The sequence below is a fragment of the Providencia sp. PROV236 genome, from assembly GCF_033676985.1.
Lineage (GTDB): Bacteria > Pseudomonadota > Gammaproteobacteria > Enterobacterales > Enterobacteriaceae > Providencia > Providencia manganoxydans.
Genome location: NZ_CP096297.1, coordinates 519,045 through 634,387, shown reverse-complemented (window position 1 = coordinate 634,387; position 115,343 = coordinate 519,045). Strand labels below are relative to the sequence as shown.

Sequence of the window (115,343 nt, the reverse complement as noted above, 5' to 3'; positions counted from 1 at the left end):
ATTCGTTGCATCTAGCCCCATTTTTGAACCTAAACCTGATACTGGTGAAGCAAAATCAAGATAATCTATTGGCGTATTTTCCATCATAACAGTATCACGAGCAGGATCCATGCGTGTTGTTATTGCCCATATCACATCTTTCCAATCTCGAGCATTGATATCATCATCACAAACAATGACAAATTTTGTATACATAAACTGTCGAAGATATGACCAAACCCCCATCATTACCCTTTTGGCATGGCCTGCATATTGTTTTTTCATTGTGACAACAGCTAGGCGATATGAACAACCTTCTGGCGGTAAGTAAAAATCAACGATCTCAGGGAACTGTTTTTGTAAAATTGGCACTAGCACTTCATTTAATGCTTCGCCGAGCACTGCGGGTTCATCAGGCGGGCGCCCTGTATAGGTCGAATGATAAATAGCATCGCGACGTTGAGTTACATGAGTAACAGTAAATACAGGGAAACTATCAATTTCATTATAATAACCAGTATGGTCACCATATGGCCCTTCTGGCGCCAGCTCCCCTTGCTCAATATAGCCTTCAAGAATGATCTCAGCACCAGCCGGTACTTCAAGATCATTAGAAATACATTTCACAACTTCAGTTTTATTGCCACGTAATAAACCAGCAAATGCATATTCAGATAGGGTATCTGGTACAGGCGTCACTGCACCTAAAATAGTTGCAGGATCTGCCCCTAATGCAACTGCAACGGGGAATCGTTCACCTGGGTGCTGTTGGCACCACTCTTGAAAATCAAGCGCCCCACCACGGTGTGAAAGCCAACGCATGATAAGTTTGTTTTTACCCAAAACTTGTTGTCGGTAGATCCCCAAATTTTGGCGTTCTTTGTTTGGCCCTCGAGTGACCGTTAAACCCCAAGTAATTAAAGGAGCTGCATCTTCTGGCCAGCAATGCATGACTGGGATTTTTGTTAAATCGACATCGTCACCCGCCCAAATTTGTTCTTGGCAAGGTGCTGAACTCAGCCTTTTTGCAGGCATATTCAACACTTGCTTAAATTTAGGTAATTTATCAAATAGGTCACGGAACCCTTTCGGAGGATCCGGTTCTTTTAGAAAAGCCAGCAATTTGCCAACATCATGCAATGCTTTAATATCTTCTTGCCCCATTCCCATAGCAACTCGTTTGGTTGTGCCAAATAAGTTACACAGAACAGGCATGTTATAGCCTTTGGGATTTTCAAATAATAAGGCCGGCCCTCCTGCTCTAAGAGTACGATCGGCTATTTCCGTCATTTCGAGGTAAGGATCAACCTCCATCGTAATACGTTTTAATTCGCCTTGCTTTTCTAGCTGGGCAATGAAGTCTCTTAGGTCACGGTATTTCATTGTCATCTTTTACTATTACAGAGGGAGTCTCATTATAAGACGTCCGGCCAAGGTTACAAGTTACCCATAAAAACTATGTATAATCAATATGTTTATTATTTATGACTGATTACTTTATTGGCAATCAAATGGAACCAGCCCTTTTAATGATAAAGTATCAAATTGTTCTGGGAAGGATTGATTATGTTTAAATAATTTAAACCCATCACCTTTACCACTGAAATATTCTAAAGTGTTACCTTTGATTTGTAGGCCACTTCCTTCTCTGAGAGCAACCACTGTCTCATGTGGGTTAATCACACAGAACTCTTGTAATCTTTCGTCGCGTGTTTCTCCCATGTGGCCTGAAATATGAGCATCAATATAGTGAGGGTTAATTTGGAGTGGGAACAAACCCAAAGATGGCATAATAGCCGCATTACTGACAGGCATGTCATTAGTTGTGCGGATACTAGGCGTTGCAACATTACAACCAGCGCTCCAGCCAATATAAGGCACATTACGCTCTCTCACCGCACGCTGAATTGCCACAATCAGACCATTTTCATGTAAACACTTGTTTAACCACCAAGTGTTTCCACCACTGACTAATATACATTCCGCCTGCTCAATCGCTTCTACTGGGCTAGAGAAATGTTCAATGGATGTAACTTTAATACCTAAAGCCTCACTTAATTGCTCAGCTCTTTCATCATGAGAGCCACGTAAAACAGCATAAGGGACAAGCACCGCTGATTTAATATTTTTACGCTCAATCACTTTATGAATACGAGGTAATGCATAGCTCAGCCAAACAGGGTTATTTGGAAGCTTACCATTACTTAATAAAAAAATTTCCATGCACTCTCCTAGATAACGAGTTGTTATATTACAGTTAACAACAATCGATTGTACTTAAGTTAAGATATCTTTATGATTATGAATGATATTCTTACTTAATCGATTAGTCACATTTTTATCCGCTAATTTGTTATGATGAGCATAATTTTGTTGTGCTGGATTAGAAAAATGGAAAAGTGGTATCTGTTATATTGTAAACGCGGCCAAATCGATAGGGCTATGGAGCACCTGAATAGACAAGATGTTATCTGCATGACACCAATGGCAGATATTGAAAAAGTCATTCGAGGAAAACGCACCATAGTCAAGGAGCCTCTATTTCCTAATTATTTATTTGTCAAATTTGATCATAATGCGATCCATACAACCACGATACAATCAACACGTGGGGTTAGCCACTTTGTTCGTTTTGGACAATTACCCGCCATTGTGCCTGATGAGCTTATTGAGTTATTACAGCAAACTGAGCTTTCCCATCTTATTGCCCCAGAAACTCCTATCCATGGTGATAGCGTTCTAATTACTGAAGGGATCTTTGCAGGTATTCAAGCCATATACGACGAACCCAATGGCGAAACACGATCAATCCTCTTACTTAATATCTTGAATAAGAGTGTCACCAAGGTTCTTGATAATACCCAATTCAAAAAACTACCTCAGTAAAAACAAAAAAACCCACAATCATGTGGGTTTTAATCAATTGGCTATATTTTACTGCTCATCGTGCTCTTCTTCGTCATTTTCCGGTTTACGTCGGCCTTTACCAACATAGAAATTGGAAAGAAGAACGCCAAGCTCAAATAGCAAATACATTGGAACTGCAAGTAACGTTTGAGATAGCACGTCTGGTGGCGTCAAAAACATCCCAATAATAAAAGCACCGACTAAAATGTATGGGCGTTTGCGCTTTAATGATTCAGGTGTTGTAACACCAGTCCAACATAATAGAATAATGGCTATAGGCACTTCAAATGCTGCACCAAATGCCATAAATAGCGTCATCACAAAACTCAGATATTTACTAATATCAGGAATAAAATTAACGCTATCAGGAGTAGTTTTGACAAAGAAACCAAATGCTAATGGGAAAACCACAAAATAGGCGAATGCCATTCCCAAATAGAAAAGGAAACTACTAGAAACCAATAAAGGCAGCATCAATCTACGTTCATGTTTATATAACGCAGGCGCGATAAATGCCCAAATTTGATAAAGGATCACAGGTATCGAAAGAAATACCGATACCATCATCGTTAGCTTAATTGGGGTAAAGAATGTGGATGCCACGTCGGTTGCACTCATTTGAGAGCCAACAGGCAGCTTATCAATCAAAGGAGCAGCAACTAGCCGATAAATATCATTTGAAAAGTAAGCCAGAGCAGCAAATACAATTAAAACCGTGATCAAACAGTTTAGTAGCCGCTTCCTTAATTCAATTAGGTGGCTAATAAGTGGTTGAGTATCATTTACAGCCATGTTCTATTTTTCGCTTTCTATCTGATTAGGGTTTTTCTTTGCGTCAACATTGTCTTCTGGACTGCTTTCACCTTTGGTAGATGCAGGCTCCTCAACAACTTCCGCCATTTTGGCTGCATATTCAGGATCAGGATCTGACTCTTGTGTTTGTGAAACTGTTGTTTGCGCATCTTTAACCGCACTGTCATAGTTGTCAGTTAATTCTTTGGCTTTCTGCAATTCACTTTCCACACTATCAGTCGTTGCTTGATAGCCCGATTTTAAAGACTGGGCAGCTTGACGGAGTTCATCCATCGATTGTTTTAGCTCAGGAGAAAGCGTTTCCATACCAGCTTTCTCCTCAACTTTTTTCAACGTCTCTTGCAGTTCTTGTAATTTCAGCTCTTGTGACAATTCATTTTGCACATTAGCAGCTAATGAGCGCATAGCACGGATCCAACCAGCAACAGTTCTTACTGCTACTGGTAGACGCTCAGGGCCCAGTACAACAAGGCCTATAACTGCAACAAGCAGCAGTTCACTGAAACCTATGTCAAACACGGTTTAACCCTGCTCTTTGTTTTTGCTCTCAACTGGACTATCTTTCTTTTCGGTAGCCTGTTGCTCTGTAATATTTTTGGTTGCAAAATCAGCATCTTGTTTCTCTTGCTCTTCTTTTGCAGACTTAGCAGCTTCATCATCATTCATCGCTTTTTTAAAGCCTTTCAATGACTCGCCTAAATCCGAACCCAGAGAACGCAGTTTTTTGGTGCCGAAAATTAAAATAATAAGTAGAGCAATAATGATAAGTTGCCAAGGGCTACCAAAAGCAGCCGTTGCAATAGTTGATTCCATTGTTTATACCTCTGTAAAAGTGGGATCAATAGTTATTAATCCCATTATATACAACCTAGCAGCAATACGGAAATATTCACAGGCTTATAAACTTGTCGCAAAACAAGGTTTACTTAATTTTTCCCTGATTTACACCAGCCAATAACCCATGACAACGCCCCCGCAGACATAAATGCTATCGCCATCCTTATAGAGTCCGAAATAAAGAATAAACTGCCACAAAGGATAAATGTTGCACCAATTCCTAATAGGTATTGCGATTTGCGTTGTTTGCTACGCTGATCCTTCAATTGTTCAGCGAGTTGCTCAATATTTGATTGCAAAAACTTATGTTGACGTAAAGCACCATAAATTAAATCAGGGATTTCAGGCATTTTTTCAGCCCAATAAGGTGCTTTTTCTTTTAACGCTTTGGTAATTGCAGGAAGTCCAACTTGGCTATGTATCCAGTCTTCTAAGAAAGGTTTAGCTGTCTTCCATAAATCCAGTTGTGGGTATAATTGACGACCTAAACCTTCTACGTAAAGTAACGTTTTTTGCAACAATACCAATTGAGGCTGAACTTCCATATTAAATCGACGAGCGGTGTTAAAGAGATTCAGCAACACATGCCCAAACGATATTTCTGCCAGTGGCTTTTCAAAAATAGGCTCACAAACAGTTCTAATCGCAAACTCAAAGTCTTCAACATTAGTATCAGCAGGCACCCAACCTGAATCAACATGCAGCTCAGCAACTTTACGATAGTCACGATTAAAAAAGGCAATAAAGTTTTCCGCAAGATAACGCTTATCTTCTTTATTTAATGACCCGACAATACCACAGTCGATGCCAATATAAAGTGGATCTTCAGGGTGCTCATAACTAACAAAAATATTTCCTGGATGCATATCAGCATGGAAAAAGCTGTCACGAAAAACTTGAGTAAAGAAGACTTTAACGCCCCTTTCTGCCAAGATCTTCATGTTAGTCCCTTGTGCTTTTAGAGCAGTAATATCAGAGACTGGAATACCATAAATACGCTCCATCACCATGACATTTTCACGACAATAATCCGCATATACTTCAGGTATATATAACATTGAGCTATTTTCAAAATTACGCCGTAATTGGATCGCATTCGCTGATTCACGCAAAAGATTTAATTCATCAATTAACGTTTTTTCGTATTCACGAACCACTTCTTTAGGGCGTAAACGACGTCCATCCGGTAATAATGGCACCCAATTAGCGATACGATACATCAATTTCACATCAGCTTTGATAATAGGCAAAATATCAGGGCGAATGACTTTTAAAACGATTTCTTTGCCATTTTCTTTAAGTTTTGCCGTGTGAACCTGAGCAATAGAGGCTGATGCTAATGCTTTTTCATCGAAATCATCAAACCATTGTTCTAATGGTCCGCCGAGCGATTCTTCAATATATTGACGTGCTAATTTACCATCGAAACTAGCGACTTTGTCTTGTAATAGTGAAAGTTGGTCAGCGATAGCCGGTGGGAAGAGATCACGACGAGTAGAGAGCATTTGACCGAACTTAATCCATACAGGGCCAAGCTCCTGTAAAGCCAAACGTAAGCGTTCGCCAAGCTCTTTACCTTGATGCTGATTTTTAATCCAAAAAAAACCAAAACGCCCAATACGCAGTGGTAAGGTTAACTTAATTTTGGGGATTAATTCATCTAAGCCATACGAGAGGAATACCCGAATAATAAAGTAGAGACGTTTTATTTCACCGGGCGTCATTCTTCTCCTCCAACTTGCTCAATCGTTTTTCCAATTCATCAAGTGAATCAGAGACTTGTTCAATTTCATCGCTAAAATAAGCAAGTTCGAGTGGATTTGGAGCCATTTTCCACTCTTCAAGTAGCGTGTCTTTTATATAGGTTTTTTGCTGGGCAACTAGGCGAGAGACAAGACCTGCACCTTTTCTAAACACTTGACTGAGACCTTGAGCTGCTACATCCCCTAAATACGGAGACAAATAATGAGCAGGATCCCAGATGGCCATATCCAGTAATGAAGACCAGTGTTGTACAACCTGCATATCTCCCTCAATAACAATGTCACCACTGTTGATTAATTGAGAAAGTTGCTGCTTATCTTTAAGCTTAATTAGTGTAAATAGCGATGTTTTGATCGTGCAATCCGCAGGTTCATGCCATTGGCTTAATACATCAACATGGTTATCTGTAAAAATCAGCGTCAGCGTTTTATTAAACTCTTTTAAGTCAATAGACATGACTTTACCAGCTAAGCGAACTCGAGCTGGTTTTAAGACCGCCTCTTTGAATAACATGTGATTCAAAGACGTTTCCATAAAGGCGGTCATTAAAGAATATAATACTGTATTTTGGCTTTCTGCCTGTGCTGATGTGGCTTCCATCTTAGAATTTAAACCCTTTATGCAATGCAACGATACCGCCAGTCATATTGGTGTAAGAAACTTGTTCTAATCCTGCGTTCTCCATCATTGACTTAAGTGTCTCTTGGTCAGGATGCATACGGATTGACTCTGCAAGATAACGATAACTATCAGGATCGCCGACAATCGCCTGCCCAATACGAGGAAGAACATGGAATGAATAAGCATCATAAGCTTTATTCAAAGGCTCAATGATAGGCTTAGAGAATTCAAGAACCAGCAAACGCCCACCTGGTTTTAACACTCGATACATAGAACGCAACGCTTTGTCTTTATCAGTCACGTTACGCAAACCAAATGAGATAGTGATGCAATCAAAATAATTATCAGGGAATGGTAATTCTTCAGCATTAGCCTGAACATAGCTTACGTTGCCTACGATACCAAGGTCACGTAATTTTTCACGACCCATTTTTAGCATCGAGTCGTTGATGTCTGCGAGAACAACCTCACCTTTTTCACCGACAAGACGCGAAAATTTTGCCGTTAAGTCACCCGTTCCACCAGCAAGATCAAGTACACGTTGGTTACGACGTACACCACTCGCTTCGATAGTAAAACGTTTCCAGACACGATGAATACCAAAAGACATTAAATCATTCATCAAGTCATATTTTGATGCCACAGAGTGAAAAACATTTGCCACTAGGCCAACTTTATCTTCTTTGCCTACTGTGCGGAAACCAAAATCAATGGTTTCTTTTGATGGTTCTGTCATTTCTATTATGCCTGTTTATAATTCAAAACTTTTGTACGAAGTGTAACAGCCTTTGCAGTAAAACCCTATTAAGAAGTCTAAGATTCCGCACAATATGGCTTATCTGATTTATCCACCAATTGAGGTGAAATAGGTTGCTTAACCTCAACGCCCATTTCTTTAAAGCTTTCAGCTTGGCTGATTAAATTCCCTCGCCCTTCCGCTAAACGTTTCATTGCTGATTGATAAGCATGATCGGCTTTATCAAGGCTGGTTCCTAATAACTGCATATCCTCGACAAACAGACGAAGCTTGTCATACATTTTAGCGGCTTTCGCCGCAATTTCTTGCGCATTTTGCCCTTGTCGCTCATAACGCCATAAATTATTAATCGTTCGTACCGCAACAAGCAAAGTTGATGGGCAAACTAACATGATATTCTGTTTTATTCCTTCATCGAGTAGCTCGGGCGATTCTTTTAAAGCAAGTAAATAAGCAGGTTCAATAGGGATAAACATAAGCACATAATCAAGTGAACGTACGCCCGGTAGCTGATGATAGTCTTTACGGCTCAATATTCGCATATGATTACGAATCGACGCGATGTGATTTTTAATGGCATTTGCTTGCTCATCAGGGTCATCACTGTTGAAATAGTTCTCATAAGCAACTAAAGACATTTTAGCATCAACCACAACGTCTTTCCCTTCGGGTAAACGAATAATCACATCTGGCTGGTAGCGGCTATTATAGCCAGTGTTAATGCTAACTTGGGTTTCAAACTCACTACCTTTACGCAAACCCGACGCTTCTAAGATACGAGCAAGGATGGTCTCCCCCCAATTTCCTTGTATCTTATTATCACCTTTTAACGCGCGGGTTAAGTTGACCGTTTCTTTGGTCATTTGATTGTTTAATTGCTGTAATTGACGAATTTCATAGGCCAGAGTGTGCCGTTCTTTCGCTTCTTCACCAAAACTTTGCTGAACTTGCTGACGAAAACCTTCAAGTTGCTCTCGAAATGGCGACAACATCGCGAGTAAACTTTTCTGCTGCTGCTCTGAAGCACGACGCTCACTTTGCTCAAAAATACGGTTAGCAAGATTTTCAAATTGTGTAGTTAAGCGTTGCTCACTATTTTGTAATAAGCGCTGTTTTTCTTCATTTGCTAATTGGTTTTGTTCGAAACGTGTGGTGATTTCCCGCAGCTCAGCTTCTTGCTCTCGATTGATATCTCTTAATGTTCTTAGTTCTTGATCAAGCCGCTCATACTCATTTTTCCATTCGGAAAGATGGGTGTTTTTTTCGTCACTTGCCGCTAGTTGACGATGAAGTTGTTGCAGATCTTGTTCTTTTTGGCTCAATTTTTGTGCAATAGACAACCAGACAGCCAAGCCGCCGACTAAAATACCACCAAGGGCGCCAATCACCCCATATAAAAGAGAGGTATCCACAGTTAAATCCTTACATTATGAGATCCAATGTAAAGTAATCGGATACTGTATATCTGTCCAGAAGTAATTTACATCACAAAAAAACTGCGAACGTCTTCGCAACTTATCCCATCCATTGTGCTAACCAACGCAATCCAAATGCCCCAGGAGCGAGTATGCCAAACGCCCAAATCATGGCTGAAACAATATTTGCGGCTTGGAAATAGCGTTTAGGCATTTTACAGATACCAGCAACCAGAGGAACAACTGCTCTAAATGGCCCAAAGAAGCGCCCTAAAAATACGCTCCATACCCCCCAACGATTAAAGAAGTGTTGACCACGGTCGATCATTTGAGGTTTACGAGAAATAGGCCACATCTTGCGAACATTGTCTTTATAATGGAAGCCAAACCAGTATGAGAGCCAGTCGCCAAAAAATGCCCCTAAGGTTGCAGCCAACCAAACTGGCCAAAATAAAATACCACTTTCACCGATTAGCGCACCAAGCCCTAATAGAATAACTGTTGCAGGAAGCAGCAAAGAGAGAAAAGCTAAAGACTCACCAAAAGCGAGGAAGAAAATGATTGGCAGTGCCCATATTTCATGAGCACGAGTAAAATCAGTGACCACCGCGACAATTTCATTCAATGTCATACGCTTTCCTCCTTAACAATTGATTGGCTTAATACTTTAACTCATATGAAATAAACCAATCCTATACTAATTACTCGAGGAAATAACTCTGTAATTGTTCTCTTCCAGTATTATCCAAACCTAAGTCAACCTTTAACCACTGATCGATACTACCATAATGGCTATTGATACTATTTATCGCTGTCATGAGAAACTCTTCACGCACGGAATAAACATATTCAAACTTTTTCAACACACTTTCACTCATTCTCTGTGCATGCTCTTTTAATAAGTATTCACGAAATGGGGCTAAGGTTTCATTGGTCAGTAAATAGTCATCCATCACAGTATTTAGATCGGCACCAAGCGCGAAAAGAACCAATGCAGAGCCAACACCCGTTCTATCTTTGCCCACGGCGCAATGCTGAACAATTCCCCCTTTTTCAGGATGTTTTAGCATATCAACTAATTGGTGATAAGCAGGGTTATTTAAAGGCAGTAGTTCATACAAACGCCCCATGAAAACTTTTGGATCAAATTGTTCCAACATTTCTGGCGTGAGTTTATCTAAATCAGCACTGACTTCATCAGCCATAGGGTTCGCGGGGGCATTAACATAATGAGCGCCATCCCAGATCAAATCTGGTTTGGATTTGATTTCTGCCACATCACGATAATCCAATATTTGATAGAGATTTTGTGCTTGTAGAATAGCGAGATCGCTTTCAGTTAGGCGGTCAAGTGCCCCTGAACGGAAGAGGATCCCCGCTTTAATTTTGTTACCATTCGCCAGTTTTTTTCCGCCAAGATCACGAAAGTTAATTCCACCTTTCAAAGGTAATACTGAAGGGTGTAAGTAAGGTGTGTTTGTCATAATTATCAGTACCTATAATATTGATTGCTATGAAAACCATAACAGATTATGGCTTAAATAAAATAGGAAAAAATACCTGCATTTCAGCAGGTATCAACAAAATGACTTACACAAAGAAAATCAAAGAAAGAGAGAGGAATAATTAAGCCCGCCTACGTTTTATCCACAACCGAGTGAAAGTAACGCAAACGAGCCAGTAATAAGGGACTACAGTAGTCGACGAGCCGCTTCAACTACAATGCTAAGAACATTACCTTCGGTTTTTTTCAAAAGTGCTTCGTCTGGAATTTCTTGTTGTGTGCGGTTAACGATTACACCCGCAACCATACCTGCGCGTAGGCCTTGGCTAGAGCACATGGTGAGCAATGTTGCTGATTCCATTTCATAGTTCATCACGCCCATATCTTGCCACTCTTTCATCGAGCCTCTGAAATGGCGCATAACGCGACCGGTATAGGTATCATAGCGCTCTTGACCTGGGTAGAAAGTATCTGATGATGCCGTCACACCTACATGCACTGTTGCGCCAGCCTCTTTGGCCGCATCGTAAAGGGCATTCGTACAAGTAAAGTCAGCAACTGCTGGGTATTCTAGCGGAGCAAAGTGCTGGCTAGCGCCATCTAAACGCACTGCCGCAGTTGTCACTAATACATCACCGACATTGATATTTTCTTGGATAGCACCGGTGGTACCAATACGTAAGAAAGTACGGATCCCTAATTGTGCCAACTCTTCCACAGCAATAGAGGTTGAAGGACCACCAATACCGGTTGAGCACACAATCACCGCTTTACCATCAAGCTCACCACGCCAAGAGGTAAACTCACGCAAAGAAGCTAGATGTACTGGGTTATCCATCAGGCGTGCAATTTTTTCTACACGTTTAGGATCACCGGGAACAATAGCAACAGTAGCACCCTGTAGGTCACTCTTTTTCAAGCCTAAGTGGAATACATCAGACATATCAAACTCCTTTACACAATGGCATCATTGAATTTATACGTTATAAGTAATATAGCGGTAAACCCTAAACCATTTAGTGACTTTGGTCACTTTTAATGAAAAACAAAACAATAACGTTTCACCAAAAAGAGATTTAGATCACAATAAATGTTAATCCTCATTCAATTATGCAATCAGTATAGACGATATGAAAAAAACTAATAAAAAAGCACCATTCAAACTACGAATGGTGCTTTTGATTATTGGCAAAATAAAAGATAGCTAACTATCAGAGAACTACATCAAGGATCAGAACGCCCACCAGACCGATTGCCCACGCTATCGTTGTTGGGATAGACCAGACCATCATCTGTTGTTTAACGTCCTTAATACCCATCATTCTATTCACAACCCAGTAAAGGCTGTCATTAAAATAACCAAAGAACAGTGACCCCATTGTGGCAGCTTGCGCAGCAACCAGTAGGTTAATGTCTGGAATTTGGCTAATAATTGGCGCTGAAATAGAAGCCGCAGTGATCATCGCTACCGTGCCTGAACCTTGAATTAAGCGAACTAAGGTCGCAATAATAAACGGGATCAGCACTGGAGTGATTGGCAAACTCGCTACATGCTCTGCTAAAATATTCCCTGTACCGCTGTCGCGTAATACTGCACCTAATGCACCACCAGCACCTGTTACCAGCAAGATGATCCCCGCTGATTGCAAGCCTTCTTCCATACGGTCGATGACTTCTTCTTTCGTTGCTGTTGGCATCAATGTATACACTGCAATTAACACACTAATTGAAAGTGCAATAATCGGAGCACCAAGGAATTCAAACGTTTGGAAATACCAGTTACTTTCCATTCCTTGGAAGGTTGCTGTTTTCAGTAATAAACCATTCACTGCATTAATAAAAATCAGCAGGATTGGTGTAACAATAGGTAGTACGGATAAGAATAAGCTTGGCAATGGTTTGTTCGCTTTCTCTTCCATATAGCGATCATGAATTTCTTTCAGATCAGCATTGCCACTTTCATCTGGCATGAATTCAGGGTATTTAACCGCTAACCACTTCGCATACAATACGATACCAATCACACAAGGGAGTGCGAGTGTCATACCCGTTAAGATCATTGCACCAATATCAACGCCGAAAATCCCTGCAACGCCCAGAGGCCCCGGTGTTGGCGGAACAGTATGGTGAGTAACGACCAGACCACCCGCGAGTGCAACCCCTAAGGTTAATAGGTTACGTTTACCGTTTTTTGCCAGTGCTTTCGCCAATGGATAGAGAATAACGAAAGCCGAATCAACGAAAATGGGAATACTCACGATATAACCGGTGATCGCCAGCGCCCATTCTTCACGTTTTTTACCTAACCAACGGATAAAGCTATATGCTATCTGTTCAGCGGCACCCGAGACTTCCAGTACCCTTCCCATCATGACCCCTAGGCCGATAACAATACCGATACTGCCAAGTGTAGTACCAAACCCTTTTGTAATAACAGTGACGGTTTCTGCTGCGGTCAATCCACCTGAAATACCGGCAATTGCTGCTGCAATCAACATGGCAAGTAACGCATGAATACGCGTTCGTAATACCAAGAAAATCAGGACAAATATGGCCACCGCGAGGCCAATAATAGGAATATAGGACATCGCTTATCCCCTATTGCTGTGAGCCATGGTGAGTGATGAATGAACGAATGGCATCCGCAAACGAACCATCAGCACGGAAACCCAGACCTAATGCACGGCTAATATCAAATTTACCCGGCCAGCTGGCAACAATACGATTGATCGCTTCGTCTGGTTCAAAGCGGATCAGATCAACCGCTTTCTGACCTGCAACATCGCGTAGTGCGTCGATCATGCCTTGAACAGTAACAGTGATCCCCGGTAAATTAACGGTGCGAGATAAACCAAATTTTTCAGCCGGAATGCTTGCTGCATGAATAAAGTTATTCACTACTGTTTCTGGGCTAGATAACCACAGTGCTAAATCAGGGGAGACAGGGCACACGCTTTCGATGCCATTGAGTGGCTCACGAATAATTCCACTAGCAAATGAAGAAGCCGCCTTATTAGGCACGCCTGGACGGATACTGATAGTTGGTAAACGCATCACTCGACCATCCACAAAACCTTTACGTGAGTAGTCGTTTACCATCAGTTCACACATTGCTTTCTGTGCACCATAAGAGGATTGTGGATTGACTACACACAGATCTGTGATCACATCAGGCAATTCACCACCAAATACCGCTAATGAACTGGTGAAAATAAATTTGATAGCCGGATTTTTCTCACGTGCCACTTCAAGTAGTTGACGTGTTGCTTCAAAGTTCACTTTCATGCCTAAGTCAAAGTCACTTTCAGCATGGCTACTCACGATTGCAGCAAGGTGATAAATAATATCGGTTTGTGCATCAATCAGTTTATCTGCCGCGCCTGCTTGAGTGAGATCCGCCGCCACACAGGTCACTCGCGCATCTTCAACCGGTGATGTAGGACATTGAATATCAGCTAAAACAAGTTGATCAAATTGCAAACCCTGGCTGTTTTTAAGTAAAGCAGCGGCTAGCTGCTGACCTAAGAAGCCAGCGCCACCAGTGATGATAACTTTCATTGTTATTCTCCTTGAAATAGCTTTTTGTAGCTATTTATCATTAGGTAAGATGATTTATGTTTTTATTAAATGAAGTTTTATGTTCTGTTCTGTTATCTGCTGCACGGCATCAGCTGGTAGATGATCATCACAAATGATGTCGTGCAATTGATTAAGCGGGCAAACACGGAACATGCCATATTTACCAAATTTGCTGCTATCCGAAACCAATACGCAGCGCCGAGCGACATCCAACAATGTTTGCTTTATTTGCACTTTCTCTTCATGTGGAGTTGAAACTCCATGCAATAAATCCCAAGAGCTAGTACTCATAAATGCCACATCAACATTTAAGGTTTGCAGCATCATTGATGCGGTATTCCCCACACAAGAATGGTTACGTTTATCCACTTGCCCTCCTGTGTGGTACAAATTGAGCTGAGATTTATCCATTAAATACTGCATAATGGAGAAATCATTGGTCACAATTGTTAAGTTAAAACGCTCACCTAACACACGTGCTATCTCAAATGTTGTGGTACCTGCATCGAGGTAAACAACTTGTCCATCCTCAACCAATGATGAGGCAAATTGGCCTATTTCACGTTTGCTGCGATGGTGTAAACGCGCTTTTTCACTCCAAGGTAGCTCTTGGCGTAATGCATCGTTTAATCGTACTCCCCCACTTATCGCAACCACTTTCCCTTCTTCTTCTAACGTGCGAATGTCACGTCTTACCGTCATATGCGATACATTCATCAGTTCTACTAAGTCACTGATAGATACTGTTTGGTATTCATGAACGTAACGATAAATAAAATCACGGCGCTCTGAAGGGATCATAGACTCTCCTGTTTACGGTTGTGCTTTCTTTAACCAGCCCAAACCATCTTCTGTACGACCCGCAGGGTGGTATTCACAACCGAGCCAACCTTGATATCCCATCTGATCTAATTGATTAAAAATCCATGGGTAATTGACTTCACCGCTATCAGGTTCGTGGCGATATGGTACTGAAGCTATCTGAATATGACTAAATTTACCCCATAAACGCTCAATTGTTTTCAATAAATCACCTTCCATGATTTGGCAGTGATAGAGATCTAATTGAATAAACACATTTTCACGATTAATTTCAGGTAATAAAGCTTCAGCTTGTTTCTGCGTGGTCAGAAAGTAGCCGGGCATATCTCGCGTATTGATCGGTTCAATCAATACACGAATTCCGTGCTCAGCCATCACATCTGCCGCCTGTTGAATATTTTTAATAAAACAGGCGCGCTGCTCTTCTAGTGTAAATTTTGCATCTAGCTTACCGGCCATCGCATGTACTTGTTTACAGCCGAGAGCTTTGGCATATTTCAGTGCCGTTTGCACGCCTTCTGCAAATTCATTTTCACGTCCTGGGATAGATGCCATGCCGCGTTCACCGGCAGCCCAATCACCCGCAGGCATATTAAATAACACTTGAGTTAAGCCGTTCTTTTTTAGCTGTTCTGCAATAGCTTCAGGTTGTTCTTCATAAGGGAAAAGATACTCAACCCCTGAAAATCCAGCCTGTGCCGCTCTCTCGAAACGCTGAATAAAAGGAACTTCGTTAAACATCATGCTGAGGTTTGCTGCAAATTTCGCCATTTTTAATGCCTCATTTTTTTGGATAACGGTTTTCTAGTTCACTAACCTGCTCAGCAGTCAATGTGGTAAAACCTTGCTGGCGCAACGTAATATATAAACGAGCTGTATCTTCTAACTCTTCCGCATTGAAGAAAGCTTGCCTTAAGGTCTTCCCGCCAACCACTGGACCATGATTGGAAAGCAGTACCGCATTATGGTTAGGTGCTAATTTCTCAATTTCTTCACCAATACGGTCATCTCCCGGTGGTAAATATTCAATCAGTGGTAGTTTGCCAACTCGCATCACGTAATAAGGCGTGATTGGTGGTAAGCAATTACGGTTATCTAATCCTGATAGGCAAGATAGCGCCGTTAACCAAGGTGAATGCAAATGCACTACCGCTTGGCAATCAGGACGTTGCCGATACATCGCCATGTGCATTGACACTTCTTTCGTTGGCTTATCACCATCGATCCAATTGCCTTCTGGATCTAACTTACTCAATCTTTCAGGATCTAAATCACCAAAGCTTGAATTAGTGGGTGTCACAATAATATTGCCATCGGGAAGTTTGGCACTGATGTTTCCAGCCCCACCACTGCTATAGCCACGGTTAAACATCGATTTAGCCCAATCAGCTAACTCTTGGCGCAGCGCCTTCTCTTCACTCATCAAACATCTCCTGTGCGTACTGGAAGAAATTCTCTTGCCCAAAATTACCTGACTTGAGTGCCAACCAATAACCGCTAGTTAAATCTTCTACCCATGGAACCCCTGGTGCGATAGGCGCTCCAATACTTAATTGTTCAGTACCTAGGCTTTGCACGACTTTGCCTGATGTCTCACCACCAGCAATAATGAAAGTGTTATAGCCCTGTGCTTGTAATAACTTAACTACTTCACCAAAGATATTTTCTACCGCTGTACTTGCTGCTTCAGCGCCATAATTTTCTTGGATTTTTTTCAATATCTCAGGGGGTTGTGTGGCATATAACAATGGTGCTAAACCTGTTGTTTTCTGCGCTTGCACCCAAGTGACAAGCTGTTGTGCATAGTGTGGATTCTCAATACATTCGCCCACATCAAGCACTTTTGCAGGTGCAATTTGTTGGTAACACTGAACTTGCTTATTCGTCATCACAGAACAACTGCCTGACAAAATAATTGTTTTACGACCTTGTTTAGAGGGTTTCGCGCCACGCTGACTTCCTGCGCCCCATTCACAACCTGTATCAACATTTGCCAGTGCTGCGCCAAGGCCAGATCCGCCTGTTAGTAATGGCATTTCTTTTACTGCTTCGGCGATAGGTAATAAGTCATTCATGGTTAATGAATCAACCACAACATAGCTTGCCCCTTGTTCAGCCAAGGTGAGTAAACGCTGTTTAATCACAGCACTACCTTGCTGGATGTCTTGCAATGCAATCAGCCCTGCTTTACCTTCAGACTGTTTTTCCATCACTCGCATCAAGTTAGCATCCGTCATGGGTGTCACTGGATGATGCTGCATACCACTTTCATTTAACAATTGGCCATTAACAAACAGATGTCCATGAACAACTGTTCGGCCATTAATTGGCAGTGCAGGGCATATCAAAGCCTGTTGCGCATTTAATTGTTTCATCAACGCATCAGTCACTGGGCCAATATTCCCCTTTTCAGTCGAATCAAAAGTGGAGCAATATTTAAAGAAAATTTGCTGACACTGAGCTTGCTCTTTTAACCAACGACAAGCGTTTAATGAGGCATTGATCGCTTCATCAACAGGACAAGAACGACTTTTCAGGCTGATAACAATTGCATCAACATCCTGTGGTACTACGGTATTTGCATCAGGTTCATTGAGTAACTGAACCACTTTCCAACCGTTTTGTACCATAAAACCAGCGATATCGGTCGCTCCGGTAAAGTCATCGGCGATCACACCTAGTTTTACTGTCATACCATTTTCTCCGGTAAAGAAATGCCTTTGAAAGTTTTGATTACTGCACTGTCATCTTGAAGGCCATAACCTTCATTACTGGCAGAAATAAACATTTGATGAGCTGTTGCTGCAATAGGCAGTGGGAAATTGAGTGCTTTGCCTGTTTCCATCACCAACCCTAAATCTTTTACAAAAATATCAACGGATGATTTCGGGGTATAATCACCATCAAGCACGTGTTGCATACGATTTTCAAACATCCATGAATTGCCAGCTGCATGAGTGACAATGTCATACATCATATCAAGGTCGATACCCGCTTTGGCTGCGAGTGCCATGCTCTCTGCTGCAACGGCAATATGCACACCTGCTAGTAGTTGGTGAATGGTTTTTACCGTTGAGCCAAGACCGACCTCATCACCTACTCGATATAAACGCTCTGAAATGGCTGAAAAAACCGCTTGTAACTGTTCAAATAGATGAGATGGACCCGAAGCCATAATGGTCAATTGGCCTTGTTCAGCTTTTAAAGCTCCACCTGAAATTGGTGCGTCCATTAATGGTAGTTGGTATTGTTGCAAGCGCTGAGCGATCTGTTTTGTTTGCACAGCAGATAATGTGCTATGCAAGACAATAATCGTCCCTGCATTCAGTTGTTCGACTAAAGGAGCATCACCGCCAAACAGTATCGACTCAACTTGTTTACCATTGACCACTACAAGCAATAGCGCTTGGAGTTGCGGTGCATATTCAGCCGCATTTTGCCCTACCGCAACGGCACCTGCTTGTTTTAAGATTTGGCAGGCATCTTGGCTAAGATCGAAGCCATAAGTTGGGATCTGATTTCTTATTAATGATTTTGCGATCCCCATTCCCATTGAGCCAAGTCCAATGACTCCAACATTGCTAATGACATTTTCCATAACAACCCCTGATGTTGTTAATCTTTGTTATTGGTGTGAATTTTCACACAATAAAATTCACAAACACATGATGACCATCACATTATGAATAATATAAAAAATAAACAATTAAAACCCAACCACCTGATAAATAATCAATTATAATTTTTCACAATTCACAAAACCTTTCACACTACAGTGTGATAAAAAATGTGATATGACCCAAATTGATACTTTTGTGATAATTTGTGAAGGAAACTTATCAATGATTACATTCAGTTGTTAGCAATCGCACCATTTTTGATTGACGCACCGTATAAATTCGCCAAAATAGCCGATTAATTAATTTTTAGTGGTTTTAGCGCGATAGCAAGGAGTAAAAATGGGTCTGTTCGATCAACTGGTCACTATGGTTGCAGGGGATAAAATGAGTCAGTTTCAATCTGTTGTTGAATGGATTGATAAGCAAGGCGGGTTAGCCGGAGTGGCTGATAAATTTAATCAACAAGGCTTAGGTGACATCATTCAGTCATGGATCGGTAATAGCGAAAACTTGCCTGTTAGCGTTAATCAGCTTATTCAAGTGTTTGGTAATTTAGATATTCAGCAACTCGCACAAAAAGTTGGGTTTGATCCACAAGAAACGGCTGAGCTGATTGCTAAATATTTACCAAAACTGGTCAGTAATGCGACCCCAGAAGGCGTGATCCCAGAAAATGTCGATTTAACGGCAGTTGGCATGAACATGCTAAAAGAAAAACTGTTTGGTTAATCATCATTAAAAAAAACAGCAGGTTAGCGTTTGCTTAACCTGCTGTTTTCTTCTTTACTAATAAACTGTTAACTAGCTTTGATATTCATTTCTCAGCTTTTTCGCTGCTTCAACCATGTTGGCTAATGATTGACGAGTCTCTGTCCAACCACGTGTTTTCAAACCACAGTCTGGGTTCACCCATAAACGTTCTACCGGCACACGATTTGCTGCTTTTCTCAATAGCGCGACAATCCATTCGACATTCGGTACGTTTGGTGAGTGAATATCGTAAACACCCGGCCCAATCTCATTAGGATAGTCGAAGTCTTCGAATGCATCTAGAAGATCCATATCTGAACGCGAAGTTTCAATGGTGATCACGTCTGCGTCGAGTGCTGCAATCGAATCCATGATGTCATTGAACTCGCAATAGCACATATGCGTGTGGATCTGTGTATCATCTTCTGCAATCGCTGCGCTGAGTTTAAAGGCATCAACCGCCCAATTTAAGTATTCAGCCCACTCATCTTTACGCAGTGGCAGCCCTTCACGCAGTGCTGGCTCATCAATTTGAATAATCCCAATACCTGCTTTTTGTAAGTCGTCCACTTCATCACGTAACGCTAACGCAATTTGCTTCGCAATCGTTTCACGGCTAACGTCTTCACGTGGGAACGACCAGCAGAGGATCGTGACAGGCCCTGTCAACATGCCTTTGACCGGCTTTTCTGTCAAAGATTGAGCGTACTTAGCCCACTCAACCGTAATGGCTTCAGGACGACTAATATCACCAATGATGACAGGCGGTTTTACGCAACGTGAACCATAGCTTTGTACCCAGCCGTTTTGAGTAAATACATAACCGTCAAAATGTTCACCGAAGTATTCCACCATGTCGTTACGTTCTGCTTCACCATGCACCAAAACGTCGATATCAAGCAGCTCTTGCTCTTTAATCGCTTGCTTAATGTGCTCGCTGATATTGGTACGATAATGCGTTTTGTCAACATTGCCTTTTTTGAAGTCAAGACGCAGTGTTCTAATATCACTGGTTTGTGGGAACGAACCAATCGTTGTTGTTGGCCACAGCGGTAAATTGAAACGTTCACGTTGGCGCTGTGCTCTTACTGGGTATGCGCTATTACGCTCTGCATCGCCTTCACGGATCGCTTGTAAACGCTTAGCTACCTCAGCATTGTTAACTCGCGTCGATGTTTTACGTGCACGAATTGGCGCACTGTATTGTTCTAACTCAGCTATATGCTGTTCTGTTGGCTGATTAAGTGCTTTGCTCAATAGGGCTAATTCAGCACATTTTTGTAGTGCAAATGCAAACCAACTTTTAACCTCTGCATCCAAACGAGTTTCATCATTGAGATCAATTGGGCTATGCAGCAACGAGCAAGATGAACCGATCCATAATGTACGCTGACCTAATAGCGGTTTTACACGCGCAAATTTTTCACCTAAATCGGCTTTCCAAACGTTACGGCCGTTGATAATGCCTAATGATAATACCCACTCTTGAGGTAACGCATTGTGTAAGTTGGCAATATCATCACGCCCTGCAACCACGTCTACATGCAAACCCTGTACTGGCAATTGCTTGATCACGTCTAAATGGTGGCTGATACCATCAAAATAGGTGGTTAAGAGTAGCTTAGTTTTTCCTGTAAGGGCTTGATAAGCCGTTTTGTACGCCTGTTGCCATTCGGTAGGCAAATCTAGAACTAGTGCAGGTTCATCGATTTGTACCCATTCAACGCCTTTTTGCGCTAAACGTGAAAGAATTTCTTGATATACAGGTAATAACTCATTCAGCAAAGATAAACGATCGAATGATTCACCTTTAACTTTACCTAGCCACAGATAAGTAATTGGGCCAATTACGACAGGTTTGATGTTATGACCCAAAGCAAGCGCTTCATCGACCTCATCAAATAACTGTGTCCATGACAAACTGAATTTTTGCCCTTTTTGAAATTCAGGCACGATGTAGTGATAATTAGTATTAAACCACTTGGTCATTTCCCCCGCTGCCGCTGGCTTACCGGTTGGTGCACGACCGCGAGCCACACGAAACAGTGTATCTAAATCAATTGAGCCATCTTCATTTTGATGACGTGGAGGTACGTTCCCCAGCAGCAAGCTTGTGGTGAGTACTTGGTCATACCAAGCAAAATCGCCAACAGGTAACAGGTCTACGCCCTGCTCTTTTTGTTGCTGCCAATGGCGAGCACGTAATTCACGCCCAGTCTCTAAAAGTGCGGCTTGGTCAATCTTGCCTGCCCAATAATCTTCTTGTGCGCGTTTTAGTTCTCTTTTCAGACCGACACGAGGAAAACCAAGTGTATGATTTATAACAGACATATTGACCCCTTAAAATATTTAGCCGTCTAGATGTTTACACATCTATAATCAACAGGTACTGTATAAAGCACAAGCGCAAATTATTCATTGTCATCTTGAAGGTTTCTCATGATCGAATTAAAACATTTAAAAACGCTGCAAGCGCTCAACCAACACGGCTCATTAGCCGCCGCTGCAACGTACTTACATCAGACTCAGTCTGCTTTGTCACATCAATTTAGTGACTTAGAACACCGCCTTGGCTTTAAGTTATTTGTTCGTAAAAGCCAACCGCTGCGTTTTACGCCACAAGGGGAAGTATTATTACAACTCGCACAGCAAGTGCTACCGCTGGTGAAAGATGCGATCCGTATTTGTAATGAACCCGGAGTTTCAACGTTGCGTATTGCAATTGAATGCCATAGTTGTATTCAGTGGCTGACACCTGCATTGCAGCAATTTAGGCAAACTTGGCCACAAGTTTCTGTTGATTTTAAATCGGGGGTAACCTTCGACCCACAGCCTGAGTTACTGTCAAGAGAGCTGGATATTGTGCTGACATCCGATATTTTGGCTGACAAAGAAATTCACTACACACCGCTATTTGATTATGAAGTGAAGCTGATTGTGGCGAATGATCATCCATTAGCAAGAAAGCCAATTATTGAGCCGCACGATCTCGCTGATGACACTTTGCTAATTTACCCAGTACAGCGTAATCGTTTTGATGTATGGCGACATTTCCTCCAACCCGCTGGCGTTTCACCAAATATTAAAACCGTCGATAACACGCTGATCTTAATTCAAATGGTCGCGGCAAAAATGGGCATTGCTGCATTGCCTCATTGGGCGGTAGATTCATTCGAGAGGCAAGGCTTGATCACAACAAAAACGCTAGGAAGTGGTTTATGGAGCCGGTTATACGCTGCCTGCCGTGAAGGTGAGCAACGCCAACCAGCTATTGACGCTTTTACTAAAACAGCGGCTAGTCACGCTGTGGAGAACTTGTCTTATGTGAAGGCGGTAAAAGTATCCAACGCTTATGCACCCACAGAGAAGCAACAATTAGGCTTGCTCCAATGGTAAAATTCAGCCAATCTGGATGTTGTTGCCAAATAGCGAAATTTACCAGTAACCCTGCTGGAACCATCATGTTATTCATAATAGCAAGGGTTCCGGCATCCACTTTGGTTGCACCGTAATTCCACATAAAATAACCAATACCTGAGGCAACAACCCCCAGCCATAATAAAACCCACCATTGTGCATGAGTTGTGGGTATCATCGTTTTATTACCAAAGAGCAGCCACCCAGTGAGCGCCACTAGCGTTGCGCCAATATAAAACCATGAGAAAGCTTGATGCTGTGGGATCGGATGAACTTCCATCAAACGCTTATAACCTACCTGACCAACCGCAAAGAAAATATTTGCCAACTGCACAAACACAAGCCCTAGCCAGAAAGATTCGCTCAAGTGATCATAACGAATGATTGCTGCACCAATAACTGCCAACAAAGAACTAAACAAATAGCCCTTTCGTAGCCGTTGACGTTCCAATAAATCATAAATCAATGTTACATAAAGGGGGGTTAACACCGTAAATAAGAGGAATTCTGCAACACTAAGGTATTTATAAGCTTGGAAAACAAAGAAATACATAATACCTAGTTGGCATGCACCTACTAACATATACAGTGCTATGATTTTGGCACTAAAACCGCGCCAACGTAAAAATGGCAGAAAAACGAATGCGGCAAATGCAACCCGTATTAAAACAGATAACCAGCTGTCTACTCGCCCAGCAAGAAATTCCCCAATCAGACTAAAAGACGCTGCCCAAAGCAGCGTCGTAATTACCAATAACCACATGATGATATCGTTCTCAAATAGAGCTTGTTTATCTTTAAAGGTGAGTTTTTATTCAAATTAAAAACATTTTAAATAAGGCGAGAGGTTCGCCACCTAGTGACTAGAGAAGAGCCTCTCAACATCGTATCAAATAAGTAAAACGTTCTTTAATCGAACTCGTAGGGCAACACTCAAACCATAAAGAGTTAGCCAATTAATCAGTCTGTTTTTTAATCTCTTATATGATCAGTAAAGATAAACAGGCGCTAATGTTCCTTATCTATCAAAACCGCTTCTAATAAGTCGAGATCAACCAGTAACGATTGCAATGTTTCATTACTGATCTTGCGTGTTGCACGTAAATGATATAATTCACCGCGTTCAGCACGTAATGCCGTTAATCGAAAACGTCGTTCAAGATCTTCAATCAATAAGTTATGGTCGATTTCATCTTGCCCCGCCGTACGCCGACGTAAGTAACCCGTAACCCTAGAAGCCACCTCACTGATATCTTCAGGATCCAACTTTTCATCAACATCAGCAGATAAACGCTCTTCCATCTTATTTAAACTAACAATCGCAACTTCAGCCATTGCAGCTTTTGCCATACGAATTTCATTGATGTCAGCTTCTTTATCACCGACTTTAAAATTATGCAGTAGCAGCGGTAACGCTATCACACCAGCAAAGATTGAAAATAAGATCACCCCTGCGGCAATAAATACCAGTTGATAACGCGCAGGGAATGGTGAGCCGTCACTTAAAAACAACGGAACAGAGAGCACACCAGCTAAGGTGATCGCACCACGTACCCCGGCAAAGGAAGCTAGCCATAATTCACGCACAGTATAGTTGGCAAACTGTAATGGTTTTTTCTTTAAGAATAGGCGACTAAACCTTTTCATTAACCATAACCAGCAAAAACGTAAAATCAGTAAAGCAAAATAAATAACCGCAACCGCAGCAAATAGCATCCATGTTTCAACACTAGGATCCAGTTCTGCTTGGATCACTGAAGTCTGCCAAATTCCCGGCAGCTGCAAGCCTAGCATGATAAATACCAGACCATTAAATACGAACTCTAGCATTGACCAAACGCTGTCCGCACGTAACCGCATCGCCAGTGGCGCATTACGGATCACACCTGATTTGGTAATTGTCATCCCTGCTGCTACCGCAGCTAAAATGCCTGAAAAACCAATATGCTCTGCAATCATGTAGGATGCGAACGGTAGCAATAACATAAAGACGATCTGTGTTGCGGGATCATCACCGCTCCAGCGGCTCATTAGACGTAAAGACTTACTGTATACCCATGTCACCACGACACCCGCTAATAAGCCCCCCACAGCCACTTTGAAGAATTCGATAGTCACCCCTGAAACGGAGAACACCATGGTTCCCATCGCAATAGCGACCGCGAATTTTAAAGCCACAAGGCCGGAAGCATCGTTCATCAATGCTTCCCCTTCTAGCACACTCATCATGCGCTTAGGTATACGCCCCTTACCGACAATGGAAGAGAGTGCTACCGCATCGGTTGGTGAGAGTACCGCCGCAAGTGCAAAAGCAGCAATTAAAGGGATCCCCGGCATCAGCCAATATATTAGGTAACCGATCCCCACAACGGTGACCAATACCAGTACTAACACAAGGATGAATATCTCTCGACCATTCTGGAAAAATTCACGTGTTGGTGTTTTCCAACCATCAACAAATAGTAGAGGTGGGATCAGTAACACCATAAATAATTCAGGGTCAAATGTGACATGCAAGCCGAACTGAGGCCATGCAAGCAAGGCACCTATCGCGATTTGAATTAAGGGTAATGGAACACGAACTGGGAGGACTTTTGTCACTACACCAGAAACAGAAACTGCCAAGATCAAGATAAGAATAGTAAAGAAAATTTCCATGTTGCCCTTACTGATTAGCTAAACGAACCAAAACCCAAATATGGCCCATCGCAACAGAATATTTGGTAACTCGTTAGGCCATAAAATTTTTCAGTAGCCAGCAACTCGTGAAAACCCGCAGGTTTTACTTGATTCACCGCCTTATACCTACACTCGTGATACTTCAAGTTGCAGCGTTTTTCGTTAAGGCATCGTGACTGTATTCATTCGCGCCAGTTACATACTACTGTATGCTCCTCGCGACTCATTCATTAGTCGCCTAGCTGCACCTCGAATTATTTAGAGTATATTCTATCGTTAACTGATGCTTAGTCGGGAAAATTATTCAAACTTTAAGATTAATCGCGATAATACATTAGAGGGCGGTCATCATGACCGCCATAACAGATTAAACGGTGCTATATTGCCAGATCAGCAGCATAAAACGCCACCAAAAGCACTGCGATAACCACAGTTCCAATGTTTAGCTTACGCCATTCCCCTGCAAAAATACGCCCAATCACAAGTGCTGCAAAGCCCAACATAATACCTGTAACAATATTACAAGTAAGAACGATAAACACGGCACATAATAAACCAGACATTGAATCAACAAAGTCATCAAAATCTAACTTAGACACGTTACTTAGCATCAATAACCCCACATACATCAAAGCCGGTGCTGTTGCATATGCGGGAACCAAATACGATAGCGGAGATAAAAAGAGGATGAAAAGGAACAGAACGCCAACCACGACAGCAGTTAAACCTGTACGCCCCCCAGCGGCAGTACCTGCTGCTGATTCAATGTACACTGCGGCTGGAGATGCACCGATAGCCCCTGCGAAAATGCTACTGACGGAGTCGGCAGTTAAAGCCTTACCACCATCAATGATCTGACCGTCTTTATCTAGCAAATTGGCTTGACCAGCAACCGCACGAATGGTACCTGTCGCATCAAATACCGCAGTCATCACAAGTGCCAATAGACTTGGCAATACCACTGGTTGTAAAGCCCCCATGATATCCATATTAAAAATCAGCGATAAGCCATCTTCTCCCAGAGACGGTAGCTTAAAGAAGCCTTGGTATTTGACCGCAGGATCAAAAATCAAGCCAATGATTGAAATCGCAATAATGACTAACAACACACCACCCGGTACACGGCGTTTTTCTAAACCAAAAATCACAGCTAGACCAGCGAGAGCCATCAATACAGGGAAAGACGTAAAATCACCAAGTGCAACAGGTAAGCCTGCATTCGGGTTTTTAACCACTAAACCAACACCATTTGCTGCAATGAGTAGTAAAAACAAGCCAATACCAATACCTGTACCATGCGCAATTCCCATTGGCATATTACGTAGGATCCAACTACGGATCCCCGTGACAGAAATAATGGTAAATAAGCATCCCATTAAGAACACTGCGCCTAAAGCGACTGGAATACTAATTTGTTGTCCTAATACCAAGCTAAAAGCGGTAAATGCAGTCAATGAAATCGCACAGCCAATCGCCATAGGTAAATTAGCCCATAGCCCCATCAGCAGTGAGCCAAAACCAGCAACTAAACAAGTCGCAATAAACACGGCGGTAGGAGGAAAACCTGCTTGTCCTAACATTCCGGGAACAACAATGACGGAATAGACCATTGCCAAGAAGGTGGTTAAACCCGCAATGATTTCACGGCGAACGGAGGAGCCGCGCGCTGAAATTTTAAAATATTTATCCAATTTACAATTGGTTGAAGCCTGTTGGCCAGACATGGAGATACCCCTGCTAAACATGACTAAACGCGACCACACCCACTGACGAAAACGATTACCTTTTTAAAAAACAGAACGATCCATTAAGACATGACCTCAGTGAATGGTTCGTGACGCAATCGTTTGGCTTTATTGATACGGGATGGCGGATAATGAAGCGTGCAATTATCAATCGAAATAGGCGTGATGATCAAGTGTTTTCGAGTTAAGTCGAGTGATAGTCCAAATTACCTATAACTTAAGTTAAATTACCACTCTTGTTTCTAAAAATCCGCTTGGAATATCTCCATCTACTTAAAACTCCCCTAAGCACGGCTAATCGCCAAATGAATGGAACACGAGAAGAATACAGCAGTAGATGAGGAGTAACGAATGAATATAATCACGATGCCTTGACGAACGGTGCGATAACATGAAGCATAGCAGCATATGCCGAGTTGCAGCTAAGCGACAAGCGAAGATAGTCGGGGGAGCATAGATAATCGCGAGCGTCGCGTAGTCTCTTATGTCTTAACAAAAAGCCCTGCAACTTGCAGGATGACGAGTATATTCAAAAAAGTCATACATGACAGAGAATTAAGTGCTTAAATATAGCCATATTTAAGTTCTAAAATAGATTTCATACCCCGTTTAAGTGTAGTTAATAAATATTTTGTTATAATTAAAGACGTTTTTCGTAAAGAATGATAAATATTCGATTTTAATTATTAAAAAATCAGTTTTATGAATGACATTTATTAGAAAGCATTTTTCTTTGTTAGCCTATACTCTAGCCATGATAAATTAAATTAAAATTAACTTTAAATTCATAATATTAAAATTTTCCATTGTTGAGCTTTAATTTAATTTCACTAAGATAGAATCCAATTTCAGCAAAAACTATCAATCGCGAATATATATTCACTGTAGAAATAATGCAAAAATTATCATTACCTAAGAACTTGTCATTCATTTTATTTGTTGGTTTTCTAATTATCTACCTTTTGCCTGGTATTTATGGGCATACCCCGTGGAAACAAGATGAAAACTACAGCTTTGGTATTATTCAAACCATGTTTGAAACCGGTAACTGGCTAGTCCCCACCAATGCGGGTGAACCCTTTATGGAGAAGCCTCCTCTTTATTACTGGGTTGCTACCATAACCTCTCATCTATTGTCTGGATTTATGCCACTTTATGATGCAGCGCGTAGTGCAAGTTTGCTGTTTATGGTCGTTAATTTTTCCTTCTTTATCTTACTTGCTCGTCGTGCCTTTAATACCAATGATTTCAATGACAAACGTATTTGGATTGCTTTTGCTTTGTATGTCTGCGCTCCCGGTATCTTACGGCACAGCCACGATATGTTCACCGATGTGGCGTTAATTACAGGAGCAACTATTGGTTTATATGGTATTCAAGGGCTGATACGCCAAGAAAAAATCATTATGTCTGCACTATGGCTAATGATTGGCACCGTAATCACAATGTTATCAAAAGGCTTGTTTGTACCTGGTGTGCTATGGCTCAGTCTACTACTTGCACCCATCTTCCTGCCTCAATGTCGTCAAAAAATGTTCTGGTTACCGGCAATTATTGCTGGGTTAGTTGCTCTTTTATTGATTTTGCCTTGGCCTATTTTATTATACCGCCAGCACCCCGACCTCTTTATCACATGGATTTGGGAAAACAATATTGGTCGCTTCTTAGGTTTTTCCGTTGAAAAACTAGGAGCTAAAGCAAATTTAACCCGTATCCCTTCCGCTGTTGCTTTTTTTGCTCTGCCATCAGGGATACTGGCCGTTCTTTACTTTTTTAGAAATCCATTAAAACGCTTACACAATCCCAATATTTACTTGGTCACCATGTTTCCTTTGTTAGGGATCTTACTTTTACAAATTTCTGCTAGTGGACGTGCACTTTACCTACTCCCTTTTATTGCATCGCTGGCGATACTGGGTACGCATACCCTGTTACGCCTACCTGAAAAAATCTTGCGCATCTTTTCCCATTTTTCAGCCATGTTATGGTCCCTATTGATTATCTTTTTGTGGGCCTGCTACTTCGTCGCTTTAGCAGATAAAGCATCAACATGGCTAGCCCCATTTGGCAGATGGCTCCCCATGAGCTACCAAATGTCATTTTCAATATGGGGATTTATCGGCGCACTTCTCTTAACTACCGTGTGGTTTTCAAGAAGTCTCTTTGTGAGCCCACAGATTGCATTACGCGCTATACAAAACTGGGCGCTCGGTATGTGTATTATGTGGGGAGTGATCTTAAGCTTATTTGTAGGCTGGATTGATTATAGTAAAGGTTTTGAAACTGTATTTGTTGACTTAAACCAGCAACTAAAAGGCAACTATAAAGCTGATGATTGCATGGCTTCCGATAACATTGGTGAATCAGAAGCGCCAATGCTGTATTACTACACAAAAATCTTACATCAACGACAAGATCGTTTCGAAAAGCCTGAACAATGCCGTTGGTTAATCGTCTTATCAAAACAGATTAACCCACCACCATCAGGTATGACGCTATTTTGGACCAATCATCGTCCTGATGAATTTACAGAGAATTTGGTCGTCTATAAGGCAATCGAATAAGTGGAGATTGGGTGTAATTATTGACACCCAATTAATGACGATTAAGCTTCTTGAGCGACCTGTGCACTATATTTACGGCGGGTAAACCATAAAAAAAGTGCGGCAATTACGATAAGTAATAAAGGTAAACCCGATGGGGAAATCGATGTCGCCACTCCTGCTAATAGTGGCCCCGATAAGTTACCAACACCCCATAACATGGCTGCTGCCGCATTAGCTATAATGAGGTCATTACCACTAAAGTATTGCCCTATTTGAACCAAAGCAATGGTATAAATTGCTCCTGCGGTTGCCCCTAATACAAACAGCAATACCCAAATTAAATAAGTATGGGTGATCAGCAGTGGTAGCATACAACTGGCAAATAATGTGGCGACGCCACAAATACGATACAGCTTTTCACGGTTCATATGATCAGCTAACCAGCCGAATGGCATTTGCATAATTGCATCACCCGCTAAAATAGCGCTGATCATCATTGCTGCGATAGCTTCCGTATGCCCCATTCCCATCCCATAAATCGGGAACATAGATAAAATCGTGCCATCAAAAAAAGCAAAAAATAAGATACCGGCGCATATACCTGGGGCAACTTTAACAAACTGAATAATTGAAAAATTCGATTCTCTAGCGGTTGCAGAAATACGATCGCCTATTTTTTGATCCATGATTAAAAACAGAGCAACAGAGATCACATGCAGCAAAGTGCAAATTAATAATGGAGACTTATCTTCAACACCATAATAAGCAATAAAAGAAGGGCCTAATAACTGACTAACCGTAAAAACGGTTGTATAGATAGCAAGAATGCGACCGCGCCGGTTTTCAGGGGATAGCTCATTTATCCATGTTTCACCTAAGCAAATTAATACTCCACTTGCTAACCCTGTGATCAAACGCAAAGGAAACAATAACCATAATGGCAATGAGCTCAACAAAGGTAACAGGCTAATTGCAGAAACTACGGTTGCAATCAGCATGGCTTGTCGTTTTCCACACCAATACACGATGCGTTGGACAACAGGTGCAATTAAAAACATCCCTAGTGCAGGGGCGGCAGAAATAATGCCAATATATAGCTCACTAATGCCATAATTATTTAAGCGTAAAGCCACCATTGGAATGCTTAATCCAATCACGATACCAATGACGGCAATACTGGTTGTAATGGTAAAAATAGCAAAAGAAGGGCTATAGCGAAAATGCGGTAAACACTGATTATCAGAGCTCATTGTGATGTCAATTGTTTTCTAGCGAAAACATCCATTTTTAGTCTATTTAATAGGTAAAAAACCTATGATTGTTTTTGATAACCATAGGTCATAGATATTGAAACGGTGATTATAGCATATTTTATATTTTTATAGGATAAAGAAATAGCGATATAACAAGGTAATCCCTGAAATTAAAATAATAATATTAATAATTTTTAAAAAAGCTTCTCGCGATATTTTTAGCGTTATATGCCGCCCTGCCCAAATACCAAGTAGCATTGCAGGAGAAAAAGCTAAGGCCATTAATAAAATATCAGTATTAACATACACTCCCATAACCAAAAATATAATGACTCGCGTTAAAGTACTAAAACCAATTAATGTCATTTGTGTAATGCGAAAGCGTTGCTTATCGGCAATACGACTGGATAGATACATGGCATAAATAAAGCCACCGCTACCAAATAATGCACTAAACACCCCACCCACTAAACTAAAAGGGATCACTAGCACTTTCGAAAAATGTGATTGACCTTTTTTTGAGAAAAATGAATGCAGTACATAAAAGATAACAAAAATACCTAACAGTAAAACCAAGATATCAGGACGTGTTTTTAGCAAGATAGCGGCGCCAATCAAGCTACCAACCACCATAAGTGGAATAATCCATTTTATTTCCTGATAATCTGCATTTTTACCATCTTTTATTAGATTAAGCAGCGCTGCTGTTAAATCGATCAGCGCCAATATCGGGACAATCATATTTAATGGCAAATACATCGCTAATACTGGTGTTGCAATCAATGCAGAACCAAAGCCAGCCATCCCAAAAACTAAATAAGCACATAATAACGTGATAAAACAAATCATCATTTCTAAAGAAAAGAAATCAAATGGCATAGTGAAACCCTATAAGAGAGATTTTTATCCACTATAAATTCTTCTAGAAAAATAAAATAGCCTCATCATTATTTTTCATGAACTATTTAAGTTAACGATTAAATAAGGTACTTAAGGTAATTTATTTTCATTTCCAAAAGATTATTTTATCAACAATACCTTTCTGGCATAAAATGGCTATTATGTTAGAATTTACAGCATAGTTTCACTTTCAGGGACAGCAAATCGTGGACAAAAAAATTAATATTAAAATTGGACAAAAAGTACGTTTATTGAGACAAGCAAGAAGTCTGTCATTAAATGAACTCTCCCGCTTATCAGGGATCTCAAAAGCGGCACTGTCAAAACTAGAATCAGGGGATTCTAACCCGCGAATTGATACCTTAGAAGCCATTGCGATCGCACTACGTTTTCCTCTTAGTGACCTCTTCACTCTCCAGCACGAAGCTTACCCCTATTTAGTGAAATCAACACCAATGCAAGGCGACTATACGCAACAATTCAAGTTTCGTATTAATATGGGCAATATTTCAGAAATCTGGCAACTCAATATGAAACGCGGTGCTGTCATTAACAGCCCTGCTCATATGAGCGGTACCCATGAACACATTATGTTGCATACCGGCTCATTAATGTTGCGTTTAAAAAACGAACAAACTGTCTTGTTAGAAGAAGGCGATTTTTATGCCTTTAGCTGCGATTTCCCCCATTCCTACTTATGTATGGAGGGGGAACTGAATGCAACCGTCGTGATGACCTATTCACACCTTAGTGATGGTATCTAATCATTAATGTGCTTTGCATCATAGCTAATACGTAGAGTACCTTTTTTGAATTTCATTGATTTAATTGCAAATTGGCAGATTTTCCCCAGTGAATCTACATGCGTTCCTCCACATGGTACTTCGTCGCCTTCGCTCACACTACATAAGCGCAGATCTCCTCGTTGTTCTATGGATACACGGTGATCACCCAATAAGCTTTCATTCACTAACTGCTCGATTTGCTGATCATTTAATTGTTCAAGTGGGATCGCATCATCGCTAATGGCACTAAATTCAACGCGTGATTCATCTGGAAAGTGATGGCCTTTTTGTCCTTTCCAACCAAAACGTGCCATTTCCCAACTTAATAAGTGCCCCATTGTATGCAACGCCGCATAATGTTGACGCTTTTCTTGATCAATTTTAGCAGTTACAGATACACCTGCCTTCAGCTCTTCAGCGACATAAGCCACAACCAAACCATTCAAATGTTTCTTAATACGAACGGGTTGTTCATTAATCCAAGCCGTATCTGCGGGCTGCCCTCCACCTTGAGGATGAAAAATATTATCAGTAAGCGCAACCCATTGACCTTCGTCATCTTGTCCCTGTTCTAGTATGGTTGTTTGGATTTCACAAAGATAAGTTTCAGTAAGATAAAGATTGTTTTGCATGAATAATCTACCTCGCAATGGTGACTTAATAGTACGGTGATGTTTAGCTTGTTATATCACCATTGTTCGCTTTAGGAAACACCAATCATTTAAAAACGAACAAATGTACTTTGATTGTGTCATTTACCCACAAAAAAATTCAACCTACAGGGTGAGTGTAGGTTGAATATGTATACTCTAAATAATTCGAGGTGCAGCTAGGCGACAAGTGAACGAATCGCTAGGAGCATAGAAAACGATGTGACTGGCGTGAGTGAACGTAGTCAACAACGCTGCAACTTGAAGTATAACGAGTATAAATACTTTGAATAATTCAAGACGCTGCTAGATGGCAGATGAATAAACCGATGGCAGCATAATCATCACGTATTTAACAAAAAGCACTTCAAATTGAAGTCTAACCTACCTATTGTAGGTAGTTTTGCATTGTCTCAAATAACCGCAGATCGTCGCTAAAACGAACCTCTCTAACGTCTTCTAATTTCTCAACTTGATTAATCATTTGCGACAAACGTTCATCTTTTTGTACCAACAACCATATGCGGCTTTCATCTTTATCTTTAATTGGCATACAGAGGATACCGTCAACGTTAAATGCTCGACGAGCAAATAAGCCACAAATATGTGACATAACGCCTGGATGGTTACGGACAATAAGTTCCAAAGCAATAGGGTGATGTTCAAAAACCATAATTACGCTCCGATCATATCAATGTTAGCTGCACCTGGGGGAACCATTGGGTAAACTTTTTGGTTCACATCGATCAGGGCATGAATTAAGCAAGGACCTTTCGTGTTCATAATGGCTTCAAGCGCCATTTCAGGATCGGCTTCGGTATTAAGATCGCAGGTTTGCAAACCAAACCCCGCCGCTATCTTAATAAAGTCAGTTTGATATGGATAAGCGGCTGCATAAATGCGGTTGTCAAAAAACAGCTCTTGCTGCTGATAAACCATGCCTAGCGCTTGGTTATTCATCAAAACAATTTTAATATTCAATTGATGTTCAACTGCGGTAGCAAGCTCTTGAATATTCATCATTAAACTGCCATCACCTGAAAAACAAACGATCGTCTTATCTGGATTAGCTAAAGCCGCTCCAATTGCTGCGGGTAAGCCAAAGCCCATCGTGCCTAAACCGCCAGAAGTCAGCCATTGGCGTGGACGTGACAATGGATAAACCTGTGCAGCCCACATTTGGTGCTGCCCAACATCCGTAGTCACTATCGCTTCTTCACCCGCCGCTCTTGCCGCCGCTAAGACTAAGCCATAGTGAGTTAATGGATTATCTGCCTCACTTAAATTTAATGGATAGTTCTGCTTCAATTCATTAACACGAGTTATCCATTCTTCACGTTGATTTCGTTCAACCAATGGCAACAATAACTCAAGAATTTGTCCTGCATCCGCATTTATCGCAATATCAGGGCGTTTGATTTTACTGATTTCCGCCTTATCAATATCAACGTGAATGATCTTCGCATTAGGGCAAAATTTTTCTGCTCGACCAATTGCGCGATCATCAAAACGTGCACCAATAACAATGAGTAAATCAGATTCTTCCATCACCATATTAGTACTACGAGCGGCGTGCATACCTAACATGCCTAAATAAAGCGGATGGCGCATAGGAAGCGTCCCCAGCGCCATAAGTGTCATGGTGGTTGGCAATGAGGCTTTTTCAGCAAAAGCAACCGCTGTTTCAGTCGATTCAGAACTAATCACCCCACCGCCAAAATAGAGAACAGGTCGCTTGGACTGATTAATCATTTCGGCTGCTTGCAGGACTTTTTCCATATCAAAACTAGGCGCTTTATCTTTTGCCTGAATTTCAGGTAATGCTTCAAGCTCAATCGTTGCTGTTTGTACATCTTTAGGGATATCAATCCAAACCGGCCCCGGACGTCCTGATTCTGCAATACGAAATGCATCGCAAATGACTTTTGGCAACTCATTGATATCACGAACTAAATAGTTATGTTTAGTGACTGGAATCGAAATACCATAGGTATCGACTTCCTGAAATGCATCCGTCCCAATCATTGAAGAGGGTACTTGCCCTGTTATACAAACCAATGGGATAGAATCGAGCTTAGCATCAGCAATAGCGGTCACAAGGTTAGTTGCTCCCGGACCACTGGAAGAGATACATACCGCAGCTTTACCCGTGGTACGCGCAATGCCTTGGGCAATAAAACCGGCACCTTGCTCGTGGCGAGCAAGAATATGGCGGATTTGTTTACTTTTCCCTAAAGCATCGTAAAAAGGCAGTGCTGCTCCACCGGGGATCCCCGATACAATGGTGATACCCTGTTTTTCCAACAGGTGAACTATCAGTTCAGCGCCTGTAAAACAGGTTTTGTTTGATGATGTTGCGCCCGACTTGCTCATAATTTTTATCCTTCACACTAGGCGGCGGATCCGAGCGGTTGGTCATAAAAAAACCCCGCTCGGTTCGCGCCGGCGGGGTTCTAAATCTGCGTTGATTTGTACCCGTTACGGCGCTAAGCCCACGACCACCACCACACGCACGACCACCGCAGCACGTGGCGCGGTAAGTAGTAGGTTTGAATGATGAAGAGTCATGTTCACGGGTTAATCCTATTAATCAATTCTGAGTTTAAATTATTAATCATTATTCTGTGTAAGTGCTTTTAAGAAAACACATCTAATTCATAATAACAATCATTTTTTCCAATTTTATATACCGCGAATGTAAAACGCGATCAATATCACATTAAATAAACACAAACGATTTATCTAATAATCTTCAATTATGAAATATTATTATCTAGTTAAAAATAGTATTTCTTCCTCCTTGACTTCAAGTCAACTTGAAGTTGTAAGATGCCAAACATCCAACGCCATCCACAATTGAAATGTAGCGGCAATATCAATTTATTTTCTTTATTTTAGAGGGTGTTATGCCAAAAAATGTTTGGTGGTTAACAATTGCATTAGCACTATTTACCACGGGAAATGCCATTGTGCTTTCTACTGCCGTTGTCATTGGTGAAGCGCTTTCGTCAGATCCGAGTTATTCGACAATACCGTTATTGAGTCAATATATTGGTCTGATTATGGCGACGATCCCCATTGCCTATTTCATGCAGAAATATTCTAGAAAATTTGGCTTTATCTTTGGCAATATTGCTGGAATGATTGGCGCGATTTTATCCATCTTAGGAATTATTTATCACAACTTAATTCTTTTCTCGATTGGCTTATTTTTTACTGGGGTCGCCATTGGTACGGCAAAACAATTTCGTTTTGCTGCACTTGAAGAAGCGCCTCAATATTTGCATGCTAAAGCAGTTGGTTTAGTTATGAGTGGCGGTATTGCCGCCGCTTTAATTGGGCCAACACTTGCCGTAACAGCGCAGCGCTTTTTTTCCGCGTATCCATTTGCGGGTCCGTTTAGCGTATTAGTGGTTATCTACCTAATCGCCTTTGTGCTATTGCTCAATATCCCATTAAAGAAAACATCTCTGCACCAACAGGATAACACTGACCAAAAGCGTAGCTATCAACAACTGTACTCACAGCCAATACTCAAATTAATTGCTGTTGTCAGTGCTGCTGGTTATGCATTAGTCGTATTTACTTTTGCTTCTATTCCACTTTCCATGAAACAACATGGTTTTTCATTTGCGTTGATCGCAATTGTATTTCAGTGCCATGTGCTGAGTATGTTTGCTCCTTCATTTTTTACAGGGCATCTAGTGCAAAAAATCGGTGCGAAAAAGATCCTCTCTTTGGGCATTTTATTACTGATGTTATCTGCCACAATGAATCTTCTTGGCACTGATTTTTATAATTATCTACTGTCAGGTATTTGTGTTGGCCTTGCATGGAATTTAATTTTAATTAGCACTACCAGCCTATTACCTCATAGCTATCAAGCTCATGAACGAGGCAAAGTGCAAGGTATGACAGATTTCCTGATTTACTCTTTTGGCGCAATAGGCAGCCTTGGCGCAGGAGTATTATTCTTCTCACTTGGCTGGCAACTTATGAATATCGTAACGGTTATCGCAGCTCTGATGATCTTTGTAACCTATCTATCATTAAAAAAATATCTTCCACATTAGAGGTAGGCATATCACCTACCACAATGTTCTTAAATACTGGTTTTTAAATCATTGCTCTTTAACAATCGAGTTTTACGTTGATAGTGTTTTCTTAATCATAAAAATAAAAGCATCAAGACTTTCTTGCCAGTTAAATTCGGGATCCATTAATTCACGACCGATTGTTCCATCAGCTGTAGTCATTAGCCAAGATGCAGTATTCTCAGGGTGTAGCTGGAGGTCTATTTCCCCCTTGTTTCGCCCCTCAATGATTAATGCTGTCAGCTTATCCCGTAGTTTTTTATCGTTTTCAACAAAAATACGGTTAATCTCAGGATTGCGACTAGCTTCAGCGAAAATTTCGATACTAATTCGCGCATAGTCAGGATCGTTATATAGCTCGATCAATCTTGTCATCATTAAGATCACGGATCCAATAGATGAACTAGCTTCTTCAACTGAATTTAAGATCTGCTCAAAATAAAGCTGATCTTCTATGGCAATAGCTTCGATAATGGCATATTTGGTTGGGTAATAATGAAATAAATTCCCAGGGCTCATTCCAGCGGCTTTACATATTTCAGCAGTTGATGTTGCATGAAAGCCTTTTTCAATAAAGCAGCTAATCGCAGCATCAATAATTTGTTTTTTCTTTGCTTTTTGCCTTTCGGTCTGAGCCGACATAGATATCTCCCAAAAACACTGGACATAAAAAACTAGACTGATTACTCTATCTATAATTAGTTAATCGTGACAAGGCCAACCTATGCTAATTGAAAAGCAAAATTTTAGCTTAGACTTACTCAATATCGAGCCTTTATCTAGTGAGTCAATCTTAGCATCATCGGCGCTCTTTTTTCAGTCCTTTAAAAGCAAATTTGTGATGTTAAAAAAATCAGAAAATACAACTTTGCAAGCGCTGATCGATGACATCTGGAAAATCCAATTTACTGATAAATCAGAAAGGCAATTTATAGTGAAATATCAAAACAACGTCGTCGCTGCTTTTGGTATCTCTCTTTCTGGACAATCAGAAAAGTTGCCACGAATGCCCATCAATGACGTCATTAGAATGGTGAAAAAATATGGTTTATTGACATTTTTAAAAGCACAATGGGTGTATTCATTACTTAAATACACACCTGAAAATGATGAGGCTCATATTGCCTATATTGGGGTTGATACACGGTTCCAAGGGAAAGGCATCGGGAAATTTATCCTAGCTTGGATAAATCACTATGCCAAGCTCAATACACCAGCAAAAAGAGTTTCATTGTATGTGGCTGAATCTAATCTTGGGGCTAAAAGACTCTACGAGCAGGTAGGATTTCAAGAAGATGAATATGAAAAATCAGCCATCACAAAATTTGCTATGGGTATTAACGGCTGGTTTTATATGAACTGTAATCTTTAAAGATTTTACTATCTACAGCTAACCCTATGAATCAAAAAACTATGGGCACATTTAGCTTGAATTTAATAATGTTATCCGCTGCGTTACAAAAATAGCGTGAGTTATATTAATTACTCTCCCTACAAAAGAGAATTATTATTTATCAATTTAGCAATAAAGTTACAGCTAATGCTGGAATTAGAATATTAAAAGAAAAATTTCTCGATAAATAGCTAAATACAGTAAATGCCGATGTAATCACTATTTTTCATAGTAGAAATCACTTTATTGCTCAACAACAATCGGCATTGTAGTTTGTTTAATCTTTATTTATTTAAAACCGACTAAATGGAGGCTATGCTTATAATCTAACAAGCAGGAAAATCATTATGTATAACAAATTATCCATCTCATCTAACAACAGATATACTCAATTCCAGTCTACTGTCGTTTCCGATATTATTGTTTGGATAGAAGAAAATCTTACCAACCGATTATTATTAGATGATATTGCACAGCATGCTGGGTATACAAAATGGCACTTACAGCGGGTATTCCGTAAAGTTGTAGGTATACCCTTAGGGGAATATATTCGTCGTAGAAGGATCAGTGAAGCAGCAAAAGACCTACGAACAACAGACATGCAAGTAATTGATATAGCATTAAAATACCAATTCGATTCACAGCAATCATTCGCAAAAAGATTTAGAGCGTATTTAGGAACGTCACCTTCTTTATACCGTCTTGCTGATATTTGTGATAATGACCTTCCGCTGTTAGAACCACAGGTAGCTTAATCAGCTAATATGAAAAAATATCTAAATTTAAAATATAACCGTATAACCCTCTAATAAGCTCCACATCTTAAGCGATTGGAGCTTTATTTTTTAGTAAAAAACAAAAATACCCGATTTATATTTCGTTACACTATTAATTAAATCAATCTTAATAAAATCTTAAGGTTTGTATTCATAAATAAAGTTATTATTGAAGTAATGCCTAGAGTTATTTTTATATTTAACACCAGCTCAAAATTAAATATTAAATTAATCGATAGAAAATATCATAAATTGATTAGTCAATTTAAATATCACTTATATTTTCACTTCTAAAATTGTTTTTCTAAAGTTAGATCTTTGCTTATATCAAACAAAAAACCCCGATAAACGGGGCTTTTTCAGAATAGCTCTTAATAGCCACTCTTAGAACGGAATATCGTCATCGAAATCCATTGGTGGTTCACTACTTTGTGGAGCTGGAGCTTGTGAACGTGCTGGAGCCCCGCCGCCACTGAATTGCTGAGCTGCCGCTGGTTGCTGAGGTTGACCCCAACCACCTTGACCACCTTGACTTTGGCCTGATGAATCACCGCCACGGCCACCTAACATTTGCATTGAACCGCCAATATTAACAACCACTTCTGTGGTGTAACGATCTTGACCACTTTGATCTTGCCACTTACGTGTTTGCAAAGAACCTTCAATGTAAACTTGTGAGCCTTTTTTCAGGTATTCGCCTGCAACTTCAGCTAATTTTCCGAAAATCACTACACGGTGCCATTCGGTTTTTTCACGCATTTCACCGGTTTGCTTATCGCGCCAGCTTTCAGAAGTTGCCAGAGTTAGGTTTGCCACAGCACCGCCGTTAGGCATGTAACGGATTTCAGGATCTTGCCCCAAGTTACCGATAAGAATTACTTTATTTACGCCTCTGCTGGCCATTTAATTACTCCTGATGCATTAAATTTAATCTCTGTATTAATCGTGAAGTTTAGCACGACCTATCCTCTATTGCATACGCATTACTGATGAAAATAACAGTGGGTTAATCAAAATGCGAGCCGCTTTGTAATTATATTCGCCATCTTTCGAGTTGACTGCGTTCATTCACTACTCATCACATTTATCTATGTTCCTAGCGCCCTATTCCATACCACCTAGTTACACCTCGAATTATTTAAGTTGTATCATTTTAATAATATACTGTATATCCATTCAGTTTAAGTTGTGCGATAATGATCCACTTATGATTGTTCACTATCAAATCATCCGGGAAGTGGTAAATGGATAATATCGAAGTACGCGGTGCCCGCACTCATAATCTGAAAAACATCAATCTCATCATCCCCCGAGACAAGCTGATAGTTATTACTGGGTTGTCTGGTTCTGGGAAATCTTCATTAGCCTTTGATACGCTATATGCAGAAGGCCAACGGCGTTATGTTGAGTCTCTATCAGCCTATGCAAGGCAATTTCTTTCTTTGATGGAAAAACCTGATGTTGACCATATCGAAGGTCTATCACCAGCGATTTCGATTGAACAAAAATCAACCTCCCACAACCCGAGATCAACAGTAGGAACAATCACTGAGATCCACGATTATCTACGTTTGTTATTTGCCCGAGTGGGGGAGCCTCGCTGCCCAGATCATGACATCCCATTAGCGGCACAAACCGTCAGCCAAATGGTCGACAACGTGTTAGCCCAACCGGCAGAGCGCCGAATGATGTTACTTGCACCTGTGGTGAAAGATCGTAAAGGTGAACACGTAAAATTATTAGATAATCTCGCCACACAGGGCTATATCCGTGCACGTATCGATGGTGAGGTGTGCGACCTCTCCGATCCGCCAACGCTTGAACTACAAAAGAAGCATACTATTGAAGTCGTTATTGATCGCTTTAAGATCCGTGATGATATTGCTCAGCGTTTGGCTGAGTCATTTGAAACCGCGTTAGAGTTATCCGGCGGTACCGCAATTGTTGCAGATATGGATGACCCTAAAGCTGAAGAATTAATTTTCTCGGCTAACTTCGCTTGCCCAGTCTGTGGTTATAGCATGGTTGAATTAGAGCCGCGCCTGTTCTCATTTAATAACCCAGCAGGCGCCTGCCCAAGCTGTGATGGTCTTGGTGTGCAACAATTCTTTGATCCCGAAAGAGTGATCCAAAATACCGAGATTTCATTAGCCGGTGGCGCGATCCGTGGTTGGGATCGTCGTAATTTTTATTACTTCCAGATGCTACAGTCTCTTGCTGAACATTATAAATTTGATGTTGAAGCACCTTATGATTCACTCAGCCCAGCGATTCAAAAAATTATTCTCTATGGGTCTGGGAAAGAAAGCATTGAGTTTAAATATCGTAACGATCGCGGCGATATCACAGTGCGTCACCATCCTTTTGAAGGCGTACTCAATAATATGGAGCGTCGTTATAAAGAAACGGAATCAACCGCAGTTCGCGAAGAATTAGCAAAATATATTAGCAATCGTCCTTGCGTGACATGTCACGGTACACGTTTACGTAAAGAGGCACGCTTTGTTTTCGTTGAAAATACGACACTACCAGAAATCGCCGACTACAGCATTGGTCACGCAATGGCGTTTTTCCAAAATCTCAAGCTAAGTGGGCAACGTGCGCAAATCGCAGAAAAAGTCCTAAAAGAGATTGGTGATCGACTGAAATTCTTAGTTAACGTGGGTCTCAACTACTTAACCCTATCACGTTCAGCAGATACTTTATCTGGAGGTGAGGCTCAACGTATCCGTCTTGCTAGCCAAATCGGTGCTGGTTTAGTTGGAGTCATGTATGTGCTGGATGAACCATCAATCGGTCTACATCAACGGGATAACGACCGTTTATTAGAAACCTTAATCCATCTACGCAACTTAGGTAATACCGTCATCGTGGTTGAACACGATGAAGATGCAATCCGTGCCGCAGATCATATTATTGATATTGGTCCCGGTGCGGGGGTACATGGCGGACAAATCGTCGCTCAAGGCACATTAGAAGATATTGTCTCTAACCCTGAATCATTGACTGGTAAATTCCTGAGTGGTGAACGCCGCATTGAGATCCCCGAAAAACGTATCCCAGTCAATAAAGACAAGATGCTGACCGTATTTGGCGCCAAAGGTAATAACCTGAAAAATGTGACCTTAAAACTACCAGTTGGTTTATTTACCTGTATCACAGGTGTTTCAGGTTCAGGGAAATCAACATTAATCAACGATACCTTGTTCCCAATCGCACAACGTCAATTGAATGGTGCTACCACAATCACACCAGCACCTTACTTGGATGTTGAAGGTTTAGAGCATTTCGATAAAGTGATTGATATTGACCAAAGTCCAATTGGTCGTACGCCACGTTCCAACCCTGCAACTTATACAGGTGTATTTACACCAATTCGTGAGCTATTTGCTGGCGTACCTGAATCACGAACCCGTGGTTATAATCCAGGACGTTTTAGTTTTAACGTCAAAGGCGGGCGCTGTGAAGCATGCCAAGGTGATGGGGTGATCAAAGTTGAAATGCACTTCTTACCTGATGTCTATGTGCCTTGTGATCAATGTAAAGGTAAGCGTTATAATCGCGAAACTTTAGAAATCAAATATAAGGGCAAAAGCATTCATGAAGTCCTTGATATGACGATCGAAGAGGCACGTGATTTCTTTGATGCCGTACCTGCACTCGCACGTAAACTGCAAACCTTAATGGATGTTGGGCTGTCTTATATTCGCTTAGGACAATCAGCGACTACACTCTCAGGTGGTGAAGCGCAACGCGTTAAATTAGCACGTGAGCTATCAAAACGTGGAACTGGGCAAACTATTTATATTCTTGATGAACCAACCACAGGGCTGCATTTCGCTGATATTCAACAGTTACTTACCGTCTTGCACCAACTGCGTGATCAAGGTAACACCATTGTGGTTATTGAACACAACTTAGATGTGATCAAGACAGCCGACTGGATTGTTGATTTAGGCCCTGAAGGAGGAAGCGGTGGCGGAGAAATTCTGATTTCAGGAACTCCAGAAGAAGTCGCTGAATGTGAAAAATCACATACAGCGCGTTTCTTAAAGCCTATCTTAACGCGTGGTTATTAGTAATAATAACCAGTCTTCCGGATTGAGATAATAAAAAACGCAGGCTAAGCCTGCGTTTTTCTATCAATCAATTATCTACTGATTATTTATTCGCTTACCGCTGCAAAAGCTTCAACAATACGCTGAACATTATGGCGATTAACACCAGCCATGCATACACGACCCGTTCCAACTAAATAAACAGCAAATTCATCTTTTAGACGAGCAACTTGTTCTCTTGAAAAACCGGTGTAGCTGAACATACCGCGTTGTTTCAATAAGTGGTCAAAATTCTTTTCAGGTAGCGCCTTTTTCAGCTCGTTCACTAACACGGTACGCATTTCCAAAATACGTACACGCATTTCTTCTACTTCTTGTAACCATTGTGCTTTTTGCTCAGCATCTGTCAGCACTTGAGCCACAATTTTAGCCCCATTAGATGGAGGGCTAGAATATAAACGGCGTACACCCGCTTTCAATTGCCCTAATACACGGTCGCGTTCATCTTCATTTTCACAGATCACTGACAGGCCACCTGCTCGCTCACCATAAATACCAAAGATTTTAGAGAATGAGTTGCTAACAAATACGGGTAATCCTGCTTTGACCATTGTTCTGATCGCATAAGCATCTTCATCGATCCCTTCTGCAAAACCTTGATATGCGATATCTAAGAATGGGATCAATTTTTGGGCTTTAGCGACTTTAGTCACTTCATCCCATTGTTCTGGAGTCAAATCAGACCCCGTTGGATTATGGCAGCAAGGGTGCATCAAAATAATGCTTTGTTCTGGCAGCTGCTTAAATGTTGCTAGCATTTCCTCAAATTTTACCCCTTTGGTTTTTTCATCAAAGTAAGGGTAGTAGTGCACTTTTGTTCCTGCACCAGAGAAAATTGATGCATGGTTTTCCCATGTTGGGTCGCTACACCATACTTCTGATTTGGGGAAATAGTGATGAAGGAAATCAGCGCCGAGTTTTAATGCACCAGAACCACCGATAGTTTGTACGGTTGCGATACGCTCTTGTGCAATTAAAGGACAATCCGCACCAAATAGCAGTTTTTGGATCTCTAAACGATAATCCTTCAAACCTTCCATTGGTAAATAGAGTGACGCGCTAGCAGGACGTTTATTGATTTCTGATTTTGCATGCCCAACCGTTTTTAGCTCTGGGGTTTTGCCTTCACCATCATAATATAGGCCAATGCTTAGATTGATTTTGTTATCACGGCTATCTTTATTAAACTCATCCATCAGCGATAAAATCGGATCGCCAGGGTAAGAATCAACATGTTTGTACACAGGTATCTCCCTAACTTCTTCTATTATATTGATTTGTTATACTTCAAGTTATTACACCTTTAGTTAAGGTATAATGACCGCGTTCAATCGCTATTTATCAAACTCTTTGTATGCCCTAGCAACTCATTCTCTGTCACTTAGCTGCATCTTGAATTATTTATATTATTTTGTATTTTGAACATAACCCTTTGTTAGCTATTCGTCTAGATATTCCATAACGACACGTGAGGTTAATTTTGTAAGTAGCTCATAATTAATTATGCCTGTATATGCGGCAATTTCTTCAACAGGCAGAGCTTTACCCCATAAAATCACCTCATCTCCAACTTTATCGTTGGCATTTGGCCCTAAATCGACGGTGATCATATCCATGGAAACTCGTCCAACAATTGGCACTTTTCGACCATTAATCAGTACTGGTGTTCCCGATGGAGCGCTCCTTGGATAGCCATCTCCATAGCCAATTGCAACCACACCAAGCTGGGTATCACGCTCACTGCACCATGTTGCGCCGTAGCCAACACACTGCCCTGCGGCATGTTTTCTAACCGCAATTAAGGTTGATTTAAGTGTCATCACGCTTTGCAAACCAAACTGTTCTGCAGATTTTCCCTCTTGAGGGGAGGCACCATACATGATGATCCCCGGCCTTACCCAGTCGTAGTGAGCTTCTGGCCATAATAAGATCCCTGCGGATGCCGCAATTGATTTTTCACCTGCTTTATTGGCAATAAATTGTTTAAAACAGTGAATTTGCTGGGTTGTTGTTGGCAGCTCAGGCTCATCCGCCTGACAAAAGTGGCTAACAATATTAATGGGGAGTTTAACATTTTTGCAGCACTGTAAGCGTTGATAAAAGGCTTCTGCATCTTGGGGGAGTACACCTAAACGATGCATACCTGTATCAAGTTTCATCCATACCTTGATAGGCTTAGAAAGCGAGCTACTTTCTAGCATTTCAAGCTGCTCAACACAATGTATTACAGTATCGATTTGTTGCTCAACTAAATAAGTCAAATCAGCGCGTTCAAAAAAACCTTCCAATAATACGATCGGTGACTTAATTCCTTGTTCTCTTAATGCGATAGCTTCCTTAAGGCGGGCAACACCAAAGCCATCGACTAAATCTTCAACCGTACTACCTACTTCGGTTAATCCATGACCATAAGCGTTTGCTTTAACAATTGCAATGAGACGGCTGTGTGGCGCAAGTTCTCTTACTCGATGCAAATTGTGTCGCAGAGCGCGGCGGTTAATTAATGCGGTTGCCGCTTTCATATTTCCTCTTTTATTTATGTTCTATACGCTAATCAATATCAAAATTGACTCAGTAAGTTAGCGCTAAATGGTTCAAGTCACAGTGAGGTGAGTCTCAAGGAGACTATCGTATGCATGTACTGATAAAGACTCTAAATAATTCGAGTTGTAGCAAGGCGGCAAATAAAGCGAATCCCTAAGAGCATACAAAAGTATGTGGCTAGGGTTACGTATGAAACCAACACCGCTACAACTTGAAGTATGACGAGTATTTATTCATCGTCGTATGCAGGCCCTGCATAATTATCAAACCGCGACCATTGACCATTAAATGTCAGTCGAACCGTACCAATTGGACCATTACGTTGCTTACCTAAAATAATTTCAGCAACCCCTTTCAATTCACTGTTATCGTGATAAACCTCATCACGATAAATAAACATAATAAGGTCAGCATCCTGCTCGATAGATCCTGATTCACGTAAGTCAGAGTTCACAGGGCGTTTATCTGCACGCTGCTCTAAGCTGCGGTTAAGCTGTGACAAAGCAACGACTGGAACATTCAATTCTTTTGCCAATGCTTTCAATGAACGTGAAATTTCTGCAATTTCTAAAGTACGGTTATCAGATAAAGCCGGTACTCTCATCAACTGCAAGTAGTCAATCATAATAAGACTTAGGCCACCATGCTCACGATAAATACGTCGGGCACGGGAACGCACTTCTGTAGGGGTCAACCCCGAAGAGTCATCAATATACATGTTACGTTTTTCAGAAAGGATCCCCATGGTGCTCGAAATACGCGCCCAATCCTCATCATCTAACTGACCAGTACGAATACGAGTTTGGTCTACACGAGATAAAGACGCTAACATACGCATCATGATTTGGTTACCGGGCATCTCCAAACTGAAAATAAGAACGGGTTTTTCTTCTGTCATGGCCGCGTTTTCACACAAGTTCATCGCAAAGGTGGTTTTCCCCATTGATGGACGAGCCGCAACAATAATTAAGTCCGAGCCTTGCAGACCAGCGGTTTTCTTATCGAGATCTTGATAGCCAGTCGATACCCCAGTCACCCCATCATGAGGCTGTTGGTAGAGCTTCTCGATTTTTTCGATAGTTTCGGCCAAAATGGCTTCAATATCTTTTGGCCCTTCGTCTTTATTTGCACGCGATTCGGCAATTTGGAAGACTTTTGTTTCCGCAAAATCGAGCAGATCCTCACTACTACGCCCCTGCGGATCATATCCTGCATCGGCAATTTCATTGGCGACAGAGATCATATCACGCACAACTGCACGTTCACGGACGATATCTGCATAAGCGTTGATGTTTGCCGCACTTGGCGTATTTTTAGATAATTCAGCGAGATAAGCAAACCCGCCAACACCATCTAATTCACCTTGCTGCTCAAGAGATTCAGATAATGTGATCAAATCGATAGGTTTGCCTTGCTCAAGTAAAGTCTGCATTTGAGCAAAAATAGTGCGGTGTGGACGGCTATAAAAATCGGCATGGGTCACACGCTCAGAAACGGTATCCCAGCGTTCGTTATCCAACATCAACCCCCCCAATACAGACTGTTCCGCTTCGATAGAATGAGGTGGAAGCTTTAAGCCTTCCATCTGCGGATCGCGCGGTGCACTGTTCTTGTTTTCTGAAGGGTATTTTTTAGCCATACTTTATGATCCACATCTATTATTAACTAGCGCATTAGTATACGCCAAACTTGTTATTGAAGGGGGTCTTTCTTTGACTTTAGTTAGCTGAATTTTTAGATCCTATTTATTTGCTGTACAACCCTACATTCATATCACCAAAACATAGCGTTATTGTCGAGTCATTGATATGGTGGATATACTCATTATGCTTCAAGTTGTGGTGCTTTTCGTTAAGGTATAACTAGTCACCTACTTATGTAGGCTCTCAACGATTCATTCACTTGTCATCTAACCGCACCTTGAAATATTTAGAGTATAAAACAGACTGTTCCTATCGGAGATGATCATGGTAAAACGTATTGAATTTGTACAACACGGTGGCCCTGAAGTTTTAAATTACACCGATTTTGACCTAAAAGAACCCGCCGATAACGAAATTCAGATAGAAAACCATGCCATAGGGATTAACTATATTGATACCTATGTGCGTAGTGGTTTATACCCTGTAGCCAGTTTACCTTCAGGCTTAGGAACTGAAGCCGCAGGTGTTGTTGTAAGAACTGGCTCTCAGGTGACAGGCTTTCGGCCTGGAGATCGAGTTATGTACGCTCAAGGGCCGTTGGGAGCATATAGTGAAGTGCATAATGTGCCGCAACATGCTGTCGCTCACCTTCCTGATGGAATTTCATTCCAGCAAGCCGCAGCTTGTGGCCTAAAAGGGATGACCGTTTACTATCTCCTAAACCAAACTTATCAAATTAAACGCGATGAAACTTTCCTATTTCACGCAGCAGCAGGCGGTGTGGGCTTAATTGCTTGTCAATGGGCGAAAGCTCTCGGCGCAAAAATGATAGGTACTGTTGGTAGCGACGAGAAAGCTCAGCGCGCAAAAGCCGCTGGTGCATGGGAAGTCATTAATTATCAGACTGAAGATATTGCTGAGCGCGTTAAGGAACTAACCCAAGGCGAGAAAGTTAACGTCGTTTATGACTCTGTTGGTCAATCTACTTGGATTGCTTCACTGGACTCATTAAAACGTCGCGGTTTGATGGTGAGTTTTGGTAATGCCTCTGGCCCTGTAACTGGGGTTAATTTAGGTATTCTAAATCAAAAAGGCGGCCTGTACGTCACTCGCCCATCATTGGGTGTATATGTTTCCGATCGCGCGGAGCTGGATCAAGCAAGCAAGGCACTATTTGATATGATTTTAAGCGGCAAACTTAATGTCGATGTGCCAGAGCAACAAATATTCGCACTTAAAGATGTGCAAACCGCTCACCGCACACTGGAATCACGAAAAACACAAGGCTCTAGCCTACTAATACCATAATCAGCAATGTGGGTGTCAACAACCTTATTGGCACCCAATCAACACTATTCCCCGCGAGTCACTAGCGCAAGAGCGTGCTCAACCACAGCTAAATCTGCCCCTTTCTTATGTGCATTTTCACTCAAATAACGCCGCCATTGACGAGCGCCGGGGATCCCTTGAAATATGCCTAACATATGACGAGTGATATGCCCAAGATAGGCTCCTTGCGATAATTCTTTCTCTATATAAGGAAACATTTGTCGCACTGCTTCAACAGCATCAACGACAGGTAATTGATTATCAAATAATTGATTATCTACAGCAGTTAAAATCGATGGATTTTGATAAGCTTCACGACCCACCATCACGCCATCAAGGTACTGCAAATGTTCTTGTGCTTCCTCAAGCGTTTTAATACCACCATTAATAGCCATGGTTAAATGTGGGAAATCGCGTTTCAGTTGATAAACGCGTGGATAATCTAGCGGTGGAATTTCACGATTTTCTTTCGGGCTAAGGCCGGATAGCCATGCTTTGCGTGCATGGATAATAAACATTTCACATCCGCCTTTAATTGAAACCGTATCAATAAAATCACACAGAAATTGATAGCTATCTTGCTCATCAATACCAATACGTGTTTTCACCGTAACGGGGATCGAAACCACATCTTGCATCGCTTTGATACAATCTGCGACTAATTGAGCATCAGCCATTAAACAAGCACCAAAGCGACCATTTTGTACACGATCAGACGGGCAGCCTACATTCAGATTGATTTCATTGTAGCCACGTTGTTCAGCTAATTTCGCGCATTGTGCTAATGCAATGGGATCACTTCCCCCCAATTGCAATGCAACTGGTTGTTCTTGCTCACTAAAGGCAAGATAGTCCCCTTTACCATAAATAATCGCGCCAGTCGTTACCATCTCTGTATACAGCAAAGTATTTTTGCTGAGTAAGCGATGAAAATATCGACAATGACGGTCGGTCCAGTCCAACATAGGCGCAACCGAGAAGCGATTAAGATTACGGTAACCTTGCGCTGTAGTATGTTCAATACTGATTGAGTTTGGTGTTTGTTGTTGCATACTAATCTTTTGAGTTTTATTGATTTTTAGCTCTTTAGAAATAAAAAACGTAATCCAAGAACCAATTCAGTTGAGTATTGTAGCATAGACTTTGTGTCATCGTGACCATTCGTACTTTAATGACTATTTTGTATCATGTTAACTGGAGATTAAAGCAATCAAATGATTAGATTAAGCATTTATCGATTAATACACATACCTTAAATCAGGTAAATTAACGAGTAAGTGAACAATTACTTCATCCAAAATAATAAACAAGAGAGAAAATTCTTATCATATGAGTAATTTGAAGAAAATAACAACTATATAATATAGATACAATTCATATTTAATGTACATATTTAAGCATATATCTACGCTATAGAAATAAATTAAATTCTTATCTGAAGAGAACTTTGAAACAAAACCTTTCATAGCATTTTAATATATTTCTATTTTAGTGAATTCTGACCATAAATTATTACCCGTATACCAAGTATTCTTTTTCTAACTCAATAAATACACGTTAAAAATGTATTTCTATTTTCATTTAAAATCAACAATATAATAGAATAAAATTTCGTGATGAACTATAAAAATGGTTATTAATACATTTTTCATGATAGGTTTTCGCTTTTGTTTCGGACATTATCAATAGGTTACAATGGATTATCATTCGATGATATTATAATTCACATCAGGACAAGTTAATTATCCAATTACTACATAACGTATATGAGCAAAATTATGAGTACTAATAGATATAATGAAAATAACATTAATTATCTGATTGGTTGCTTTATTAGAAAAGCAAGGCGAGCAAGAGGAATGAGTGGTAAAGAGTTCTCACAAAAATTGAATATCAGCCATCAACAACTCTCTCGTTATGAAAGAGGTCTGACTAGCTTCACCCTTTGTAAACTTATCTTATTTCTAAGAGCTTTAGAAAAAAATATTAATGATTTACTCACCGAAATTCATTGGAATGAAAATAAAGACATATTACTTAATGTAGATTATCAGTAATCTCAAAAACCTTTTTATATTAAATTATATCTTTCTTAGTTTCTATATTTTTTATAGGTGCTTATTTCATCTATAAAAAATGTATATCTAAAATAAACAATAGGAGAAGTTGATGTTTAAGTTTTATCAAAACGCGCAAGTCGAAAAGAAATCACTAGTTCAAAAGTTAAAAGCACTCCATACGGCTAAAAACCAACGAGGCATGACATTACTTGAAATCATTATCGTCTTGGGGATCGTTGGTACTATTGCTGCTGGCGTTGTTGTACTGGCACAACGTGCATTTGATAGCCGTGCAATTTCAGAAGTTGTAAATAACACCAATACATTACGTGTTGCAATGAAAGATGCATACCAGCGTGCTCCTGGTTATCCAGTATCCAAAGGAACGTCAGGTGATTATGATATTGTGAGCATTAAAGATGCCACTAACTCAACAGAAGCTATAGCACGCCTCGTTCAGCTAGGAAAAGTAACAACTGATGAAGCTCTTAATGGAATTTCTAATGACTTTATTAACATTGGTGCAGGGAAAACAGCTGCAAACCAAGGTGCTGAACCTGGTACCGGCGAAACCCCAGCAAAAGGTAAGAGTGGTTATAAAGGATTCGTAGTTGAACTCAACGGACTAAACCAAGAACAATGCCGTAGCATTCTGATCCAAGTAGGTAACCTATGGGATTACGCAGCTGTCGGAGCTTCAGCACCTTCAGGGGTATATACTGTCAAAACAGTTGTTGATATGACAGTCGCACCAACCGGTCCAGTTCTTCGTTCTTTAGGTACTAATGGTAATGTCGATCTAACCCCAGATGCAGTTGCGGCTGTATGTGTGGATGCACCAACTAACTCGGTAATTTTAGGTACTCGTTAATCATTAATCTTTAGTATCTAAGATTAATTTAAGATGAATATCTTATATTTGGGTATTCATCTTATCACAGGATTATTTTATGAAGTTAAATCGTGGATTCACACTTCTAGAAATGATAATTGTTATTTCTATTATCGGTCTTGTCATGCTCGCCGCTGCTCATTATTTAAAAAAAATGGCAGACGAAAAAAAACGCCAAATAACAACTGATGGCATTGTATCTGAGATGTTCAATTTTAATCATTTTGTACAGAGTCATTATATTGAAATAGAAAACAATGAAACAGGAGAGTTAAATCAGATACTCAACCCGCTATACGATAAAAATAACAATTCGATTTATAGCAAAAGAAATACTAACAATGTAAATGCAAATATAAGTAAAGAGAATTATTTAAATTGGGCTTCTGAAAATAATCAAGAACAAGATAGAAATTATTTTATTGATAAAAGATGTATAAAAAATACAACAGAAATATCCTCGGGTATGAGTATGACTCAGGATTTTTTAAAATGCACATTGGATAGTAGTATAAAAACGAGTGAGTTTTCTCTAGAGCGTGTTGATATGATTGGTAATGCAAACAATAGAGACATAACTCGAATAGATTATTTTTTAACCTATACTCCGTTTGATGGGCAAAAAGAAGCGGCGGAATTCGAAACATACACAAGTAATTTTATTAATTCTTTCAATCAGAAAGCACTTGCATACGATCAAGCCAGTATCATCGAAAGAAACACAAAATCGCCCGCAGACTGGGAATTAATGAAAATAACGGGAACAGATGTAGCCTTACAGTTAGGTGAATCCATCACCCAGCTTGATCAGTTTAAAAAGAATAAAACATATGGTATCCGATTTAGCTTTTATATGAATGAAGGCGTTTATCTAAAATCTGATGGTTCCGTTAGTGCCGAAAAATTGTGTTGGAGTGAAAAAACTAAAGCACTCGGCCCTTGTTTAAAGCCATACAATACAGCTGATGATCAAAAAAATAAATTAGTACTCGTCAGCGGCGCCCTCGATAAAAATGAACAAGCGCCAGGACTATGCTGGAGTAAAAACGAGAACAAAATTGTTAGCTGCCTTGGTATGAAGAAAGAGAGTTCACTGGATGATCCTAGCTTATATTTAACTGAATTTTCCGAAGATGGAACTGAGAAAGCAGGAACATTAATAGCAAAAGTGATCACCGAAAATCAGTATTTAAATAAATCAAAACAAACAGGGAAATATGAGTATGTGGATGAATATCGTACACCTGTAGAAGTTGTTTATTTAGATTTTACGGGTCAACGCCCCCCCGTTGAAACAAGTTATGAGGCTGACCCATTTGGAGATGAGGACAATATTGTTTTTAAACAACAAGAATGCCCTATTCACCCGAAAGACAAAAGTAAAAAGTTATATCCAAGACTAGCAGCATCAATCTCTTCGATTGTCGCAATTCAAGACAGTAGTGGAAAGTTTGAAGGCGTAGATTTAAGTACACCATCTCAATCAAGAAAAAACACAAGATTAGAGAATCAAGGTGTAATGGGTAATATCATTATCCAAGTCAATAAAAATAATGAAAATTGGGTTATCTCTGCATCAACATCAGCGAGTAATGGTAAAGACATTAATAATTACATCAGCCCAAAGTCATTATCCATTATTGCAATGATGTGGTGTAGCTCTATGCCTCAAGATGATTAATATATATTTTATATGAGAACAATATGAACAAGAAGATAATAGGCTGCTTTATTATTTTATCGTGGATCCCACTAGGAAATACTGAAGAATTGCTAACAATAGAAAACCCTAAATCAAGCCTGTTTTCTAAAAATGACACTATAAATTTAAATGAACCTAAAGATAAGAAATTACTATTTAGTAATGAAAATACAAAACCAGTAAAAGTGACACCTGATCTTTTTCTTAAAGAAAACAACCTCCTCAGCCAACAAATAGAGATATGGGCTGAACCTAAAGGGTACAAGCTATTATGGAAGGCTCAGCGTGACTATCTTATTTTTAAAGATATATATATACATGGCAAAGATAATATAGAAGTACTTAGCCACCTAGGTGATCTTCTCGCCTCTCAAAATTATAATTTAAACATAAAATTTTATAAAAGAAATAACGTACTCGTTGTTGATGAGAATTAAAAAATGAATAAATCACTAATTTTATTTTGCATCGTATTGCTACAGGGATGTAGCTCATTTTATACTGAGAAATATAGCAAAAATAATTTATTTCAGTTTGATGATAAAATTAAAGGTATCAATCAGGCAAAGCAAAAACCATTTTCTCAATATGATGAACCCTATTTAGGTGAGGAAGTTAACTATACACCGGAACAAAAGCGTGTACTAGAGCAACCAGTCAATATCGATAGTTTTTCACCGGTAGACATTAGTGTCGTCCTTAATATGCTAGCAGAACAAACAGGGCTAACCTATAAGCTATTAACAGAAATTAATAGTGATGGTAATACAGAACAAAATGTGAGTTATAATGATGATATGTACTCTAACAACACTCAAGATACACATCGAATAAAATTCGATGGAAAATTATCAGAGTTTATCTCTTACATCTCAAATCTTTACGATATCAACATAGAGTTAAATAATGAAAATATATTGCAAGCTAGCAAATATAAAAATTACGCTATAAAATTAGATTTTTATGGTCAAGATAGCCAATATGAAACGAGCTTAAATGTCAGTTCCAATGAAGGTACTTCTGGTTCAGGATTTTCAGGTAGCTCTACGACTAAGTTCACCTCCTCATTTTGGAGTGATATTGAAAAACTTGCTTCAAACAATATATCAAGTGGAATTTATACAATATTTAAGGATGCTTCGATATTAACATTCACAGGAAAAAACTCAGAATATCGAACACTAAAATCAATTGTTGATGAATATCAAAAATCAAATGCAAAACAGTTTGTAGTTAGTTACAAAATATATATTCTAGATAAAACAAAAGTTGATAGAATAGGCACTGAACTAGGTTTTCAATTTAGTAAAAGTGGTACAACAATTGGTATTAATAATGGGATCCTCGATAAACTAGCAGGAGATATTAATATATCATCTGATTTTAGTGGTGGAGATAATCCTAAGTTCAAGTTAGGCGCTCAGCTTGATGCAATATATTCTTTAACAGGAAAGGAAATTTTACAAAGTGGAACCTTTATCACTAAAAATAACATCCCTATTCCATTAAATATGACAAGTTCACATCATTATGTTTCTGGAAGAGCAAAAACAATCAATAATAATTCTGAATCTATCGATACACAAATTACTACCGATAAAGTCACTGTAGGAACGAGTTTTATTATAACACCAAGAATTATGTCTGATGGGAACATCGAAATAGTTAGTGGCTTTACAAAAAGTACGTTAGATAGTATGAAATCATTTGGAGATAAAAGTGATGAAGTTATGCTTCCCGCAGTATCTTCAGTGGAGATGTTTAACACCTCTCTGATGCGACCAGGTAGCATTAGTGTTGTTAGTGAGTTTGATGTGAATGAAATGGGTGATGATTCACAACTTGGTGTTTTTTCATTCCTTGTAAATAGTAATAACAAAAACAATACCACAGTCATGATCATTGGTATTGATTATTATAACAGTAAACCAGGCTATTATGAATAATATAACCCTGAATACTCTTTTAGCTAATAACCTATTTATAAATAACACATGGGTTGATAAAAGCAAAATAAGTAATGTATGCCCTTCACAAAAAAATAAATTTAAAGTGAAGTGTAAAAACTCCGATAATTACTGTTTAGTGACGTCAGGTATTAAACGCTATCAAATACTAGCTATCTATATTCAAGAAATTTATGGCGATGGGATTTATTATTGTCAAACAGATGATAAAAATTCTGAACTATTTTATTTTTTAATAATAAAAAATGGTAATGTAGCATGTGAAACAGACTGTATTATCAATAGAGAGATGCTGGATTTTTTACTTTCTGGTATTGATAGTTCTGCGTATAAAAATCTAATGGTAGTTGAACTTACAAAAACTCACTTTTCAAAAATAATCGATGAGTATGAGTTAATAAAGAGGATCTTTTCCAAAAAAAGGAAGCAATTATCAATTTTGATATCAGGGCTTTTTTTGATTTTTTCTCTTATATCTCTTTTTATCGCTGATTATCTTTTAAATGGATGATGATATGAACGAAATCATTAATAATTGGAAAGACTCAGTAAAAATAAAAAGGATATTAATTATTGCTATGGTCATTATTGTCATTGCAATATCCCTTTGTTCTTACTTTTACTATAGTCATCATCAAGAGCAAGAGAAAATAAAAATAGCCAAAGAGCTCAAAATAAAGCAGGAGCAAGCTGGAAAAAAAGCCATTGAAAATTTTTATGAAAAGGCATTTGAAGGCGGAAGCATTGATAAATTAGTTGTATTATTAAACGAAATCAATCGTAGTCGAGTGAACATTGAACGTTCTGGTTTTACTGAATATGCATATCAATGTAACCAATCAGCTTGTAATTTTAATTATAAGCTACGGCAAGGAGCATTATTTTCTGTACAGGAAAAGATTTTTTACAAAGATCGCTACAAACCTTCTTTTTCAGCGGATGAATTATCCTATAACGAAGTACTATCAAAATTAGATGGTAATAAAATAAAAAACAAATTTAATAATGAAGAGAAAATAACACCTCCTTCATGCAGTAATGTATTAAATTTTATTTATTCATATAATAGTTTACAAGATGATCCAAATGAAAAGATAATTATTACCTCATTGCCAACGTCATCAGTTAGCTCTCAAGAGGATACATACCCCAATTATCAATATAGTTATGGCTTTATGGTCGGAAATATCAGCCTAACGCACAGTGATAATGCATTTAAAATGAAAACATTTTGGGAAAGAAAACCCTATAAAGATTATTTTTTGTTTGATAGCTTTCGGAAAACTTCAGAAATTAACAATATAATTCAATTAAATGGTAAATTCATATGCAAAAAATAACTAAAACATTAGTTCTAACATTGATGATTTTCAATTCGACGCTCACAGCCTCTGAAGAGCTGAGTAACGCGGAACTAGAAGAAATCTATACCGCTAATGAAGATAATTCTGAAGGTAATCAAGTCTCCTTGGATCAAGAACAACTTTTAACTTATTTAGAAGATTCAATGGAATTTGAGACACAAAAGCTCAAATTAAAGAATCAGTTGGAAATAGAAAAATTAAAAAGTGAAATAGCTAAACTAAAAGATGATAATAAAAATTCAGATTCTCGATTTGAATCTGAAAGTATTGATTATTATGATAACAATTCATATGAAAGTGAAAAAAACATACCTCAAAAAGAGACAAAACCAACACTTCTCCTCTCTTCAGATGTCGGAGGCATAACCACATTTGGTGTATCAGTGAATGGTAAATTAACATTCGTAAAACTCAATAAGGAATTCAAAGATAACTCAGGGAAAAAATATTATGTAAGAAGTCAAAATGGAAAATATGTTATACTAGGTAAATAAAGTGAAATCGATAAATCTAATTGATCACAGAGATGAGGATATGCCATTTTTTGACATGTCAGGATTTTACTTCTCTATTTTTGAGAATAACCTGATTTTAGCCAAAAAAGAAGACTCAACATATTTACTCTCTTACGATTTTGATATAAATAACTTTTATGACATACGTGAGAAGATTAATTATATAAGCTATAAAAATAAGATTGAAATTTCTGGGGTTTTACTTTTAGATGAGCCTATTTATTTCCAGATTATTGAGCGCGATTTACTACAAATAAAAGCTAAAAAAATCGCAAAATCAAGTAAAGTTCAACTTGAATTGGAGCAGCTTCTCACTCAAGCTACTGCTGCTGGAGCAAGTGATTTACATATCACACGAGGTGATATTCTATCGCAAATAGAATTTAGAATTAATGGTGAGCTGCGTCTGCACTCTCAAATGCGCTCCAAACAGTGTGATGAACTTGTTTTTGTACTTTATAATGTTGAAGCTACAACAAAAGAGACCACATGGAATAGGCAAATTCCACAAAGTGCTAATATTTTATATACATTAAATAAGAAAAAATACCGTTTTCGCTATGCCCACTTCCCTATATTTGGTGAGTCAGCAGATTGCTATCATTGTGTATTACGTATTATTTCAGCCGATATTGATAAAGTTGTTAATCCAAGTTTAGATAAAACAGGCTTTTCGCCTGAAGAAATTTCTGATGTCAAAAAAATACTCAGCAATCCATATGGTGTTTATTTTATCGCAGGTACAACCGGTTCAGGAAAATCAACAACGCTGAAGACGGTCATGGAGTGGTTACAAATTAATCGATATGATGATAAAGGTTGTTTTCTAACTGTTGAAGATCCTGTCGAATATTATATATATGGCGCAAAACAAAGCTCAGTGCTTGACGTTAATGGCGGGGGATTTCATGCCGCGATTAAATCTGCATTACGTAGAGATCCAGATGTATTAATGATTGGTGAAATTCGTGATACCGTTTCATCAAACGCACTAGCTGGTGCCGTTGAGAGTGGACATTATTGTTTTACGACAGTGCATGCAGGTAGCATAGTCACTCTACTTCAGCGCCTTAGTGCTCTAGGTATTACAGGCGATAAGCTTTCTACTCCCGGTTTTATTGCCGGCTTGCAATGTCAAAAGCTCATGCCACTAGTGTGCCCTAAGTGTTGTAATACAAAAATAGTTCCTATTCTAAATAGAGACGTTTCTATTCATATTAAAAATAATGATGGTTGTGAATACTGCAATTACACTGGCATCAAAGGTAGGAAATTAATTGCCGAATATATGCTACCAAAACAAGATGAATTAATTGCCATTTCAAAAAGTAATTGGCTTGAAGCTTATATTTTGTGGAGAAAGAAACGCCTTACTCATCCAGGAATGAGCGAAGGGTTTTCTATTAAAGAAAAAACGATGGCATTTGTGATAAAAGGCTATATATGTTACGAGTGGTTTACTCATGAATTTGGTGAGCTAAGCACTGAAGATATGGAGGTAATTTTTGAGAAAATTCAGTAAAAAACAGCGTTTATATATGTATAAATTCTGTGCCGATATGATACAAGCTAATCTACCTCTTTATGATTCAATACTTAAGCTTAAAGAAGAAGGTCTTGCTATTTTAGGTAAGAGTTTTGTAAAAAAAATTGATGCGTTATTAAATCGCATGACATCTGGCGAATCAATTAGCTATGCTTTTGAGCCATACATACCTAAAGAAGAATTAAGTTTAATTTATTCATCTGAAAAATCGGGTGCCTTAGCGGAAGGTTTTGAAGGCCTAATAGATATAATAACCTACAAAGATATGCTCAGCGCTAAAATAAAAAAAGCATTAGCATTTCCTATCATTATGATATGCCTATCATTAGTGGTTATTGCAGGTTATTCAGTTAAAGTTTTCCCTGCATTTGAAAAAGTACTCCCATCAAATCGATGGCCGGGTGTGACAAGCTCTCTTTATAACTTCGGATTATCCTTAGTCGATGGGTTATGGATTAATATTTTAATTTCCGCTGTTGTTGTTTATTTTTTAATTAATTTCCTTTTAGCTAATGTTAAAGGAAAAATAAGAGATGATATACTGGATAGGGTTATTCCGTTCTCTATATATAAAAAAGTTAATGCTGCTGTATTAATGACAAGCATCGCATCTATGCTACAAAACAGAATCCCCATCCAAGAAGCATTGAATATTATTTCATTAAATGCAAATAAGTAGCTCTTATATCATGTCACAATCATGAGCAAGAATATGTCTACAGGCTTAAATTATGGTGACGCCTTAAATACAGGGATATTTGATAAACAAGTATTATTAAATATAAGTTTATATTCATCGTTACCCTCATTCTATGATGTTCTTAACTCCGTATCAGAAATAACAAAAAAGAATATTCTAATGAAAATAGAAGGTTTAGCCAATGGATTAAAAAGTTTTTCTACACTGGTACTAGGTGGATGCGTTATTTGGGTCTTTATTGCATTATTTTCATTATCTGATCAACTTTCTAAAATGTCTGCTATGTAGATATATAATGGTAAATTTATGGATTCTTTCTTAGCTTGGTATTACCCAATTTTATTTTTAATTATAGGTGCTTGTATTGGTAGTTTTATCAATGTTGTGATCTATAGATATCCTATAATAATGTTACAGGATAAAAATAAACCGGAAAAAATCTCGTTATTTTATCCCGCTTCTCACTGTACTAGTTGCAATAAAAAAATATTAAAAACTGATAATATTCCTATTATTAGCTGGTTATTAAGAAAAGGTGAATGCCGCCACTGTGGCTCTACATATTCAATCAAATATTTAATCACTGAGGCTGTTTTCAGTGTTGTTTACCTATCTGTTTTTATACTTTTCTATCCTCAGTATGGTATAAATTCAACTATATGTATTTTAGTCATTTTTAGTTATTTATATTGCATTTTTTTCATTGACCTAAAGCATTTTTTAATTCCGGATATAATGACAATACCTCTAATTATTTTGGGGTTTATTTCTGCATGGTATAATTTCATACCTATCACAATCATGGAATCAGTGATTGGCTCAATTGTTATATTTACTATTATTTTTATAACAGGTTTTTTATTTAAATATTTCCGTGGTATTGATGCTATAGGATTCGGAGACTATAAACTATTTGCTGTTGGCGGTGCATGGTGTGGTATTTTCCATATTCAATATCTCATTATTTTTTCTTCTATTTTTGGTATTATTTTCTATATCATTAATAAAAAAGCCAATATATGCTCTACTAAAAACATTAGTTACCTAGACGATATCATCGAAATAAAAGATAAAGTTATTCCGTTTGGCCCATCAATTTGCTTGTCAATCATACTGAATGTTCTAATTATTTTTTATCTTCCTTATAAGGTTTAATATGAAAATACCTACATTTTTTTTTAAGTTTATATTGTTATGTCTTATGGCTACAAGTCATTATACCTATGCTGAGGCAAGCCAATACGTTAGTGTTTTAATAAAAAATGAACTAGATGACAATATTACCCTTGAAAAGAGATTGATGTGGGATAGAGTGGGAAGCTTACCTGCCGGGGTTATTTATGCAGATAATGAAAACCGCTTTCATTCTAAAGGTCTAGCATTACGCGGAACAGGTGGTATTTATGTCCATAAGATAGAAGATGATTTATATTTAGACATGGTCTTCGATCAATACCACTATGGATATTTTGAATATCAAGTTTGTTTATCAAACAAAGCTAGGACTAACTTTCATAGTGATAAAACCTCAATAGCAACTTATAATAAAAATAATCCGACAGGCAAGTTAGACTGTAAATCCGACTCGAGTAATAGTAGCAGCTATCAAGACAAAAAAGTTGAATATGGTGACATTGTCGTCAAAATTCATATTGTTCCTAAAAAAGTAGGTGCATTTAAAGCTTATAATGCAAAAGAGGTCACTGTTACTGTTGATTATGGTAAATGTAAAGGACGTCAAGCTTTCCAATCAGCCACCTTTTCACAAACTCAAAGAGTCAACTCGAAAGATGCAGTATATGCTCTCTATGATGATTGTTTGTACTATAGTTACTGCCCACAAGACTCTAAATTATGTCAATTTAAAAATGAAAATAATGATTTTGAAGGTACTTTTTATCCAATTAAATCAGATAGCGATATTACCAATTTATTCTCTAGGAAAAATTCTATCATTCATCAAAACAGACTCTTATCTTATGATAAAAAGGCAATGGATCGTGGTTTTTCTCAGAAAAAGGTAAATAGTAATCTATTCAAAATAGGGAAAAAGATCTCTGCAACTCAGTTAAAACAATTAATGGATGATACTGACCGAGATTATTGCAACTATATTGCAGCTAAAGATAAAAATAAAGTTTGCCATAATCCAACCTATGCAATGCAACCTAGAATAGCAAATCAATTAAAATACTTAGATAAAAAGTATTTGGATAAATATGTTTGCTATATACATACAACAACCTATCCAAATATAGGCTCAAATATCTGTGAGCTAGCGCCAAACTTTACGATTGTTAATGGTAAGATTGAAAGTCGTCAATAGAGAAATATATTACCTATAAAATTTAGACAATAAGGCGGCTGTTCGCGCTACAGACGCTTTATTTAAATCGTGGCCAAATCACTTCACAATACAACATTGTGGAGTGTTAATCAGCACTCATTCGCCGTACCGAAACCTCACCGAAAGTCATAAAAATCAATACATTACCTGAAACCCCACGATACACACCTTGTTGCTGATTTAATTCACAAGCCAAAGCAGCATATTGCCATGCTTCAATTTCATCAATTTCACAAATTGCTTCAGTTAAAGGCTCATAACCATGGCGCTCACCAAATTCCTGCACTGCCAGAGCATCTCGAATAAGCGGCTCTTCAATTGAGCTATTTGCCCACCCCCACATCCAGCTACCTTGGTTTTGATCATAAGTACCAGTTATTTGTACAGGCGCTGTAACCACTATATTGTCTGGGGCTTGAAATATGATTGTCCCCTGCTCTTGATCAACAGACCAATTCGCTTCATCAAGTTTCCAGTTATCGCAATGAAATTGATTTTTATATTGTAAAGAATTCATGCTGCGCTCGATTAATGCAGCATAAGGCATATTTTCTAGTTGTTGATCCATGATCATTACCTTAATTATCGAATATTCTTTAATGCATCGACCACCAGCTGCCAAAATTTAGCATGATCGAGTTTAACTGCAACTTGAGTATGGCAATCATCGGGTGCAGGATGACGAAAATCAGCGACTGTCATGCCTAATGTTAATGTCCCTGTTAGTTCAATATCTACCGGTACACGCTGCGTCGTCATTACCGTTGGGTCAATAACATAAGCAACAGCGCAGGGATCATGTACTGGAGGAGCATCGAAACCTTGAGCCTGTTTATACATCCTGCCAAAAAACGCTAATAATTCGATCACAAATTGAGAGCAATCCGTTCCCACTTCGGTGATATTCGCGACAATATCGGGGGTTGCTAATGCTTGGTGAGTTAAGTCGAGTCCAACCATCGTTAATGGCCATTTTTCATTGAAAACAATATGTGCCGCTTCAGGGTCAATCTTAATATTAAATTCCGCGACAGCGCTCCAATTACCGACATGATACCCGCCCCCCATCAAAACCACTTCTTTGACCCTTTCGACAATACGGGGCTCAAGCCTTGCCGCAAGCGCAATATTAGTCAATGCACCTGTTGGTACTAAGGTAATGGTTTTAGGTGGATGTGACATGATAAGTTTAATAATTAACTCGACAGCATGGCAACTTTCCAACATCAATGTCGGCTCAGGCAGTTTTGGGCCATCTAAACCAGAATCGCCGTGAATATCTGGAGCCACCTCTATTTCACGCACTAATGGCCGAGAAGCTCCCGCAGCAAAAGGGATACCTTGAATTTTCGCCATTTCAGCCACAGCTAGCGCATTATGGGTTACTTTTTCCAGAGTCTGATTACCCGCTACTGTGGTAACCGCTAGTAAGTCAATTTCAGGATTACCGTAGGCCAAGAGAAGTGCGATTGCATCATCATGCCCCGGATCGCAATCAAGAATAATTTTTTTTGCCATACACCCTACCTTTAAGCATAAATAACAGGTCCATTATTTTTAGTGTATAGATAAATTATTGGTAACGCATTGTTAGCCATCTCAAAGTTATACTTTTCAATGGCACTAATAAAGGCGTAAGTGATGTCTTTTATCAAGAAGTATTGCCCACAACCTATTTTATGCTGTAGGCAATTTCTAACGATTATTTTAAAACATGCGCATAAACACGCTTTTGTCCATCTTCTGTTTTTGGAAGATAGACCCCTTGTAACTCAGGCGCAAAACCGGGGAGTAAATTGATCCCTGCTTCTAAAGCTTGGAAATAACGCAATACTGGCCCTTCCCACACTTCACCGGGAACTACGCATAATACACCCGGAGGATAGGGTAACGCACCTTCGGCAGCAATACGGCCTTCTAACTCGGATAATGGTAACAACTCCACATTGCCACGAATAAACTCAAGGTGAGCTTGCTGCGGATTCATTTTCACCGTAGGAAAATGCTGCCTGCGAAACATCTCTTTTTGTAGCTGTTTAATATTATATTCAACGCTTAATTGATGCATTTCCTGACATAAGCGACGCAGAGTATAACCTTGATAATGCTGTTGATAGCGTTGATAAACTGACGGCAATACATCCTCTAATAATGCATCTTCATCTAGAAACTGTTCAAAACGAATCAAATGCATCACCAATAAATCAAGCTTTTCTTGGCTTTCTGCGGGGGTCAGTAAAAATAGAATTGAATTCAAATCGCATTTTTCAGGGATCACGCCATGTTCGCGCAAAAAATGCGCCAATATAGTGGCAGGAACACCAAAAGCTTCATACTCACCAGTTTGAGCATCAATACCTGGCGTGGTGAGCATTAATTTACATGGATCCACAAAATATTGATTTTCTGCATAACCATCAAATGCATGCCAACGCTGTTTAGGTATGAAATTAAAAAAGCGCTGATCAGAGGCTATTTGCTCTGTTGGATAGGTTTGCCATGGCTTATCATCCACTAGTTCAGGTATAAATGGCCTGAAATAGTTACAGTGGTTAATAATCGCTTTTCTCACCTCAATCCCTTGCTTAACGCACTCCATCCACATCATTTCACCCGCATCCCCTTGATGTATACGAGCATTGACATCAAGAGAAGCAAACAACGGATAAAATGGGCTGGTTGATGCATGCATCATAAATGCATTATTGAGCTTTTTATGGGACACAAAACGCGGTTGCCCCTTTATATGATTATCTTTCTTATGAATTTGTGATGCTTGAGAGAACCCTGCTAACTGTTTATGTACCGACTGAGTCACCATAATGCCAGGATCATTTTCATTCAGTTCCAATAATAATGGTGAACATTGACGCATCATTGGAATGAATTGCTCATAACCGACCCATGCTGAATCAAATAAAATGTAGTCACAAAGGTGACCGATTTTATCGACTACTTGCTTTGCATTATATACAGTGCCATCGTAAGTCCCCAATTGGATCACCGCCAAGCGGAATGGGCGCGCAGTAGCACTCTTTTCTGGCATTACATCATCAATGAGTCCACGCAAATAGCTTTCTTCAAAGCAGTGTGCATCAATTCCACCGATAAAACCAAACGGGTTACGAGCGGTCTCTAAATATACAGGTGTTGCCCCCGCCTGAATTAAGGCGCCATGGTGGTTAGATTTATGATTATTACGATCAAACAGTACCAAATCACCCGGTGTTAATAAGGCATTAAGTACCACCTTATTGGATGAAGAAGTCCCATTTAGTACAAAATAGGTTTTGTCTGCATTGAATACTTTTGCAGCAAATTTCTGTGCTTCTTTTGCTGCACCTTCGTGAATTAATAAATCTCCCATCGCCACATCAGCATTACATAAATCAGTGCGAAACAAATTTTCCCCATAAAACTGATAAAACTGTTCGCCCGTTGGGTGGCGACGGAAAAATTGCCCGCCTTGATGGCCAGGACAAGCAAAAGTAACGTTATGACCTGCGGCATAATCCATCATTCGTGCAAAAAATGGAGGTAATAATTGTTCAAGATAGCGCGTTGCGGCATCAAATAATTGGCGACTATTTTCTGTACGCTCAGCAGGTGCCGGCGGTAAAATTCCCGTTAAATAGGGAGGAATTTTAATATCATTAGGGAGCTGTTTATCACTAATGATAAACAGTGGAATACTGAGTTTGCTATCAGCAACTCTTTTCCACAGCCCTTGATTGGCATCCTGTTCGGATAGCACAACGGCAGCAATATTGTTTAACTGTGCATCGCGAATATCTACCCATTGGAAATCCCCCGAAAAGTAGATTGCGACCCCCTGACTACATGCCACATTAATTTTTTGCATAACAGTCTGGCTCTTGGTTAGCTGAGGAAAAGAGGCCGACAATATACTGGATAGAAACTAAGATTGGAATGCTCAGTACGCTTAGAAATAATTAGACGTACTATAAAGCAGATGATCTTTTATAACCCGCTGGTTAATCGCATAAAAATATTTAGGCGTGCACTGAAAGAAAACAGAATTAAACATGAAAAATGTTACATCAAGTAAAATCACCGACCAACATTGAGATTTTAATCAGAATATTAGTCGGCAATTTTATCAGGAATGGGACGTTAGTTGTTTTTTTCCATGTACAGTGTTTGCGAAGGAAACGCAAAGTCAGCGCCATGCTGTTTAACAATATCAATTATCTTCAAATAAACACCTTGTTGTGCTGCTAACCATTCCGCCCAAACGGTTGTTTTAGTGAAACAATACACCATGATATTTAAGGATGAATCAGCAAATTCATCAAAGTAAACCAATAAGGTTTGCCCTGTATCAATGCTAGGGTCTTGCTGCAACATAGTGCGAATATCGCTAACAATGACGCCTATCTTATCAGCATCCTCATAACGCAGGCCTATCGCGGTTTTGATCCGACGGTTGGTCATACGGCCAGGGTTTTCCACACTTATCGATGAAAATACAGAGTTTGGAATATACAGAGGTCGATGATCAAAGGTAATAATTTTCGTGATCCGCCAACCAATCTCTACCACCGTTCCTTCAATATTTCTATCAGGAGAACTCACCCAATCACCAATATTAAAAGGTCTATCAAAATACAGCATGATCCCTGAGAAGAAGTTACTCAGTATATCTTTACCCGCCATACCGATAGCAATACCGCCTATACCACCAAAAGCCATTAACCCTGACAGGCTCATTCCAAAATGTTCACCAAATAGTAAGATGATCACGACGAATGTTGCCGTTTTAAATACCCTTGCAATGATACGTGCTGATGTTGGATCGCTGCCTTTCTTTATTTGCGCTTTTTCAAGCCGGTTAGCCAGTTGAAATAACTTGCGCATCAGAATAACGGCAATTAATGCAACTGTTATAAAATTAACCAATGGTGTTGAAATAAAGGTCAAATCAAAGTCGGTCGCTGCCATATCAACATACTGCGCCGCAACCACAACTATCCCGCATAATACGGCGGTTTGAATAACATGAATCAAAATGCTTTTACGTTTATGTTTGTGTTTATGCCTTTTACTGAGCATCTCGAAAACAATAAAAATGGCTAAAAATACTGTAATGATCGTAATCCCGATCGCATATTTTTCGAGTAATGTGTCAATCATACTTTACTGCCCTCAACAGCCATACTTTACATTTTTCGATGGTATTTGTTACATTGCGAACTATTTAAAACGTTACTAAGATAACAACTTTAGAGTTTATTTTCTTGATAATTATCAGTCACTTTTTTAGAGCATCTAATCCAGAGCAGATAATATGTTTAGCCCAAATCAAAAACAGATTAAAAATGTACTAGAGCTAAGCTTACAACAAAAATACCTTTATTTTGTTGGTAAAGTTGCCGATTGGCAGGAAGTTTGGACTTTGTGTAATGTCAATGAGCTAGTAACGTTCAAAGATGATCATCATCGATTGTTGTTTCCAGTTTGGCCAGCAAAAGCCTATGTTGAGCGTAATTTAGAGGGGAAATGGTCACATTTTACAGCAAAACAGCTGGATTTAACCTATTTAATGACGGAAATGTTACCTGATATGCATGAAGCGAATATAACAATTGCAATTATGATGGATCCACAGTGCCAAACCTATGTTATCACTGAAGCAAACCCTCTTTTGCAAGACTTAATTGAGGAATGCAAACAATACCAGTAAAAGCACAGGTCCAGATAGTACCTGTGCTGGTGACAATATTATTTTTCAACCCCTGTTGTCACGGTAAACTGCCGCTTTTCTCCTGCCTCAAGCCAAATGAGAGTTTGATTATTTTTTGCAGCTAAAAAACCTTCCGGTCGACACGTTGCAGGTAAAACAAATGCACCTACTTTTTGATCACCATTATACAGGATCCAGCGAGTCGCATAATTGAGCTCTGAAGCACTGAAACGCGTTACAAACGAAGTTCCTTCAGGCGATGTCATACGAAATTCAGGGTGTTGGGTGTATTGAGCTAAATTATCGATAAAGAACACAATTTCGGGATCACAAAGGCTCGGTTGATTGAGCTGATCCAATGTGATTTTACCTGATTGAATAGCCTGATTAAACTCTAGCCACTGTGGTGTTGGATGAACATGCCCAGGAATAGATTCACGTAACATAATGGCGGTGTCAGGCACATTTTGACTCAGTTGTGCATCATCAACATAGGCGTAATTCATATGACACATGTATTGCAGCGGCATAGGGACGGATGCTAGGTTAGTTACTGACATTTGAATATCAAAGAGTGCGCAATCCGTGGTTAATTTTACACTTGGTTCTGCAAGATAATGGTGACCAAATCCCATGACATATTCATATTTACCACAAACTTGTAAGCTGTTTGCTGATAACGATAACCATGCACTATCCATCGCTGCACAAGGCATTTCACCATGTAATGGATGATTATCCTCTGGCGATGGACAGCCATTACTAATTAAACCTGAATGGAAAGCAAAACACCCATAGGTTTCTACTACCGTTTTTACTGGTTTAGGCTCTGAAAACATATTATCCATTTTCAGATTTTGCCCACAGAACTCCGCATCCCAAATCATTTGCCCTAGAAATGGTAAAACGGTCAGATAGCCCTGTGAATTTTCAATTCTTAAACCTTCAACACCCGAAGCATATCGAAAGGCATGTGCCGTAAAATGGTTATTTTTAATGATAAGTGTTGGTCTATCCGTAAATAAGCTTTTGTGAAGTGGAATTAGCGTATTCATTTTCATACTCACGGTTAATTAATCGATAAGGCAGGTTAGCCTGCCTGAGGTTGTTGACTAAGCGGGATAAAAGCATGTTTTCCCGCTCCGTGTTATAAAAGAGTTATTCAGCATTCTTTGTTTTGAAGCGGCGCTCACCAACAAAGTAAATACCAACATAGATAAAACAGAACATAGAAACGAGGAAAGAAAGTTGCAGTGAATGGAGTGCGTCGGCAACATAACCTTGCACGGCAGGAACAAACGCCGCTCCCACAATTGCCATAACGATCACCGCACCCGCCATTTCAGTGTGTTCATTATCAACTGTATCTAAAGTACCCGCATAGATTGTTGCCCAACACGGTCCAAATAAAATACTCACTAATACAGCTGCATAAACCGCGGTAAAACTAGGAATGAAGGCGACATAAGCTAAGAAAAGAGCACCGATTACAGAATAGATAATCAACACTTTTTCGGCATTAAAGCGAGTCATTAAGATATTGGCGATAAACTTACCAATAAAGAAACAAGCGAAGCTATATACCATAAAGTTAGAGGCGTCACGTTCGTTAATATCGCCCATTTCAAGTGCTAAACGGATAGTGAATGACCATACCGCGACTTGCATTCCCACATATAAGAACTGAGCAATAATTCCTTTTCTGAAGCGGCTATTTTTTGCTAGATATTTCAGAGTATCTAATGCTGATGGGCGCTTATGATCTTTAGTTTCTGCTACTTTACATTTAGGAAATTTAGTCAGTAAAAATAGGATCATCACCACAACCAACACCATGATCATATAACGATACGGCTCTAGTGTATTTTCAAGCATCGCTAAACGGAATTGATGTACTTGGTCGGGATTCATGTTTGCCATCTGAGCTTGCAAACTTTCGCCTTCCGAAAATACAAGATATTTGCCAAGTAAGATGCCGCCAGCAGCACCAATAGGATAAAAGGTTTGGCTAATATTTAAGCGCAATGTTGCATATTGTTTTGGCCCAATCATCGAGCTATAAGTATTTGCCGCAGTTTCAAGAAAACTTAAACCGATAGCAATCGCAAAAATTGCAGCTAAAAACATGGTATAAGTTGCCATATGTGATGCAGGGAAAAACATTGAGCAGCCCGCAATATATAAAATTAAACCAATCATAATTGTATATTTATAACTGGTTTTTTTGATCACGAGAGAAGCCGGAATGGCAATTAAGAAATAACCGCCATAGAAGGCACTTTGCACTAATGCAGAAGCAAAGTTACTTAATTCAAAAACGCTTTTAAACTGTGTGATTAAAATATCATTAAGTGCCGCAGCACATCCCCAGAGTGGAAATAAGCACGACAGTAGGATAAATTGGAATATAGGAGTCCGACTCAGATAACCATCAGGTAACTGAGTAATATTTTTGATGTTCATTACGTAACCCTTCTTTTTATTATTAATATACTCGTCATATTTCAAGCTACAGTGTTGCTAACTTCACTCACGACGCTAATCACATACTTATATATGCCCTAGCCTCATTCATTTGTTACCTAGCTATACCTCAAATTATTCAGAGTAGATCCGTTTTATTGCGGCTCTACGGCCGCATTAATAACGAGGGATATTGGTTTTTTATTAACTATTCAGCTGCACAAACTCGGTAAATTGCTCAATACTTGGGTAAGAAGATTGAGTGCCTTTGCCCGTTACACTAAATGCAGAAAATAGTACGGCTTTTTTCAATGCATCAGCAATATTGCCTGTATGGACATAGTAATGAGAGAAACAACCAATAAAGGCATCCCCTGCACCACTCGTATCTATCGCATTCACTTTAATAGCAGGGATCAGTAATTCGCTATCACGAGTCATCCACAACGCCCCTTTTTCACCTAATGTGACGATGAGATTCTTCAATCCTTTATCCAATAATGATTGAGCTGCACGACGGATATTATCCATGGTATCGACTGGCATATTGGTTAAAATTTCTAACTCGGTTTCATTGGGAACAAAGAAATCACAGCGGCAAGCAAAATCGAGATCTAATGTCCGTTGTGCTGGCGCTGGGTTAAGCAATACAGGGATATTATGCTTATTACCAAAAGCAATTGCGTGATAAACCGTTTCTAATTGCACTTCCAACTGCAATACGATCAATTTGCATTTTTTTAGATCTTCCGCAGCGCGTTCAATATCTTCAGGTGATAAGAATTTATTAGCGCCTTTCACGATCAAAATACTATTTGCAGAATTAGGATTTACAAAGATCGGTGCAACACCACTGGATGTGCAAGGTACTTTCTCAACATAACGGGTATTGATGCCATACGATTCGAGATTACGGATCGTATTATCTGCAAAAATATCATCTCCTACTTTTGTTAGCATTATCACTTTTGAATTTAGCTTTGCAGCGGCAACAGCTTGATTGGCTCCTTTACCGCCACAACCAATCTTAAATGATGGGGCTTCCAAGGTCTCCCCTTCTTTTGGCATTTGATCGGTGTAAGTGATCAAATCGACCATATTTGAACCTATAACTGCTATATCCATAATGTCCCTCGTGTTAAATAAATCACATAATGATATGATTATAACATTATCATGTTGCATAAATATCATTTGTGATTAAGATCTCGAATAACGAATGACCAAGTGTTATATCCGCCACATTTTTTCATTCATTGTTATGAAACCCATATTTGATCTTTATAGGAAACATTTAAATGAAAAACTTAGCACAATTTATCGATCACACTTTATTAGCAGCCAATGCTACCGTAAATGACATCAAACAGCTTTGCGCCGAAGCCGCTGAATATCACTTTGCTTCCGTATGTGTTAACACAGGCTATGTTCCTTTAGCTAGCGAGTGTCTCAAAAATAGCGATGTTATGGTCTGTTGTGTGGTAGGCTTTCCTCTCGGTGCCTGCTTAACAGAAGCAAAAGCGTTTGAAGCAGCTGAAGCCGTACGTCGTGGCGCAAATGAAGTTGATATGGTGATCAATGTGGGGATGCTAAAAAGTGGTGACCTAGACTTTGTTCGCCAAGACATCGCGACCGTTTTAGCCGCGTGTGGCAATGCAACACTAAAAGTCATTTTAGAAACTTGCTTGCTAACTGATGAAGAAATTATTCAAGTTTGTGAAATTTGCCGCACATTGAACGTTGGTTTTGTGAAAACCTCAACAGGTTTCAGTACAATGGGGGCGACTGAACACCATGTTGCATTAATGCGTAAAGTGGTTGGTGAGGAAATTGGAGTTAAAGCCTCTGGTGGTGTTCGCGACCGTGAAACAGCAGAGAGAATGATCAAAGCCGGAGCCAACCGCGTTGGTGCTAGCGCGAGTGTCGCGATTGTCTCGGGCGAAAATGTAACCTCAAGTGGGTACTAAACGATGGGGCGCGGCCAGCCCGCGCCAATTAAAAAAGGATTGCTCGGTGATAGAAACTAAACAAAAAGAACGCCTTCGTCGATTGAGCGAATGTATTAAACGCTCAGGAAGAATTCATCTTAAAGAAGCAGCGAGAATACTTGAAGTCTCTGAAATGACGATTCGCCGTGACTTAAATGCAGATACTGAAGGCCCTATCCCTATGTCCCTTCTTGGTGGCTATATTGTTTCTGTTACCCAACCATCCTCACCGCAGCAAAACGATCCACAAGCCAACATTTTTACCCCCGATCAAACTGAAGAGTTGTATATCCCTAATTTAGCAGCAAGTATGGTATCCGAAGACGATGTGATCTTTTTTGATAATGGCATCGAGATGGCAACACTGATTTCCCTGATCCCTGAAGAAATCAATTTCACGGGTATTTGTTACTCCCATAACGTTTTTCTTGCACTCAGTCAGAAAAAAAATGCTACGGCATTATTATGCGGTGGGGAATATCACCCTAAGAGCGACTCTTTTTATAATCCAACCCAACCTTCAATTCTCGATTCAATAAACCCTAAAAAAGCCTTTATTTCCGCAGCGGGTATTCATAGTAGCTATGGTGTTACCTGCTACAACTTAGATGATCTACCAATGAAAAAGAAAGCGATGGAAAAGTCGATTCGTAAAATTTTACTCGCAAAATACAATCAATTTGACGAGGTAGCGACTGCAAATATGGGGGCTCTCTCCCAATTTGATATCATCATCACTAATCGGCAGCTCTCAGATGAATACGAGACCTATTGCCGCAATGGGTTTGTGAAAGTTATATACTAGCTTCAATATGTCGATTTTTTATAAAACTTTCGACATATTATGACGACGTGTCGATTGAGTCGACATAACCTCAGAACATGTACATTTTTTTATAATTTTTCGACATATCATGACGACGTGTCGATTGAGTCGACATAACCTCAAAACATGTACATTTTTTCACAATTTTTCGACATATCATGATGACGTGTCGATTGAGTCGACATAACCTCAAAACATGTACATTTTTTTATAATTTTTCGACATATCATGACGACGTGTCGATTGAGTCGACATCACCTCAAAACATGTACATTTTTTCACGATTTTTCGACATATTTAAAGTGAGATCACCAATTTTAGTTTATACTCTATGACAAACGACAATAATAGAGATATGACAATGAATTGGGATCCTGTACTACCCCATAACAATTTACCTCAACTTCCTCCACAACAAGATGTTGAAACAAAAGTTGTTTTGAAAGCCTGTGTTGAAGCAAGAACAGCACTAGAAGGGCTAAAACAAGCGGGTGAATTATTACCTAATCAAAATTTATTAATTAATCTTATTCCGATACTTGAAGCGAAAGATAGCTCTGAAATAGAAAATATCGTAACAACGACAGATAAGCTTTTTCAGTATATCAATGAAGATAGTCATGCAGATCCAATGACTAAGGAAGCTTTGCGCTATCGAACTGCACTCTATGAAGGCTATAAAGAATTAGAAAATCGACCATTATGTGCAAATACGGCATTGAAAGTCTGTAATACCATTAAAAATACTCAGATGGAAGTTAGAAAGCTGCTTGGAACCGCACTAAAAAATCAAAAGACGGGGGAAATTATTTACACACCGCCACTAGGGGAGCAGAAAATTACAGAGCTTCTCAGTAATTGGGAAAAATTTATCCACCAAGAAGATGATTTAGATCCTTTAGTTAAACTAGCCCTCACTCATTATCAATTTGAAGCTATTCACCCGTATACAGATGGCAATGGGCGTACAGGAAGGATCTTAAATATATTATTTTTAATCGAAAAAGGCTTGATTACTATCCCTGTCCTCTATTTAAGCCGCTATATTATTAAAAATAGAAATGAGTATTACTCTTTGCTGTTAAACGTTACCAAAGAAAATGACTGGCAGTCATGGATCCTCTATATGCTCTCTGCCGTTGAACATACATCAAAATGGACAATGGAAAAAATCAATGCCATTCGTGATTTAATGGAACTGACATCTTCATATATTAAAACACATCATAATGATGTTTATAGCTATGAATTATTACAGTGCATTTTCGAACAACCTTACTGCCGGATCAAAAATTTAGTTGATAAAAAAATCGCACAACGACAAACTGCATCAGAGTATCTAAAAAAGCTTTGTGATATTAATGTATTACATGAAATGCAGGTTGGAAGGGAAAAATTATTCGTTAACTATAGATTGATGAGTTTAATGAGTGACGATCAACATCAATTTGAACCCTATCCCAACCAAAGCGAATAAGTAAAAAACCACCTAGCCTGAGCTTTAGGTGGTTTAATTTTAAATTTTAATCGTCAAATAGTCGGCGGCTATTTCGGTATTTGGGAAAATAGCCTGGCACTCAGCCAGTAACATAGGTACGTCCTCTGCACTATAACGGCCACTAATATGCGTTGCGATAAACCGTTTCACTCCAGCATCACGTGCTAACTGCGCAGCTTGCCCAGTCGTACTATGTCCACGCTCATTGGCTTTTTCATGAAACGCATTTTCTAACGTTGTTTCATGCACCATTACATCAGCATTTTGAGCCAGTAATCGCGCCTGCTCCGTTGGCTCAGTATCACCAAAAATAGCAATCACTTTTCCTGCTCTCGGCTCACCTAAATAATCAATCCCATTAACCGTCCGTCCATCATCTAGGGTGATAGTTTCACCTTCTTTCAGTGCCTGCATCCATGGCCCTCGAGGAATATTATCCTTCGCTAATTTTTCAGTATCTAACGAGCCAAGTTTGGGATGTTCTTCGATACGATACCCATAGCACTCAACACGATGATCCAATGGATATACCGTCACAATTAGCTGACCATCATCAAACAACTGTCCCGCTTCTATTTCAATAATTTCCAATGGATAAGTTAAGTAAGAGGCACTCAACGTTAATACCGTTTCCACGTACTGTTTGAGCCCTTTTGGTCCATATAATGTTAATAAATCAGTCGATCCCCCCATTGATCGACTACATAACAACCCCGGTAAACCAAAAATATGATCACCATGTAAATGGGTAATAAAAATTTTCTCGATTCTCGGCGCCTTAAATACGCTATTAAGGATCCGATGTTGAGTACCTTCACCACAGTCAAATAACCAGTAGGTTTTGCGGATCCCTGTAAGATTTAACAGCATACTAGTCACATTACGCTCTTTTGTTGGTACGCCAGCACTCGTTCCTAGGAAAGTTAACTCCATATTTCAACCCTTATATAATTAATTGTTTTTATTATATTTAATGATTTCAATCTATTCCAAATAATTCAAATTTACCAGCATCACTTTTTGCAAGATTTTTTCAAAAAATCATAACTACATATCAAACCGTATAAGCCACTATTATTTTTCCAATAACTCATTGTTTTTGATCCTTTCCCACTCTAACCCAAAGCGCGCCAAATATTTACGTAATCGATCGGCATCATTAGGCTGTTTTTTCTGCTGACGAGAAACCGCAAACAGAGTTCGCCCAGCCTCTGAAAGGCTCGCTGAATGTCGGCAAACCTCAAGAACGGTTGCCAACTGTTGCTGCTCAAATAAATCAATTTCACCAATTTCTGCTGGTAGAGACTGAGTCATTGTCCTTTTACTGAGCCATTGTGATTGCAAACGTATGATCTCCTCATCAACGATCGCTTTTGTGATCCGCCCATGTTCAGCAAACGTTGCCATACGACTAATTGATGTCCCTAATTCACGGAAGTTTCCACGCCACAATGCATTTTTCGAACAGGCAAATCGAACATATACCTGACGAGCCTCACTATCGAAACGAATTTGACTCTGCATCTCTTGACTAAATTTTGCTAATTCATAATCGATATTCGGCTCAATATCTTCACGTCTTTCAGCCAAACTCGGCAAAGTAAAGGTCCACATATTAATCCGTGCATACAGATCTTCTCGAAATCTGCCTTCTTCAACCCATTGCGCAAGGTTACGATGAGTCCCTGTGATCAATTGAAAATCACTTTTTACTTCTTCATCCGAGCCGTAAGGGAAAAAGCTTTTTTCTTCAATCGCTTTAAGCAGCATCGCTTGTTCGTCCAAACCAAGCTCCGCAATTTCATCTAAAAACAAAATACCGCCATCGGCCTCTTTCAATAAGCCATGGCGTGAATTAATGGCTCCTGTGAAAGCCCCTTTAATGTGTCCAAACAGAGTCGACATCGCATTATCGCCACGTAAAGTGGCACAGTTAACTTCAACAAACCGACCTTTGACTTGATGACGGCTTTCACGTAATTGATAAATTCGGCGAGCTAAAAAAGACTTACCGGCTCCAGTTGGACCATTTAACAAAATAGGCGCTTTTGAGCGTAATGCAACACGCTCCATCTGCTCAATCATGACATTAAACTTGGCATTACGCGTTGCAATACCTGACTTAAGAAAGGAAATCTGGGCTTGCTGTTCTTTTTGAAAGCGACTGGTGATGTGAGTATAACGACTGAGGTCAAGATCTATCACTGTATAAATACCAGCAGGATCCTTTTCCCTCCCTGTTTGAGAAGGTGATGTTTGCAATAACTTAGCAGGTAAATAATGCGCTTCAGTTAATAAAAACCAGCAAATCTGCACCACATGGGTTCCAGTGGTAATATGCACCAAATATTCTTCATTTTCGGTATCAAAACAATAATTACTCGAAAAATCGAGCAATGAGGTATACACCTCTTCAAAATCCCAAGGGTCAGCAATATTCACTTCTCTCAACACCACCTCAGTCTTTGGTGATGCTTGCTCAATATCCTCTTTGACACGATGGGCCATGCTATAATCATTTATCTGATGAATTAATTCAAAACGATGAATATCTAAATCAGGTTGCTGACATAAACCAACAGTGGGACGCCATTTTGTCCAGCGATTGGCCTTTTTACCTCGCCTGTCTAGGACAGTACCTAATACACCAATGACCACTTTACGTTTATTGCCCATAAATACCTTATATAAATTTATAAGTTTATATATAAAAAGATAAAAAATAACATAAGACATTTACTTGAAAAATAACACCCTAAAAACAAAAAAATAAATTATCCATTTAATATCATATAGATAAAAATATTTTCAGCGGGTTTTTCATAATTGGCACGCTTATAGCAATACTTATTTCACCCACTATCAGATATGACTAAACCGAGAATGCAGTCAGTAAAGATAGCGTGGCAACTAAAAATTAAAAACTAAGGAATAAATAATGATAAGCAGTAGCTTTAACGAATTCATTTTAGAAAATAGCGCTCCCGTAAAAATGTGGACTAATGGCGTTCCAGTTGATCCAAAAGCAGTATCGCAACTCCAAAATACAGCCAAAATGCCATTTATTTTTAAACACCTTGCGGTGATGCCAGATGTCCATGTTGGAAAAGGCTCAACGATTGGTAGCGTGATCCCAACTAAGGGAGCCATTATTCCTGCGGCCGTTGGTGTCGATATAGGATGTGGAATGATTGCCGTACGAACGTCATTAACTGCATCTGATCTGCCAGACAGCCTACAAAGCATTCGTTTTGCCATTGAAGCTGCGGTGCCGCATGGGCGTACAACTCATCGACATGGACGCGATAAAGGAGCATGGCATCGAGCGCCTGAGATAGTTGATCAACATTGGGCTGCTCTAGATGAACAGTTTAAACGTATCTGTGATAAGTACCCAAAACTACGTGGAACCAATCATTACAACCATTTAGGGACATTGGGGACCGGTAACCATTTCATTGAACTTTGTTTAGATGAACAAGATAGGGTATGGGTGATGCTACATAGCGGATCACGTGGTGTCGGTAATGCGATAGGTAACCTGTTTATTTCATTAGCTCAACAGGATATGCAGCAACATATCGCTAACTTACCTGATCGCGATTTGGCCTACTTTGAGGAAGGTAGCCGACACTTCAATGACTACATGGAAGCCGTTGGCTGGGCACAAGATTTTGCTCGTCATAACCGTGAAGTGATGATGCACCGAGTACTTGAAGCGCTATCTAAACAGATTGCTAAACCTTTTACCACGCAACAAGAAGCGGTTAATTGCCATCATAACTATGTGCAGAAAGAACAACATTTTGGTGAAGAAATTTTGGTGACACGTAAAGGTGCGGTATCGGCGAAAAAAGGACAAATGGGGATCATTCCAGGCTCAATGGGAGCCAAAAGTTTCATCGTTCGTGGTCTAGGAAATGAAGAAAGCTTCTGCTCATGTAGTCATGGTGCAGGCCGTGTGATGAGTCGTACTGAAGCCAAAAAACGTTATTCAGTATCCGATCAGAAAATAGCCACTGCCCATGTTGAGTGCCGAAAAGATAGTGATGTGATTGATGAAATTCCAATGGCCTATAAAGATATTGATGCCGTAATGGCCGCACAATCATCATTGGTAGAAATTGTACATACGCTACGCCAAGTGGTGTGTGTAAAAGGATAGGAGAACAGCATGGAAAGCCAGTGCGTGATGGTATCATCACAGATGCAAAAACGGATCCGAGAGGCTTTAGTAAAAATAGAAATAGAACATCAAGTAAAAGTACTTTTTGCTTGTGAATCAGGAAGTCGCGGATGGGGATTTTCCTCGCGTGATAGTGATTATGATGTGCGATTTATCTACGTTCATTCATTGGATTGGTATTTAACCCTCGATAGCAAACGTGATGTTATTGAAAAACCCATTGATAACGAATTAGATATAGCAGGTTGGGAGCTATCTAAGGCATTGAGGTTAATGCGTAATTCTAACCCTGCATTAATTGAATGGCTACATTCCCCCATTGTTTACCGAAAAGATGAACTATTCTTTGAACAATTGGAGCAATTAGCATCAAAATTCTATTCATCATTGAAAGCGCGCTATCACTATCTATCTATAGCAAAGCGTAACTTACATACTGACTTTAAAAATGAGCAAGTAAAGCTTAAAAAGTATTTTTATATATTGAGAGCGATATTAGCGTTACGGTGGATTGAGCAATCAAACGATATGCCACCTATGGCATTTTCGCAACTAGTTGCAGCAACAGTAACCGATCATACAGTGTTAGCTGAAATCGACGAGCTATTAGTAATCAAACAAAATGCTAATGAAAGCCAATATGGTTCCCGCCGACCTGCAATTGATCGATTAATAAGTGAAACGATTGCAAGTGCTGAAACACTTAATCTACCTGAGCCCTATAGCCGTGATAGCCGCTTATTAGATGAGTTTTTGAAAAGTACAATCTTAATAAATAAAATTGCATAATAAAGTGTGGTACGGTCGAATACCTTACCACACTTTAAATGATGACTTTTATCCCCCTATGGCCTGAAATAGATAAAAATGACTCGCACCCAACGTTTGCTGACCTTATTACAAATTTTAAAAGAGAGCCGTTATCCAGTAACAGCGGATACGCTTGCATCAAAATTACAGATAAGTGTCAGATCCATTTATCGTGATATTGACTCATTGCGTTGTCAGGGAGCAGAAATTGTGGGGGAAGCTGGAATTGGCTACCAATTAAAATCGGGGTTATTACTGCCTCCATTAATGTTCGATGATAATGAATTAGAAGCCCTGATCCTTGGCTTACGCTGGGTTGAAAACAATGCCGATGAAGAACTTAAATTAGCTGCAATGCGCGCCGTAAATAAAATTAATTCTGTGGTCAAACAAGGCGCTCAAACTGTTATTCACCAAACAACATTATTTGCACCAAGTACCCAAACTACATCTATTGATAATGTGATAGCCAAAGATCTACGTCGTAGTTTACGTAAAGAAACCAAGGCTAAAATTGAATATCAAGATGAACAAGGTAAACACAGCAATAGAATCATTTGGCCTATTGCTATTGGCTATATGCGAGAAACTCAGGTGCTCGCAGCATGGTGTGAATTACGCCAAAGCTATCGCCATTTTCGATTAGATCGGATCCAATCCTATTCAGCCCTTGATGACAAATTACCGTACCCAAAACATTATTTATTTGAACAGTGGCGAAAAGACGTTTTATGCATGACTACTGACAAAATCTGACAACAGCTTTCCTTATGATTACACCTCAACTTAATCATAAGGAAAAGATCATGAGCTCACTAACACTGTACACCAATTCAATGTCGCGCGGTAATACGGTTGATCTACTATTTAAGCTACTCAACGTACCGTACCAGCGTATTGAACTCGATTATGGTGAGGAAATGCACACTAAAGAATATCTTGCAATTAATCCAATGGGAAAAGTGCCTGCATTAGTCGATGGCGATAAAATTATTACCGAAACTGCCGCTATCTGTGTCTATTTAGCCGATAAATTTATTGAGAAAGGTTTGGCTCCCGCATTAGGAGCACCTGAACGCGCTGATTATTACCGTTGGTTCTTTTTCACTGCGGGTCCAATTGAAGCTGCATTTACTGCTCATGCTATGGGCTTAGAATTAGATGCCGAACAACAAAAAATGTCAGGTTTTGGTTCATTAGAACGAGTAATGGATTGTTTAGAGACTGGGATCGCCAACGCTGCTCCTTATATTTGTGGAAAACAGCTCACTGCGGTTGATGCATATATCGGCTCATTTTTACTGTTCTTAGAAAAAATTAATTTCCTTAAACCTACTGCCGTAATACACAATTACTTACAGGCTCTCAAATCACACAAAGCCTTTATAGAAAGAATGTGACCATGATCAGTTACGGCCATCAAACTCGATGGCCTTACAATATTTAACGCCAATTTGGGTTTTTGATAATAGAGAACCGCCCCGCTCCCATCAATGCCAAAGCAATAGAGCCAACAAAAAAGTAAACGATACTTTCTATTGCCCACGCACCTGTTTTTTCAAGTACAAAAGTTTTATCTAAACCGACCATCAACCATGCAACCACCATAGTGAAAGCAACCAAAAGTGCCGATGGTCGTGTTAAAATACCCAGAATAATCAAAATAGGCGCGACCACTTCACCTAAGATGGTCCCATACGCAATAAATTCAGGTAAACCGTAAGCAGCTAACATGGCTTTAACACCGCTAGCTCCCGTTAATAATTTACTCATGCCATGGAACAACATGAGCCCACCAATAGTAATGCGCAATAATAACTTTCCAGCATCGTCATGCGCCAACAACCGATTAAAGAAACCTAACACCATATACCCCCTAACTAAAATATTTCTTGTTATTTATTATGGATAGCAGCGAAAAAAATGAGGATCATATTTATTCGTAATTGTTATACCAGTATCATTTTTATCTGCAACTGTGACTAATACTTTAGTGGTATAACGCAAAGTTTCTTACAGTGATTTGAATATAAGGCAATAAAGACAAACATAACAAATCTATTTACGACCACCTTAAAAAGACCATCACTTATGGCGATAAAAATAATGAATTCTAAATCTATTATCCCTTTTGTATATAAATACCATCAGTATTTTATGTATGAGAGTAAACATTAATTAACCATATCTATTAATTAATATAAAAAGGGATGAAATTGATTTAATTTATCTATATAAAGTGATAACCATACAAAATCGTTGCTATTTAGTTAGTAACATGTAAATTTATTATCTAAAAATGATGAATTGGTGTATTTAATTCATAAAAATAGTATCTCCTTAATACGAGACATCAATATGAAAAAAGAAAATAGTATTCATCACTCTAGTCATTCATACATACACCAACTCAAATTATCTGAGATAATAAGTTATTTGCAATCAATAGATGTCCCTTTCTCATATAGATCGAAAGTTTTATATAATAAATTTAAGCTATTAAAGCTAACTGAGGTCGCCCCAATACAGGTATATAACGAATTTTTACGATTAATCGCTTATGAAACCAAAGACTTACAATGGTGCGCTAAAGCTGGACTTTCCTCTTGTAATCATAACTACTCTCCTATTGGAGAGATTTTTATGTCTGCAAAGACATTATATGATGCCTTAATTGAATTGAATAAATATACCGATTTATTTCAAGGTAAAACTAACACAAATATTATCATAGAAAATCATAAAGCTTTTGTTAACTATGAAGTCAGTATACTTAAGCCTGATTTTTATAGATTTGATATTGAGTATAGTCTGTTTCGTTTAGTGAGCCAATTACGTGAGCGATTGGGGGAAAACTGGGTACCTGATTCATTTCATTTTCAATATGCACTCAATAAAAAAGACAAAGAAAATTTAAAAAAAATAATTCCGACTCATTATGAAGACAATGCTAAATTCAATGCGATTTCATTCAGTGAACATTGGCTTCATGATAATTTTAACCAAAAAGAGTATGATGAAACCTTTATTTTTTTCTTAAAAAACCATTTGGACAGACTCAAACACTCAACAAGTATGCCTGCATCAATGAGTACACGAGTTCAAGACATTGTTCATCAATATATTTTATCTGAGAAAGATATTTCACTCTCTTGTATAGCCTCTAAATTATATATCTCACCGAGAACGCTTCAGAGGAAACTGGCAAAAGAGAACATCAATTTTTCAGATATTCTCGATAAAATTCGTTGTGATATTTCAATTAACAAACTCGTTGAAGAAAACATCAGAATTGATAGCCTAGCTGAATTGCTAGGCTATACCGACAGTGCCGCATTTTCAAAAGCCTTCAAACGCTGGACTGGTTCACCACCGCTACAATACATTAAAAAAAATAGTCATCACAAAGCATAAAGGCTATGTTCATCTAACCTTTTGTTAATTTTTTTCATGTACGCTCCAATAGGAATACTAAACCATTGTTGATCCGTGTAACCAATAGCAAACCCTGTATTCCGCATTGATTCCATATCCAGTATCAAGATAATCGCCACATCCACTGCTCGTTCCCTGAAACCTAATAAATAGACATTATCTCTAATTTTTAAATAACTTGCTTGGTCACAATCACAATCACCATGACGCACACCACCATAGATATGGTAAGCATACCACTGACTATTAATATAGATATGTTCTACTGCGGTCGTATCACTATATTCATTTAAAATATGTAATCCTATCAAATCACGAGTTTCTGTTGGTAACAGCGTATTTGAATGGTTACCAATAATCCTACCAATATGGTAGTTTTGTTCAAAACGAGGTGATGTTTTTTTGCTCGGTTGATATTGAGAAACAAATAAAACAACATTGTTATTATTCAAATCTAAGATCAGAACTGTGTGAGCAAAATCCACATTACCTTTTGATAACTCAATCAAAAAAACACCTTGCGCAGCTTCAGTTAAATCACTGATTTGCCTATTTTTGTTATCAAAATAATCACTAAGAAATATACTATTCGTCTTGATCCTATCATTTTCATCAATACAAAAATAAAAACTCTCATTATTTAAAAAAAGATTGAATTCAATATTTATAATCTCATTACTTCTTTTCAACCTATTTTTCTTTAACTCATTAGTAAAGGTATCAAATGATATATCATGAATTAGTTGCTCAGTCATATTATCACCTATTATATGAATTAAAATGAATGAATATTTATTTCTAAAAAAGACTTATTATTCATTAGCTTTCTAACTGGAAGTGTCTCTATGATATAATTATCTATATTAGCATTGTTTAATTTCATCATCAGTTCATCATGTATAATATCAATATAGACCTCGCTGCTACTTTTACTCTTAACATATTTTGTTGTAATTCTAATACTTGGTGATACGTTATTCTTTAATAAGTTATCAAGATGATTTTTGGCATGATTAAAGCTATCATACAAGTCTAAATTAAGTTGAAAACATGCATAACTAATAGGCTCATCTGAAGTGGAGTTTTTGTTCTTAACAAAACCATCGATTTCAATTAAAAAATCATCAGTAGCCATACCATCACAATACGTGACATTAATATTACAGTTAATCGCAAGTGTATTATCTGTATATTTAGCAATTTCTTGCTTTATCAATTCGACTGCGGTTTGGTAAGCAATATCGCTACGTAAATAAACATTCAATAAAAATATATCATCCATCAGATAATCAAGCTCGATAATTGAATGATTGATTTTTTGAAATACAACTTCAATTTGTTCTTCTAAAGTACTGCTCACATAATAAGAATTAATAGCATCATCTACAACTTCCAAGGCTTCCGTACCGGTAATATATAGAAGTTTTTCATATATTAAAGAACGACTTACATCCATTTTCATAGTGTTAAAAGGTAAACATAAAACATCTGTTTTTTTACATGGAAAAATAAATTCGATCGCGACCAATGCATTATCAGACAATAGCTTAGGAAGCTTAATAATAGTACCTACAGGTTTTTTCTCTCCATATCCTTTAGATATTTTTCGACTAACTTCATGAAATTGATTAATTGCATAAATAGGATCAACTTCGCCACTTTTAATTGCAATAGTATGTTTCAACATATCAGCATAGCTGATACCCATTTTATTTAAAATGTCATTAACCTCTATAATAATACTATTTAATTGTGAGTCAAAATTTCCTGTATAACAAGATGAATGCCATCCGACAATAATACAGTCATTTGTTTTTAATATATTCATGGTTAAACACCTTATTAATAGATGGGAGTAATACTAGAACGATTTTTTTAGTATCGAGAATTTAATTGTTTATAAACCTAATTTGATAGCCTGATAATTAATAAGGTTTTCTTGTAAATCTTTTAATGCTTCTGGAATACGTTGCTGTTGAATAAATGAAATAAAAGGATCAATAACATGCGTTTTTATTCCACTTAATCCTTCCAATGCAGCCAACGCACAAAAAGGAACATAGTGCTCTGAATAGCCACCTTCATGAACAACCACGACTTTCCCGTGACAAATATCCTCTGCTATAGCCACAATGCTTTCCATCATTTCTCTAAAACTTTGGCTATGAAGTTGCATATGGCCTAAAGGATCAAAAGTGCTTGCATCATATCCACTACCAACAATAATGATATCAGGTTTATAAGTGGTTAGAGCAGGAAGCACTATTGTTCTTAGTGCATATAAATATTCATCGTGCCCACATCCAGGTAATAAAGGAATATTAATATTAAAACCTAATCCTTCCCGACTACCTTGTTCTTCAACTCCCCCCGAATTAATTGGGAAACAATTATCTTGATGCATTGATATTGTGAGAACTTTATTATCATCATAAAAAATGGCTTGAGTGCCATTTCCATGGTGAACATCCCAATCTAATATGGCAACTTTGTTTACCCCTAAACATTCCAAGGCATATTTAGCCGCAATGCTGCTATTTGCGAGATACGTGGCTCCCATCGCTTTATCAGGTAAAGCATGATGTCCCGCAGGAACACAAACAGCATAAGCTCTATTTAATGAACCTTGCATAACATGATGAACCGCAGCTTTTGCTTGTCCAGCTGATAATAATGCAATTTGATAACTTCCAGGACCGAAAGCAGCTTGTAAGCCGAGTTCTCCTCCCTCATTTTCACTCAACTCAATAAAATTATTTAAATACTCTTCTGTGTGCACTCGAGCTGCGTCATTATAAGTAATTGGTACGCCACTACTGGTAAATAAATGATCTTTCATACCACTAATATCAATTAATGATTTAAATCGACGCACACAACTTGCAGAACTAGCACCAAATTCATTAGTTGCAAAAGGTTGCAGCCAATTCATTTGATTGTGTCCTAAAGGCGACGATTTATGGCTACGGCCCCATAAACAATATTCATGATAAAAAAAGCCCGTTTTAATTGCTGGATTTTTAATCGTACAAAGCATAATCCCTCCTCTAAAAAATAGTGAAATTCAAGACTTTTTAACGGTATAAAAGCGGCTTACCGCTCGTAAACCACTTTTCCATTACAAATAGTTGTCACTACTTTTGTTTTTCCTATTTGATCGGGAGGGATGGTAAATATGTCGTGACTCAGTATTTGTATATCGGCAAATTTACCAATTTCGATAGAGCCAAGCTCATCTTCTAAATGTTCTTGAATAGCGCCATTTATCGTATACATACGAATAGCATCTTCAATATTGCAAGCTAATTCAGCTTGATAAACTTTATTGTTTTTTGCTCTGCGCGTAACTGTAAATTCAAGCCCTTCTAACCAATTAAACGGGAAACAACAGGCATCTGATCCCGCCGCCACAGTAACTCCTTCATTAATATATGACTGCCAATCAAATAACTTAGCATTGTATTCATCAGGAATGAGCTGTTTAATACCGTCGATAATGCTATAACCGGCAACAGGTTGACAGGAAAGCAAAATATTATTTTTCGCCATTATTTTTGCATTATTTATAGTGAGATCATCACCATGAATAATAAAATGGCGCAGATCTTTATTAGGCATTATTTTTTCTGCATAAGAAAAAGCATCGATCGCGGCATCAATCGTTTTCCCCCCTATAGCATGGATCCCAACCTGCCAGCCTAAGCAATGCAATTCAATTATTGTTTTTTTGAGCTCTGCTATTTGTTGTTCAATATTATTACCTGAAAATGTTAATTCACCATGATAGCCATTACAGGCAGTTCTAATACAGGGTGAACTATCGCCAAACAATTTGATGGTATCAATTTTTAACCATGATTTATCAAGGCCAACAGGAAACTCAAATTCTTCAATGCCAGCTATAATATGCTCAAAACTATGGATCCCATCTTTAGCCGCAAAAAGATCGACGCTGACTCGAGCCAATAATTTATTTTCATCATGGAGTTCCTTATATAATTGAATAATTCGACTACTCCATGCGCCATGAAATAAATGCTCACCACCAGGTCCTAAAATATCGGTATAGCTAGTGATCCCATTTTGTAATAAATGGCTTTGAACCAATAAAATATACTTTTTAAGCTCTTCATCGGATAACTGGGGGAGATGTTTACCAACAAGATTCATTGCTCCCCATTCAAAAATAATTCCATTCCAATCACCTTGATCGTCTAAACCTACTCGCCCTACTTCCCTTGGCAAATTGGTCAGATTCATTTCAAGCTTATCAATAACACTCTGATTTACAATTAAATTATGCAAGCTAAAATCACTAAAACTTGCCATTTTTTCTGGTATTCGATCAGTTAAATATGATTTACTAAGACTAAAGCTTTGGTTATTTTCATCACTGAGCTCAAATTGACATCCAATGCCGTATATCCAATCCCTATTTTTTTCGGTGCATAAATGAGCATCTAGCTGCTTATCAAAATCACATTTTGTTTTACTTTCAAATAGATTTAAAAAGTCTCCTGAAATCAACATACCTGTATGCGTAGCATGGATATGCGCATCATGAACTGCGGGTAAAACTAGTTTATTATCTGCATCAATAACACGAGTTTGATGGCCTATTTTTCGTTTAATTGCCTCATTACTACCGACAGCTACAATCCTGCCTTTTAGAATAGCGATAGCTTCTGCAAATGAAAAATCTTTATCCACCGTAGCAACTTTTGCATTAATAATTACTAAATCAACTCCCTGACTCATTATTTATCACCTTAGGTTGGAATATAATTCAATGGATAATTCAACGAGTTAAGCGAAATAATATGAGCGCCAGCAGGTATGTTGATCATCTTATTGACGTCAGAAAGATTTCCCCAACCTTTCCCTGTGGTGGTTTTATTATCAAGGTCATAAACAAATACAAAAGATAGGTCGATAAGTAGCTCTCGCCAAGTCACCACATAAATTGAATCATCAAATTTATAGTAACTAACTCGATCGCAGCCCCCACCCCCCTTTCTTATTCCGTTAATCACGTTATAACAATACCAGTGTGAATTAATATAAATATGCTCATAAACGGTAGGTATTGAAGTCGAGTAACAATATAACGATCGGCTCCCGATTAAATCTTTTGTAATATGAGGATATTGGCTGTGTTCAACTTGATGATTCCCCGTTAATACAATCGCTGGCGTAAAATACTGTTGATAATTCGAGGCTAATTTTAGTGGTATAGGGGCATTTTGGTCAGGCGTACTCGCTGGTTGATAACGTGTCAACACAAACAGTGCCTTATTGGTTTTAAAATCTATCGCTATTGATGCAGTGATCTCTGTATTTTCAGTAAATAAAAGATCGACAAAAAACAAGTTATCACGAACTTCAATCAACTCATAATTAGCGATAGAAGGAATTGAAACCTCAGGATGATGATACCCTTCTATCGTGCAAGTCTCCTGTTCAAAGAACATTTCGATAATCGAATCTTCAGTTTTAAATTCAATACCTGTCAGCTCCAATTTCTGGCTTTGAGGTAATCGATTATGTGCAAGTTCTCCGTAACTAATTTCATAGGCAAGCTTAGCCGTTTCAGGAAAGACTTCATTGACCATTTCTTCTGACAGTTGCCAAAGTTTTTTCCCAAATTCCGTATCTAAAACCCATGGAATGACCCCTGTTCCTTGGCGAGTATCGCCATTAACTTGAGAGTAATTACAATGCTCTAAGAAAATCCCGCCTTTATTAGCAAATTCAGGATGGCAAAGTACCATGATTTGGGTTGCTACCCCCGCCTGCAATGATTTCACAGGGACTTTGTCAGTGTCTTGTTTCTCCGCCAATTCATTAAAATCATCATGTTGTAAATGCAAATGAAGATTGGTATCCAGCACAATACCAGGAGCTACAGCAAATGCGCGGACATTATAGTCTTTCCAGCGCCGATCAAATTCAAACGCAAATAACACATTCGCTGATTTAGACTGACCATAAGCTGTCCAGCGGCTATATTCACGATGATTGAAATTAGGATCGACTAAATCAACATTGCTTAGGCGGTGCGCCCCCGATGTCATCATTACAATTCGCGCGCCTTTTAATAAACAAGCAGTCAGCCGATTAATTAAAACAAAATGCCCTAAATGATTAACACCAAATTGTTGTTCAAATCCATCGACTGTATATTTAAAATCCGTCGCCATAATTCCGGCATTACCAAGTACACCATCTAACTTAGTACTTTCTAATTGCAACTCCTTAGTAAAACGACGGATATCTGCCAGTGAAGCTAAATCAAGTAATCGAATTTCAAATAAACTTGAGTCAAATTGTGAAATTAATTCTTCACAAAGTGTTTGTTTCTTTTCTTCTGTTCGTACAGTCAGTATAACGCAGCCATCATGACTTAGTATTGCTTTAGCAGATTCCTTTCCTAAACCAATGTTAGCTCCCGTAATTAAATATTTTTTGTCTTTAAGTGAGATACCATTTAATACTTCTTGCCATGTCGTATGAACATGATAATTATTTAAATTTTCTTTCATTAGTATTAGGCCTTATTTATTTTTACTTGATTTAAATATAATTTTCATAATGATGGCCATAGAGATTATCAGCATTATAAGATTGAATAGAAACATTGAAGAAAAGCTAACTCTTTCGATAAACATACCACTAAGCATTGGTCCTAATGCTATTCCTAAGCCTAATGATAATGAAACAAGGTTCATCGTATTTCCATCAACTTCATACTCTGCTGCAATACTCATTGTAAAAGGTAAAATCAATGTCCAGATATATTTAAATGCATAACAACTAACAATAACCAGTAAAACATTAATATTCATGTACATTGCCAAAACAGAAGCAATTAAGAATATAAAGCAAGTTACAATAACAAAATTCACTTTTTTACTGAACAAAATAGATGTCCCTGCACCTAATATCCCAACCATACTGGATGAACCTAGGACATTATAAACAACGGATAGCTCTACATTTAATGATGTTAAATACCCACCAATAAATGTCCATACACCAGCAACTACAAGGTTAAATAGAAAAATACCTGCGAGGCATAAGTACATATCTTTTCTTATTGCATAAGAACGAGGTTCAATTCCTTGCTGTGATTGTGATTTTTCCTTGAAGATATTTTCTTCTTTCATACGCCAAATTGAATCAATACCTTTTGTTAATGGCAATACACAAACTAGCAGTATCGATACAAAAAGATAAACAGAAAATATGCCATATTCACCAAGAAATAAAGGAAGTATAAACAGCCCCAAACTACCTAAAATAATCTGACTAAACAAAGAGATACTAAATGCTCGGTACGAATTTGGTAACAATGCCATACTTGAATTGGTAATAATAAAAATTGTAGAGCCTGATATTGCGGCTAAAATCCTTACTGCTATATATAAATTAAAATGATCTTTAATTAGAAAACCAGAAATTATATTCAATATTGCTGTCAAGTAAATCATCGCAACAAATATATGATACCAATTAATCTTAGTTTTTAACCAGAAGAAAGCCAATATATTCGCTGTCATACCTGTTAATATTTCAATCATATAAATAAAGCCCACCTTTTCAGACGAAAATCCAAGTTCTTTATCCATCTGTATAGATATTAAAGGCGCCCATAAAAACATCATAGGTATAAATACACCACCAATTATAGGTGCTAAATATATTTTCCATGTTACTAATGGTAATCTGTGTGACTTTATAGATCCGACTGATTCGCTCATATAAAACCCTTGGTTAATTTTTATTTTCATTAATATATATATGAATTTTTTCTTTATTTAATAGCTGAAGATGACATTTTTTTGTCCTTATGCGACACATTGGAAAACATTGACAGTCAATCACATAAAAAAAGAACATATTATTTTATTATCTTAGCTCTATTAATTGTTTCTCATTGACATTTATAAATAACAAAAAAAATTAAATTCATTTAAAAAACAAAGAATAGAAATAATATTTAAGCATAAAGTCTATACATAATCATCTAAACAGAACAAAAATCCACTTTATCTTATTAAAGCAAGTATAATGACTAACTTTCAATACATTTATCAACTAACCGCATTTATCATACTAAAATAGACATTTTCAGATTGCTTAATTTCTGACAAAAAATATAACTATTATGGGAATAATATTTTATTAAGTTATTGCCCACCTCCTATATATATAAAATAAAAATTAATTAACTCAAGAGATATTGAGGAATAAAGAATGGCTAATTCAATGAGCAAGCATACTAAAAAGCTATTAGCATTAGAGATATTTTCGATATTAACTGCATCCTGCTATATTCCAAAAATCAATGCAGAACCTTTTTTTGAAGATTCAACATTAAAAGGTGGTATTTATTATTGGCAAAGAGATCGCTCAAGAAAAGACACTACAACCAATAAATACTCAGATAACTTAAAGCATTCTTCAGCGAATGTTGCCTTAGATTTTTCATCTGGATATATTCAAGATTTTATTGGTTTCGATTTCACAGGTTTTTACGCGTTTGAGCTTTCTAATGCTGGCCCTGCGGCCCCAAATGAAATTGGTCTTAGCGATGCAAAAACGGTTTGGGATGAAAAATGGAAAGGTGACCGTAGTGGATTTACATTCACCAAAGCAGCAACCAAATTAAAAGCCGGACCATTTTGGGCTAATGTAGGTTATATACAACCCGCAGGGCAAACATTGCTGGCACCTAACTGGAGTTTTTTGCCTGGCACATATCGAGGAGCTGAATTAGGTGCTGAGTTTGATGCTGACTCAAATGGTAAATTTAACATTTCCTACATGTGGACAGATGAGTATAAAGCACCATGGTATACCACAATGTATGATTTCCGTATGGCTGATGGCTCAACCCCAATTGATTACCTGCATTCATTAGGCGTCAAATATGACGCTAAAAATAAATTGGTATTAGAAGCCGCAGTGGGCGAAGCGCCAGATTATATGGAACAGTACTTTGGTAAATTGTCTTATGCCTTCCCTCTCGCTGAACGAGATCTCAGACTGTCCTATCAGTTTTATGGTGCAAATGACAAAGACAATAGCGGCGGGGTCAACGATGTATATGATGGCTTTGCATGGTTACAAGCCTTAACTCTCGGTTATACTTATGACTCATTTGATTTTCGTCTAGAAGGAACCATGATCCATTCACCGGGTCGGATGGGCTACTTTTTACAACGTTTAACTAATCATTATGGCTCTTCTAATGGTCGGTTAGATATTTGGTGGGATGGCCGCTCAGACTTTAACGCCGATGGTGAAAAAGCCTTATTTGCTGGTGTAACGTACGATTTAACCAATTGGGATCTTGCTGGTTGGAAAGTCGGAACATCATATATTCATGGTTGGGATGCAAAACCGAATACAAATATTACCTCTAGTGTAGATCCAAATAAACGTCTCACTGAAAGTGCATGGAATTTTGATATTATGTATACCATCCAATCAGGAAAAGCGAAAGACACAACATTTAAACTGCACTATACACGCTATGATAACCATTCCAATATTCCAAGTTGGGGTGGTGGTTATAATAATGTCTTCCAAGATGAAAAAGATATTAAATTTGCTGTGATAGCTCCGTTTACTATTTTTTAACTTAAAATTATTTAGTCCATAAATAAAATTAAAACGGGAGCGATGGAATTTCTCCCGTTTACTTATTCATCATAGAACTATCGGCGACATTGATTAACAGTAACTAATGTTAACTCTGTCAGAGCTGTATAAAATGGGCTATCAACAACACGATTAAATTGTGTTGCAAATAACGGTAACCAAGTCCCTAAATGTGCATCAAGTAACTCAATTAATGCCTTTTCTCGTATTTCTGAAGCAAGAACGGCAGCTTGAAATAACATTAATCCTATGTGATCTGAGGGTTCAGGATAATTAGTCTGTAATTTTAATCTTTCTCGTTTTAAAAACTCACTTAGTGCAACTGTTGATGATCCATGCAGCACACCTTCAGGATCTAAATACACCGATCCCCAAGGAGGAGCCGGTAAACTATTAGGACCAATAAATAACTCTACCCACTGAGTATTTAATTGTTCAAAATTGATTTCTAGTGCACTTTTAATTTGTTGACTCAATGAGTTACCTATTTTACAAGGCCACTGCTCTGCAAAATTTTCCGTCTTAAAAAAATTCAGTGCACTATGACTTGTTTCATCACTTGGTGCAAATAAATAACAAGTCCCTAGTAGGTTAAAAGCCGCAGCATAATGCGAAAAATGGATCATAAGAAACGTCTAAACCTTTTAAAGCCACTATTAATGTTAAATATGAATATAATAAAAACAGTAACGCAGCATAAACTCCCCTACAATAGCGCCACAGCATCCCAATACTAAAAATTTCTGACGACTCACAGTAGCTACATTACCTAGATGAGTTTTAGTTCGAAGGAACACGCTATATCCAAGCACAAATACTGCAACTATTGCTATCCCCCAACCGACTAGCCGTAATGAAGCGATATCTTGATAAGCCTCAATGGAGGAAATCGGAAACGTAATTGATTCATTATTATACGAAGTATCGGCCAGATAACGTTCATAATAAGGTTGATATAACAGTCTAATAAATAAACTGGCACTAATAACGGCACACAGACCCCACCCCCATTGGTAAGGTAAATGTTTAACGACATTCTCTTGCTTATACTTTAGCAACAAATTAACTAATAAATAATATCCAGCCGCCCCCAGTGTGAATGTAGCGCCATAAAACATTAGATAAGTATTATCACTCATCCATACTAGCATTGATGTATAACGATAAATCGATGCCATTGCATAAACATCACATAGCCCAGCGACAGCTGCTAAACTCAATAATGGATAAGAGAACTCTTTCTTAAACCATGCCCATAAAAATGCCAATCCTAAAAAGGTAAAGTAAGTCGCAGTCAATACCACTTCCCGACTGAGCCAAGACGAGAAAATATTCAACAACGAGTTTGGTGCATTAAGTGGCACACCTAAATGAGTAATTGAAGAAATCAATCCTATTCCAGCAAAAACACAACCAACAAAAAGGTAACCAAGTAAAAATGAACGACTAATCCCCCGCTCGAATAAACCCGCTAATTTTTTAGCGGAGAGAACTAACATTAAAGTTAGACCAATAGAGGTTTGCATCAAAAACGTAAACAGTAATAATGGCCATTCATTCATTTTTTCTCTCCTTGAGATGTCATAGTATGACGCCCTGCACCTTGATGTGGGTGGATAACCAAATTTGGATGAGTAATCGATGAATCAGGTAACCCTTTTACATCGGCTAGTGAGCCATAGCGTTTTCTTAATTCGTCGATAGGACCAAATTGAATAGCACCTAAAGGGCAGGTTGCCACACAAACAGGAGATTCACCTTTTAGTTGTAAATCAATGCAAAAATCGCATTTAGACATTTGCTGAGTTTCTGGGTTCATCTGTGGTGCACCATAAGGACATGACCACGCACAAGTGCCACAACCAACACATTTGTCTGTATTAACTAGCACAATGCCATCACCTTCGCGTTTATGCATTGCCGTTGTTGGGCAGTTTTTAACACACATTGGGTCTTTACAATGGTTACATGAAATCGATAAGGTGTAAGCGAAGACATTATTTATCAGCCCACCCTTCCCGTTTTCAATAAACTCCCCCCCAGTGACTTCATAGACACGACGAAACTTGCGACCGACCTCAAGATTGTTTTTATCTTTACAAGAAACCTGACAGGCTTTGCAGCCAGAGCAACGTGCCGAGTCAATATAAAATCCTAACTGTCGATCACTAACCGCTGGCCGAATTTCAAACTTACTCATACTTTGCTTACCTCCACCAGTAAGGTTTGATGCGCATTACCATGTGCCATTGCAGTGCTGCGCGCAGAGGTTAATACGTTGGCACATCCACCTTGGTCAATGCCTTTCTCATCAGGCATCCACCATGCTCCCGCTTGTAAAGCGACAACTCCAGGCATGATCCTCTGCGTGATCTTAACGGGGACCATCGTCGTGCCACGGTCATTACTCACAGTAACTCGCTCACCATCAGCAATACCGCGTTGCTTAGCATCAATTGGGTTTATCCACAGCTCTTGTCGCTGAACTTCCTGTAGCCATGGATTTGCAAACTGGGTAGAGTTAGCACGATTTCGCCCTTTCCAAGTGATCAATTGCAAAGGGTAGCGAAGCGTTAAGCTATCTTCAGGGCCTTCAATCGCTGGGACATAATGTGATAAAGCAGGTATATCTCGATTGTTGCGGTCATATAACCGTTTAGAGAAAATTTCAATTTTCCCTGATGGCGTTTCAAATGGATGTGCTTCGATATCTTGAATATTTTTTTCGAAAGCAACATGACCTGTATGTGGCTTATGTTTTAATAAATGACGACGTTTAACTAACAGCTCATCAAATGTTGGGATACCATCTTCAGGGCGTTTTACATGCGCATCGTTCACTAAATATTCTATCCACTGTTTTTCGGTGCGCCCTTCACTAAATTGTTCACCAACCCCTAATTTATCAGCAACATCACACAACCAATCGTAGTCACTACGTCGCTCAAACTCAGGCTCGATCACTTTTTCGGATAAAATAATGTAATCACCCGGTCCCCAAGTTCCACCAATATTCCAACGCTCTAAAAAACTGGTTTCAGGTAATAACAAATCAGCGTACTTAGCACTTGGCGTGAGATAAAGATCGCTACAAACAATAAATTCGACTTTATTTTCATCTTCCAGTACTTGTGCTGCATGCAAAATATCAGGGTTCTGATTAGTCATATAATTTCCCGCAAGCGAGAAAATCATTTTAATTTCAGTATCCAATTTTTCTGCATTTTTTAAACCATTATCAGGTGTAACAAGTGCTGCATTTTCACAAGCTTGCACCCAATTCGTGATATTAATTTTCGCTTTCACTTGATTTTCAAATAAGCTAGGCCCTGCAATCGTTTTTCGTAAATCAGGTGTTACCGCCATTCCATATCCAGCGGCCCAACCTCCACGAACACCAACATTACCTGTTATCGTCGCAAGTAAAGTTGCACCTCGCGCAGAACGCTCACCACAAATATGACGCTGAGGCCCCCAACCTTGCATTAAGGCTGCTGGTTTGGTCGATGCATATTCTCTCGCTAACTGTTTGATAGTTTCTGCGGGGACTTTGGTTATCGGCTCTGCCCATTCAGGTGTCTTAGCAATACTATCTTTTTTACCCATTAAGTAAGCAACTAATGATTCGTTTTCAGCAACACCTTCTGGCATCTGATGTTCATCAAATCCAAGGGTATACTTATCAATAAACGCTTGGTCATGTAAATTTTCGCTGATAATCACATACATCATTGCATCCATCAGCGCATTATCTGTCGTAGGTAAAATGGGGATCCATTGATCTGCCAAAGATGAAGCCGTATCTGAATAACGTGGATCAACGACAATAAATTTAGTGCCGTTTTTCTTCATTTTTTGAAAATAATGGTTAGTATGACCAAAAATAGTCTCGTTTGGATTATGTCCCCATAAAATAACTAGCGGGGTATCTTCTAATGTATCGAGGGTACTACCACTGGCTGAGGTGCCATAAGTATAGGGTGTCACCGCCATCGTATTGCCATTGCTGACTGAATGGTAGTTTTCCAGAAATCCCCCCGTTAAATTAAACAAACGGCGTAGCATGTTAGCGCCTGAAAAAATACCTCCGGTTACCCCTGTACTTAGGCTCACAAAACGCGAAGCTGGGCCATATTGATCAGTGATACGTTGCCATTCACTCGCAATTAAACTGGTGGCCTCTTGCCAACTTATTCGTTCAAAGCGGCCTCCACCTCGCTTGCCAACCCGTTTCATTGGATATTTTAAGCGGTTTGGGTGATAGACAAATTTGCGATAGCTTCGCCCACGAACGCAAGCTCGCATAATAGGCATCTCTTCATCAAGATCCGCATCAGGCCGTGTACTAATACGTGTAACAACGCCTTCTTTAACATGCGCTCTGATATCACACTTACCACCACAGTCAAAACTACTGCAAGTCGAAACGACCCGTTCATTATCCTGAGTTGAGATGTTTTTTGTTGGAATAACTGACGGGTCTGTAGGAAGAGAGGCGACTGACTTAGATGCTAAGAAAGGAACAGCCATTAGTGCAGAGCTGCCTTGGATAAACCGGCGACGACTTAACGGGCCAATCAGTTGCTCATCCGACTGATTGTGCTTACTTTCCATAATAACTCTACCTCAAAGATACATTAGGTTGCCATGTCATAGTAAACATTTATTGAGTTGCCAACTTTCGAAAAATAGACAATGATATTTGAATCTCAGCCAATAAGGGTGACTATGCGAAATATCCCACTTAAAAGCGTCGATGACGTAAAGCGCGATGTGTTAGCGATCGGCACTGACTACCTCCCAAATGTCCTGCTCAATTCACACGTTCATCGACGTGCTCAATTTTTATACGGCGCGACAGGTCTCATTGAGGTGAGTACCGCTGACGGTGAGTGGGTTATCCCACCAGATAGTGGTGTTTGGATCCCTGAAAATACTGCACATGAAACACGTATGTTGAATGTAAGTACACGCAGCCTATATATCGAGCCTACCGCTGCCCCACGGCAAAATCAGAAATGCGAGGTATTGCGAGTATCTCCATTATTACGTCAGCTATTACTCGAATCTGTTGATATGCCAATAGAATATGATCTTAATGGGCGAGATGGTGTGTTGATCCAGCTGACGTTACATGAAATCGCCCGTGCTGCCCCCCTACCTTTTTATGCACCGATCCCCCGAGATGCAAACTTAGCTAAACTATGCCGAGAGTTCCTAAAATCACCGAAAATCACATCATTACCCCATGAATGGGCTGAAAAATTACATAAAAGTGAACGCTCTTTTAGTCGTTTTTTTGGGGCTCAAACTGGCTTGTCATTTTCAGATTGGCGCCAACAGGCTTGTTTACTTAGTGCTATCACGCATATTTCAGCTGGGAAATCGATCACTGAAGTCGCTTTTGACTTGGGATATAACAGCGTCGGATCGTTTTCAACCATGTTTAAAAAGTGGTTAGGGCAAACACCATCCAGTTTTATCCAACGTATCGCTCAATAGAAAAATCGGTTGAACCGTAAGCCAAACACCATGTAAGGAAAAGGACAAAAAGCGTCGACCTATCTAGGTATCATTCAAGGTGACGAGTCGATAACGGATGTTTACGGTCAACCAAAGTTGTTACATTTTTTGAAACTGGCTACTCATAAGTAGCGATCAACCATGCAGAGCCATGATAATTTCCAGCGACTGCATTTTCTCCTTTTATATGGCTGGCAATACTGATTATATTTTGTTCATTAAATTCAACCTGTAAAGATTGCCCTGTTTGCCCTGAAGCCTCATCTGTCAAGGTTAACTGGCTGTAAATAACATCACTATCATTCTCATCACTGACTAGAGGTAAGCGTTTCTGCGGATCGCTATCTTTTGCATAATCCAAACGTAAACGAACTTTTGTTCCAGAGGTAAATCGACAAGTGTAAATCACTTTTTCAGTCACTAAGCTGTCATAATTTATACTATTGAGCCCACCATGACTGAGACTCACCGTCTCTGTTTGCCCTGTACTAGCCATAGTTGAACATCTAGAACGAATATGTATTTGCGATGATGCCAAACGTAATGGTGTCGTTGTTTCATTTATTGGCCAATCATCATAAGGAGGAGCCTCACCTTTAGCGGTGAAAGCACGCACATAACCGGCTAAATCCATGGCTCCAATAACCAACTGACTATCAATAATTTTTTCATTTATATAAAATGTGATGCCTAAGGGAAAATAAGTGGTAAAGGCTGATGTTGAAAAAATTTCCTGCCCAAAGCCATTGGAACAAAGACCTGCATCACCTTTAACCCAATCCGTAAATTTTGTATCGATTGTCATCAGCAAATTACTGTGGATTTGGTAAGCCGCTTTTCCTTCAATAGTTATCCCTGACTTGGGTGGATAGATAAAAAGCCGATGGAAAGCATTTTGAGCAGGAATAGGTTTACTGGTATTTCCCCACACTCTCCCATGGCATTTTACCACCCCCGACACTTCCACTTCCGGCCCCGTATGACCAACATTGATAATATTGCCGATGCGATAATATTTGTCCCCATTAGATCCGATAACGGGTGTTTCTACTAATTGACTATCTCTCTCTAATCTAATGGTGTAACCAGTAGAAGGATCTTGAATTTGCCCTGCATAATCTGCGATGGCAATTGGAGATATCAACATTGATAGCAATAGCAATACCCTATTCCAACCTTTGTCAGCAACACCATTATCATGATGAAATTTTAAATCAAACATAGTTGAACTCCTTATTATTCATAAGTCATCAAAATCGTCATGGATGATGTGAACTGGCCATCTGATAATTGCTCTGCCGGTATAGTTCCTACTAACTGTGCTTGTAAATCAGCTCGGTATTCAGTTGCCGTAATTTGTACAGGATGAATGACTTGAACAGAATTAACATCAAACGGACGTACAACTCCTTGAGTAATTTCCTTGAAATGGATCCCTAATCCCTTGATTGTTGTCGCTAGCAATAATTGCCCATTATGCATTAATGTATTACTTCCATTCGTATTCAACGTAATAGCAAGTTTTTTATTGAAATCACATCCCGAAATATAAATAGGAAATTCTCTATCAATGGTATTCCCATCAAGATTATCTGAATTAACAGTGCCAAAATCGATCACAAGTGGGGAACTATTATTTTCACTGCGAATATCACAAACAGGCGTTATCATCGTTGCATTTACCTCAACCAAAATATCAGATACGGCAGATGAGGCGAATAAAAGTAATATTGTGGTGATGATTGAATATCGTTTCATTATTGATACTCCACTGTAAATGTCGCCGTTCCTTTAAAATCGCCCACTTTAATATCACCTATTTCAGGTTTACGAACAAAGACGCCAAAATTAAGTTGCTGTCGATTTTCGGCCACTGAAACAACACCAACATCTATCGGAGAATTCCAAATAATAGGTTGTTCATTTTTATCAACTTCAATAATGCCTAATAACGCGCCACTGGTACCTTGTGTACGTAAATAATCGTTTCCTTCAATATTAATAAGTTGGCTACTCTGCCAAGTCATACGAATGGTTTTATTTAAATCGGCATCACTGCATTTTTCTATCTCAATAAAAAAAGGCATCACATCACTAGCCCCAAACTGATTAATATACTGCCAACGTAAATTATCTAACTTTATTTGTTTATTGACTGAGTCTGCTGAGATTTGGCAATGAGTACGAATAAGCTCCCCTTTAAATTGTACATCTAATTGATTACTGGCTAATGTATTAGGAGGATTTAAAAATAGTACTGATAAAAAAAATGCCTTATTCATAGCTAACCTCCAACCTTAATAGATGCTGCTCTTCACCAAGAATAGGAAGTATTATTTTATTATTACCATTACGTAAGCTGATCGGAAAATGTTGTATGACTTGCTCTTTCTTAACATCATAAAATGCTAATATTGCAGGGGTATTCGCCGTATTACTGAGAAGATCCTTGGTACGAAAAACAGTACCAGCACCACATCCTGTCAGAAATACGGCTTTGTTAGTCATTAAATTACAAGGAGCATTAAAAATAGCGGCATTAACACGTATCCATCCTTGTAGCGACTGCTCATATTTAAATGCTTCACTGGGTGTATTTGGCACAGTGCTCTTCGCGTGCGCTAAATAGCTTGTTATTCCACCGATAACCAATAGCAATAACAAACCTGCTTTTTGCTTGCTCATTACCTGACTCCACCTTGATATGGAAATAGGCTCTAAATAATACGAGAGGTCGCTTGGGTAACGACGAACATCGCTACCATCACAATTCACCTGTCACTGCACAAAGCTCGCCAGTACAACGAAATGCCAGTGTCGGCTTCCCACCATAATCATTGATATAAGTTATGTAAGGCGTAGATAATATTTTTGATTCTATGTTATGAGTTGATTTTGGTGGCACCATCACCGGAGTGAATTTGCTTTGTTCTGACTGCGGTTTACTATTACCAATACCAATAATAGTTAAATTAAAAGGGGTCACATTATTCAATAAATACCCTTTAGCTGTTTTGGTTAATGTCACTTTATGTGCCCATTTTGTGTCTGACTCCGCTAATATATTTTTGGGCCGATAAAATAATTTGACACGTGACTGCAAAGCAATTTGCAACGTATTACCTTCCGTAGATTTGGGTGGAACTTCACGTAGGTTAAAATAAAATACAGACTCTCTATCTTTAGGAAGCTGTCCTAACATTGGCGTGACACTTAATCGAACTAAACTGTCACTATTTGGCTCAATCCGCTGTAAAGGTGGCGTGGCTAAAATAGCACCTTGAGTGAGTTTATTTCCTTGTAAATCTTCAATCCAACTTTGCGCTAAATACGCTTCTTCAGGGTTATCATTGCTAATACGAATATTAATAGATCGCTCATTACCAGGAAATACAATACGAGTACGATCTAAGGTGACCGCACCATAAGCATTCATTACTATAATCACTGAGAATAACGCAACACAAATAAATAATTTACGACCTAAATATAAATTCAACATAACGTTCCCCATAAATATGATTTATTTATCTTTAGAGTGAGAAATAGATGAGATGGCTATTTTTGATGTGCAAGGCAACAGCAACATATTAGATGAAGCAGTAAGATTTTCAGGTAATGTTAACTGACACTGTTGTTTATTATTCCAATATATAAATAGGTTTTCCTGAGCAGAGACGCCCACTAACCAAGTCACGCCATCCTCACCCACAATACCTAATTCACGATTATCAACATTACGCACACTGGCCCCAAAAGGCGGATTTTTACCATTATCCAAAGACAAAACAGCGAATAATTTTTCCCCTTTCATTACCGATAAACTACGATAACCAATAGCACCTTTTGTCAGCGTAATATCGGTTGTTGAATCTAAGGTTTCTAAATTGTCAGGCAACTTACTTGTATTAATAGACGCGGTGGATTTGCGATAACTATTAATATTAGGAATAACAGCTAGCCCAAAGTGGTTAGTTTTAATCACCCCGCTATCCAACGGCACATCGCTAACCCCTGGAGTTTCAATCATCAAACGTGTATCACCATGCGCTGAACGATGGAACGCAACGCCTTTAGACGTAGCAGTGATCCCACTATTAATGGATGCACCAATACTACGATATTGGTGAGGAACATAACTGGCATTTGCAGAGACATTTGCCTGTGACATATCTTTAGAATAGAAACCGCTAAAACTTGCCTGATTATCTATCTCTTGCCCATGGTTATACCCCATGTTTAAACTGTAATTATCAGTTCCGCTATAACCGTTATAGCCCATGTTGTGGTTATAACGGTTATTACCCGATGAACGTGAATAAAGTTCTGAGAAAGTAATACTATGCCCCGTATAAAGTGGCAGAGTGAGATATAAATTTACCGAATCATCTTCAAAACCGTTGTCACGTTCGGTTCGAGTCGCCGATAGAGATAAATTCGCATTGTACTGAGATAATTGAGGAATAAGGATATTAGTGCTTGCATATAACCCGTATTGGGTTTGTGAGTCATTCCGCCAATAGGTGCTATATTGGTAATTTAATGCAATATTAAAATCATCAAAATACTTATTTAAGTAGATTTGATAATTCTCTCTTTGCGAACGCGGAATAATTCCTGTGCGGTCTTGACCCATAAATTGGGTTAATGTTCGATATTCTTTATCAGCAAAACGATAGCCAGCAAAAGTAATATCCGTTTTTAAATCCTCAAAAGACTTTGCATAATTCAGCCTATAAGAGCGACCTTGTAAACGTTCCTCTGAAAAATCAGCAAATGACTGTGTCATATCCAACGAAATGGCTCCGATGGTTGAGAGATCTCGTCCAATTCCTACCGCAATGGTCTGATAATATCCGTTTAACTGAGTTCCCCCATATAATGACCATGCATTCGATACCCCATAAGAAAACTCTCCACCAATAACAGGTTTACCAGTCATGTGGCGACCATCGTAACGAGTTTTCCCCCCCACTAGTTTGTAAACAACGCGGCCGGGCCGAGTTAAGTAAGGAAGTGAAGCAGTACTAACACTAAATTTTTTCTCTTCACCATCTTCTTCACGAACAGTAACATCTAATACCCCTCGAATACCGCTATCTAACGTCTGAATACGGAAAGGCCCCGGTGGAACTGCTGTTTCAGAGATAACGCGATCTTGGCTGCGAACAATCACTGTCGCATTAGTATTCGCAATACCAATAATTTCAGGTGCATAGCCTACGAGTTTAGGCGGCAACATGCGATCATCACTTTCTAATGAAACCCCACTGTACTGCCATGCTTCGAAAACGTCTGAGTAAAAATAGTTTTCACCCACCGTCAAAATAGACGCAGCATCTTTCAATGAAGTGAATGCATACAATCGACTAAAATCAAATTGATGAGTCTCTTGCGGATGGTAACCACCACGCTGTTTTTGATAGGTTGCGTTATAATCACCACGAAAACGCCATGCACCTATATTTACCCCTGTAGTCCCATTAGTTGATAGATAAACGCGCTTAATTCCTCCTTTTTCCTTTGTTCCTGAGGCATTAGCATTGTAATCAATAAATGCCCCATTCAGCCCATCCTCCCATAACGCGGGAGGTGTCCAATAAGGATCGCGATACTCCATCCACATTTGAGGGATCGTCACATTCAACGATAGCGTTGACAGTTCAATTTTCGTTTGCACCCCCGTTAAAGCTGAAAAATCGAGGCATTGACCATCATGTGAGGTTGTTACTTTTTTTTCAGAGGAACTTTTTAGCCCAAACATATGTAGCATATTGATAGGGATACACACACTTTGCGATTGTGGCTTATGTGTTGGTTTTTTTGCGTATACAGAGATATCTCGTGGAGCCCCCAATCGCTGCCCATTAACAAATACGGTTAATACGTAATCCCCTGGAGGAACATATCCTGCAACGGAAAACTGGCTCATATCAATATTTTGAATATCTTTTGCATCTAATACATCAGTATTGAATTCAGAAGCGCTAGCAGCCCATGTCGTCAAGCCGAGCGTCAATAAAACAGCCTGTCTTACTTTGCTATGTTTGAACATCATGCTCTACTCCATCCCAAATGCGACAAAAGGACTCCTCTCAAAACTAAATTTGCAGGATCCTTCATTTCTGTTTATTGATAGTCGATGAAAAACCGAATCAATCCTTGATAGTTACCAGCCTGAATCGGTTTCCCTGTCAGTTCTAATTGCAAAAAATAACGTAAAAAAAGCGTTTTTCCTGATTTACCTTGACGTAATACACTGCTGGATAAGAGATAGTTTTGATTAGGTATTAATATTTGTTGTTGATCATTCAATACCGCAATACCTAATCCACGCGATGGCCCCTGCAAGACAAATGCATTAATATTTTCTGCACTTTGCCCGTCAAAGCGAATGAACCAAGTTTTACTGTCAATCGAAGAATACACACTGCCGCAATCACGTAATTCAATGATAAAAGGCTGGTTATAACGTTCACGATGACTTGGAGTAGCCAACATCGTTAACGTTAAAGGAGAAAAATTAATTGTCTGGTAACGATCTTGCATTACAATTGAACAAGGCGCCGCAATCACATTTCCCATCAATTTTGTCATACCATTAAAAGTAAAACTCTTTGCATTCACAATGCCATGCGAAACAAAATAGGCCATTATTGATAGCATTATTAACCGTGTTATTTGGTGACCAATCTGTTTGTATACACTCACAGCTTTCCTCCACACACATTAATGATCCCGCCAGCTATCGACTGGCGGGCTACTATCAATTACTGATATGTAATACGGAAATTGGACGTTGCATTAAATTGCCCTTCAACAACAGGCTTAGTAACATCAACGGCTTTAGCAAGTGCTTTGAATTTTAAAGTGTTATTACCTTTTTTATTTATCATCTGTGATAAAACATCTTTAGCTGTACCAAAGGTAAAACCATCAATCCCCACCCCAACGTTATTGGTATTACCCGCGGAGGTTGAAAGTAGCGTATTGGCTGCATCTGCATAGCTTTGTCCAGTAAAAACCAATTCCATTGATTTCACTGCCATTGGTTTATCATCGGTGCCTTTATCAAAATCAGTAAAGTCACAGCCAGTGAATTCAATTTTAAAATCCACTTCCGCAGCTCGGCCATTCTCTAATCCTCGACGAGATAATTGCCCAAAATCAATAGTTTGCTTCAAAGAAGATTGCGCGATATTACAAGGTGAAGTAACAACTGTACCAATAAAATCTAGGGTACCTGCGTTTTCTGCTAATACGTTGAAAGAAATAACAGATGTAGCAATTACAACCACTTGCGTGAATTTAACTAGTTTCATGTGTTTTACCTTTCAAATAAATAATTACATTGAAATAGATACACTATTAAATACTTTTAATGGCGTAAGCTTGGTATTTCATTAATAGTTCAAATTATCACTACAAAAAATCATCCCTGATTGAACTGTCTAAAGACTCCTCAATACGCAATAAGAATTTACGTATAAAATAAATAATTGCTGATACTTTATTAGCGATATAGTTTTATTTCTGCTATTTCCGTTGAGTAATTAGCCATTACTTTGAAAAAGAAATCTGACCAATCCATATCCAACACTTTTAATAAAACATCTAATGTTTCAATATTAATACTCGTCTCCCCTCTCTCATAACGCGATATTTGCTGCTGGCTGACATGTAGCATTTTACCAAGTTGAATACCTGTTAGGGATTTACTTCGTCTCGCCGACCTTAAAAAATCACCAATTTCTTGTCGTAATAAAATTCTATTTTTAATCATATTAAAAAACCAATAGTCAGTTAATTGAATATTTATAGCGAACTATCATTTCGATATTGAAATGATTACTATCTATCACTAATAATTAAACTAAGAAATGGATTTATTTATAATAAATAAAAATACATCTTTAATAGAATATAGATTTAACATTTAAAGCTGTAAATACGTTTATATCGATCGAATAACAACACATTAATAGTCAAAAACTATTGAATATATTAAAACCGATCGTCAATTACAATGAATAACATTTTAGCTATATTAAATATCAATAGATTAACTTATATAGCTGACATTGAAATAATTTTAAGTTGAACTAAATAACATACTTACATCATATGTAAAAATAAAAATAGCTATAAATACGTTTCAGAAAACAAGAATTAAATCAAAAAATAATATTACTAAATAGAGTTTGAAAATAAACTCTATATTTACATGTAAAAAACAAAACAACACAATTACCGAGTTTATATCATATAGAATAATTACAATTTCAATCCATATTGAAATATTATGGAGAGGGAATGTAAATAAAAAGCATTAACAATATAAAATATATCAGCATTAATAATTTAAAATAAAAATATATAATAAATCGCTGAGACTACCCTATATTTTAATATCCAACTTATGCAACTATTATCTTTTTTCTGCATTTTTCCAATCAATTCCCACTTTATAAGCGCAAAATCCATTATGATGGTAGGAAAAAGGAGCCAATAATGACAACTCAATTTTATAGCTATCAGCCCATGCAAGGTCATGGACTACCTCATGATCCTATTCCTGCATTAATTGGCCCACGGCCCATTGGCTGGATTTCCACCTGTGATACAGAGGGGAGAACTAACCTCGCACCTTATAGTTTCTTTAACATATTTAACTATTCTCCACCGATATTGGTGTTCTCTAGTGTTGGTAAAAAAGACACGGTAGCTAACGCTATCGCTACTGGTGAATTTGTCTACAACCTTGCGACTAAAGAACTAGGGGAACATGTCAACACCAGCAGTGCTGCGTTACAACACGGAGAAAGTGAGTTTACTCTGACGGGGCTTGCAACATTGCCATCAACATTAATTACGCCACCGCGTATTGCACAAACACCTGTCTCTATGGAATGTATCGTCACACAATATCAGCAATTAAAACGCGCTGATGGCAACCTTCTCGATACTTGGATGGTTATGGGGGAAGTGGTAATGGTGCACATTGATGAAAATGCACTTGAACAAGGTCTTTATACTACAGCTCGCCAACAGCCATTACTACGAGCAGGTGGACCCGCTGATTATTTTTGGATAGAAGAACAGCAGCGACTGCAAATGTATCGCCCTAAGTAAACTCATAACATAAGAGAGAACATTGCCTATTTTCTCTCTTATGGTTATCTATCTTAGTCACTATCACTTTTCATATCGACAAATCAGCTGCTCCTCAGAGCTAGGATAAGAGAAATGTTGAGTGATCAAATCAAACTGTGCTTCTGAGGTTTTAAATGGGTTGTCCCCTACTTGATTACGCACAGCTAATCGCCTTTTACATTCATTTGAATCGACTTCCAATATATGAAATACATACGCGACGTTAGCCAAATCAGCTAACGATTTTAACCAACTTCGTTGCGCTGGTGTATTTGCAGGGAAATCCATCACTACGGTATTGCCTGCCTGTACTAGCTTCACGATATGAGCTTCTAGCACATTTTTAATTAAACGACTTTTTTCAATATAATGTGAAAGGTCGGTAATTTGCTGCGAAAATAATGTTGATAGCCATTCATCTTCACTGATCAAAATAGTTCTAGGTCTCTGAGCGAGCTTGTTAGCTAATGTCGATTTACCGGATGCTATTTTTCCACACAGAAAGTGTAAGCGTGTGTCTGGTGCAGATTTCAGTAAATAAGCTAAGATCTCACAGGTATCTTCAGCATCTAACTTAGAAACAAAATCAATCAGTTGCTGTTTTTTTATTGTTGAATTTAATGTATCGCACATAACTATTCCTTGCTGATATTTGATGATTTTAACTACCAGACAAGGACAAAAAAACCCGCCTATCTGGCAGGTTTAGCACACAGCTCATTCCCCACCACTAAGTGATGGTAATAATGATTTGATGAACTGTGGTCGTGAACATGTATTAATCCTCAAAATGACTAATAATTAACATATCAATTAATGAATTATTATCAAGCAATAGATTTTCGAGGGTGCTACGTTTTAATCAAAAATTGAAAATGGGGCTATCATTGCTGAGCCAATAGCACCAAGTGCGAGTTCGAAAATATTGCTCCCATGTTCTATTGCATCCCAAGCGGTCCAGCCTTCCTTATCTGGTTGTACTTGCTCCATGAGCGAGTAAATCAAATGCAAATTGATAGGAAACATACGAACATTTTTATCTGCTCGCATATCGTTAATATCATCTACCAAAACAACCCCCCAACCAAAAGGACTACTTGCGTCACCAAAAAACTTCTGACCAACCCAATGACCAAAAATATCAACACGGTAACCTTTTTGCTCATTATCACTGGAGTGCTTGTGCGCAATGTCCCAAAAACTTTGGATTTGCTGTGGGTTGAAATTTTCAGCTGGCAATAATTTCAAACGATATTGATGAGGTTTCGGTTGGTTATAAGCAAGGGCATATTTCCAGTGAGCAGGGATAAAATCACCTGATTTTGCGAACCCCTCACCTGTTTTTATTCGTAACGGTAACCAGCCATATTCACTCTGTTGGTTACCCTGTTCGCTACGCCGTATCCAGTTACCTTGCTCATCTTGCCTGAAGCCTTTGCTCTCATTGTCATGAGAGATAAACAGTGCTTCTTCCCATATTTCATCAAGTTCACTTTCAGAAAATTGATAGTCATCCATGCCAATTCCTTCATCTATCTACAACATAAAAAACGGCCAGATGTGATTTCTGGCCGTTGTTTTTGTTAGTGTTTCTTACTCTTATGGTGATTTAACGTTTCTTCTTTAAGATCTAACTCATCACGTAAGCGGTGATATACCCGCTCATTGATATTTTTGCCTTTGCGCATCACATACAGTGCATCACGTTTCGCTTGTAATGCAGAACGTGACATTTCACGCTCCATATCAATCATTCTATGTAGATCATAGACATCGGACTCTGTTTCATCAGTATTGTCTAAACGTCTACCATAGATTTCTAACAATTGTGCACCGACTTCTGTACGCATGGCTATTTCATCCATATCTTCTGATGGATGGTTCATCAATTCACGCAAATGAGACATTGCAGCTTCATTCAGTGCCATACGAGCACGGATCTCATCATTATCATAAGGTAAATCCTGAACTAAGCCTTTCGTTAAGATCGGTAATGCAATACTCGCAATCAGTAATGAACACAGAATCACGCCCATTGCTAAGAAAATAGCCACATCACGATTTGGGAATAGCGTGTTATCAGGCATCAGCAATGGTAACGTCAAAATACCTGCTAATGTAATTGCTCCGCGCACCCCAGCGGTTGCCATAACTGCCATCATACGAATATGCAATACATCCGCTTCTTTGCCACGACGACGTTTGTGGAACACCGTTAATGTCATCGATATCCATACCCAGCTAAAGCGCAAGATAGCTAGAGCGACTGTGATAACAATAACATAAACCAACAGCATCCATGGATGGCTTGCACCCGCAGCTTCTGCAACTTGTGGCATGTTATTCCACATCCCAGGTAACTGCTCGCCAAGTAAGATAAAAATCATGCCGTTAAGCGCGGTCTGTACAGTATCCCACACCGCTTTACTTTGCATGCGAGTAGCTGCTTGCATACGGCCTGCTATTTTTTCATAGTGCATTGCAATACCGGCAACCACCGCAGCTAAAATACCAGAAACATGTAGATGCTCTGCCAGCAAATAGGCACTAAATGGCATCAATAGGCTGATCATGATTTGAATAGCAGGCTCTTCACCCGTACGCTTTACCAAAAATTGGTTTAGCCAACCGATAACCCATGCCACTAATAAACCAATTAAAATCCCACCAAATGCAACAAGTACAAATTGCCCAGCCGCAGAAGCAAGGGAAAATGTTCCCGTTAAAGCAGCGGTTACAGCAAAGCTAAAACAGACTAGACCCGTCGCATCATTAAGGAGTGATTCACCTTCTAGGATATGTGCCATACGAGAAGGTAATGGTGAATTCACTGTCATTGCCGAAACAGAAACGGGATCCGTAGGTGATAGAATAGCTGCCAATGCGAAAGCAACTGCCAGAGAAATTGCAGGGATCAACCAATGAATAAAAAAGCCCATTCCAATAACTGTCACCACAACCAAACCAATGGCAAGTGACATAATAGGTTTTATTTCCTGAAATAAAGCTTCTTTAGGAATACGCCAGCCATCTAAAAACAATAATGGTGGAATGAATAAAAATAGGAATAAATGCGGCTCAAACTCAACCGTAAAACCAAACAGTGATAGCCCTGCACCCAGTGCTATCTGAATAATAGGTAAAGGAATAATATCCCTAAGCAGCCGCGAGACAAACACGCTCACAATAACGGCAAGTAAAAAAACTAATACAAGGGTCACAACTGACATGGATTTGCTCCAATATTAAGCTAAGCAGAAGTTATCAGTAGTGAAGTAAATAGATAAATTGAATCGATGTAAAGTATCTATTTACTAGAAAACTAAAAAACAGAACTTTCATAAAACTTTGATTACTATCATTCTGTTACAGAATATTACAGTAACAATAAAATTCTACTCCTATATATATTATCATAATGATAATTAAGCATTTATTACGATTAGTATAAATAAATTATTCACTACTAATTTGATTAGTCATTTTTCGTTATTTTTTATTTCCACTGTACTATGCCGTTCAATCAACTCTTGTAATACCTGCTTTAGCATTTTACTTTTACGTGTACCTAGAGGAGCCAAAACCAATTGCTCATGTTGTTCTGCTTCTTTTAATAGCCCTTCCACAAGTAACATACCACTTGAAGTCATACTTACTAGCGTTACTCGACGATCACTGCCTGTATGGTTATTGTGCCGAATAACATGCCCTTGTTGCTCTAATCTCTGCAATACACGGGTGATCGTTGGCTGCTTGCTGACGGTTTTTTGGGATAACTCAGTGATCCCCATTGAGCCATTATCAGCCAATGTCGAAAGCACCCGCCATTCAAGCACCGACAAACCATTAGCTTCAACAACAGCATGAAACTCGGATGAAACAAGCATCCATGCCTGCCCCAATAGGGCAGGCAAGTAATTATCAACAAATACTTTAGAGTCTGGCATCGGTTCCTCTTGCCTAATATACTCGCCATACTTCAAGCTGCGGGGCTTTTGGTTAAGATATGGTGACTACGCTCAGCTAGTCGAGCCACATAGCCTATCTACATTCCCCGACTATCTTTGCTTGTCACCTATCTGCATCTCGAATTATTTTAGGATATAGAACGTATTATTTCATTCGATATTAAAAGGTTAGCAGATAGAAAACGACTCTTTAATACCATTTGTTTAAAACTTTCCTGAAAGCAGAGAGCCGAATCCATCAACGCGAGTATCTAATCCTAACTTTTTCAGCATCATATAGGTTGTTGCAACGGATGATGACAATACAGGCAACCCTACGCGATCTTCAATTAATTGCACTGATGGTAATGAAGGCATTTGCACACAAGCTGAAGCCACAATCACATCAACGTTAGTATTTAACTTTTTCGTGATTTCCACTGGTGCTAATGGATCTTGTCGGCCTACATCCAAGTTGTCCGGTATTTCCAAAGAAATACTGTCCACCACCTCGATGCCTTCATTTTCGATATAATCAATGACTAACTGAGTCAGTGGCTTCATATAAGGGGTTAAGATAGAGACGCGCTTGGCCCCAACTGCATGCAACCCATCAACAAGCGCTCCGGCACTTGTCACAACGGGAGCCATATGGCCATTATCAATCGTGCGTTGATGTAGGCGTTTCTCAGAAACGCGATGATAGCCCTTCCCCATACTCATAATAGCGACTAAACAGGCATAGCCTAATACATCAACGGCTGCGTCAGACAGTTCGATAGCACAACGATCGCTATCTGCATCCATTTTTTCCAATTCTTCTTTAGTCACTTTTTTCATGCGCATACGGCTTGAATGAAATGTAAACCGTTCCGGAAACAGTGCCTCACGAGCTCGTAAAATAGCAGGGATTTCCGTTTCCATAGTGGTATTCGAAGAGGGCACTATTTGCCCGATACGATACGAACGCACATGACTCATAGCCCTTTCTCCTGTGAAATTTCATCCTGATCACCAAATTGATTTAACTCATCAATATCTTGCCCGTTATGATGGAAACGTGCTGCTGTCAGTGGACGACGATTAACCTGTAAATCAAAAATATCAAAGCGATTATAGTGACCTGTAATATCATGCATTTGTCTTGGCTGAATGCGGCGATTCAAATCAATGTCCGCATAGACGATCCCCTCTTTATCAATTAAAGGTTCACCTATCACACGGCCATCTGGCCCAATGATCCCTGAAAATGCACTATTAGGTCGCGCGAGTAATTCTCTAGATTGCGGGTGAGATGCTGCCATTGCTTCAACTATTTCCTCAGAAACAGTCGAACAAGAAATAATGGTAAACACCTTACCTTCAAAGCAATGCGCTGACGCACGTAATCTAATGGCTTCTGCCATGTCATAATCTTTAGGAGCGACAGGTAACGCAATATAACTTGCGATATGCACTAGCTCGCCCTGAGCAAGTAATGAGAAACGCGCTAATGTATTGGTGTTTTCACCACAAGCAAGTGCACCTAAAGGCCCAATGCTGGTTTGGTGTACTTTTAATGATGAAGCATCACCATTTGCCCACGTTAGCTTTTCTGCCCACGTTGGGACTAACTTACGGTGACGGCCTAATATTTTGCCTTCATCCGAAATGGTGACTAATGTGTTGTAAAGCGTTGCAATACCATTTGAATTACGTTCATTCACCCCGACAACCACATTGATATGGTGGCGAGCAGCTGCTTGGGCAACCTTACGAATTTCAGGCCCAGGAACTTCAATCGCAGACTTACAAAGTTTTTCGAACCAAGGACTACCTTCAATAGGGTTCATCACCCAGCTCCAATAAGGGTAGCCTGAGATAAACACTTCAGGAAATGCGACTAATTTTGCGCCATTATCCGCAGCTTCTTCGATTAATTTACACACTTTATCAACAGTGGCATCGGTATTGAGGAAAACAGGGGCGGCTTGTACCGCCGCAGCTTTAAATTGAGGTAAATTTAACATCTTCTGCTCTCCTTGGCTTTATACTGCTACAACAGGATGGCGCAACTCACCAATCTTCTCGACATAGGCTTCAATAACATCACCAGGCCATACCCATTCTTGAGGAGAACGCCCTGCACCGACGCCTTCAGGGGTACCCGTCGCAATAATATCGCCCGGTTCAAGCGTGATCCCTTTACTAATATCAGCAATCAGAGCATTTACGTTAAATAGCATATGTCGAGTATTTGAATCCTGTTTAGTCACACCATTCACTTTCAAACTCAAATTTAAGCTATGTGGATCTGGAATTTCATCTGCGGTGACAATACAAGGTCCAAATGGTGCATAGGTATCTTGTCCTTTAGAATAAATCCACTGACCTGCACGACGGCAGTCACGAGCACTCATATCTATCATTAAGCTATAACCAAAGACGTAATCTAACGCATCGGCTTCTGAAACCCTTTTTGCACGGGTTCCCATAATTACCGCCAGTTCCACTTCCCAATCTAACTGTTGAGTGATCTTTGCGTTATGTTCAATCGCATCATCTGGACCAATCACCGTGGTCGGTGGCTTAGAAAAAATAACGGGCTCTTTTGGTAATTCTTTCGATGTATCGAGTGTACGGCTAGACTCGGCGACGTGTTCTACATAGTTCAAACCAATACCAAAAATGTTTTTTCTTGGGCGAGGAATTGGTGCCAAAATTTTGACGTTCTGAACGGGCCAAGCAGTACCCGCAGGAAAATGGCCTTGGTATGCTTCTAATAAATCGGTTCCAGAGCGAACCCCTTGAGGGCCTAGGTCGATAAAATCCAACATATTATCAGGTAGATACTGACCTTGCTCTTCTGCCAATCGAGCGAGATCGACCACTTGATTACCAACAATTGCCCCTAAACGTGCAGCCGCGGTGATATCTGAACGGTAAGTAATAAGACGCATAATTCTTCTCCTTTGTCAGGTTCACCTGACTTAAATCTTCACGTAAATAATTAATATAATTTAATAACTAACTAATAATTTTTTGATGACCATCGTTTTCAGCTAGGGCTTCTTCATAGTACAGCCCAAGTGAGTTCATGACAGGTAAGTCGTTGAAACAAAACAGGCAAGCATCATCATTCTGTGAAGTGTTTACATGTTCATGGAACATCCACGACGGAACACAAAAAATGTCACGTTCTTGCCAATCAAAACGTTGCCCATTAATGACTGAATAACCTTTACCTTTAGCAACCTGATAGATAAAACTGCCTGTATGGCGATGTGCTTTCCCAACAAACCCAGGACGTAACAATTGCATACTGGCACCAATGGTTGGCATCACAGGTCCACCTGTTAATGGGTTGGTGTAGTGCATTAAAATGTCATCAAAAGGTGAGCCATCTGCGGCTTTTGCTGCTCGCTGTAATGCTTCATATGTCGGCCCCCATTGATATTTAAATAATGGTGAATATGGTTTATCCCAACCAATGTGGTGTGGCCGCAGTGCCGTACCTCCCCACATACCTACTGGGTAATCAATTGGGTGAGTTTGTACCTGATGTAAATCAGGATGCACTTTATAAAAACCGGCTTCCATTGCATTAACTAATGGGATATCTAAGCCATCCTGCCAAATACACGGCAAACCATCTTCAGCAACACCATGCTCATGCCATGTCCCATTAGGCGTTAATACAAAATCATTGGCTTCTAACATCATTTTTTGCCCTTCAACGATGGTATAGGCGCCCCGCCCTTCCATGATGAAACGTAATGCAGATGAAGAATGAGCATGCGCCGAGGCGGCTTCACCGGGGTGCATAACCTGC

General features: G+C 39.0%; 105 protein-coding genes and 1 pseudogene (2 of these 106 cut by a window edge). 34 read left to right on the top strand and 72 right to left on the bottom strand.

Going from position 1 to position 115,343, the window contains the following annotated elements; all coding sequences use genetic code 11:
* Together ubiD and pepE are read right to left on the bottom strand one after the other, a co-directional pair.
* Positions 1–1,362 carry the 5' portion of a 4-hydroxy-3-polyprenylbenzoate decarboxylase gene (gene ubiD, locus M1E96_RS02690; protein ID WP_140179052.1) on the bottom strand. It extends 111 nt beyond the left edge of the window, so only the first 1,362 of its 1,473 coding nucleotides appear in the window; the start codon lies at positions 1,360–1,362; its stop codon lies off the left edge, out of view.
* A gap of 114 nt (positions 1,363–1,476) precedes the next feature.
* Positions 1,477–2,202, bottom strand: a complete 726-nt coding sequence (pepE, locus tag M1E96_RS02685) for a dipeptidase PepE (RefSeq protein WP_070927638.1) — start codon at positions 2,200–2,202, stop codon at positions 1,477–1,479.
* A 168-nt stretch (positions 2,203–2,370) separates the two neighbouring features.
* On the opposite strand from pepE, the gene rfaH reads away from it, so the two are divergent.
* Positions 2,371–2,865 carry a transcription/translation regulatory transformer protein RfaH gene (gene rfaH / locus M1E96_RS02680; protein WP_070927636.1) on the top strand — a complete coding sequence of 165 codons (495 nt, stop codon included), beginning with the start codon at positions 2,371–2,373 and terminating at the stop codon, positions 2,863–2,865.
* Between the two features lie 48 nt (positions 2,866–2,913).
* Here the strand turns inward: rfaH and tatC are convergent, their stop codons facing one another.
* The 17 genes from tatC to ltnD all read right to left on the bottom strand — a co-directional run bounded on the left by tatC (position 2,914) and on the right by ltnD (position 18,596).
* Positions 2,914–3,678 carry a Sec-independent protein translocase subunit TatC gene (tatC, locus tag M1E96_RS02675; protein WP_070927634.1) on the bottom strand — a complete coding sequence of 255 codons (765 nt, stop codon included), beginning with the start codon at positions 3,676–3,678 and terminating at the stop codon, positions 2,914–2,916.
* A 3-nt stretch (positions 3,679–3,681) separates the two neighbouring features.
* Positions 3,682–4,218: a Sec-independent protein translocase protein TatB gene (gene tatB / locus M1E96_RS02670; RefSeq protein WP_140179046.1), complete on the bottom strand. Its 537-nt coding sequence runs from the start codon at positions 4,216–4,218 to the stop codon at positions 3,682–3,684.
* A 3-nt stretch (positions 4,219–4,221) separates the two neighbouring features.
* Positions 4,222–4,512 (bottom strand): twin-arginine translocase TatA/TatE family subunit, encoded by a 291-nt coding sequence (tatA, locus tag M1E96_RS02665; RefSeq protein ID WP_272581081.1) that lies wholly within the window; start codon positions 4,510–4,512, stop codon positions 4,222–4,224.
* 113 nt (positions 4,513–4,625) lie between these two features.
* The gene (gene ubiB / locus M1E96_RS02660; RefSeq protein WP_070927628.1) at positions 4,626–6,260 is read right to left on the bottom strand and encodes a ubiquinone biosynthesis regulatory protein kinase UbiB; all 1,635 of its coding nucleotides are present in this window, start codon (positions 6,258–6,260) and stop codon (positions 4,626–4,628) included.
* Complete coding sequence (locus M1E96_RS02655) at positions 6,247–6,900, bottom strand: SCP2 domain-containing protein (protein ID WP_070927626.1); 654 nt, start codon at positions 6,898–6,900, stop codon at positions 6,247–6,249. The genes ubiB and M1E96_RS02655 overlap by 14 nt, the downstream gene beginning before the upstream one ends.
* Before the next feature lies 1 nt (position 6,901).
* Positions 6,902–7,657 (bottom strand): bifunctional demethylmenaquinone methyltransferase/2-methoxy-6-polyprenyl-1,4-benzoquinol methylase UbiE, encoded by a 756-nt coding sequence (ubiE, locus tag M1E96_RS02650; RefSeq protein ID WP_272581082.1) that lies wholly within the window; start codon positions 7,655–7,657, stop codon positions 6,902–6,904.
* A gap of 77 nt (positions 7,658–7,734) precedes the next feature.
* Positions 7,735–9,090 carry a DNA recombination protein RmuC gene (gene rmuC, locus M1E96_RS02645; RefSeq protein WP_319068404.1) on the bottom strand — a complete coding sequence of 452 codons (1,356 nt, stop codon included), beginning with the start codon at positions 9,088–9,090 and terminating at the stop codon, positions 7,735–7,737.
* 103 nt (positions 9,091–9,193) lie between these two features.
* Positions 9,194–9,724 (bottom strand): DedA family protein, encoded by a 531-nt coding sequence (locus M1E96_RS02640; RefSeq protein WP_070927618.1) that lies wholly within the window; start codon positions 9,722–9,724, stop codon positions 9,194–9,196.
* A gap of 70 nt (positions 9,725–9,794) precedes the next feature.
* Positions 9,795–10,577, bottom strand: a complete 783-nt coding sequence (locus M1E96_RS02635) for a tyrosine-protein phosphatase (protein WP_369427358.1) — start codon at positions 10,575–10,577, stop codon at positions 9,795–9,797.
* 207 nt (positions 10,578–10,784) lie between these two features.
* A complete protein-coding gene (gene udp / locus M1E96_RS02630) occupies positions 10,785–11,540 on the bottom strand; it encodes a uridine phosphorylase (protein ID WP_070927613.1) in 756 nt (251 codons plus the stop codon).
* Positions 11,541–11,808: 268 nt separating this feature from the next.
* The gene (locus M1E96_RS02625) at positions 11,809–13,185 is read right to left on the bottom strand and encodes a GntP family permease (RefSeq protein WP_272581085.1); all 1,377 of its coding nucleotides are present in this window, start codon (positions 13,183–13,185) and stop codon (positions 11,809–11,811) included.
* A gap of 10 nt (positions 13,186–13,195) precedes the next feature.
* Complete coding sequence (gene denD / locus M1E96_RS02620; protein ID WP_070927609.1) at positions 13,196–14,155, bottom strand: D-erythronate dehydrogenase; 960 nt, start codon at positions 14,153–14,155, stop codon at positions 13,196–13,198.
* 54 nt (positions 14,156–14,209) lie between these two features.
* Entirely contained in the window at positions 14,210–14,977 is a 768-nt protein-coding gene (locus M1E96_RS02615; RefSeq protein WP_070927607.1) for a DeoR/GlpR family DNA-binding transcription regulator, read from the bottom strand.
* Positions 14,978–14,989: 12 nt separating this feature from the next.
* Positions 14,990–15,769, bottom strand: coding sequence for a 2-oxo-tetronate isomerase (gene otnI / locus M1E96_RS02610; protein WP_070927605.1), 780 nt, complete (start codon positions 15,767–15,769; stop codon positions 14,990–14,992).
* 10 nt (positions 15,770–15,779) lie between these two features.
* Positions 15,780–16,421: an aldolase gene (locus tag M1E96_RS02605; protein ID WP_070927603.1), complete on the bottom strand. Its 642-nt coding sequence runs from the start codon at positions 16,419–16,421 to the stop codon at positions 15,780–15,782.
* Positions 16,414–17,691, bottom strand: coding sequence for a 3-oxo-tetronate kinase (otnK, locus tag M1E96_RS02600; RefSeq protein WP_272581087.1), 1,278 nt, complete (start codon positions 17,689–17,691; stop codon positions 16,414–16,416). The genes M1E96_RS02605 and otnK overlap by 8 nt, the downstream gene beginning before the upstream one ends.
* Positions 17,688–18,596, bottom strand: coding sequence for an L-threonate dehydrogenase (gene ltnD / locus M1E96_RS02595; protein WP_272581088.1), 909 nt, complete (start codon positions 18,594–18,596; stop codon positions 17,688–17,690). The genes otnK and ltnD overlap by 4 nt, the downstream gene beginning before the upstream one ends.
* Positions 18,597–18,957: 361 nt before the next feature.
* On the opposite strand from ltnD, the gene M1E96_RS02590 reads away from it, so the two are divergent.
* Positions 18,958–19,347, top strand: coding sequence for a YidB family protein (locus tag M1E96_RS02590; RefSeq protein ID WP_318708174.1), 390 nt, complete (start codon positions 18,958–18,960; stop codon positions 19,345–19,347).
* Between the two features lie 72 nt (positions 19,348–19,419).
* Here M1E96_RS02590 and metE read toward each other — a convergent pair whose 3' ends face one another.
* Positions 19,420–21,699: a 5-methyltetrahydropteroyltriglutamate--homocysteine S-methyltransferase gene (gene metE, locus M1E96_RS02585; protein WP_272581090.1), complete on the bottom strand. Its 2,280-nt coding sequence runs from the start codon at positions 21,697–21,699 to the stop codon at positions 19,420–19,422.
* 108 nt (positions 21,700–21,807) lie between these two features.
* Here metE and metR point away from each other — a divergent pair, with 108 nt between their 5' ends.
* Entirely contained in the window at positions 21,808–22,764 is a 957-nt protein-coding gene (gene metR, locus M1E96_RS02580) for an HTH-type transcriptional regulator MetR (protein WP_319068394.1), read from the top strand.
* Here metR and M1E96_RS02575 read toward each other — a convergent pair.
* From M1E96_RS02575 to M1E96_RS02565, 3 genes are all read right to left on the bottom strand, one after another.
* On the bottom strand, positions 22,664–23,548 hold the full coding sequence (locus M1E96_RS02575; RefSeq protein ID WP_369427357.1) for a carboxylate/amino acid/amine transporter: 885 nt from the start codon (positions 23,546–23,548) through the stop codon (positions 22,664–22,666). The genes metR and M1E96_RS02575 overlap by 101 nt on opposite strands.
* Before the next feature lie 245 nt (positions 23,549–23,793).
* The gene (locus M1E96_RS02570) at positions 23,794–25,443 is read right to left on the bottom strand and encodes a Na+/H+ antiporter (protein ID WP_140179026.1); all 1,650 of its coding nucleotides are present in this window, start codon (positions 25,441–25,443) and stop codon (positions 23,794–23,796) included.
* A gap of 398 nt (positions 25,444–25,841) precedes the next feature.
* The gene (locus tag M1E96_RS02565) at positions 25,842–27,188 is read right to left on the bottom strand and encodes an NCS2 family permease (protein ID WP_070927591.1); all 1,347 of its coding nucleotides are present in this window, start codon (positions 27,186–27,188) and stop codon (positions 25,842–25,844) included.
* Positions 27,189–28,102: 914 nt separating this feature from the next.
* On the opposite strand from M1E96_RS02565, the gene M1E96_RS02560 reads away from it, so the two are divergent.
* Positions 28,103–29,773, top strand: coding sequence for a glycosyltransferase family 39 protein (locus M1E96_RS02560; protein WP_337979769.1), 1,671 nt, complete (start codon positions 28,103–28,105; stop codon positions 29,771–29,773).
* 41 nt (positions 29,774–29,814) lie between these two features.
* On the opposite strand, the gene M1E96_RS02555 is transcribed toward M1E96_RS02560, so the two are convergent.
* Both M1E96_RS02555 and M1E96_RS02550 read right to left on the bottom strand, forming a co-directional pair.
* Positions 29,815–31,005 (bottom strand): MFS transporter, encoded by a 1,191-nt coding sequence (locus M1E96_RS02555; protein WP_337979768.1) that lies wholly within the window; start codon positions 31,003–31,005, stop codon positions 29,815–29,817.
* A 129-nt stretch (positions 31,006–31,134) separates the two neighbouring features.
* A complete protein-coding gene (locus M1E96_RS02550) occupies positions 31,135–31,887 on the bottom strand; it encodes a sulfite exporter TauE/SafE family protein (protein WP_272581094.1) in 753 nt (250 codons plus the stop codon).
* A gap of 227 nt (positions 31,888–32,114) precedes the next feature.
* Between M1E96_RS02550 and M1E96_RS02545 the strand changes: the two genes are divergently transcribed.
* Positions 32,115–32,672: a helix-turn-helix transcriptional regulator gene (locus tag M1E96_RS02545; RefSeq protein WP_140179019.1), complete on the top strand. Its 558-nt coding sequence runs from the start codon at positions 32,115–32,117 to the stop codon at positions 32,670–32,672.
* Here the strand turns inward: M1E96_RS02545 and M1E96_RS02540 are convergent.
* The 4 genes from M1E96_RS02540 to ivbL form a co-directional block, all read right to left on the bottom strand.
* Positions 32,669–33,325, bottom strand: coding sequence for a hypothetical protein (locus M1E96_RS02540; RefSeq protein ID WP_070927585.1), 657 nt, complete (start codon positions 33,323–33,325; stop codon positions 32,669–32,671). The genes M1E96_RS02545 and M1E96_RS02540 overlap by 4 nt on opposite strands.
* A gap of 406 nt (positions 33,326–33,731) precedes the next feature.
* Positions 33,732–34,016, bottom strand: a complete 285-nt coding sequence (ilvN, locus tag M1E96_RS02535) for an acetolactate synthase small subunit (RefSeq protein ID WP_070927583.1) — start codon at positions 34,014–34,016, stop codon at positions 33,732–33,734.
* A gap of 2 nt (positions 34,017–34,018) precedes the next feature.
* Positions 34,019–35,716 (bottom strand): acetolactate synthase large subunit, encoded by a 1,698-nt coding sequence (gene ilvB / locus M1E96_RS02530; RefSeq protein WP_272581096.1) that lies wholly within the window; start codon positions 35,714–35,716, stop codon positions 34,019–34,021.
* Positions 35,717–35,821: 105 nt separating this feature from the next.
* On the bottom strand, positions 35,822–35,917 hold the full coding sequence (gene ivbL, locus M1E96_RS02525; RefSeq protein WP_101495238.1) for an ilvB operon leader peptide IvbL: 96 nt from the start codon (positions 35,915–35,917) through the stop codon (positions 35,822–35,824).
* A gap of 332 nt (positions 35,918–36,249) precedes the next feature.
* On the opposite strand from ivbL, the gene M1E96_RS02520 reads away from it, so the two are divergent.
* Positions 36,250–37,416, top strand: coding sequence for an MFS transporter (locus M1E96_RS02520; protein WP_272581097.1), 1,167 nt, complete (start codon positions 36,250–36,252; stop codon positions 37,414–37,416).
* 72 nt (positions 37,417–37,488) lie between these two features.
* Here M1E96_RS02520 and M1E96_RS02515 read toward each other — a convergent pair whose 3' ends face one another.
* Positions 37,489–38,079, bottom strand: a complete 591-nt coding sequence (locus tag M1E96_RS02515; RefSeq protein WP_272581098.1) for a TetR/AcrR family transcriptional regulator — start codon at positions 38,077–38,079, stop codon at positions 37,489–37,491.
* 82 nt (positions 38,080–38,161) lie between these two features.
* Between M1E96_RS02515 and M1E96_RS02510 the strand changes: the two genes are divergently transcribed.
* Both M1E96_RS02510 and M1E96_RS02505 read left to right on the top strand, forming a co-directional pair.
* A complete protein-coding gene (locus M1E96_RS02510) occupies positions 38,162–38,809 on the top strand; it encodes an N-acetyltransferase (protein WP_272581099.1) in 648 nt (215 codons plus the stop codon).
* A gap of 368 nt (positions 38,810–39,177) precedes the next feature.
* Entirely contained in the window at positions 39,178–39,585 is a 408-nt protein-coding gene (locus M1E96_RS02505) for a helix-turn-helix domain-containing protein (protein ID WP_070927573.1), read from the top strand.
* A gap of 405 nt (positions 39,586–39,990) precedes the next feature.
* Here the strand turns inward: M1E96_RS02505 and M1E96_RS02500 are convergent, their stop codons facing one another.
* Positions 39,991–40,509, bottom strand: coding sequence for a single-stranded DNA-binding protein (locus tag M1E96_RS02500; RefSeq protein WP_140179013.1), 519 nt, complete (start codon positions 40,507–40,509; stop codon positions 39,991–39,993).
* A 341-nt stretch (positions 40,510–40,850) separates the two neighbouring features.
* Between M1E96_RS02500 and uvrA the strand changes: the two genes are divergently transcribed.
* Positions 40,851–43,685 carry an excinuclease ABC subunit UvrA gene (uvrA, locus tag M1E96_RS02495; RefSeq protein ID WP_070927203.1) on the top strand — a complete coding sequence of 945 codons (2,835 nt, stop codon included), beginning with the start codon at positions 40,851–40,853 and terminating at the stop codon, positions 43,683–43,685.
* Between the two features lie 86 nt (positions 43,686–43,771).
* Here the strand turns inward: uvrA and M1E96_RS02490 are convergent, their stop codons facing one another.
* The 3 genes from M1E96_RS02490 to dnaB form a co-directional block, all read right to left on the bottom strand.
* Positions 43,772–44,968, bottom strand: a complete 1,197-nt coding sequence (locus tag M1E96_RS02490; RefSeq protein ID WP_070927205.1) for an amino acid aminotransferase — start codon at positions 44,966–44,968, stop codon at positions 43,772–43,774.
* A gap of 195 nt (positions 44,969–45,163) precedes the next feature.
* Entirely contained in the window at positions 45,164–46,246 is a 1,083-nt protein-coding gene (gene alr / locus M1E96_RS02485) for an alanine racemase (protein ID WP_272581100.1), read from the bottom strand.
* Between the two features lie 251 nt (positions 46,247–46,497).
* Positions 46,498–47,907 carry a replicative DNA helicase gene (gene dnaB / locus M1E96_RS02480; RefSeq protein WP_070927209.1) on the bottom strand — a complete coding sequence of 470 codons (1,410 nt, stop codon included), beginning with the start codon at positions 47,905–47,907 and terminating at the stop codon, positions 46,498–46,500.
* Positions 47,908–48,235: 328 nt separating this feature from the next.
* On the opposite strand from dnaB, the gene M1E96_RS02475 reads away from it, so the two are divergent.
* Positions 48,236–49,219, top strand: coding sequence for a quinone oxidoreductase (locus M1E96_RS02475; protein ID WP_319068368.1), 984 nt, complete (start codon positions 48,236–48,238; stop codon positions 49,217–49,219).
* A 44-nt stretch (positions 49,220–49,263) separates the two neighbouring features.
* Here M1E96_RS02475 and dusA read toward each other — a convergent pair whose 3' ends face one another.
* Positions 49,264–50,292: a tRNA dihydrouridine(20/20a) synthase DusA gene (gene dusA, locus M1E96_RS02470; protein ID WP_070927213.1), complete on the bottom strand. Its 1,029-nt coding sequence runs from the start codon at positions 50,290–50,292 to the stop codon at positions 49,264–49,266.
* Positions 50,293–51,018: 726 nt separating this feature from the next.
* On the opposite strand from dusA, the gene M1E96_RS02465 reads away from it, so the two are divergent.
* The 12 genes and pseudogenes from M1E96_RS02465 (at position 51,019) to M1E96_RS02410 (ending at position 62,312) form a co-directional block, all read left to right on the top strand.
* Positions 51,019–51,297: a helix-turn-helix domain-containing protein gene (locus tag M1E96_RS02465; protein WP_070927215.1), complete on the top strand. Its 279-nt coding sequence runs from the start codon at positions 51,019–51,021 to the stop codon at positions 51,295–51,297.
* A 112-nt stretch (positions 51,298–51,409) separates the two neighbouring features.
* On the top strand, positions 51,410–52,171 hold the full coding sequence (locus tag M1E96_RS02460; protein ID WP_272581102.1) for a prepilin-type N-terminal cleavage/methylation domain-containing protein: 762 nt from the start codon (positions 51,410–51,412) through the stop codon (positions 52,169–52,171).
* Positions 52,172–52,250: 79 nt separating this feature from the next.
* Positions 52,251–53,873 (top strand): type II secretion system protein, encoded by a 1,623-nt coding sequence (locus M1E96_RS02455; protein WP_337979766.1) that lies wholly within the window; start codon positions 52,251–52,253, stop codon positions 53,871–53,873.
* Positions 53,874–53,896: 23 nt separating this feature from the next.
* Positions 53,897–54,331: a TcpQ domain-containing protein gene (locus tag M1E96_RS02450; protein ID WP_272581104.1), complete on the top strand. Its 435-nt coding sequence runs from the start codon at positions 53,897–53,899 to the stop codon at positions 54,329–54,331.
* Positions 54,332–54,334: 3 nt separating this feature from the next.
* Positions 54,335–55,840 (top strand): type II and III secretion system protein, encoded by a 1,506-nt coding sequence (locus M1E96_RS02445; protein ID WP_319068361.1) that lies wholly within the window; start codon positions 54,335–54,337, stop codon positions 55,838–55,840.
* Positions 55,833–56,372, top strand: coding sequence for a hypothetical protein (locus M1E96_RS02440; protein WP_337979765.1), 540 nt, complete (start codon positions 55,833–55,835; stop codon positions 56,370–56,372). The genes M1E96_RS02445 and M1E96_RS02440 overlap by 8 nt, the downstream gene beginning before the upstream one ends.
* A gap of 4 nt (positions 56,373–56,376) precedes the next feature.
* The gene (locus M1E96_RS02435; RefSeq protein ID WP_319068358.1) at positions 56,377–57,201 is read left to right on the top strand and encodes a hypothetical protein; all 825 of its coding nucleotides are present in this window, start codon (positions 56,377–56,379) and stop codon (positions 57,199–57,201) included.
* Positions 57,189–57,719, top strand: coding sequence for a hypothetical protein (locus tag M1E96_RS02430; protein WP_369427356.1), 531 nt, complete (start codon positions 57,189–57,191; stop codon positions 57,717–57,719). The genes M1E96_RS02435 and M1E96_RS02430 overlap by 13 nt, the downstream gene beginning before the upstream one ends.
* 40 nt (positions 57,720–57,759) lie before the next feature.
* Complete coding sequence (locus M1E96_RS02425) at positions 57,760–59,262, top strand: ATPase, T2SS/T4P/T4SS family (RefSeq protein WP_369427513.1); 1,503 nt, start codon at positions 57,760–57,762, stop codon at positions 59,260–59,262.
* Positions 59,246–60,274: pseudogene (locus tag M1E96_RS02420) on the top strand (type II secretion system F family protein). The gene M1E96_RS02425 and the pseudogene M1E96_RS02420 overlap by 17 nt, the downstream one beginning before the upstream one ends.
* An 18-nt stretch (positions 60,275–60,292) precedes the next feature.
* The gene (locus M1E96_RS02415; RefSeq protein ID WP_140178905.1) at positions 60,293–61,141 is read left to right on the top strand and encodes an A24 family peptidase; all 849 of its coding nucleotides are present in this window, start codon (positions 60,293–60,295) and stop codon (positions 61,139–61,141) included.
* A 1-nt stretch (position 61,142) separates the two neighbouring features.
* Complete coding sequence (locus M1E96_RS02410; protein WP_272581111.1) at positions 61,143–62,312, top strand: hypothetical protein; 1,170 nt, start codon at positions 61,143–61,145, stop codon at positions 62,310–62,312.
* 106 nt (positions 62,313–62,418) lie between these two features.
* Here the strand turns inward: M1E96_RS02410 and M1E96_RS02405 are convergent, their stop codons facing one another.
* From M1E96_RS02405 to M1E96_RS02390, 4 genes are all read right to left on the bottom strand, one after another.
* On the bottom strand, positions 62,419–62,901 hold the full coding sequence (locus M1E96_RS02405; protein WP_070927238.1) for a DUF6882 domain-containing protein: 483 nt from the start codon (positions 62,899–62,901) through the stop codon (positions 62,419–62,421).
* Between the two features lie 14 nt (positions 62,902–62,915).
* A complete protein-coding gene (locus tag M1E96_RS02400) occupies positions 62,916–63,851 on the bottom strand; it encodes a nucleoside hydrolase (protein WP_140178899.1) in 936 nt (311 codons plus the stop codon).
* A gap of 184 nt (positions 63,852–64,035) precedes the next feature.
* Positions 64,036–66,195: an ornithine decarboxylase gene (locus M1E96_RS02395; protein WP_140178896.1), complete on the bottom strand. Its 2,160-nt coding sequence runs from the start codon at positions 66,193–66,195 to the stop codon at positions 64,036–64,038.
* A gap of 272 nt (positions 66,196–66,467) precedes the next feature.
* Positions 66,468–67,487: a mechanosensitive ion channel family protein gene (locus M1E96_RS02390; RefSeq protein WP_070927242.1), complete on the bottom strand. Its 1,020-nt coding sequence runs from the start codon at positions 67,485–67,487 to the stop codon at positions 66,468–66,470.
* A 154-nt stretch (positions 67,488–67,641) separates the two neighbouring features.
* Here M1E96_RS02390 and M1E96_RS02385 point away from each other — a divergent pair, with 154 nt between their 5' ends.
* Positions 67,642–68,037, top strand: a complete 396-nt coding sequence (locus M1E96_RS02385; RefSeq protein WP_349485548.1) for a DUF2750 domain-containing protein — start codon at positions 67,642–67,644, stop codon at positions 68,035–68,037.
* A gap of 38 nt (positions 68,038–68,075) precedes the next feature.
* Here M1E96_RS02385 and M1E96_RS02380 read toward each other — a convergent pair whose 3' ends face one another.
* The 3 genes from M1E96_RS02380 to rbsK all read right to left on the bottom strand — a co-directional run bounded on the left by M1E96_RS02380 (position 68,076) and on the right by rbsK (position 71,625).
* Positions 68,076–69,092, bottom strand: a complete 1,017-nt coding sequence (locus M1E96_RS02380; protein WP_272581114.1) for an aldose 1-epimerase family protein — start codon at positions 69,090–69,092, stop codon at positions 68,076–68,078.
* Between the two features lie 103 nt (positions 69,093–69,195).
* Complete coding sequence (gene fucP / locus M1E96_RS02375) at positions 69,196–70,500, bottom strand: L-fucose:H+ symporter permease (RefSeq protein WP_070927246.1); 1,305 nt, start codon at positions 70,498–70,500, stop codon at positions 69,196–69,198.
* Positions 70,501–70,704: 204 nt separating this feature from the next.
* A complete protein-coding gene (gene rbsK, locus M1E96_RS02370) occupies positions 70,705–71,625 on the bottom strand; it encodes a ribokinase (protein WP_070927248.1) in 921 nt (306 codons plus the stop codon).
* A gap of 173 nt (positions 71,626–71,798) precedes the next feature.
* Between rbsK and deoC the strand changes: the two genes are divergently transcribed.
* The 3 genes from deoC to fic all read left to right on the top strand — a co-directional run bounded on the left by deoC (position 71,799) and on the right by fic (position 74,791).
* The gene (gene deoC / locus M1E96_RS02365) at positions 71,799–72,467 is read left to right on the top strand and encodes a deoxyribose-phosphate aldolase (protein ID WP_140178890.1); all 669 of its coding nucleotides are present in this window, start codon (positions 71,799–71,801) and stop codon (positions 72,465–72,467) included.
* A 46-nt stretch (positions 72,468–72,513) separates the two neighbouring features.
* Entirely contained in the window at positions 72,514–73,293 is a 780-nt protein-coding gene (gene deoR, locus M1E96_RS02360; RefSeq protein WP_070927304.1) for a DNA-binding transcriptional repressor DeoR, read from the top strand.
* A 382-nt stretch (positions 73,294–73,675) separates the two neighbouring features.
* Positions 73,676–74,791, top strand: a complete 1,116-nt coding sequence (gene fic / locus M1E96_RS02355) for a protein adenylyltransferase Fic (protein WP_272581115.1) — start codon at positions 73,676–73,678, stop codon at positions 74,789–74,791.
* A gap of 39 nt (positions 74,792–74,830) precedes the next feature.
* Here the strand turns inward: fic and rnz are convergent, their stop codons facing one another.
* Entirely contained in the window at positions 74,831–75,745 is a 915-nt protein-coding gene (rnz, locus tag M1E96_RS02350; RefSeq protein ID WP_272581116.1) for a ribonuclease Z, read from the bottom strand.
* Between the two features lie 141 nt (positions 75,746–75,886).
* Positions 75,887–77,488 (bottom strand): RNA repair transcriptional activator RtcR, encoded by a 1,602-nt coding sequence (gene rtcR, locus M1E96_RS02345; protein WP_272581117.1) that lies wholly within the window; start codon positions 77,486–77,488, stop codon positions 75,887–75,889.
* Positions 77,489–77,750: 262 nt separating this feature from the next.
* Here rtcR and M1E96_RS02340 point away from each other — a divergent pair, with 262 nt between their 5' ends.
* The 4 genes from M1E96_RS02340 (at position 77,751) to M1E96_RS02325 (ending at position 81,208) form a co-directional block, all read left to right on the top strand.
* Entirely contained in the window at positions 77,751–78,977 is a 1,227-nt protein-coding gene (locus M1E96_RS02340; RefSeq protein ID WP_272581118.1) for an RtcB family protein, read from the top strand.
* Positions 78,978–78,986: 9 nt separating this feature from the next.
* A complete protein-coding gene (locus M1E96_RS02335; protein WP_272581119.1) occupies positions 78,987–79,787 on the top strand; it encodes a nucleotidyltransferase domain-containing protein in 801 nt (266 codons plus the stop codon).
* Between the two features lie 78 nt (positions 79,788–79,865).
* Positions 79,866–80,564, top strand: a complete 699-nt coding sequence (locus M1E96_RS02330; RefSeq protein WP_272581120.1) for a YafY family protein — start codon at positions 79,866–79,868, stop codon at positions 80,562–80,564.
* A gap of 50 nt (positions 80,565–80,614) precedes the next feature.
* Positions 80,615–81,208 carry a glutathione S-transferase family protein gene (locus M1E96_RS02325; protein ID WP_272581121.1) on the top strand — a complete coding sequence of 198 codons (594 nt, stop codon included), beginning with the start codon at positions 80,615–80,617 and terminating at the stop codon, positions 81,206–81,208.
* Positions 81,209–81,251: 43 nt separating this feature from the next.
* Here the strand turns inward: M1E96_RS02325 and M1E96_RS02320 are convergent, their stop codons facing one another.
* Positions 81,252–81,674 (bottom strand): DoxX family protein, encoded by a 423-nt coding sequence (locus M1E96_RS02320; protein ID WP_272581178.1) that lies wholly within the window; start codon positions 81,672–81,674, stop codon positions 81,252–81,254.
* A gap of 492 nt (positions 81,675–82,166) precedes the next feature.
* Here M1E96_RS02320 and M1E96_RS02315 point away from each other — a divergent pair, with 492 nt between their 5' ends.
* On the top strand, positions 82,167–83,222 hold the full coding sequence (locus M1E96_RS02315) for a helix-turn-helix domain-containing protein (RefSeq protein WP_369427355.1): 1,056 nt from the start codon (positions 82,167–82,169) through the stop codon (positions 83,220–83,222).
* Here the strand turns inward: M1E96_RS02315 and M1E96_RS02310 are convergent.
* From M1E96_RS02310 to M1E96_RS02285, 6 genes are all read right to left on the bottom strand, one after another.
* Positions 83,210–83,998 carry a MoaF C-terminal domain-containing protein gene (locus tag M1E96_RS02310; protein ID WP_272581123.1) on the bottom strand — a complete coding sequence of 263 codons (789 nt, stop codon included), beginning with the start codon at positions 83,996–83,998 and terminating at the stop codon, positions 83,210–83,212. The two genes, M1E96_RS02315 and M1E96_RS02310, sit on opposite strands and share 13 nt — an antisense overlap.
* 20 nt (positions 83,999–84,018) lie before the next feature.
* Positions 84,019–85,071 (bottom strand): RidA family protein, encoded by a 1,053-nt coding sequence (locus M1E96_RS02305; RefSeq protein WP_369113459.1) that lies wholly within the window; start codon positions 85,069–85,071, stop codon positions 84,019–84,021.
* A 69-nt stretch (positions 85,072–85,140) separates the two neighbouring features.
* Positions 85,141–86,280, bottom strand: coding sequence for a class II histone deacetylase (locus M1E96_RS02300; RefSeq protein WP_369113458.1), 1,140 nt, complete (start codon positions 86,278–86,280; stop codon positions 85,141–85,143).
* Positions 86,281–86,336: 56 nt separating this feature from the next.
* On the bottom strand, positions 86,337–87,953 hold the full coding sequence (locus M1E96_RS02295; protein WP_369427354.1) for an amidohydrolase: 1,617 nt from the start codon (positions 87,951–87,953) through the stop codon (positions 86,337–86,339).
* Positions 87,954–88,012: 59 nt separating this feature from the next.
* Positions 88,013–89,785 (bottom strand): SDR family NAD(P)-dependent oxidoreductase, encoded by a 1,773-nt coding sequence (locus M1E96_RS02290; protein WP_369427353.1) that lies wholly within the window; start codon positions 89,783–89,785, stop codon positions 88,013–88,015.
* Between the two features lie 12 nt (positions 89,786–89,797).
* Positions 89,798–91,003 carry an MFS transporter gene (locus M1E96_RS02285; RefSeq protein ID WP_272581128.1) on the bottom strand — a complete coding sequence of 402 codons (1,206 nt, stop codon included), beginning with the start codon at positions 91,001–91,003 and terminating at the stop codon, positions 89,798–89,800.
* A 496-nt stretch (positions 91,004–91,499) separates the two neighbouring features.
* Here M1E96_RS02285 and M1E96_RS02280 point away from each other — a divergent pair, with 496 nt between their 5' ends.
* Positions 91,500–92,888 carry an OprD family outer membrane porin gene (locus M1E96_RS02280; protein WP_319068328.1) on the top strand — a complete coding sequence of 463 codons (1,389 nt, stop codon included), beginning with the start codon at positions 91,500–91,502 and terminating at the stop codon, positions 92,886–92,888.
* A gap of 77 nt (positions 92,889–92,965) precedes the next feature.
* On the opposite strand, the gene M1E96_RS02275 is transcribed toward M1E96_RS02280, so the two are convergent.
* Genes M1E96_RS02275 through M1E96_RS02260 form a run of 4 tightly spaced genes read right to left on the bottom strand, consistent with a single transcriptional unit; the run spans position 92,966 to position 97,523 of the window.
* The gene (locus M1E96_RS02275) at positions 92,966–93,535 is read right to left on the bottom strand and encodes a molecular chaperone TorD family protein (protein ID WP_272581130.1); all 570 of its coding nucleotides are present in this window, start codon (positions 93,533–93,535) and stop codon (positions 92,966–92,968) included.
* Between the two features lie 36 nt (positions 93,536–93,571).
* Positions 93,572–94,471 carry a DmsC/YnfH family molybdoenzyme membrane anchor subunit gene (locus tag M1E96_RS02270; RefSeq protein ID WP_140178868.1) on the bottom strand — a complete coding sequence of 300 codons (900 nt, stop codon included), beginning with the start codon at positions 94,469–94,471 and terminating at the stop codon, positions 93,572–93,574.
* Positions 94,468–95,109 carry a DMSO/selenate family reductase complex B subunit gene (locus M1E96_RS02265; RefSeq protein WP_070927278.1) on the bottom strand — a complete coding sequence of 214 codons (642 nt, stop codon included), beginning with the start codon at positions 95,107–95,109 and terminating at the stop codon, positions 94,468–94,470. The genes M1E96_RS02270 and M1E96_RS02265 overlap by 4 nt, the downstream gene beginning before the upstream one ends.
* The gene (locus M1E96_RS02260; protein WP_272581132.1) at positions 95,106–97,523 is read right to left on the bottom strand and encodes a DMSO/selenate family reductase complex A subunit; all 2,418 of its coding nucleotides are present in this window, start codon (positions 97,521–97,523) and stop codon (positions 95,106–95,108) included. The genes M1E96_RS02265 and M1E96_RS02260 overlap by 4 nt, the downstream gene beginning before the upstream one ends.
* A 114-nt stretch (positions 97,524–97,637) precedes the next feature.
* Between M1E96_RS02260 and M1E96_RS02255 the strand changes: the two genes are divergently transcribed.
* Positions 97,638–98,411 carry a helix-turn-helix domain-containing protein gene (locus M1E96_RS02255; protein WP_140178863.1) on the top strand — a complete coding sequence of 258 codons (774 nt, stop codon included), beginning with the start codon at positions 97,638–97,640 and terminating at the stop codon, positions 98,409–98,411.
* A 139-nt stretch (positions 98,412–98,550) separates the two neighbouring features.
* On the opposite strand, the gene M1E96_RS02250 is transcribed toward M1E96_RS02255, so the two are convergent.
* The 9 genes from M1E96_RS02250 to M1E96_RS02210 form a co-directional block, all read right to left on the bottom strand.
* A complete protein-coding gene (locus tag M1E96_RS02250) occupies positions 98,551–99,654 on the bottom strand; it encodes an adhesin (RefSeq protein ID WP_070927282.1) in 1,104 nt (367 codons plus the stop codon).
* Between the two features lie 14 nt (positions 99,655–99,668).
* On the bottom strand, positions 99,669–100,190 hold the full coding sequence (locus M1E96_RS02245) for a fimbrial protein (protein WP_272581133.1): 522 nt from the start codon (positions 100,188–100,190) through the stop codon (positions 99,669–99,671).
* A complete protein-coding gene (locus M1E96_RS02240; protein WP_272581134.1) occupies positions 100,190–100,714 on the bottom strand; it encodes a fimbrial protein in 525 nt (174 codons plus the stop codon). The genes M1E96_RS02245 and M1E96_RS02240 overlap by 1 nt, the downstream gene beginning before the upstream one ends.
* The gene (locus M1E96_RS02235) at positions 100,707–101,117 is read right to left on the bottom strand and encodes a fimbrial protein (protein WP_140178855.1); all 411 of its coding nucleotides are present in this window, start codon (positions 101,115–101,117) and stop codon (positions 100,707–100,709) included. The genes M1E96_RS02240 and M1E96_RS02235 overlap by 8 nt, the downstream gene beginning before the upstream one ends.
* 79 nt (positions 101,118–101,196) lie before the next feature.
* Complete coding sequence (locus tag M1E96_RS02230; RefSeq protein WP_272581135.1) at positions 101,197–101,934, bottom strand: fimbria/pilus periplasmic chaperone; 738 nt, start codon at positions 101,932–101,934, stop codon at positions 101,197–101,199.
* Between the two features lie 21 nt (positions 101,935–101,955).
* A complete protein-coding gene (locus M1E96_RS02225) occupies positions 101,956–104,490 on the bottom strand; it encodes a fimbria/pilus outer membrane usher protein (RefSeq protein WP_369427352.1) in 2,535 nt (844 codons plus the stop codon).
* 71 nt (positions 104,491–104,561) lie between these two features.
* Entirely contained in the window at positions 104,562–105,143 is a 582-nt protein-coding gene (locus M1E96_RS02220) for a fimbrial protein (RefSeq protein WP_070927292.1), read from the bottom strand.
* A 59-nt stretch (positions 105,144–105,202) separates the two neighbouring features.
* Positions 105,203–105,754 (bottom strand): fimbrial protein, encoded by a 552-nt coding sequence (locus tag M1E96_RS02215; RefSeq protein ID WP_070927294.1) that lies wholly within the window; start codon positions 105,752–105,754, stop codon positions 105,203–105,205.
* A 191-nt stretch (positions 105,755–105,945) separates the two neighbouring features.
* The gene (locus M1E96_RS02210; protein WP_140178849.1) at positions 105,946–106,215 is read right to left on the bottom strand and encodes a helix-turn-helix domain-containing protein; all 270 of its coding nucleotides are present in this window, start codon (positions 106,213–106,215) and stop codon (positions 105,946–105,948) included.
* A gap of 728 nt (positions 106,216–106,943) precedes the next feature.
* On the opposite strand from M1E96_RS02210, the gene M1E96_RS02205 reads away from it, so the two are divergent.
* Positions 106,944–107,564: a flavin reductase family protein gene (locus tag M1E96_RS02205; RefSeq protein ID WP_140178847.1), complete on the top strand. Its 621-nt coding sequence runs from the start codon at positions 106,944–106,946 to the stop codon at positions 107,562–107,564.
* A 63-nt stretch (positions 107,565–107,627) separates the two neighbouring features.
* Here the strand turns inward: M1E96_RS02205 and M1E96_RS02200 are convergent, their stop codons facing one another.
* The 8 genes from M1E96_RS02200 to M1E96_RS02165 all read right to left on the bottom strand — a co-directional run.
* Entirely contained in the window at positions 107,628–108,218 is a 591-nt protein-coding gene (locus M1E96_RS02200) for an ATP-binding protein (RefSeq protein WP_272581137.1), read from the bottom strand.
* 225 nt (positions 108,219–108,443) lie between these two features.
* Positions 108,444–109,103 (bottom strand): hypothetical protein, encoded by a 660-nt coding sequence (locus M1E96_RS02195; RefSeq protein ID WP_272581138.1) that lies wholly within the window; start codon positions 109,101–109,103, stop codon positions 108,444–108,446.
* Positions 109,104–109,168: 65 nt separating this feature from the next.
* Positions 109,169–110,815 (bottom strand): Na+/H+ antiporter, encoded by a 1,647-nt coding sequence (locus M1E96_RS02190; protein WP_070925685.1) that lies wholly within the window; start codon positions 110,813–110,815, stop codon positions 109,169–109,171.
* Between the two features lie 249 nt (positions 110,816–111,064).
* The gene (locus M1E96_RS02185) at positions 111,065–111,532 is read right to left on the bottom strand and encodes a MarR family winged helix-turn-helix transcriptional regulator (RefSeq protein WP_272581139.1); all 468 of its coding nucleotides are present in this window, start codon (positions 111,530–111,532) and stop codon (positions 111,065–111,067) included.
* A 225-nt stretch (positions 111,533–111,757) separates the two neighbouring features.
* Positions 111,758–112,513, bottom strand: coding sequence for an Asp/Glu racemase (locus M1E96_RS02180; protein ID WP_140178841.1), 756 nt, complete (start codon positions 112,511–112,513; stop codon positions 111,758–111,760).
* Entirely contained in the window at positions 112,510–113,541 is a 1,032-nt protein-coding gene (locus M1E96_RS02175) for a carbon-nitrogen hydrolase family protein (RefSeq protein WP_369427351.1), read from the bottom strand. The genes M1E96_RS02180 and M1E96_RS02175 overlap by 4 nt, the downstream gene beginning before the upstream one ends.
* Before the next feature lie 18 nt (positions 113,542–113,559).
* Positions 113,560–114,471: a fumarylacetoacetate hydrolase family protein gene (locus M1E96_RS02170; RefSeq protein WP_070925692.1), complete on the bottom strand. Its 912-nt coding sequence runs from the start codon at positions 114,469–114,471 to the stop codon at positions 113,560–113,562.
* Between the two features lie 67 nt (positions 114,472–114,538).
* On the bottom strand, positions 114,539–115,343 hold the 3' portion of the coding sequence (locus M1E96_RS02165) for a cupin domain-containing protein (protein ID WP_272581141.1). The gene runs 323 nt beyond the window's last position; 805 of the gene's 1,128 nt are visible here — the last part of the coding sequence; its start codon lies beyond the right edge, outside the window — the gene reads right to left on this strand; its stop codon occupies positions 114,539–114,541.

Bases quoted from the DNA above. Each gene is read 5' to 3' on its own strand.
- pepE (WP_070927638.1), bottom strand. From the start codon at position 2,202: ATGGAAATTTTTTTATTAAGTAATGGTAAGCTTCCAAATAACCCTGTT.
- rfaH (WP_070927636.1), top strand. From the start codon at position 2,371: ATGGAAAAGTGGTATCTGTTATATTGTAAACGCGGCCAAATCGATAGG.
- tatC (WP_070927634.1), bottom strand. From the start codon at position 3,678: ATGGCTGTAAATGATACTCAACCACTTATTAGCCACCTAATTGAATTA.
- tatA (WP_272581081.1), bottom strand. From the start codon at position 4,512: ATGGAATCAACTATTGCAACGGCTGCTTTTGGTAGCCCTTGGCAACTT.
- ubiB (WP_070927628.1), bottom strand. From the start codon at position 6,260: ATGACGCCCGGTGAAATAAAACGTCTCTACTTTATTATTCGGGTATTC.
- M1E96_RS02655 (WP_070927626.1), bottom strand. From the start codon at position 6,900: ATGGAAGCCACATCAGCACAGGCAGAAAGCCAAAATACAGTATTATAT.
- ubiE (WP_272581082.1), bottom strand. From the start codon at position 7,657: ATGACAGAACCATCAAAAGAAACCATTGATTTTGGTTTCCGCACAGTA.
- M1E96_RS02640 (WP_070927618.1), bottom strand. From the start codon at position 9,724: ATGACATTGAATGAAATTGTCGCGGTGGTCACTGATTTTACTCGTGCT.
- M1E96_RS02635 (WP_369427358.1), bottom strand. From the start codon at position 10,577: ATGACAAACACACCTTACTTACACCCTTCAGTATTACCTTTGAAAGGT.
- udp (WP_070927613.1), bottom strand. From the start codon at position 11,540: ATGTCTGATGTATTCCACTTAGGCTTGAAAAAGAGTGACCTACAGGGT.
- M1E96_RS02625 (WP_272581085.1), bottom strand. From the start codon at position 13,185: ATGTCCTATATTCCTATTATTGGCCTCGCGGTGGCCATATTTGTCCTG.
- denD (WP_070927609.1), bottom strand. From the start codon at position 14,155: ATGAAAGTTATCATCACTGGTGGCGCTGGCTTCTTAGGTCAGCAGCTA.
- M1E96_RS02615 (WP_070927607.1), bottom strand. From the start codon at position 14,977: ATGATCCCTTCAGAGCGCCGTGATTTTATTTATCGTTACGTTCATGAA.
- otnI (WP_070927605.1), bottom strand. From the start codon at position 15,769: ATGGCGAAATTTGCAGCAAACCTCAGCATGATGTTTAACGAAGTTCCT.
- M1E96_RS02605 (WP_070927603.1), bottom strand. From the start codon at position 16,421: ATGAGTGAAGAGAAGGCGCTGCGCCAAGAGTTAGCTGATTGGGCTAAA.
- otnK (WP_272581087.1), bottom strand. From the start codon at position 17,691: ATGACAGTAAAACTAGGTGTGATCGCCGATGACTTTACCGGAGCGACC.
- ltnD (WP_272581088.1), bottom strand. From the start codon at position 18,596: ATGGAAAATGTCATTAGCAATGTTGGAGTCATTGGACTTGGCTCAATG.
- M1E96_RS02590 (WP_318708174.1), top strand. From the start codon at position 18,958: ATGGGTCTGTTCGATCAACTGGTCACTATGGTTGCAGGGGATAAAATG.
- metE (WP_272581090.1), bottom strand. From the start codon at position 21,699: ATGTCTGTTATAAATCATACACTTGGTTTTCCTCGTGTCGGTCTGAAA.
- metR (WP_319068394.1), top strand. From the start codon at position 21,808: ATGATCGAATTAAAACATTTAAAAACGCTGCAAGCGCTCAACCAACAC.
- M1E96_RS02575 (WP_369427357.1), bottom strand. From the start codon at position 23,548: ATGTGGTTATTGGTAATTACGACGCTGCTTTGGGCAGCGTCTTTTAGT.
- M1E96_RS02570 (WP_140179026.1), bottom strand. From the start codon at position 25,443: ATGGAAATTTTCTTTACTATTCTTATCTTGATCTTGGCAGTTTCTGTT.
- M1E96_RS02565 (WP_070927591.1), bottom strand. From the start codon at position 27,188: ATGTCTGGCCAACAGGCTTCAACCAATTGTAAATTGGATAAATATTTT.
- M1E96_RS02560 (WP_337979769.1), top strand. From the start codon at position 28,103: ATGCAAAAATTATCATTACCTAAGAACTTGTCATTCATTTTATTTGTT.
- M1E96_RS02555 (WP_337979768.1), bottom strand. From the start codon at position 31,005: ATGAGCTCTGATAATCAGTGTTTACCGCATTTTCGCTATAGCCCTTCT.
- M1E96_RS02550 (WP_272581094.1), bottom strand. From the start codon at position 31,887: ATGCCATTTGATTTCTTTTCTTTAGAAATGATGATTTGTTTTATCACG.
- M1E96_RS02540 (WP_070927585.1), bottom strand. From the start codon at position 33,325: ATGCAAAACAATCTTTATCTTACTGAAACTTATCTTTGTGAAATCCAA.
- ilvN (WP_070927583.1), bottom strand. From the start codon at position 34,016: ATGGTTTTTGAACATCACCCTATTGCTTTGGAACTTATTGTCCGTAAC.
- ilvB (WP_272581096.1), bottom strand. From the start codon at position 35,716: ATGAGCAAGTCGGGCGCAACATCATCAAACAAAACCTGTTTTACAGGC.
- M1E96_RS02520 (WP_272581097.1), top strand. From the start codon at position 36,250: ATGCCAAAAAATGTTTGGTGGTTAACAATTGCATTAGCACTATTTACC.
- M1E96_RS02515 (WP_272581098.1), bottom strand. From the start codon at position 38,079: ATGTCGGCTCAGACCGAAAGGCAAAAAGCAAAGAAAAAACAAATTATT.
- M1E96_RS02510 (WP_272581099.1), top strand. From the start codon at position 38,162: ATGCTAATTGAAAAGCAAAATTTTAGCTTAGACTTACTCAATATCGAG.
- M1E96_RS02505 (WP_070927573.1), top strand. From the start codon at position 39,178: ATGTATAACAAATTATCCATCTCATCTAACAACAGATATACTCAATTC.
- M1E96_RS02500 (WP_140179013.1), bottom strand. From the start codon at position 40,509: ATGGCCAGCAGAGGCGTAAATAAAGTAATTCTTATCGGTAACTTGGGG.
- uvrA (WP_070927203.1), top strand. From the start codon at position 40,851: ATGGATAATATCGAAGTACGCGGTGCCCGCACTCATAATCTGAAAAAC.
- alr (WP_272581100.1), bottom strand. From the start codon at position 46,246: ATGAAAGCGGCAACCGCATTAATTAACCGCCGCGCTCTGCGACACAAT.
- dnaB (WP_070927209.1), bottom strand. From the start codon at position 47,907: ATGGCTAAAAAATACCCTTCAGAAAACAAGAACAGTGCACCGCGCGAT.
- M1E96_RS02475 (WP_319068368.1), top strand. From the start codon at position 48,236: ATGGTAAAACGTATTGAATTTGTACAACACGGTGGCCCTGAAGTTTTA.
- dusA (WP_070927213.1), bottom strand. From the start codon at position 50,292: ATGCAACAACAAACACCAAACTCAATCAGTATTGAACATACTACAGCG.
- M1E96_RS02465 (WP_070927215.1), top strand. From the start codon at position 51,019: ATGAGTACTAATAGATATAATGAAAATAACATTAATTATCTGATTGGT.
- M1E96_RS02460 (WP_272581102.1), top strand. From the start codon at position 51,410: ATGTTTAAGTTTTATCAAAACGCGCAAGTCGAAAAGAAATCACTAGTT.
- M1E96_RS02455 (WP_337979766.1), top strand. From the start codon at position 52,251: ATGAAGTTAAATCGTGGATTCACACTTCTAGAAATGATAATTGTTATT.
- M1E96_RS02450 (WP_272581104.1), top strand. From the start codon at position 53,897: ATGAACAAGAAGATAATAGGCTGCTTTATTATTTTATCGTGGATCCCA.
- M1E96_RS02445 (WP_319068361.1), top strand. From the start codon at position 54,335: ATGAATAAATCACTAATTTTATTTTGCATCGTATTGCTACAGGGATGT.
- M1E96_RS02440 (WP_337979765.1), top strand. From the start codon at position 55,833: ATGAATAATATAACCCTGAATACTCTTTTAGCTAATAACCTATTTATA.
- M1E96_RS02435 (WP_319068358.1), top strand. From the start codon at position 56,377: ATGAACGAAATCATTAATAATTGGAAAGACTCAGTAAAAATAAAAAGG.
- M1E96_RS02430 (WP_369427356.1), top strand. From the start codon at position 57,189: ATGCAAAAAATAACTAAAACATTAGTTCTAACATTGATGATTTTCAAT.
- M1E96_RS02425 (WP_369427513.1), top strand. From the start codon at position 57,760: ATGCCATTTTTTGACATGTCAGGATTTTACTTCTCTATTTTTGAGAAT.
- M1E96_RS02415 (WP_140178905.1), top strand. From the start codon at position 60,293: ATGGATTCTTTCTTAGCTTGGTATTACCCAATTTTATTTTTAATTATA.
- M1E96_RS02410 (WP_272581111.1), top strand. From the start codon at position 61,143: ATGAAAATACCTACATTTTTTTTTAAGTTTATATTGTTATGTCTTATG.
- M1E96_RS02405 (WP_070927238.1), bottom strand. From the start codon at position 62,901: ATGGATCAACAACTAGAAAATATGCCTTATGCTGCATTAATCGAGCGC.
- M1E96_RS02400 (WP_140178899.1), bottom strand. From the start codon at position 63,851: ATGGCAAAAAAAATTATTCTTGATTGCGATCCGGGGCATGATGATGCA.
- M1E96_RS02395 (WP_140178896.1), bottom strand. From the start codon at position 66,195: ATGCAAAAAATTAATGTGGCATGTAGTCAGGGGGTCGCAATCTACTTT.
- M1E96_RS02390 (WP_070927242.1), bottom strand. From the start codon at position 67,487: ATGATTGACACATTACTCGAAAAATATGCGATCGGGATTACGATCATT.
- M1E96_RS02385 (WP_349485548.1), top strand. From the start codon at position 67,642: ATGTTTAGCCCAAATCAAAAACAGATTAAAAATGTACTAGAGCTAAGC.
- M1E96_RS02380 (WP_272581114.1), bottom strand. From the start codon at position 69,092: ATGAATACGCTAATTCCACTTCACAAAAGCTTATTTACGGATAGACCA.
- fucP (WP_070927246.1), bottom strand. From the start codon at position 70,500: ATGAACATCAAAAATATTACTCAGTTACCTGATGGTTATCTGAGTCGG.
- rbsK (WP_070927248.1), bottom strand. From the start codon at position 71,625: ATGGATATAGCAGTTATAGGTTCAAATATGGTCGATTTGATCACTTAC.
- deoC (WP_140178890.1), top strand. From the start codon at position 71,799: ATGAAAAACTTAGCACAATTTATCGATCACACTTTATTAGCAGCCAAT.
- fic (WP_272581115.1), top strand. From the start codon at position 73,676: ATGAATTGGGATCCTGTACTACCCCATAACAATTTACCTCAACTTCCT.
- rnz (WP_272581116.1), bottom strand. From the start codon at position 75,745: ATGGAGTTAACTTTCCTAGGAACGAGTGCTGGCGTACCAACAAAAGAG.
- rtcR (WP_272581117.1), bottom strand. From the start codon at position 77,488: ATGGGCAATAAACGTAAAGTGGTCATTGGTGTATTAGGTACTGTCCTA.
- M1E96_RS02340 (WP_272581118.1), top strand. From the start codon at position 77,751: ATGATAAGCAGTAGCTTTAACGAATTCATTTTAGAAAATAGCGCTCCC.
- M1E96_RS02335 (WP_272581119.1), top strand. From the start codon at position 78,987: ATGGAAAGCCAGTGCGTGATGGTATCATCACAGATGCAAAAACGGATC.
- M1E96_RS02330 (WP_272581120.1), top strand. From the start codon at position 79,866: ATGACTCGCACCCAACGTTTGCTGACCTTATTACAAATTTTAAAAGAG.
- M1E96_RS02325 (WP_272581121.1), top strand. From the start codon at position 80,615: ATGAGCTCACTAACACTGTACACCAATTCAATGTCGCGCGGTAATACG.
- M1E96_RS02315 (WP_369427355.1), top strand. From the start codon at position 82,167: ATGAAAAAAGAAAATAGTATTCATCACTCTAGTCATTCATACATACAC.
- M1E96_RS02310 (WP_272581123.1), bottom strand. From the start codon at position 83,998: ATGACTGAGCAACTAATTCATGATATATCATTTGATACCTTTACTAAT.
- M1E96_RS02305 (WP_369113459.1), bottom strand. From the start codon at position 85,071: ATGAATATATTAAAAACAAATGACTGTATTATTGTCGGATGGCATTCA.
- M1E96_RS02300 (WP_369113458.1), bottom strand. From the start codon at position 86,280: ATGCTTTGTACGATTAAAAATCCAGCAATTAAAACGGGCTTTTTTTAT.
- M1E96_RS02290 (WP_369427353.1), bottom strand. From the start codon at position 89,785: ATGAAAGAAAATTTAAATAATTATCATGTTCATACGACATGGCAAGAA.
- M1E96_RS02285 (WP_272581128.1), bottom strand. From the start codon at position 91,003: ATGAGCGAATCAGTCGGATCTATAAAGTCACACAGATTACCATTAGTA.
- M1E96_RS02280 (WP_319068328.1), top strand. From the start codon at position 91,500: ATGGCTAATTCAATGAGCAAGCATACTAAAAAGCTATTAGCATTAGAG.
- M1E96_RS02275 (WP_272581130.1), bottom strand. From the start codon at position 93,535: ATGATCCATTTTTCGCATTATGCTGCGGCTTTTAACCTACTAGGGACT.
- M1E96_RS02270 (WP_140178868.1), bottom strand. From the start codon at position 94,471: ATGAATGAATGGCCATTATTACTGTTTACGTTTTTGATGCAAACCTCT.
- M1E96_RS02265 (WP_070927278.1), bottom strand. From the start codon at position 95,109: ATGAGTAAGTTTGAAATTCGGCCAGCGGTTAGTGATCGACAGTTAGGA.
- M1E96_RS02260 (WP_272581132.1), bottom strand. From the start codon at position 97,523: ATGGAAAGTAAGCACAATCAGTCGGATGAGCAACTGATTGGCCCGTTA.
- M1E96_RS02255 (WP_140178863.1), top strand. From the start codon at position 97,638: ATGCGAAATATCCCACTTAAAAGCGTCGATGACGTAAAGCGCGATGTG.
- M1E96_RS02250 (WP_070927282.1), bottom strand. From the start codon at position 99,654: ATGTTTGATTTAAAATTTCATCATGATAATGGTGTTGCTGACAAAGGT.
- M1E96_RS02245 (WP_272581133.1), bottom strand. From the start codon at position 100,190: ATGAAACGATATTCAATCATCACCACAATATTACTTTTATTCGCCTCA.
- M1E96_RS02240 (WP_272581134.1), bottom strand. From the start codon at position 100,714: ATGAATAAGGCATTTTTTTTATCAGTACTATTTTTAAATCCTCCTAAT.
- M1E96_RS02235 (WP_140178855.1), bottom strand. From the start codon at position 101,117: ATGAGCAAGCAAAAAGCAGGTTTGTTATTGCTATTGGTTATCGGTGGA.
- M1E96_RS02230 (WP_272581135.1), bottom strand. From the start codon at position 101,934: ATGTTGAATTTATATTTAGGTCGTAAATTATTTATTTGTGTTGCGTTA.
- M1E96_RS02225 (WP_369427352.1), bottom strand. From the start codon at position 104,490: ATGATGTTCAAACATAGCAAAGTAAGACAGGCTGTTTTATTGACGCTC.
- M1E96_RS02215 (WP_070927294.1), bottom strand. From the start codon at position 105,754: ATGAAACTAGTTAAATTCACGCAAGTGGTTGTAATTGCTACATCTGTT.
- M1E96_RS02210 (WP_140178849.1), bottom strand. From the start codon at position 106,215: ATGATTAAAAATAGAATTTTATTACGACAAGAAATTGGTGATTTTTTA.
- M1E96_RS02205 (WP_140178847.1), top strand. From the start codon at position 106,944: ATGACAACTCAATTTTATAGCTATCAGCCCATGCAAGGTCATGGACTA.
- M1E96_RS02200 (WP_272581137.1), bottom strand. From the start codon at position 108,218: ATGTGCGATACATTAAATTCAACAATAAAAAAACAGCAACTGATTGAT.
- M1E96_RS02195 (WP_272581138.1), bottom strand. From the start codon at position 109,103: ATGGATGACTATCAATTTTCTGAAAGTGAACTTGATGAAATATGGGAA.
- M1E96_RS02190 (WP_070925685.1), bottom strand. From the start codon at position 110,815: ATGTCAGTTGTGACCCTTGTATTAGTTTTTTTACTTGCCGTTATTGTG.
- M1E96_RS02185 (WP_272581139.1), bottom strand. From the start codon at position 111,532: ATGCCAGACTCTAAAGTATTTGTTGATAATTACTTGCCTGCCCTATTG.
- M1E96_RS02180 (WP_140178841.1), bottom strand. From the start codon at position 112,513: ATGAGTCATGTGCGTTCGTATCGTATCGGGCAAATAGTGCCCTCTTCG.
- M1E96_RS02175 (WP_369427351.1), bottom strand. From the start codon at position 113,541: ATGTTAAATTTACCTCAATTTAAAGCTGCGGCGGTACAAGCCGCCCCT.
- M1E96_RS02170 (WP_070925692.1), bottom strand. From the start codon at position 114,471: ATGCGTCTTATTACTTACCGTTCAGATATCACCGCGGCTGCACGTTTA.